103 protein-coding genes and 1 tRNA gene (1 of these 104 cut by a window edge) are annotated in these 114,451 nt (G+C 61.6%); 61 read left to right on the plus strand and 43 right to left on the minus strand.

The window, feature by feature from the left end; genetic code table 11:
* Positions 1-359: 359 nt before the first annotated feature.
* Positions 360-575, plus strand: a complete 216-nt coding sequence (locus tag K8B33_RS10175; protein WP_223426104.1) for a DUF2061 domain-containing protein — start codon at positions 360-362, stop codon at positions 573-575.
* Between the two features lie 44 nt (positions 576-619).
* On the opposite strand, the gene K8B33_RS10180 is transcribed toward K8B33_RS10175, so the two are convergent.
* Positions 620-1,582, minus strand: a complete 963-nt coding sequence (locus tag K8B33_RS10180; RefSeq protein ID WP_223426105.1) for a DUF4382 domain-containing protein — start codon at positions 1,580-1,582, stop codon at positions 620-622.
* 193 nt (positions 1,583-1,775) lie between these two features.
* Between K8B33_RS10180 and K8B33_RS10185 the strand changes: the two genes are divergently transcribed.
* Positions 1,776-2,471 carry a TetR/AcrR family transcriptional regulator gene (locus tag K8B33_RS10185; RefSeq protein ID WP_223426106.1) on the plus strand — a complete coding sequence of 232 codons (696 nt, stop codon included), beginning with the start codon at positions 1,776-1,778 and terminating at the stop codon, positions 2,469-2,471.
* 34 nt (positions 2,472-2,505) lie between these two features.
* Here K8B33_RS10185 and K8B33_RS10190 read toward each other — a convergent pair whose 3' ends face one another.
* The 6 genes from K8B33_RS10190 to K8B33_RS10215 form a co-directional block, all read right to left on the minus strand.
* Positions 2,506-3,351: a class I SAM-dependent methyltransferase gene (locus K8B33_RS10190; protein ID WP_223426107.1), complete on the minus strand. Its 846-nt coding sequence runs from the start codon at positions 3,349-3,351 to the stop codon at positions 2,506-2,508.
* Positions 3,352-3,385: 34 nt separating this feature from the next.
* On the minus strand, positions 3,386-3,973 hold the full coding sequence (locus tag K8B33_RS10195; protein ID WP_223426108.1) for a TetR/AcrR family transcriptional regulator: 588 nt from the start codon (positions 3,971-3,973) through the stop codon (positions 3,386-3,388).
* Between the two features lie 28 nt (positions 3,974-4,001).
* Positions 4,002-6,761: a valine--tRNA ligase gene (locus K8B33_RS10200; protein ID WP_223426109.1), complete on the minus strand. Its 2,760-nt coding sequence runs from the start codon at positions 6,759-6,761 to the stop codon at positions 4,002-4,004.
* A 57-nt stretch (positions 6,762-6,818) separates the two neighbouring features.
* Positions 6,819-7,427: a hypothetical protein gene (locus K8B33_RS10205; RefSeq protein ID WP_223426111.1), complete on the minus strand. Its 609-nt coding sequence runs from the start codon at positions 7,425-7,427 to the stop codon at positions 6,819-6,821.
* Positions 7,428-7,589: 162 nt separating this feature from the next.
* Entirely contained in the window at positions 7,590-8,009 is a 420-nt protein-coding gene (locus tag K8B33_RS10210) for a DNA polymerase III subunit chi (protein WP_223426113.1), read from the minus strand.
* A complete protein-coding gene (locus K8B33_RS10215) occupies positions 8,002-9,489 on the minus strand; it encodes a leucyl aminopeptidase (RefSeq protein ID WP_223426115.1) in 1,488 nt (495 codons plus the stop codon). Before K8B33_RS10215 ends, K8B33_RS10210 begins: the two co-directional genes overlap by 8 nt.
* A gap of 165 nt (positions 9,490-9,654) precedes the next feature.
* Between K8B33_RS10215 and lptF the strand changes: the two genes are divergently transcribed.
* Together lptF and lptG are read left to right on the plus strand one after the other, a co-directional pair.
* On the plus strand, positions 9,655-10,770 hold the full coding sequence (gene lptF, locus K8B33_RS10220; RefSeq protein ID WP_223426116.1) for an LPS export ABC transporter permease LptF: 1,116 nt from the start codon (positions 9,655-9,657) through the stop codon (positions 10,768-10,770).
* Positions 10,767-11,831, plus strand: a complete 1,065-nt coding sequence (lptG, locus tag K8B33_RS10225; RefSeq protein WP_223426117.1) for an LPS export ABC transporter permease LptG — start codon at positions 10,767-10,769, stop codon at positions 11,829-11,831. The genes lptF and lptG overlap by 4 nt, the downstream gene beginning before the upstream one ends.
* 7 nt (positions 11,832-11,838) lie before the next feature.
* On the opposite strand, the gene K8B33_RS10230 is transcribed toward lptG, so the two are convergent.
* Complete coding sequence (locus tag K8B33_RS10230; RefSeq protein ID WP_223426118.1) at positions 11,839-12,309, minus strand: RDD family protein; 471 nt, start codon at positions 12,307-12,309, stop codon at positions 11,839-11,841.
* 194 nt (positions 12,310-12,503) lie between these two features.
* Between K8B33_RS10230 and K8B33_RS10235 the strand changes: the two genes are divergently transcribed.
* From K8B33_RS10235 to K8B33_RS10265, 7 genes are all read left to right on the plus strand, one after another.
* Entirely contained in the window at positions 12,504-13,382 is an 879-nt protein-coding gene (locus K8B33_RS10235; protein WP_223426119.1) for a branched-chain amino acid ABC transporter permease, read from the plus strand.
* Positions 13,383-13,398: 16 nt separating this feature from the next.
* Positions 13,399-14,496 carry a branched-chain amino acid ABC transporter permease gene (locus K8B33_RS10240; RefSeq protein ID WP_223426120.1) on the plus strand — a complete coding sequence of 366 codons (1,098 nt, stop codon included), beginning with the start codon at positions 13,399-13,401 and terminating at the stop codon, positions 14,494-14,496.
* Positions 14,493-15,263 (plus strand): ABC transporter ATP-binding protein, encoded by a 771-nt coding sequence (locus K8B33_RS10245; RefSeq protein ID WP_223426123.1) that lies wholly within the window; start codon positions 14,493-14,495, stop codon positions 15,261-15,263. Before K8B33_RS10240 ends, K8B33_RS10245 begins: the two co-directional genes overlap by 4 nt.
* A complete protein-coding gene (locus K8B33_RS10250) occupies positions 15,260-16,030 on the plus strand; it encodes an ABC transporter ATP-binding protein (protein WP_223426125.1) in 771 nt (256 codons plus the stop codon). Before K8B33_RS10245 ends, K8B33_RS10250 begins: the two co-directional genes overlap by 4 nt.
* Positions 16,030-17,841, plus strand: coding sequence for an AMP-dependent synthetase/ligase (locus tag K8B33_RS10255; RefSeq protein ID WP_223426127.1), 1,812 nt, complete (start codon positions 16,030-16,032; stop codon positions 17,839-17,841). The genes K8B33_RS10250 and K8B33_RS10255 overlap by 1 nt, the downstream gene beginning before the upstream one ends.
* A gap of 61 nt (positions 17,842-17,902) precedes the next feature.
* Entirely contained in the window at positions 17,903-19,060 is a 1,158-nt protein-coding gene (locus K8B33_RS10260; RefSeq protein ID WP_223426130.1) for an ABC transporter substrate-binding protein, read from the plus strand.
* Positions 19,061-19,434: 374 nt separating this feature from the next.
* Positions 19,435-20,148, plus strand: a complete 714-nt coding sequence (locus K8B33_RS10265) for a hypothetical protein (RefSeq protein ID WP_223426133.1) — start codon at positions 19,435-19,437, stop codon at positions 20,146-20,148.
* 121 nt (positions 20,149-20,269) lie between these two features.
* Here the strand turns inward: K8B33_RS10265 and K8B33_RS10270 are convergent.
* Positions 20,270-20,356 (minus strand) — tRNA-Leu (locus K8B33_RS10270).
* 120 nt (positions 20,357-20,476) lie between these two features.
* On the opposite strand from K8B33_RS10270, the gene queA reads away from it, so the two are divergent.
* From queA to secF, 5 genes are all read left to right on the plus strand, one after another.
* The gene (gene queA / locus K8B33_RS10275) at positions 20,477-21,547 is read left to right on the plus strand and encodes a tRNA preQ1(34) S-adenosylmethionine ribosyltransferase-isomerase QueA (protein ID WP_223426135.1); all 1,071 of its coding nucleotides are present in this window, start codon (positions 20,477-20,479) and stop codon (positions 21,545-21,547) included.
* Between the two features lie 11 nt (positions 21,548-21,558).
* Positions 21,559-22,677 (plus strand): tRNA guanosine(34) transglycosylase Tgt, encoded by a 1,119-nt coding sequence (gene tgt, locus K8B33_RS10280; RefSeq protein WP_263284649.1) that lies wholly within the window; start codon positions 21,559-21,561, stop codon positions 22,675-22,677.
* Positions 22,678-22,766: 89 nt separating this feature from the next.
* Positions 22,767-23,093: a preprotein translocase subunit YajC gene (gene yajC, locus K8B33_RS10285; protein ID WP_223427104.1), complete on the plus strand. Its 327-nt coding sequence runs from the start codon at positions 22,767-22,769 to the stop codon at positions 23,091-23,093.
* 16 nt (positions 23,094-23,109) lie between these two features.
* Positions 23,110-24,990, plus strand: coding sequence for a protein translocase subunit SecD (secD, locus tag K8B33_RS10290; protein ID WP_223426140.1), 1,881 nt, complete (start codon positions 23,110-23,112; stop codon positions 24,988-24,990).
* Positions 24,991-24,992: 2 nt separating this feature from the next.
* Positions 24,993-25,922: a protein translocase subunit SecF gene (gene secF, locus K8B33_RS10295; protein ID WP_223426142.1), complete on the plus strand. Its 930-nt coding sequence runs from the start codon at positions 24,993-24,995 to the stop codon at positions 25,920-25,922.
* A 4-nt stretch (positions 25,923-25,926) separates the two neighbouring features.
* On the opposite strand, the gene K8B33_RS10300 is transcribed toward secF, so the two are convergent.
* The 6 genes from K8B33_RS10300 to K8B33_RS10325 are packed head-to-tail and all read right to left on the minus strand — an operon-like array spanning position 25,927 to position 33,497.
* Positions 25,927-27,123: a pyridoxal phosphate-dependent aminotransferase gene (locus tag K8B33_RS10300; protein WP_223426144.1), complete on the minus strand. Its 1,197-nt coding sequence runs from the start codon at positions 27,121-27,123 to the stop codon at positions 25,927-25,929.
* Entirely contained in the window at positions 27,120-28,559 is a 1,440-nt protein-coding gene (locus K8B33_RS10305) for an amidase (RefSeq protein ID WP_223426146.1), read from the minus strand. Before K8B33_RS10305 ends, K8B33_RS10300 begins: the two co-directional genes overlap by 4 nt.
* Positions 28,560-28,602: 43 nt before the next feature.
* Entirely contained in the window at positions 28,603-29,547 is a 945-nt protein-coding gene (locus K8B33_RS10310) for a D-2-hydroxyacid dehydrogenase (RefSeq protein WP_223426148.1), read from the minus strand.
* A gap of 3 nt (positions 29,548-29,550) precedes the next feature.
* Entirely contained in the window at positions 29,551-30,804 is a 1,254-nt protein-coding gene (locus K8B33_RS10315) for an aspartate aminotransferase family protein (protein ID WP_223426150.1), read from the minus strand.
* Positions 30,805-30,828: 24 nt separating this feature from the next.
* On the minus strand, positions 30,829-32,025 hold the full coding sequence (locus K8B33_RS10320; protein ID WP_223426152.1) for an isocitrate/isopropylmalate dehydrogenase family protein: 1,197 nt from the start codon (positions 32,023-32,025) through the stop codon (positions 30,829-30,831).
* On the minus strand, positions 32,025-33,497 hold the full coding sequence (locus K8B33_RS10325; protein WP_223426155.1) for an NAD-dependent succinate-semialdehyde dehydrogenase: 1,473 nt from the start codon (positions 33,495-33,497) through the stop codon (positions 32,025-32,027). The genes K8B33_RS10320 and K8B33_RS10325 overlap by 1 nt, the downstream gene beginning before the upstream one ends.
* 348 nt (positions 33,498-33,845) lie before the next feature.
* Here K8B33_RS10325 and K8B33_RS10330 point away from each other — a divergent pair, with 348 nt between their 5' ends.
* Positions 33,846-34,379: a hypothetical protein gene (locus K8B33_RS10330; RefSeq protein ID WP_223426157.1), complete on the plus strand. Its 534-nt coding sequence runs from the start codon at positions 33,846-33,848 to the stop codon at positions 34,377-34,379.
* A 19-nt stretch (positions 34,380-34,398) separates the two neighbouring features.
* Here the strand turns inward: K8B33_RS10330 and K8B33_RS10335 are convergent, their stop codons facing one another.
* Positions 34,399-35,124, minus strand: coding sequence for a class I SAM-dependent methyltransferase (locus tag K8B33_RS10335; RefSeq protein ID WP_223426158.1), 726 nt, complete (start codon positions 35,122-35,124; stop codon positions 34,399-34,401).
* The gene (locus tag K8B33_RS10340; RefSeq protein WP_223426159.1) at positions 35,108-35,926 is read right to left on the minus strand and encodes an inositol monophosphatase family protein; all 819 of its coding nucleotides are present in this window, start codon (positions 35,924-35,926) and stop codon (positions 35,108-35,110) included. Before K8B33_RS10340 ends, K8B33_RS10335 begins: the two co-directional genes overlap by 17 nt.
* 158 nt (positions 35,927-36,084) lie before the next feature.
* On the opposite strand from K8B33_RS10340, the gene trmJ reads away from it, so the two are divergent.
* The 4 genes from trmJ (at position 36,085) to K8B33_RS10360 (ending at position 39,539) form a co-directional block, all read left to right on the plus strand.
* Positions 36,085-36,897 (plus strand): tRNA (cytosine(32)/uridine(32)-2'-O)-methyltransferase TrmJ, encoded by an 813-nt coding sequence (trmJ, locus tag K8B33_RS10345; protein WP_223426160.1) that lies wholly within the window; start codon positions 36,085-36,087, stop codon positions 36,895-36,897.
* Positions 36,898-36,907: 10 nt separating this feature from the next.
* Positions 36,908-37,756 carry a serine O-acetyltransferase gene (gene cysE / locus K8B33_RS10350; protein ID WP_223426161.1) on the plus strand — a complete coding sequence of 283 codons (849 nt, stop codon included), beginning with the start codon at positions 36,908-36,910 and terminating at the stop codon, positions 37,754-37,756.
* Between the two features lie 88 nt (positions 37,757-37,844).
* Entirely contained in the window at positions 37,845-38,327 is a 483-nt protein-coding gene (gene iscR / locus K8B33_RS10355; RefSeq protein ID WP_223426163.1) for a Fe-S cluster assembly transcriptional regulator IscR, read from the plus strand.
* Between the two features lie 39 nt (positions 38,328-38,366).
* Positions 38,367-39,539, plus strand: coding sequence for an IscS subfamily cysteine desulfurase (locus tag K8B33_RS10360; RefSeq protein ID WP_223426164.1), 1,173 nt, complete (start codon positions 38,367-38,369; stop codon positions 39,537-39,539).
* A 32-nt stretch (positions 39,540-39,571) separates the two neighbouring features.
* Here K8B33_RS10360 and K8B33_RS10365 read toward each other — a convergent pair whose 3' ends face one another.
* A complete protein-coding gene (locus tag K8B33_RS10365) occupies positions 39,572-40,120 on the minus strand; it encodes a hypothetical protein (protein ID WP_223426165.1) in 549 nt (182 codons plus the stop codon).
* Positions 40,121-40,159: 39 nt separating this feature from the next.
* Positions 40,160-41,056: an AEC family transporter gene (locus K8B33_RS10370; protein WP_223426166.1), complete on the minus strand. Its 897-nt coding sequence runs from the start codon at positions 41,054-41,056 to the stop codon at positions 40,160-40,162.
* A 395-nt stretch (positions 41,057-41,451) separates the two neighbouring features.
* Here K8B33_RS10370 and K8B33_RS10375 point away from each other — a divergent pair, with 395 nt between their 5' ends.
* Positions 41,452-43,083 (plus strand): DcrB/PsbP domain-containing protein, encoded by a 1,632-nt coding sequence (locus K8B33_RS10375; RefSeq protein WP_223426167.1) that lies wholly within the window; start codon positions 41,452-41,454, stop codon positions 43,081-43,083.
* A gap of 47 nt (positions 43,084-43,130) precedes the next feature.
* Here the strand turns inward: K8B33_RS10375 and K8B33_RS10380 are convergent, their stop codons facing one another.
* Genes K8B33_RS10380 through sufB form a run of 7 tightly spaced genes read right to left on the minus strand, consistent with a single transcriptional unit; the run spans position 43,131 to position 49,356 of the window.
* Positions 43,131-43,607: a SufE family protein gene (locus K8B33_RS10380; protein WP_223426168.1), complete on the minus strand. Its 477-nt coding sequence runs from the start codon at positions 43,605-43,607 to the stop codon at positions 43,131-43,133.
* 20 nt (positions 43,608-43,627) lie between these two features.
* Positions 43,628-44,176, minus strand: coding sequence for a putative Fe-S cluster assembly protein SufT (gene sufT, locus K8B33_RS10385; protein ID WP_223426170.1), 549 nt, complete (start codon positions 44,174-44,176; stop codon positions 43,628-43,630).
* Positions 44,173-44,535, minus strand: a complete 363-nt coding sequence (locus K8B33_RS10390; RefSeq protein ID WP_223426173.1) for a HesB/IscA family protein — start codon at positions 44,533-44,535, stop codon at positions 44,173-44,175. Before K8B33_RS10390 ends, sufT begins: the two co-directional genes overlap by 4 nt.
* A 22-nt stretch (positions 44,536-44,557) precedes the next feature.
* Positions 44,558-45,784 carry an aminotransferase class V-fold PLP-dependent enzyme gene (locus K8B33_RS10395; RefSeq protein ID WP_223426175.1) on the minus strand — a complete coding sequence of 409 codons (1,227 nt, stop codon included), beginning with the start codon at positions 45,782-45,784 and terminating at the stop codon, positions 44,558-44,560.
* On the minus strand, positions 45,781-47,103 hold the full coding sequence (sufD, locus tag K8B33_RS10400; RefSeq protein ID WP_223426177.1) for a Fe-S cluster assembly protein SufD: 1,323 nt from the start codon (positions 47,101-47,103) through the stop codon (positions 45,781-45,783). The genes K8B33_RS10395 and sufD overlap by 4 nt, the downstream gene beginning before the upstream one ends.
* Entirely contained in the window at positions 47,100-47,858 is a 759-nt protein-coding gene (sufC, locus tag K8B33_RS10405) for a Fe-S cluster assembly ATPase SufC (protein ID WP_223426178.1), read from the minus strand. The genes sufD and sufC overlap by 4 nt, the downstream gene beginning before the upstream one ends.
* Positions 47,859-47,913: 55 nt before the next feature.
* Positions 47,914-49,356, minus strand: a complete 1,443-nt coding sequence (gene sufB / locus K8B33_RS10410) for a Fe-S cluster assembly protein SufB (RefSeq protein WP_223426179.1) — start codon at positions 49,354-49,356, stop codon at positions 47,914-47,916.
* A gap of 324 nt (positions 49,357-49,680) precedes the next feature.
* Here sufB and ndk point away from each other — a divergent pair, with 324 nt between their 5' ends.
* From ndk to K8B33_RS10470, 12 genes are all read left to right on the plus strand, one after another.
* Entirely contained in the window at positions 49,681-50,112 is a 432-nt protein-coding gene (gene ndk, locus K8B33_RS10415; protein WP_223426180.1) for a nucleoside-diphosphate kinase, read from the plus strand.
* Between the two features lie 18 nt (positions 50,113-50,130).
* On the plus strand, positions 50,131-51,276 hold the full coding sequence (gene rlmN / locus K8B33_RS10420) for a 23S rRNA (adenine(2503)-C(2))-methyltransferase RlmN (RefSeq protein ID WP_223426181.1): 1,146 nt from the start codon (positions 50,131-50,133) through the stop codon (positions 51,274-51,276).
* Positions 51,276-52,058, plus strand: a complete 783-nt coding sequence (gene pilW, locus K8B33_RS10425) for a type IV pilus biogenesis/stability protein PilW (RefSeq protein ID WP_223426182.1) — start codon at positions 51,276-51,278, stop codon at positions 52,056-52,058. The genes rlmN and pilW overlap by 1 nt, the downstream gene beginning before the upstream one ends.
* Positions 52,055-52,873: a RodZ domain-containing protein gene (locus tag K8B33_RS10430; RefSeq protein WP_223426183.1), complete on the plus strand. Its 819-nt coding sequence runs from the start codon at positions 52,055-52,057 to the stop codon at positions 52,871-52,873. The genes pilW and K8B33_RS10430 overlap by 4 nt, the downstream gene beginning before the upstream one ends.
* 28 nt (positions 52,874-52,901) lie before the next feature.
* Positions 52,902-54,038 (plus strand): flavodoxin-dependent (E)-4-hydroxy-3-methylbut-2-enyl-diphosphate synthase, encoded by a 1,137-nt coding sequence (gene ispG, locus K8B33_RS10435; protein ID WP_223427106.1) that lies wholly within the window; start codon positions 52,902-52,904, stop codon positions 54,036-54,038.
* A 29-nt stretch (positions 54,039-54,067) separates the two neighbouring features.
* Complete coding sequence (hisS, locus tag K8B33_RS10440) at positions 54,068-55,351, plus strand: histidine--tRNA ligase (protein ID WP_223426185.1); 1,284 nt, start codon at positions 54,068-54,070, stop codon at positions 55,349-55,351.
* A gap of 12 nt (positions 55,352-55,363) precedes the next feature.
* The gene (locus tag K8B33_RS10445; protein WP_223426187.1) at positions 55,364-56,008 is read left to right on the plus strand and encodes a YfgM family protein; all 645 of its coding nucleotides are present in this window, start codon (positions 55,364-55,366) and stop codon (positions 56,006-56,008) included.
* Positions 56,005-57,147: an outer membrane protein assembly factor BamB gene (gene bamB, locus K8B33_RS10450; protein ID WP_223426190.1), complete on the plus strand. Its 1,143-nt coding sequence runs from the start codon at positions 56,005-56,007 to the stop codon at positions 57,145-57,147. Before K8B33_RS10445 ends, bamB begins: the two co-directional genes overlap by 4 nt.
* A gap of 11 nt (positions 57,148-57,158) precedes the next feature.
* Positions 57,159-58,547, plus strand: coding sequence for a ribosome biogenesis GTPase Der (der, locus tag K8B33_RS10455; RefSeq protein ID WP_223426193.1), 1,389 nt, complete (start codon positions 57,159-57,161; stop codon positions 58,545-58,547).
* 60 nt (positions 58,548-58,607) lie between these two features.
* Entirely contained in the window at positions 58,608-60,728 is a 2,121-nt protein-coding gene (locus tag K8B33_RS10460) for a TonB-dependent receptor plug domain-containing protein (protein WP_223426195.1), read from the plus strand.
* 80 nt (positions 60,729-60,808) lie between these two features.
* Positions 60,809-61,732, plus strand: a complete 924-nt coding sequence (locus K8B33_RS10465) for an ABC transporter substrate-binding protein (RefSeq protein ID WP_223426198.1) — start codon at positions 60,809-60,811, stop codon at positions 61,730-61,732.
* Positions 61,729-63,687 (plus strand): ATP-binding protein, encoded by a 1,959-nt coding sequence (locus K8B33_RS10470; RefSeq protein WP_223426201.1) that lies wholly within the window; start codon positions 61,729-61,731, stop codon positions 63,685-63,687. The genes K8B33_RS10465 and K8B33_RS10470 overlap by 4 nt, the downstream gene beginning before the upstream one ends.
* A gap of 28 nt (positions 63,688-63,715) precedes the next feature.
* On the opposite strand, the gene xseA is transcribed toward K8B33_RS10470, so the two are convergent.
* Complete coding sequence (gene xseA / locus K8B33_RS10475; protein WP_223426203.1) at positions 63,716-65,086, minus strand: exodeoxyribonuclease VII large subunit; 1,371 nt, start codon at positions 65,084-65,086, stop codon at positions 63,716-63,718.
* An 86-nt stretch (positions 65,087-65,172) separates the two neighbouring features.
* Here xseA and guaB point away from each other — a divergent pair, with 86 nt between their 5' ends.
* The 3 genes from guaB (at position 65,173) to K8B33_RS10490 (ending at position 72,460) form a co-directional block, all read left to right on the plus strand.
* Positions 65,173-66,642: an IMP dehydrogenase gene (gene guaB / locus K8B33_RS10480; RefSeq protein ID WP_223426205.1), complete on the plus strand. Its 1,470-nt coding sequence runs from the start codon at positions 65,173-65,175 to the stop codon at positions 66,640-66,642.
* Between the two features lie 127 nt (positions 66,643-66,769).
* The gene (gene guaA / locus K8B33_RS10485; RefSeq protein WP_223426207.1) at positions 66,770-68,341 is read left to right on the plus strand and encodes a glutamine-hydrolyzing GMP synthase; all 1,572 of its coding nucleotides are present in this window, start codon (positions 66,770-66,772) and stop codon (positions 68,339-68,341) included.
* A 306-nt stretch (positions 68,342-68,647) separates the two neighbouring features.
* Entirely contained in the window at positions 68,648-72,460 is a 3,813-nt protein-coding gene (locus K8B33_RS10490; RefSeq protein ID WP_223426210.1) for an SIR2 family protein, read from the plus strand.
* A 239-nt stretch (positions 72,461-72,699) separates the two neighbouring features.
* Here the strand turns inward: K8B33_RS10490 and K8B33_RS10495 are convergent, their stop codons facing one another.
* Positions 72,700-73,551, minus strand: coding sequence for an arylamine N-acetyltransferase family protein (locus tag K8B33_RS10495; RefSeq protein WP_223426212.1), 852 nt, complete (start codon positions 73,549-73,551; stop codon positions 72,700-72,702).
* A gap of 198 nt (positions 73,552-73,749) precedes the next feature.
* Here K8B33_RS10495 and K8B33_RS10500 point away from each other — a divergent pair, with 198 nt between their 5' ends.
* The 6 genes from K8B33_RS10500 (at position 73,750) to K8B33_RS10525 (ending at position 78,681) form a co-directional block, all read left to right on the plus strand.
* On the plus strand, positions 73,750-74,142 hold the full coding sequence (locus tag K8B33_RS10500; protein ID WP_223426214.1) for a VOC family protein: 393 nt from the start codon (positions 73,750-73,752) through the stop codon (positions 74,140-74,142).
* Positions 74,143-74,187: 45 nt separating this feature from the next.
* Positions 74,188-74,580 carry an ArsR/SmtB family transcription factor gene (locus K8B33_RS10505; RefSeq protein ID WP_223426215.1) on the plus strand — a complete coding sequence of 131 codons (393 nt, stop codon included), beginning with the start codon at positions 74,188-74,190 and terminating at the stop codon, positions 74,578-74,580.
* Positions 74,573-75,121 carry an SRPBCC family protein gene (locus K8B33_RS10510; RefSeq protein ID WP_223426216.1) on the plus strand — a complete coding sequence of 183 codons (549 nt, stop codon included), beginning with the start codon at positions 74,573-74,575 and terminating at the stop codon, positions 75,119-75,121. Before K8B33_RS10505 ends, K8B33_RS10510 begins: the two co-directional genes overlap by 8 nt.
* 66 nt (positions 75,122-75,187) lie before the next feature.
* The gene (locus K8B33_RS10515; protein ID WP_223426217.1) at positions 75,188-75,571 is read left to right on the plus strand and encodes a DoxX family protein; all 384 of its coding nucleotides are present in this window, start codon (positions 75,188-75,190) and stop codon (positions 75,569-75,571) included.
* A gap of 75 nt (positions 75,572-75,646) precedes the next feature.
* Positions 75,647-77,821 (plus strand): IgaA/UmoB family intracellular growth attenuator, encoded by a 2,175-nt coding sequence (locus tag K8B33_RS10520; RefSeq protein WP_223426218.1) that lies wholly within the window; start codon positions 75,647-75,649, stop codon positions 77,819-77,821.
* A gap of 71 nt (positions 77,822-77,892) precedes the next feature.
* Entirely contained in the window at positions 77,893-78,681 is a 789-nt protein-coding gene (locus tag K8B33_RS10525) for a M90 family metallopeptidase (RefSeq protein ID WP_223426221.1), read from the plus strand.
* Here the strand turns inward: K8B33_RS10525 and K8B33_RS10530 are convergent.
* From K8B33_RS10530 to K8B33_RS10550, 5 genes are all read right to left on the minus strand, one after another.
* Positions 78,650-79,351 (minus strand): NapC/NirT family cytochrome c, encoded by a 702-nt coding sequence (locus K8B33_RS10530; protein ID WP_223426223.1) that lies wholly within the window; start codon positions 79,349-79,351, stop codon positions 78,650-78,652. The genes K8B33_RS10525 and K8B33_RS10530 overlap by 32 nt on opposite strands.
* A 12-nt stretch (positions 79,352-79,363) precedes the next feature.
* Complete coding sequence (locus K8B33_RS10535) at positions 79,364-79,756, minus strand: nitrate reductase cytochrome c-type subunit (RefSeq protein ID WP_223426225.1); 393 nt, start codon at positions 79,754-79,756, stop codon at positions 79,364-79,366.
* Entirely contained in the window at positions 79,753-82,251 is a 2,499-nt protein-coding gene (napA, locus tag K8B33_RS10540) for a nitrate reductase catalytic subunit NapA (protein WP_263284635.1), read from the minus strand. The genes K8B33_RS10535 and napA overlap by 4 nt, the downstream gene beginning before the upstream one ends.
* Before the next feature lie 2 nt (positions 82,252-82,253).
* Complete coding sequence (locus K8B33_RS10545; RefSeq protein ID WP_223426231.1) at positions 82,254-82,457, minus strand: periplasmic nitrate reductase, NapE protein; 204 nt, start codon at positions 82,455-82,457, stop codon at positions 82,254-82,256.
* A 126-nt stretch (positions 82,458-82,583) separates the two neighbouring features.
* Entirely contained in the window at positions 82,584-83,030 is a 447-nt protein-coding gene (locus K8B33_RS10550) for a hypothetical protein (RefSeq protein WP_223426233.1), read from the minus strand.
* A 316-nt stretch (positions 83,031-83,346) separates the two neighbouring features.
* Between K8B33_RS10550 and K8B33_RS10555 the strand changes: the two genes are divergently transcribed.
* Genes K8B33_RS10555 through K8B33_RS10575 form a run of 5 tightly spaced genes read left to right on the plus strand, consistent with a single transcriptional unit; the run spans position 83,347 to position 88,144 of the window.
* Positions 83,347-86,136 carry a YdbH domain-containing protein gene (locus K8B33_RS10555; protein ID WP_223426235.1) on the plus strand — a complete coding sequence of 930 codons (2,790 nt, stop codon included), beginning with the start codon at positions 83,347-83,349 and terminating at the stop codon, positions 86,134-86,136.
* Between the two features lie 53 nt (positions 86,137-86,189).
* The gene (locus K8B33_RS10560) at positions 86,190-86,387 is read left to right on the plus strand and encodes a YnbE family lipoprotein (protein WP_223427108.1); all 198 of its coding nucleotides are present in this window, start codon (positions 86,190-86,192) and stop codon (positions 86,385-86,387) included.
* A gap of 11 nt (positions 86,388-86,398) precedes the next feature.
* Positions 86,399-86,722 (plus strand): YdbL family protein, encoded by a 324-nt coding sequence (locus tag K8B33_RS10565; protein WP_223426237.1) that lies wholly within the window; start codon positions 86,399-86,401, stop codon positions 86,720-86,722.
* Entirely contained in the window at positions 86,719-87,093 is a 375-nt protein-coding gene (locus K8B33_RS10570; RefSeq protein ID WP_223426240.1) for a DUF4870 domain-containing protein, read from the plus strand. The genes K8B33_RS10565 and K8B33_RS10570 overlap by 4 nt, the downstream gene beginning before the upstream one ends.
* Positions 87,094-87,118: 25 nt before the next feature.
* On the plus strand, positions 87,119-88,144 hold the full coding sequence (locus tag K8B33_RS10575; RefSeq protein WP_223426242.1) for an MBL fold metallo-hydrolase: 1,026 nt from the start codon (positions 87,119-87,121) through the stop codon (positions 88,142-88,144).
* Between the two features lie 16 nt (positions 88,145-88,160).
* Here the strand turns inward: K8B33_RS10575 and K8B33_RS10580 are convergent, their stop codons facing one another.
* The 3 genes from K8B33_RS10580 to K8B33_RS10590 all read right to left on the minus strand — a co-directional run bounded on the left by K8B33_RS10580 (position 88,161) and on the right by K8B33_RS10590 (position 94,147).
* The gene (locus K8B33_RS10580) at positions 88,161-89,591 is read right to left on the minus strand and encodes an efflux transporter outer membrane subunit (protein ID WP_223426245.1); all 1,431 of its coding nucleotides are present in this window, start codon (positions 89,589-89,591) and stop codon (positions 88,161-88,163) included.
* Complete coding sequence (locus K8B33_RS10585; protein ID WP_223426246.1) at positions 89,584-92,754, minus strand: efflux RND transporter permease subunit; 3,171 nt, start codon at positions 92,752-92,754, stop codon at positions 89,584-89,586. Before K8B33_RS10585 ends, K8B33_RS10580 begins: the two co-directional genes overlap by 8 nt.
* Before the next feature lie 130 nt (positions 92,755-92,884).
* On the minus strand, positions 92,885-94,147 hold the full coding sequence (locus K8B33_RS10590) for an efflux RND transporter periplasmic adaptor subunit (RefSeq protein ID WP_223426247.1): 1,263 nt from the start codon (positions 94,145-94,147) through the stop codon (positions 92,885-92,887).
* A gap of 608 nt (positions 94,148-94,755) precedes the next feature.
* On the opposite strand from K8B33_RS10590, the gene K8B33_RS10595 reads away from it, so the two are divergent.
* Positions 94,756-95,703 carry an AraC family transcriptional regulator gene (locus K8B33_RS10595; RefSeq protein WP_223426248.1) on the plus strand — a complete coding sequence of 316 codons (948 nt, stop codon included), beginning with the start codon at positions 94,756-94,758 and terminating at the stop codon, positions 95,701-95,703.
* A gap of 30 nt (positions 95,704-95,733) precedes the next feature.
* Here the strand turns inward: K8B33_RS10595 and K8B33_RS10600 are convergent, their stop codons facing one another.
* The gene (locus K8B33_RS10600) at positions 95,734-96,165 is read right to left on the minus strand and encodes a TM2 domain-containing protein (RefSeq protein ID WP_223426249.1); all 432 of its coding nucleotides are present in this window, start codon (positions 96,163-96,165) and stop codon (positions 95,734-95,736) included.
* A 70-nt stretch (positions 96,166-96,235) separates the two neighbouring features.
* Complete coding sequence (gene purT / locus K8B33_RS10605) at positions 96,236-97,423, minus strand: formate-dependent phosphoribosylglycinamide formyltransferase (RefSeq protein ID WP_223426251.1); 1,188 nt, start codon at positions 97,421-97,423, stop codon at positions 96,236-96,238.
* A gap of 118 nt (positions 97,424-97,541) precedes the next feature.
* On the opposite strand from purT, the gene tadA reads away from it, so the two are divergent.
* Complete coding sequence (tadA, locus tag K8B33_RS10610; RefSeq protein WP_223426253.1) at positions 97,542-98,042, plus strand: tRNA adenosine(34) deaminase TadA; 501 nt, start codon at positions 97,542-97,544, stop codon at positions 98,040-98,042.
* A gap of 30 nt (positions 98,043-98,072) precedes the next feature.
* On the opposite strand, the gene mltF is transcribed toward tadA, so the two are convergent.
* Positions 98,073-99,479: a membrane-bound lytic murein transglycosylase MltF gene (mltF, locus tag K8B33_RS10615; RefSeq protein ID WP_223426255.1), complete on the minus strand. Its 1,407-nt coding sequence runs from the start codon at positions 99,477-99,479 to the stop codon at positions 98,073-98,075.
* A gap of 414 nt (positions 99,480-99,893) precedes the next feature.
* Between mltF and purL the strand changes: the two genes are divergently transcribed.
* The 4 genes from purL to K8B33_RS10635 all read left to right on the plus strand — a co-directional run bounded on the left by purL (position 99,894) and on the right by K8B33_RS10635 (position 105,914).
* Positions 99,894-103,793, plus strand: a complete 3,900-nt coding sequence (purL, locus tag K8B33_RS10620) for a phosphoribosylformylglycinamidine synthase (RefSeq protein WP_223426257.1) — start codon at positions 99,894-99,896, stop codon at positions 103,791-103,793.
* 9 nt (positions 103,794-103,802) lie between these two features.
* Positions 103,803-104,468 (plus strand): PaaI family thioesterase, encoded by a 666-nt coding sequence (locus K8B33_RS10625; protein WP_223426260.1) that lies wholly within the window; start codon positions 103,803-103,805, stop codon positions 104,466-104,468.
* Positions 104,469-104,868: 400 nt separating this feature from the next.
* Positions 104,869-105,576 (plus strand): PaaI family thioesterase, encoded by a 708-nt coding sequence (locus tag K8B33_RS10630; RefSeq protein WP_223426262.1) that lies wholly within the window; start codon positions 104,869-104,871, stop codon positions 105,574-105,576.
* The gene (locus tag K8B33_RS10635) at positions 105,573-105,914 is read left to right on the plus strand and encodes a Nif3-like dinuclear metal center hexameric protein (protein ID WP_223426265.1); all 342 of its coding nucleotides are present in this window, start codon (positions 105,573-105,575) and stop codon (positions 105,912-105,914) included. The genes K8B33_RS10630 and K8B33_RS10635 overlap by 4 nt, the downstream gene beginning before the upstream one ends.
* On the opposite strand, the gene K8B33_RS10640 is transcribed toward K8B33_RS10635, so the two are convergent.
* Complete coding sequence (locus K8B33_RS10640; RefSeq protein ID WP_223426268.1) at positions 105,911-106,201, minus strand: hypothetical protein; 291 nt, start codon at positions 106,199-106,201, stop codon at positions 105,911-105,913. The genes K8B33_RS10635 and K8B33_RS10640 overlap by 4 nt on opposite strands.
* Before the next feature lie 348 nt (positions 106,202-106,549).
* Between K8B33_RS10640 and zigA the strand changes: the two genes are divergently transcribed.
* From zigA to K8B33_RS10655, 3 genes are read left to right on the plus strand one after another with little or no spacing between them, the layout of a single operon-like run.
* On the plus strand, positions 106,550-107,761 hold the full coding sequence (gene zigA / locus K8B33_RS10645) for a zinc metallochaperone GTPase ZigA (protein WP_223426270.1): 1,212 nt from the start codon (positions 106,550-106,552) through the stop codon (positions 107,759-107,761).
* 25 nt (positions 107,762-107,786) lie between these two features.
* On the plus strand, positions 107,787-108,305 hold the full coding sequence (locus K8B33_RS10650) for a transcriptional repressor (RefSeq protein ID WP_223426273.1): 519 nt from the start codon (positions 107,787-107,789) through the stop codon (positions 108,303-108,305).
* Positions 108,302-109,282: a CobW family GTP-binding protein gene (locus K8B33_RS10655; RefSeq protein ID WP_223426275.1), complete on the plus strand. Its 981-nt coding sequence runs from the start codon at positions 108,302-108,304 to the stop codon at positions 109,280-109,282. The genes K8B33_RS10650 and K8B33_RS10655 overlap by 4 nt, the downstream gene beginning before the upstream one ends.
* A gap of 17 nt (positions 109,283-109,299) precedes the next feature.
* Here K8B33_RS10655 and K8B33_RS10660 read toward each other — a convergent pair whose 3' ends face one another.
* Positions 109,300-109,848 carry an NUDIX hydrolase gene (locus K8B33_RS10660; protein WP_223426278.1) on the minus strand — a complete coding sequence of 183 codons (549 nt, stop codon included), beginning with the start codon at positions 109,846-109,848 and terminating at the stop codon, positions 109,300-109,302.
* Positions 109,849-110,014: 166 nt separating this feature from the next.
* Here K8B33_RS10660 and K8B33_RS10665 point away from each other — a divergent pair, with 166 nt between their 5' ends.
* The 4 genes from K8B33_RS10665 to rssA are packed head-to-tail and all read left to right on the plus strand — an operon-like array spanning position 110,015 to position 112,379.
* A complete protein-coding gene (locus tag K8B33_RS10665; RefSeq protein WP_223426280.1) occupies positions 110,015-110,620 on the plus strand; it encodes a CoA pyrophosphatase in 606 nt (201 codons plus the stop codon).
* The gene (locus tag K8B33_RS10670; RefSeq protein WP_223426282.1) at positions 110,617-111,186 is read left to right on the plus strand and encodes a gamma carbonic anhydrase family protein; all 570 of its coding nucleotides are present in this window, start codon (positions 110,617-110,619) and stop codon (positions 111,184-111,186) included. The genes K8B33_RS10665 and K8B33_RS10670 overlap by 4 nt, the downstream gene beginning before the upstream one ends.
* On the plus strand, positions 111,179-111,397 hold the full coding sequence (locus K8B33_RS10675; RefSeq protein ID WP_223426285.1) for a DUF1289 domain-containing protein: 219 nt from the start codon (positions 111,179-111,181) through the stop codon (positions 111,395-111,397). The genes K8B33_RS10670 and K8B33_RS10675 overlap by 8 nt, the downstream gene beginning before the upstream one ends.
* 43 nt (positions 111,398-111,440) lie before the next feature.
* Positions 111,441-112,379 carry a patatin-like phospholipase RssA gene (rssA, locus tag K8B33_RS10680; RefSeq protein WP_223426288.1) on the plus strand — a complete coding sequence of 313 codons (939 nt, stop codon included), beginning with the start codon at positions 111,441-111,443 and terminating at the stop codon, positions 112,377-112,379.
* An 18-nt stretch (positions 112,380-112,397) separates the two neighbouring features.
* Here rssA and K8B33_RS10685 read toward each other — a convergent pair whose 3' ends face one another.
* Both K8B33_RS10685 and K8B33_RS10690 read right to left on the minus strand, forming a co-directional pair.
* A complete protein-coding gene (locus K8B33_RS10685) occupies positions 112,398-113,663 on the minus strand; it encodes an HlyC/CorC family transporter (RefSeq protein WP_223426291.1) in 1,266 nt (421 codons plus the stop codon).
* Between the two features lie 71 nt (positions 113,664-113,734).
* Positions 113,735-114,451 carry the 3' portion of a cytochrome C assembly family protein gene (locus K8B33_RS10690; protein WP_223426293.1) on the minus strand. Its footprint extends 84 nt past the window's final position, so 717 of the gene's 801 nt are visible here — the last part of the coding sequence; the start codon falls outside the window, past its right edge; the stop codon is at positions 113,735-113,737.

Raw genomic sequence — 114,451 nt, forward strand, 5'->3', positions numbered from 1 at the left:
GTGAGAGTAGGTCATCGTCAGGCTCCTAAATATAAAAGACCCCCGCCGCTCCGCGTCGGGGGTTTTTTATATTTAGGAGCGAAGTCCTCCTCCCACTACCTCGCAGCGCAACGCGCTGCCATGTGACACCGGCTATCGCCGGTGGACGCCGCAGGCGCCCCGAAGGGGTCAACGCACCGCGTTGATCAAGTAGGTCGACCATCTCCCAGCTTATTACCGCAACTGCCCAGGCACGCCGAGCAACCCAAAGCCCCTGCCATAGTCCGGCCCTATCGCCAAAAGAGTATTAATCACCTTAACGCCACCCCCAGATATGCGATGATCTACCTGAGAATCAATGTCATCTGGAGCGCAGCACCATGATCAAGACAGCCAGTTTCGGAGTCATGCACATCGTTGTCGCCTTTCTGGTCGTCTGGGCTATGACAGGTGACTGGATGATTGGCGGTGCAGTGGCGTTGGTTGAGCCGCTGGTCAACACCGTGGCGTACCACTTTCACGAGAAGGTCTGGTTACGGATACGCGACCGGAAGGGACGTGAGGGTGGGGGCAGTGACGATATGCTGGCCGCTTGAGGGCAGCGGCCAGCCTTCATAAGTCAGATCAGCATGGGTCAGGATCAGTTACTCAGGTTGATGGTGCGTGTTTCTCCTGCCGCAACGGTGACGTTGGCGACCTTCAGGAAGGTGACATTGGTATCCTGGGCATTGGGTCTGTCACCCAATGATCGGCATGTGAACGCCACGGTATAGGTGCCCTGAGGTACAAAGCCGATTTCGAATTCGTAGGTGCTGTTGGTGAGGTTCATGCGCACGTCGGCAGTGGTAATCGGGTTCAGGCGTGTGCCGACAGGTTGCCCCTGGGCGTTGACATGGATATCCCCGGGTGTCCGATTGCTGCCTTCGTATAGATAGACCGCATTGCCGAGCCCACGCCCCTCATCGGCAGCCAGGTCGCTGGTGCAAGAGCTGGTATTGATCAGGCCGTTACTGACAGTGCCTTCAATGATGCCGCTCTTGTCGTTGTTTACCAGCCGCATTGCAGGGCGGAGCAGATAAAAGTCCTCGCCGGAGGGTTTCAGCAGCGCGCGTCGCAAATCAAGGTCGATGGTGAGCCGGTTGCTCTCATTGGGCTCGATGCGAAAATCGCGGGTCAATTGAAGGTAGCGATCGCTGGTGCCGGGGGCATCGGTGCCCAGGCGCAGGGGCAGGGTGCCGCCGGTGTCGCGAGTACGCACTTCTGAGTCACCGTCTTGTTCCGAGATGAACAACCGCAGCCATTCATAGTCGCCGGCCCGAATCTCATCCAGCGGGAACAGTATCTGGGATTGGCTACCTTGCAGTTCCAGCAGGTTATTGACCACCACCGGCGGATCCAGTGTCAGGCGTTCGGTGCCACGGTCATAACCCAGGTGGATGGCGGTCACTGTCAGGCGCACGCGATCCACGTCATCGGCGGGTGCGTCGGTGATAGCAAAACTGGCGTCACCGCTGCCCTGGCTACCGACTTTCAGATCGCAGCCGTCTGAGGCAATGGCACCGACAATGGCAATGACCCCGAAGGGCAGGTACTGCATCCACATGATCTTGTCTCCCGATGGTCCCCGGAGTGTAGCGAATAAGGCGGGCGGGCTGTAGTGGTTGTGGTACGGGGTCAGTGCTTGACCTGATGGGCCAATGGGCAGGCGCGATCCGAATAAGGATAAACTCTCTGTTTACGCCCTGTTCACGGTTGGTTAAGCTTTGCACCACTGCGGCCAGCTGTTGTGAGTCATGATGGAGTTCAAGTCAAACCAGGATCTCGACGCGATTCGCGAAGTGGTGAATCAGGTTCTTGATGCGTATCAGGGTCAGGATCGCAGTGTGCAGCGCTCCCAGGCTCGGGCGGAGATACTGATCCACTCCATGGCGGTCTTTGCCCAGCGTGGCTTGCACCGGACCACGGTGCAGCATCTGCTGGATGCGGCGAACATCTCCCGGCGCACCTTCTACAAGTACTTCCGCAACAAGGTGGACGTGCTGGAGAACATCTACCGGATCTTTGTCGAGAACATGATCCTGCGCTTCCAGCAGCAGGTGAACCGCTCGAATACGGTCCGGGACATCATCCGCAACACCACGGATATCTACTTCGAGTACCACGTCAGCATGGGTCCGGTGATTCGTCTGATGATGGAAGAGGCTCGCCGTTCGGGCTCAGCCTTGGCCCCGTATCGGGAGAATGGCCAGAATCTGGCCGTAGAGATTCTGGCAAAAGAGATCCACCGGCTGATCGGCAAGCGTTTTGATCCGTTGGTGCTGCGCACCTTGCTCTGGAGCCTTGAGAACTACTCCATTTACCTGCTGGCCGATGGCAAACTGAGTGATGCAGAAGTCACCCGCTGCAAACGGGTCATGACTGGTATTGCCGAGGCGGTGGTGCTGGGTGAAGCGGATGAGGCTCTGCTCGGGCCGGCTCAGCCGGTCGCCTGAGCCATCACGGTCCGGTGCCTGGAGCAGTGCCTGTTCAGGGCTTCCTGAATTTCAGTGTCATCCGGTCACTTTCCCCGATCGCCAGGTAGTGCTCCCGGTCCGTGTCGCCCAGGCGCAGGCTGGGAGGCAGGGTCCAGACGCCTTCCGGGTGGTCGGCACTGTCAGCCGGATTGGCATTGATTTCACTGCGCTCCAGCAACTCGAACCCGGCAGCTTCCGCCAACGCAATCACGTATTCCTCGGTCATGTAACCGGACGCTATCTGCTCATCCAGGTCCCGGCCTGCGGGGGCTCGGTGCTCGACAACACCCAGAATGCCGCCGGGGCGCAGGGCTGTATGGAAGGCGCTGAATGCTGCCTCTGCGCTGCCGGCGCTGGCCCAGTTGTGCACATTGCGGAAGGTCAGCACCCGGTCGGCGCTGGCTGGTGGGGCAATGGCGGTGTGCGCCGGTGGTGCGAGAACGGTGAGTGCCACCCGGTCGTAGACCGCTGGTTCCGCTGCCAGCTTGTCCTGGTAGGCAACCAGTGAGCGCTGAAAGAAGGGCACCGGGGTGTCCGGATCAAAATGCGCAGCATACAGTTGGCCCTCGTCGCGCAGCAGCGGCGCCAGAATTTCTGTGTACCAGCCAGCGCCAGGCCAGATTTCCACCACCGTCATATCCGGCTCAACGTTGAAAAAGGCCAGTGTCTCCACAGGGCGCCGCCAGACATCTCGCGCGACGAAGGCAGCAGTGCGGTGCTCGCCTTGCGTGGCAGCAATAATGGGGTCGTGCTGTGCCCCGTTCTGGCAGGCGCCGAGGAGCAGGGTTGCGGACAGCAGAAGTGTCGCGGTCAACAGCAATGGGGCGTGTCGGGACGGCGGGTGTCGCAGGCTGTGCATCGTGGTGCTCCGCAGTGAGAGTGATGGACGAGCGTTAGAGAGGGGTGCGCATGCCGGCCACCAGCACACGCAGGTAGGTGACCGCTTGCTCCTCAAGATTGCCCTGGCCGGTGAGCGACCAGGTGTAAGCGGTGCCCATTATCAGATTCATCATCAGCTGCATGGTGCTGCGAGTGTCCAGCGCCACAAAATAGCCTTGTTCCCGCAGTGCGCTGAAGAATACCTCGGCGATGGGCATGTTCTGCTCCACCAGCGCCAGATGGCGGCGCTGGATCTCACCGGCAAACTCACCTGCTTCCTGAACCAGTACGCGAGTGAAGGCCTGGTTGCCAGCGATGAAGCGGGCAATGACACGGCAGGCGCCTTCCAGCCGCTCGATGGGCGGCCCATCGCTGAGCAGCTGACGCAGTGCCAGATCACGAAGCTGATTGAGATTTTCTTCGACAATCACCAGCAGCAGCTGTTCTTTGGATTCAAAGAACTTGTAGATGGTGGCCTTGCCCACCCCGGCGGTCTGGGCGATGGTTTTCACCTCCGCAATGCGAAAACCTTCCCGGGCAAATACTTCCCGCGCAGCACTGAGAATCCGTTCCCGTCGTTGATCTGTGGCTTGCTGCCCCATCGTCGTGTCTCGGTCCTGTTGTGTGCAGTTACATGTACTTGATCTTTTCCAGCTGCTCTTCCAGGCGAGCAAGCGCAGAGCGCAGATCTGCGGCCTTGGCTCGCTCCTTCTCGACCACGGCATCGGGTGCCTTGTCGACAAATGCCGGGTTCTTGAGCTTGCCTTCGCAGCGGGCCACGTCGGTCTGCAGCTTTTCCACTTCCTTGCCCAGGCGCGCCATTTCCTTTTCCTTGTCGATCAGTCCGGCCATGGGCACCAGCAGTTCCATGCGTCCCACCAGCTGCGTGGCTGATGGCGGCGCGGAATCTTCGGCGGACAGCATGGTGATCGACGAGAGGCGGGCCAGTTTGCACAGGAAACCACGGTTGGCATCGACCCGTGCCTGGTCTGACGCGTCGCCGTTGTGCAGGTAGACGTCCAGCGCCTTGCCTGGCGGGATATTCATTTCGCCGCGCACGTTACGTACTGCCGTAATGACATCACGAATCCAGCGGATATCGGCTTCGGCCTGCTCGTCAATTTTCGCCGGGTCGGATGCCGGGTAAGGCTGCAGCATGATGCTGTCGCCACTGCGGCCGGCCAGCGGAGCAATACGCTGCCAGATTTCCTCGGTGATGAACGGCATGAAGGGATGAGCCAGACGCAACAGGGTTTCCAGCACGCGCAGCAGCGTGCGGCGGGTGCCGCGCTTGCGTGCTTCACTGTAGTCGTCGCCATACAGCACGGGCTTGGACAGCTCGAGATACCAGTCGCAGTATTCGTTCCAGATAAATTCATAGGCAGCGTGAGACGCCTGATCAAAGCGGAACTGATCCAGGGATTCGCTGACGTCTTGCTCTGCACGCTGCAGGGCAGAGATGATCCAGCGATCTGCCAGGCCCAGCTCGACGTCGCCTTCCAGGCCGCAGTCCTGCTCTTCCGTATTCATCACCACATAGCGAGCGGCATTCCAGATCTTGTTGCAGAAGTTGCGGAAACCCTCGATGCGGCCCATGTCCCACTTGATGTCGCGCCCGGTGGCGGCCAGCGACAGGAAAGTGAAGCGCAGGGCGTCGGTGCCATAGGCGGCAATGCCGTCGGGAAATTCCTTGCGTGTCTGCTTGTCGATGCGGCTGGCCATTTGCGGCTGCATCAATCCGCCGGTGCGTTTGGCCAGCAGGTCTTCCAGGCTGATGCCGTCGATCAGATCCAGGGGGTCCAGTACGTTGCCCTTGGATTTGGACATCTTCTGGCCTTCGGCATCGCGCACCAGCCCGTGTACGTAAACGGTTTTGAACGGCACATCACCGGTGAATTTCAATGTCATCATGATCATCCGGGCAACCCAGAAGAAAATGATGTCAAAGCCGGTGACCAGCACATTGCTGGGATGGAAGGTCGCGAGCTCGGGCGTCTTGTCCGGCCAGCCCAACGTGGAGAAAGTCCACAGGGCGGAACTGAACCAGGTGTCGAGGACGTCGTTGTCCTGCAGCAAGGGCGTGTCGCCCAGCTGGTGCTTCTCGCGCACGTCGCCTTCACTGCGGCCGACATAAATGTTGCCGGCGTCGTCGTACCAGGCCGGGATGCGGTGGCCCCACCACAACTGGCGTGAAATACACCAGTCCTGCAGGTCACGCATCCAGGAGAAGTACATGTTTTCGTATTGCTTCGGCACGAAGCGGATGCTGCCGTTTTCGACGGCGTCTATCGCTGGCTTGGCCAGGCTTTCTACCGCGACGAACCACTGGTCCGTCAGGTAGGGCTCGATAATGACGCCGGAGCGGTCGCCGCGCGGCACCATCAGTTTGTGATCGTCGACTTTTTCCAGCAGACCAAGTGCGTCCAGGTCGCTGACGATCTGCTTGCGCGCCACCAGCCGATCCATGCCGCGATAGGCTTCCGGGACGTCGTCATTGAGGCTGGCATCGATGGTCATGATGTTGATCATCGGCAGCTGGTGGCGCTTGCCGACGTCGTAATCATTGAAGTCATGTGCCGGGGTGATCTTGACGCAGCCGGAGCCGAAATCCGGATCAACATAATCGTCGGCAATGATCGGGATGTCGCGTTCGGCCAGCGGCAGGCGCACGGTCTTGCCGATCAGGTCCTTGTAACGCGGGTCTTCCGGGTGCACGGCTACGGCGGTGTCGCCGAGCATGGTTTCCGGCCGCGTGGTGGCCACCACCAGATGGCCGGAGCCATCCGTAAGCGGGTAGCGGAAGTGCCACATATGGCCCTGTTCTTCGTGGTTTTCCACTTCCAGGTCAGAGATGGCGGTGTGCAGGGTGGGGTCCCAGTTGACCAGCCGCTTGCCGCGATAGATCAGTCCCTCTTCATGCAGGCGCACGAAGGCTTCCTGCACGGCGCGGGACAGGCCCTCATCCATGGTGAAACGTTCTCGGGACCAGTCCAGTGAGGAGCCCAGCCGGCGCAGCTGGCCGGTAATGGTGCCGCCGGATTCTGCCTTCCAGTCCCAGATACGCTCGATAAACGCGTCGCGGCCCAGGTCGTGTCGGGTCTTGCCCTCGGCGGCCAGTTTGCGCTCCACCACCATCTGCGTGGCGATGCCGGCGTGGTCGGTGCCGGGCTGCCACAGCGTATTGCGCCCCTGCATGCGGCGATAGCGGATCAGGGTATCCATCACGGCATTATTGAAGCCGTGGCCCATGTGCAGGGAGCCGGTGACGTTGGGGGGCGGGATCATGATGCTGAAGGGCTCGCCTTCGCCCTGCGGGGCAAAGTAACCGGCGTCTTCCCAGCATTGGTACCAGCGCTTTTCTATGGCTTCGGGTTGATACGTTTTATCCATGATCTGAGGCGTTACCCGGGCTGCTCGACGAAGCCCGCGATTATACAGAGATCGGCCTCAGGCGTCGTCTCTGTCCCGCATTTGCTGCGTCAATCGGTCGCGCAGCTCGCGCTCGATGCGCGGCATCCAGACCGCCAGTATCTCGTCCACGGCGGCGCGGATGGTGGCGTCGTCCGGGCGCCGGGGCGTGCTCTGGCTGACCTGGGCGGCCGCGCTGGTGGTCGGCTTCTCCGCAGCGGTCGATGTACTCGGCCGCAGGCCTTCCGGGGTGTGGGCGCGGTGCTGGGCCAGGCGCTCCATAGTGTGGCGGGGCAGAAAAGGGTTCTCACGCGCTGACAGCAGCTCCTGCAGCGGGTTGCCTGCCGCCGTTTTGCTGGCCGGGGCAGTCGAGGAGGAAGGTGCCCCTGGCGCTTTGGCGACATGCTGGCCAGAGGGGGCGGCTTTCGGGCGCGGCGTCGCGGCAGGCGGGGCGTCGGGGAGCGAGTCAGGCTCGAGCAGCGGGATATCCAGATCGCCGGGCAGCCCCGCCGACACGTCGTCGAGCGCGTCGCCCAGCAGGCTGCGGATATCATCCAGCTCGTCCAGCAGCCCGGGTTTGCCCGTACTGCCTGCGCGGCCGCTGCGAAAAATAGCGTCTGGTGGCGGCAAATCTGTCTCTCTGCTCACAACAACCCCCGGTGATATTGCGGTGGCAGCGGTGTCAGGCCGCCCCACGTATCGTTGCCCAAATGCCATTGTTGTCAAAGGTCAGGGTGCAGGACAAGCGTTTGAGTGCCGCAGCGATACCTGCATCACAGCCTGAGGGGCAGCTTGCCTCAGAGCCGAGGGTCAGAGCCGATGGTCGGTGACGGGGTAACCGCGTTCGCGGTAGAACTTCCAGCGGGCACGGCCCTGATCCCGCAAGGCCGGGTCGCCGCAGATCATCTCCGCCACGCGCTGGAAGCGCGCATAGAAATCGGGGACCTCGCCGGCAAGGTTGATCAGCACATCGTGGTGCTCGCCGGGATCGTCGCCGTGCCCCAACACCACCGGGCTGCCCGCAGCAGCTGCCGTGCCCAGCAGGGCGTGGGGCAGGAAGCCTGCGGGCGGTTGGGCCCAGAAGGTGGCATCCAGCGCCTCGGCGTCGGCCGCCGACGCGCTGTGGATATAGACCCGGCGCTGCTGCCGCCAGGCCTTCTCCGCGATGCGCCAGGCCAGGCTGGCACGCACGCCGGGGGTGTCGGTAATGTAGAACAGCACTTCAGTCATCGCCGCTGCCGGCCTTGTGCATCAGGTAGCGGGTCAGCATCGGTACAGGACGGCCGGTCGCGCCTTTCAACTTGCCGCCGCTGACCCAGGCCGTGCCGGCGATATCCAGATGCGCCCAGCTCACGTCTTTGGTGAAGCGTGACAGGAAGCAGGCAGCAGTAATCGAGCCGGCCTTCGGCCCGCCGATATTGGCCATGTCGGCAAAGGGGCTGTCCAGCTGTTCCTGATAATCGTCCCACAGCGGCATGGGCCAGCCCCGGTCGCCACAGTCTTCGCCCGCCAACAGCAGTTCTTCTGCCAGTTCGGCATCGTTGGCATAGACAGCTTGTGCATGGGCGCCCAGCGCGACGACGCAGGCGCCGGTCAGGGTCGCGATATCCACCACCGCGGAGGGTTTGTACTTCTGCTGCACATAGGTCAGCGCGTCGCACAGTACCAGTCGGCCCTCGGCATCGGTATTGAGGATTTCAACGGTCTGGCCGGACAGCGTGCGCACGATATCGCCGGGCCGCGAGGCGCGGCCGTCCGGCATGTTTTCCGCAGCGACCACAACGGCCACCAGATGGATCGGCAATTGCAGCTCGCACACGGCCTTCACTGTGCCGAAGACGCTGGCCGCGCCGCACATGTCGTATTTCATTTCGTCCATGCTGGCGCCGGGCTTGAGGGAGATGCCGCCGGTATCGAAAGTAATGCCCTTGCCGACCAGGGCCACCGGCGCGCCTTTGGCGCCCTGGTATTCAAAGATCATGATCTGGCCATCCCGCTCGCTGCCCCGGGCCACGGAGCAGAAGGCGCCCATGCCCAGCTTTTCAGCCTGTTTTTCGCTGATGGTCTTGAGCTTGAGCGCCGGGTATTCGTCCGCCAGCGCCTTGGCGACGGTTACCAGATAGTCCGGGTGGCAGTCGTTGGGCGGGCGGTTGCCGAGATCTTTGGCCAGTGCCATACCGGCGGCGATGGCGGTGCCCTCGGCCAGTGCCTGCTTCGCGTCTGCCGCCGGGGCGCTGGTCAGGAAGGTAAAGCGCTTCAGCGCCGGGGCGCCGGACTTGTCGCTGCGATACGTATCGTAGCGGTAGGTGTTGTCAGCTACACCACGGCTGCCTTCGCGCACGATCCAGGCGGTGTCGTGCTCTTTGACGGCAATATTGTCCAGCAGCCAGGCGGCGCTGCGCGCACCCGTCGCGGCCACGCCTTTGGCGACGGTGGCAGCCAGTTGCAGGAAGGCCTGCACGCCCAGCGCGCCTTCCGCGCCGGTGCCGACCAGCAGCAGGCGCGTGGCGCTCAGTTCCGGCGGTTGTTGCAGTAACAGGGTCTGTTGCTTCTTGCCGGCGAAGTCGCCGCTCTTCACGCAAGCGCTGATCAGCTTGCGGGTGGCGTCGGGCAGGGTGTCAGGCAGATCGGTGGCACCCTTGTTCAACGCGACCACCAGGCAATCGGCTTTCAGGAGGGCGGGGGCTTTACTGCTGACGGCGTAATCCATGGAGGCTCCGGTGGGTAACAGGGGACAGAGTGTGGACAGATGCTAGCAGATTGCGTGGCGCGGTACATGCGGCGGTGCTCACCCCGCACGGCTGGGGTACAATACGGCGCTCAACGTTGCGCCACGTCGTTTCGACGGTGCCTTTCCCGGTATGCAGGCTGACCCTTGATTCTCTATCGCTACGTCAACAAGCAACTGTTCATGACCACGGTCGTCGTTACCTTCGTGCTGGTGATGGTGCTGGTCAGTGGGCGTTTCATCCGTTATCTGGCCTCCGCGGCGGTGGGTGATATCGACGCCACGGTGCTGTTCTCCGTGATGGCGTTCCGGTTACCCGAATTCCTGCAGATGATTTTGCCGTTGAGTCTGTTTATCGGCGTGCTGCTGGTGCTCGGGCGCATGTATACCGACAACGAAGTGGTGGTGTTGCGTGCCTGCGGTGTCAGCCAGCAGCGCCTGATCCGGGCGATGGCGGCGCCGGTGGCGGTGACCACCATGGTGATCGGTTTCTTTGCACTGTATGTCACGCCGCTGGCTGACGAAGAAGTGTCGCGGATCTTTGAGGAACAGCAGGGGCGCTCCGTGCTGGAATTGCTGACGCCGGGACGTTTCCATGTACGTGGCTCGGGGAATACCTATCGGGCTACTTATGCAGAGGGGTTCGATCGCGACAAAGGTTCTTTGAAACGGGTTTTTATTTCGGATTTCCGCACCTATTCCGGGGAAAGCCAGAGCGAGATGCTGACCGTCTGGGCAGAAACCGGCACGCTGATAGAGCATGAGGGCATGACCTATCTGGAATTGCTGAACGGCCATCAGTACAGCGGCCAGCCGGGTGACGGTGATTTCCGCAAGGTGCTGTTCGAGCGCGCCCTGGTGCGCGTGGGCGAGGAGCGCAGCGTGCCGCGCCCGCCGGAAGTGCGTGCCCTGAGCACGCTGACGTTGATGGACAATCTGGACGACCCGGAGGCGGATGCTGAATTGCAGTGGCGTATCGCCCTGGTGTTGCTGGTGCCGGTAATGACCATCGCTGCGATTCCCCTGGCGCGGGTCAACCCGCGCCAGGGCCGCTTCGGCAAGTTGATTCCCGCTGTGTTGCTGTATCTGTTTTACGTCGGCCTGATCATGGTGATGCGCGGCTGGATCGAGGACACGCCACCGGCGGAGCGGCCGTTCTGGTACCACACCGCCTGGGTGCATTTGCTGGCCATCATACTGGTGGCCAGTCTCTACCTCTGGCCGGTATTCCGGGCACGCACCAAAGGGGTGGCGCAAGCATGATCCTGATTCGCCGCTATCTGTGGAATGCCGTGCTGCTGCCGTCGCTGGCCGTGTTGGCGGTGCTGCTGGCCCTGGACGGGCTGTTCAGCTTTATCGACGAGCTGGGCAAGCTGCGCGCCAATTATCAGGTCATGCAGGCGATGCAGTATGTCGTCACCACCATGCCGCGCACGGCTCATGAGTTCCTGCCCATGGCGGTGCTGCTGGGGACGCTGCTGGGGCTGGGGGTGCTGGCCAACAGTGGCGAACTGACCATCATTCGAGGCTCCGGCACCTCGCCGCGCCGCATCAGCTGGCTGGTGATGCGTCCGGCCATCGTGCTGCTGCTCGTCGGCATGGCGGTGGGGGAGTATGTGGTGCCCTGGAGTGAGCGTATCGCGCAGAGCAATCGGGCCATCGCCGAACGGGGCGAGGATATTACCTATCGGTCCCGCTCCGGGTTCTGGCACCGTGAAGGTAACGAGTTCATTCACATCAATGCGGTGCAGTCCAATGGCGTGCTGCACGGTGTGACCCGCTATCGCTTCCACGAAAACCGCACCTTGGCGGAAACCCAGTTTATCGGCCGCGCAATCTATCAGAACGAAAGCTGGTTCACCGAGGACATTTCCGGCACCTCGTTGCTGGAGGACAGCACAGTGCCTTACCGGCAGAGCACGGGTGTGTGGGAGTCGGAGCTGACGCCGGAGTTGTTGTCGATCATCGTACTGAGCCCGGAAAATCTGGCGCTGACCAAGATCTGGGGCTACGCCCATTATTTGCAGCGCCAGGGGCTCGAGGCGGGGGAGTATCTGCTGTCTTTCTGGCAGAAGCTGTTCATGCCGTTCGCGACTCTGGGCATGGTGCTGATTGCCATTTCCTTCATTTTTGGCCCCCTGCGTGAAGTCAGCATGGGGCTGCGACTGACCACCGGCATCATCGCCGGCATGGTGTTTCATTATGGCCAGCAGTTTATCGGCCATGTCTCGCTGATCTTCCAGATGCCGCCGCTGCTGGCGGCCGCTGTGCCCGCAGCCGTATGCCTGGCCGTCGGGATCTGGCTCCTCGGCCGCATTCGCTGACCCTGAATCAGGCTTTCTTTACCGGTTTCGGTAGCAGCATTGTTTCGGTGCCGGAAAGCCGGTCATGCAGTGTCTGGTGAGGCGGCACCAGTGCCAGCAGGTAGCCCGCGCCAAGCAGTATCCAGCTCAGAATGCCTGCCCCGAAACGCTTCACGGTCTGTAACAGCGTCAGCATGTGATTGCCTGGCGACTGCGTGCGGATGCGCCAGGCGCGCATGCCCAGTGTCTGGCCGCCATGCAGCCAGAACCAGGCATAGAAAGCCCATATCTCCAGCAGCAACAAAGGTAACAACACGCCGCGCAGGAACCAGGTCGGGGGGCGGATTACACCATTCACGTCGGTGACGGCGAGCCCGGAATGGGTATACAACGGGATCACGATGCCGGTGGTAATGAAGACCAGCGCGATCAGCAGCAGCAGGTCATAGCCCAGTGCGGCCAGGCGACGCCACAGGGGCGCGGGGGAGAGCGGTGTCATGACACCTCACCGTTTGTGATTCGGGCTGCGCAGTCTCACGCGTTTTGCGCCGATTGACAATATCCGGCATGCTTGGGCCCACGCCTTGACTGCCGGGTCAGCAGACGGAAGCGGTTCTGCAACAGACTTGGCGGCGTGAAGATTGACGCAGCCCCGGCTGCGGCGATAACAACAACCGATACGGGACATGTTCGATGGATGTGCTGCAGCTGCTGATCAGCGGCATCGCCAACGGCTGTATTTATGGCCTGCTGGCGCTGGGCTTCGTGCTGATCTACAAGGCATCGGAAGCGGTCAATTTTGCCCAGGGCGATATGCTCATGCTCGGGGCGTTTCTGGGAATCACCTTCATCAATACCGGCTATGCGGACCTGCCCTTCCTGATGGGGCTGGTGTGCGCCGCCCTGGTGCTCGGTGCGTTTGGCTATCTGCTGGAGCGCTTCGTGCTGCGCGGCATCTTTGGCCAGCCGCAGTTTGCCATGGTGATCCTGACTATTGCGCTGGGTTTCCTGATCCGCTTTTTTGCCGGCACCGTCTGGGGCCACAACCCCATGTCCCTGGAAACGCCGTTTACCGGGCAGGTGCTGCGCTTCGGCGGTCTCCTGATTCCGATGGTGGACGCGGTCATTATTGGCGCCACGGTATTGCTGACCACGGTGCTGTATTTCTTCTTTGCCCGTACCCGTCTCGGCGTTGCCATGCAGGCCAGCAGCCAGAATCAGATGGCGGCCTACTACATGGGTATTCCGGTGAAGCGGGTCAACGCCATCGTCTGGGCCCTCGCGGGGGTTGTCGCGGCCATCGCCGGGGTGCTGTTCGCCGCCAAGGGCGCGGTGGAGCCTTCGGTAGGCCTGTTGTTCGGTATCAAGGCCTTTGCCGCCGCCGTGATTGGTGGATTAGGCTCCTTGCCGGGCGCGCTGGTGGGCGGTTTGCTGGTGGGCATCGTCGAACCCTTCGCCGGGCGCTATCTGCCCAGTGGCTTTGGGCAGGTGGCGCCTTACGTGCTGATGTTGGCGGTGCTGATCCTGAGACCGGGCGGTTTGTTCGCCCAGGTCAGCCAGAAGAAAGTGTAGGGCGGGGGCGCAATCAATGAGAGTTCAGTTCAAGAGCAGTTACGACGACGACATCAATCTGTTTCAGGACAACCGGCATCGCATCCAGTACGGCATCCTGATCCTGTTGGCGATTGCAGCGCCTTTCGTGTTGCCGGAGTACTTTGTCGGTGAGTTGACCCAGATTGCCATCTGGTCGCTGGCCGGTCTCGGTCTGATGCTGCTGGTGGGGCACACCGGTCAGGTCAGCCTCGGTCATGCGGCGTTCATGGCCATCGGTGCCTTTGCCAATATCGCGCTGATGGCACGCGGCTGGCCGTTTATTCCGGCGCTGATCGCCAGTGCCGTGATCACGGGCGTGGCCGGGGCCGTACTGGCGCGGCCACTGTTACGCATGACGGGCATCTATCTGGCCATCGCCACCCTGGCGTTGAGCGTGATCATCGAGGATATCGCCATCATCGCCGAGCCGGTGACGGGTGGGGTCAGCGGTGTGCTTGCGCCCATCATCGAACTATTCGGCTACGAGATCGACCGCTATGGCACGCCCACTGCTTTCTACTACCTGTGTCTGGGGGTGTTGCTGCTGGTGACGCTGATGTATGCCAACCTGCTGCGCTCGCCTTCCGGCCGTGCGTTTCTGGCGGTGCGTGACAGCGAGGTGTCGGCGCGGGCGCTGGGCGTGAACGTGGCCAATACCAAGACGCTGGCCTTCACCTTGTCCTGTGCCATCACCGGGCTCGCCGGGGCGTTGTACGCTCACATGGTGCAGGTGGTGAATTACGAAAGCTTCCTGATCCTGATTTCCATCACGCTGCTGCTGCAGGTGGTGATCGGCGGGCTGGGCGCCATGCATGGTGCTTTCCTGGGGGCTATTGTGGTGGTGCTGCTGCCCCAGGTGATCGCGACCCTGCGAGACCTGGTCAACGCGCACACCCCGATTGCACTGGGCAACTATCCGGGTATGGACATGGCTGCCTTCGCGCTGATTATTCTGGTCATGGTGATTTATGAGCCGCGTGGCCTTTATGGTGTCTGGTTGAAGGTGCGCACCTGGTTCCAGTTGTTTCCGCTGTACCGCAAGGGCATGTTCCGCCGTTCCCGTACTTACCTGAAAACGGAGCGCATGCGATGAGTCTGTTACAGGTCGAGAATCTGTCCATTGCCTTCGGCGGCGTCAAGGCCGTGGATGGTGTCAGCTTCAACGTGGAAGCCGGTGAAGTCTTCACCATTGTCGGGCCGAATGGCGCCGGCAAATCCACGATCTTCAATCTGATCAGTCGGCTCTATGAGCCGAGTGGCGGTCGTATCCTCCTCGATGGTCAGGACATCACCCGTTTGCCCGCGCACAAGATAGCGCCGCTGGGCATTGCCCGGACCTTCCAGAATATCGAGCTGTTCGATCACTCCACGGTGCTGCAGAACCTGCTTATGGGGCGGCATGTGCGCCGCAAGACGCTGTGGGTGGAGGACCTGTTGTTCCTGCCCCGTGTGCGCCGGGCCGAGCGCGAACATCGCCGTCACGTGGAAGAAGTGATCGATTTTCTGGATCTGGCGGCGTATCGCGACAAGCTGATTGCCGGTTTGCCCTATGGCGTGCGCAAGGTGGTCGAGATTGCGCGCGCCCTGTCATCGGGACCGCGCCTGATCCTGCTGGATGAACCGGCATCGGGGTTGAGCGTGGAAGAGACCAAAGACATGGCCTGGTGGATCGAGGATATGCAGAAGGATCTGGGCCTGACCATCCTGATGGTGGAGCACGACATGAGCCTGGTATCGCGGGTCTCTGATCGCGTGCTGGCGGTGGCTGAAGGCAAGCCGCTGGCGCTGGGTACGTCTGCCGAAGTGCAGGCAGATCCGCGCGTGATTGAAGCCTATCTGGGTGCGGAGGAGACGGCATGACGAACACGCTGGAAGTCCGCAATCTGGAAGCCTTCTATGGCCCGGTGATGGCCCTGCGCGGGGTGTCACTGTCGGTGCCGGAAGGCAAGATCGTGACCATTCTCGGCTCCAATGGCGCGGGCAAGACAACGCTCATGAAAACCGTGTCCGGCTCACTGGCGCCACGCAAGGGCACGGTGACGTTCCATGGCGAACAGATCGGTGGCAGCGAACCGGATGTGCTGGTGCGCAAGGGCATTGCCCATGTGCCGGAAGGGCGCGAAGTCTTTCCATTCCTGACGGTGGCCGAGAACCTGGCCATGGGCGCCTATACGCGCCGCGACAGGGACGGTGTGGCCGCCGACATCGAGATGGTCTACGACTATTTCCCGGTACTGCGCGAGCGGCGCAGCCAGCCGGCGGGCACCCTGTCCGGCGGCCAGCAGCAGATGCTGGCCATTGGCCGGGGGCTGATGTCGCGACCGAGGCTGATGCTGCTGGACGAACCGTCCCTGGGGTTGTCGCCGCTGTTGGTGAAAGAAATCTTCACCATTATCCGCCGGCTGAATCAGGAGCAGGGCGTGACCATGCTGCTGGTGGAGCAGAATGCCCGGGTGGCATTGCAGACCGCTGATCACGGTTATGTGCTGGAAACCGGCCGTATCGTGATGGACGGCTCGGCGGACAAGCTGCTCGCCTCGGAAGATATCCGTGAGTTTTATCTTGGCCAGTCGGCAGATAGTGACCGACCGGAAAAACGCTGGAAACGCAAGAAGACCTGGCGCTGATGACGACAAAAAACGACACCACAGTATACGTCGATGGCTGCGACACCATGACCAAGCTCTGGCGCAAGAAGTGCCTGGAGCGCGGCGCGCGCATCGCCCATCGGGAAAAGCACCTTGGCATCTGGCAGGCAAGCACCTGGCAGGACTACTACGAGCGCGCTCGCGCGATCGGTGTGGCATTGCTCGAGCTGGGCCTGGAACGCCACCAGCCGGTCTCGATCCTCAGCGAGGACTGCAAGGAGTGGCTCTACTGCGACATGGGTATTGCCGGCGCCGGGGGGATCCCCAACGGCGTCTATACCACTGACAGTGCCGAGCAGCTCGCCTATCTGGTCAATGATTCCGGGTCGGGATTCCTGTTTGTCGAGAACGACGAACAACTGGACAAGTATCTGCAGGTCCGGGATCAGGTACCGACCCTGAAAAAAGTGATCGTGTTTGATCGCAAGGGGCTCCGGGACTTCAGTGACCCCATGGTGATGTTCATCGATGATCTGTACGCGCTGGGTAACGGCGTTGCCGATGCCGAGGCGCGTTTCAGCGCGGGCATCGATGCCAGTCAGCCGGATGACATTCGCATGCTGATCTACACCTCCGGCACCACGGGGGCACCGAAAGGGGCCATGATCAGCCATCGCAATATCCTGTTCCAGTTGCAGGCCGGCGAGAAAATGCTGGGCATCAACGACAGCGATGAACAGCTCTGTTTTCTGCCGCTGTGTCATATTCTGGAGCGGCTGGTGTCCGTGGAAATGCCGACCTATGTCGGCTCCACCGTCAATTTTGCCGAGAGCCCGGAAACGGTATTCGATAACTTGCGTGAAGTGTCGCCGCACACCTTCACCGCCGTGCCGCGTCTGTGGGAAAAAATCTACAGCGCGCTGATCAATCAACGCAATGAAGGCACTCGGCTCGGGCAGTGGGCGTTCGATCGCGCCATTGCGGCCGGGATGGCCTGTCGGGCAACAAAGACGCCGTCGTTCATGCAGCGGTTGCAGTACAGCCTCTGGAATGTGCTGGTGCTGCGCAACGTACGTGAAATGATCGGCATGGCCAATATCCGCCGCGCCACCACCGGTGCCGCGCCGATTGCGCCGGACCTGATTCGCTGGTTCGATGCACTGGGTGTGCCGCTGTTCGAGGGTTACGGCATGACCGAGAGCACCGGCGTGATTTCCCTGAATACCGAGGAACGCAGCCAGGTGGGCAGCGTGGGCCATCTGCTGCCCGGCACCGAGGTGCGTATTTCTGAAAAAGGCGAAGTGCTGGTGCGTGGCGGCCATGTGTTTGCCGGGTACTGGCGCAAGCCGGAAAAGACCGCCGAAGATATTCGCGATGGCTGGTTGCACACCGGCGATATGGGCCGGTTTGAAGATGGCATGCTGACCATTACCGGGCGTATCAAGGACATCATCATTACCGCGGGCGGCAAGAACATCACGCCCGCAGAGATCGAGAGCAAGCTCAAGTTCTCGCCCTATATCTCTGATGCTGTGGTGATCGGCGACCAGCGCAAGTATCTGACCTGCCTGATCATGATCGATCAGGAAAATGTGGAGAAGTATGCTCAGGCGCGCCAGGTACCCTTTTCCGATTTCGCTTCACTGTGTCGTGCCAAAGAGGTTGTGGAGCTGGTGGACGGTATTGTGAGCGAGGCGAACAAGGCGTTTGCCCAGGTGGAGCAGATCAAGTATTTCCGGTTGATCGATGTGCTGCTTACTGCCGAGGATGAAGAGCTCACCGCCACCATGAAGCTCAAGCGCTCCTTCGTGGAGAAAAAGCACAAGCCGCTTATCGATGACATGTATTGACAGTATTTGTAATCAATATCTGCAATAGAGACGCGACCGTTCCGGTTGCAGGAGAGAGATGATGAAACGTGTACTGATCGGGCTTCTGGCCCTGACGGCGGCTTCAGCGGTATCGGCCCAGCGTGGCGTGACGGATAATGAAATCGTCGTGGGCGGCATGCACGACCTGTCCGGTGTATTTTCCGCGTTTTCCGTGCCCGCTGTACGCGCGGCCCAGCAATATTTCGATGAGGTGAATGCCGACGGCGGCGTGCACGGTCGACGCATTCGCTACATTGTGGAAGATCACGGTTACCAGGTGCCGCGCGCCATGCAAGCGGCCAACAAACTGGTCAACCGGGACCGCGTCTTTGCCATGCTGATGAACATGGGCACACCGCACAATCTGGCAGCGTTCCGGGTCATGGACCGCCAGGATGTGCCCAGCCTGTTCCCGCTGGCGCTGTCGCGCCAGATGCAGGAAGAGGGTGACTTCAGCCGACGGTTTGTCTATTCCTCCAGCTACTACCATCAGGTGCGTGCAGCGCTGGAATGGATGGAGTCCGAGAAAGGCATCGAACGTCTGTGCATCATGTACATCCCCTCCGACTTTGGTGAGGAAGTGCATCAGGCCGGCAAGGATGTCGCGGAGAACAGCAATATGACGCTGGTGGCGGCGACCTCCCATCGCCCCGACGAGAGCGATTTCTCCGGCACCCTGTCGCGGCTGCGTTCACGGGACTGCGAGCTGGTCATACTGGCTGTGGCCATCCGGCCGATCATTTCCGTCATGGCGACTGCCCGTGACATGGGCTGGGATGACGTGAAGTTCATGGTGTCCCCGGCGGGCTTTCATTCCGCCGTCGCAGCTGCACCCGGTGGTGTAACAGAAGGCCTGTACGGCCCGGCAGCCGGTGAGGACATTTACAGCCGGATCGAAGAGCCTGCTGTCGCCGAGTGGGTTGAAGCCTATCGCAAGGCACATGGTGACAGGCCGAATACCGGTGCGGCGCTGGGTCGGACCATTGCCGAGGTGTTTGTGCGCGGGCTGGAGGCAGCCGGTCGTGATCTGACCGTGGATTCGCTGGTGGCCGCGCTGGAAACGCTGGATTATGAAGATCCGATTTCCGGTGCGCGCGTGGTCATGAATGCGGACAACCACGAGGCCATCAGCGGCGTCTATGTGTCACAAGTGCAGGACGGCGTCTGGAATCTGGTCGAGGTGCTCGAGCAGCGCTAAGACTATCGGTGCGGAGCAGCCGGGTTCTTCTGGCTGCTCCGTTTTGCTACCCCGGCATCCACAGCATTACCTCCCTGCCTTATCTTGCATTAACGCGTCTCATTCTCCTTCTTTTCACTTGCCTGATTCTGTGTGGGCTGTGGTGGCTAGCGTGCGCCGTCCGGTCATTTTCTGATGCGTGTCAGGCGGCGACCCTTGCTCAAAACTTAATACCCGCGCAGGCCCTTGATCTGGGGCGGACCGTCCCAATTTCCCTCACGTCATTCACGACATCATGTATGTAACAATCTGATGTCGATTGCATCAATTTTTCATGATAGAAATTATGTTGCACCGGTTAGGCCGGGGTAGCGCATGGTTTTGGGAGAAGCCAGATGAACGAGAAATGCCCTGAGTCACCGAACGAGCTTCCCGGATTAGGTCGCCCCCCCGAGATCGGGGCGGGTGTGCGTGCCCAGCTGCGGCCGGTGCTTGCCGCAATGGGAGAGTTCCTGCTGGTCGGTGTAGCACTGATGATTGTGCCGCTCTGGTTGTTTGTCGATGTGCAGATTGTTGGCGGCCCACTCAGAGAAGCCTCCTTTACCGAGGTGACCCAGTCATTGTTGCTGCTTTGTTGCGTCGCACTGTTTGCGCGCCGGGCAGTGACCTTGCCGGCACAACGAGGATTCCTGACATTGGTCAGCGGGTTCATCCTCTGCATGTTCATTCGTGAGCAGGATCACCTGCTCGATTTCATCTATCACGGCTTCTGGGTCATTCCGGCACTGGCTGCCGCCGGGGCTGCCATCGGCTACGCACTCTCACCGGGGCGCCGGGACACCATCCTGCCAGCCATGGCGCGCTATATTGGCTCCCATTCCTATTACTACATGTTCTTCGGTTTGCTGATGGTTCTGATATTCAGCCGGGTGTTCGGCAGCGGTTCCATGCTTTGGGAGCCGGTCATGGGCGAGCAATACAACAGAGATATCAAGACGGTTATCCAGGAAGGGCTGGAGCTGTTCGGTTATGTGCTGATGGCGTTCAGTGCCTGGTTCTTCTTCCGCGATACACGCAGTCATGGGGATGAGCGCGAGACGCTCGTATGAGGCGGCGGGCCAGTGCGGCAGGTTTGGCGTGGGACAATTGATCAGACATGGCTCTGCCGGGGCGGCGCCGCGGCAGGGCATGTATCAGGACACATGTACTAAGGATCATGTGCTGGGAATATGGTACCAGAGGCCGGACTCGAACCGGCACGGGTTTTACCCCAACGGATTTTGAATCCGTCGTGTCTACCAATTTCACCACTCTGGCATGGGCGGGCAGTATACCAAGACCGCTTGCATATGGAAGCGGTCTGACGGCCTTAAGTGGCGCTGGCCCTGTGTGGCCTGTATCCTTTGCCTCCCTTTTTGCTCGTGCCGGTACAGTACGATGCGTGTTGCTGATTTCGATTTTGACCTGCCGGAGCAGTTGATTGCCCGGCGTCCCACCCCGGAGCGGCGCGGTTCCCGGCTGCTCACGCTGACCCATGAAGGGCTGTCTCACCGGCAATTCCCGGACCTGCTGGCGTTGCTGGCGCCCGGTGATCTGTTGGTGTTCAACGACACCCGGGTGATTCCGGCGCGTTTGTTCGGCCAGAAAGACACCGGCGGGCGCGTCGAGGTGCTGATCGAGCGGTTGCTCGACAGCCATCGGGCGCTGGCGCATGTGCGGGCGTCCAAAGCGCCCAAACCGGGCTGCTCGCTGTTATTCGACGCCGGGGTTGAGGCCATCATGGTGGCTCGCGAAGGCGATTTGTTCGAACTGGCGTTCAGTGGTTGCGAGGACCTCCTGACGGCGTTGACTCAGATCGGCCATATGCCGCTGCCCCCTTATATTGATCGGCCTGACGATGCCGAGGATCTGGAGCGTTACCAGACGGTCTATGCCCGCCATCCGGGGGCCGTGGCCGCACCGACGGCCGGGCTGCATTTTGATGAAGCCTTGCTGGCGGCCCTGTCCGAGCGTGGTGTCCGCCAGGCGTTCGTGACGCTGCATGTCGGGGCCGGGACCTTTCAGCCGGTGCGGGTGGATGCCGTTGAGGACCACATCATGCACAGCGAGCGCTTTGAGGTGCCGCCGGCACTGGTGACTGCAGTGGCCGAGACGCGCGCCCGGGGCAACCGGGTGGTGGCCGTCGGCACCACGTCGCTGCGTGCGCTGGAGGCGGCCTGTGCCCTGTCCGGTGACGACACGCCGCAGGCCGGGCAGGGCGAGACCGACATCTTTATCTATCCGGGTTACCAGTTCCGCTGTGTGGATGCCCTGATCACCAACTTCCACTTGCCACGCTCGACGCTGCTGATGCTGATCAGTGCCTTTGCGGGGCGTGACAGGGTGCTGGCCGCGTACGCCGAGGCTGTGGCCCGGGAGTACCGTTTCTTCAGCTACGGAGACGCCATGTTCATCGAGCGTGCCAACAACCGGGAGGAGGCGTCATGTCCTCAGCAACGGCCTCAGTAACGGCCTCGCGCATGTCATTCGACCTGCTGGGCAATGATGGCCCGGCGCGCCGGGGCCGTATGACGTTCCCGCGCGGCACGGTGGAGACGCCCGCCTTCATGCCGGTGGGCACCTACGGCACGGTCAAGGCGATGCTGCCCCGGGATCTGCTGGAAACCGGCGCCGAAATCTGTCTGGGCAATACGTTCCACCTGATGTTGCGGCCGGGTACAGAGATCATTGAGGCGCATGGATCCCTGCATGGCTTCATGCAGTGGCCGAAGCCGATCCTGACGGACTCCGGTGGCTTTCAGGTGTTCAGCCTGGGGGAAATGCGCAAGATCACCGAAGAGGGCGTGGCCTTTCGTTCGCCGGTGAATGGCGACAAGGTGTTTCTGTCGCCGGAGAAGGCCATGCAGGTGCAGCGCAGCCTGGGCAGCGACATCTGCATGATCTTTGACGAGTGCACACCGTTCCCGGCCACCGAACAGCAGGCGCGGGACTCGATGACCCTGTCCCTGCGCTGGGCACAGCGCAGCAAGGCCGCCCATGAAGGCAATGATGCGGCCTGTTTCGGCATCATTCAGGGCGGCATGTATCCGGCCCTGCGGCGGGAGTCGCTGGCGGGCCTGATGGATATCGGCTTCGACGGGTACGCGATTGGCGGCCTGTCCGTGGGGGAGCCCCAGGCAGAAATGCTACGCATTCTGGGGGAAGTCACCCCGCATATGCCCGCAGATCGCCCCCGGTACCTCATGGGTGTCGGGCGCCCGGAGGATATCGTCGAGGCCGTGCGCCGTGGCGTGGACATGTTCGACTGCGTCATGCCGACCCGCAACGCCCGTAACGGCCATCTGTTCACCCGCGAGGGCGTGGTCAAGATCCGTAATGCGGTGCACCGCCATGACCAGGGCCCGCTGGATGCCTCCTGCGATTGTTACACCTGCCGCAATTTTTCCCGCAGCTACCTGCATCATCTGGACCGTTGCGGGGAAATGCTGGGGGCGCAGCTGGGCACGATTCACAACCTTCACCACTACCAGCAACTCATGGCCGGATTGCGAGGGGCTATTGAAGCGGGTACATTGTCGGCCTTTATTGATGACTTCTACGCGGCGCGGGGCCAGCAAACCCCCGCGCTTCAGCCTTGATGAAACGGAGTAACCGCATGCGTTCCAAGACCTCGACCGGCCGTGATGGCGTCCGCGCTACCAGCCTGACTACCCGTATCCTGCTGGCCATGGCGGGCCTCTCGCTGGCTTCTCCGGCGTTGGCCGAGGGCGGCGGCGGTGGCGGCGGCTTCGAGCTGATCTTCATCGTTGTCATGATGGTGGTGTTCTATTTCTTCCTGATCCGTCCGCAGACCAAGCGTGCCAAAGAGCACCGTGAACTGGTCTCTGCCCTGGCCAAAGGGGACGAAGTCGTCACCAGCGGCGGCATTCTGGGCAAGGTCAACAAGGTCTCTGACGACTATGTCGTGATGGAGATTGCGCCGAACCTGGAAATCAAGGTTCAGAAACATGCCGTCCAGGCGACCCTGCCGAAAGGCACTATCAAGTCAGTCTGATCTGCCGGAGAGTCTCATGACCCGCTACCCGCGCTGGAAGTTTTTCCTGCTGGTGGCTGTGCTGGCCGTTTGCGGCCTGTATGCCATGCCCAACCTGTACCCGGATGCGCCGGCCATTCAGATTACCAGCGCCCAGGCCGGGGGTGAGGTCGATGAGCGGGCCATGTCGCGGCTGCGCAGCGCCCTGGATGACGCCGGTATCGTCTACAGCGACGCGGAACGCGTGGGGACATCCTGGCTGCTGCCGCTCAGCGACAGCGAAGCCCAGCAGCGCGCTCGCGAGCTGGCCCAGCGTACGCTGGGGCGTGACTATGTTGTCGCCCAGAATCTGGCGCCGACCACACCGGACTGGCTGCGTCGCATCAATGCCAGCCCCATGAATCTGGGGCTGGATTTGCGTGGTGGCGTGCACTTCCTGCTGCAAGTGGATATGGACACGGCCATCGAGCAGCGTCTGGAGTCCTGGGTCAGTGAAATGCGCCTGTTGCTGCGGGATGAGAATATTCGTTACCGCGACGTCACCCATGAAGGCCAGACCATCACGGCGCGCTTTGATAGCAGTGCCGATCTGGATGCTGCCAACTCCCGGGTGCGTGACCAGTTCCGCGGGTTCAACATCAGCCGTGACAACGACAATAACGCGCTGGTGCTGAATCTCAGCAATGAGGAAATTGCCAAGATCCAGGACTACGCGGTGGACCAGAACCGCACCGCCCTGAATAACCGGGTCAATGAGCTCGGTGTGGCCGAGCCGGTCGTGCAGCGCCAGGGGGCTGACCGCATCGTGGTGCAGCTGCCCGGCGTGCAGGACGCCAGCCAGGCCCGTCGTATTCTGGGGCGTACTGCGACGCTGGAATTCAGACTGGTCGCTGATGACGTTGATCCGCGTCGTGCAGCCTCGGGTATCGCGCCGCCAGGCACGGAGATCTACCCCTTCAAACGGGACGACAGAAACCCTGTCATTCTGCGTCGCCAGAACATCGTCACCGGTGACCAGGTCACCAACGCCACCATGGGCTTTGATGAGAACGGGCAGCCCGAGGTCAACATTTCTCTCAACTCGGCCGGTGCGCGCAACATGCAGCGGGTAACGTCGCGCAACATCAACAAGCCGATGGGCGTGCTGTTTATCGAGACGCGCACGGATATCGAGCACATCACCAATGAAGACGGTGAGCGCGAGCAGCGGGCCACAACGACGCGCGAGGCCTACGTCATCAACGTGGCCAACATTCGCGATACGCTGGGCAGCCGTTTCCGTATCACTGGCCTGGACAGCCCGGCAGAAGCGGGCGAACTCGCTCTGCTGCTGCGTGCCGGTGGGCTGGCGGCGCCAATCTATATTGCGGAAGAGCGCTCCGTGGGGCCGAGCCTGGGGGCCGACAACATCAAGGCTGGCCTGAACTCGATGATGCTGGGCCTGGCACTGGTACTGGTCTTCATGGTGCTGCGCTACAAGGTCTTTGGCGTGATCGCCAACATCGCGCTGGTCGGTAACCTGGTTATTCTGGTGGGTGTCATGTCGATGATCCCTGGCGCCACCCTGACCCTGCCCGGTATTGCCGGTATCGTGTTGACGGTGGGTATGGCAGTGGATGCCAACGTGCTGATCTTCGAGCGTATCCGTCAGGAAATGAAGTGGAACAACCTGCCGCCGCTTCAGGCTATCGAAGCCGGTTATGGTCGCGCCTTCCAGACTATTCTGGATGCCAACATCACCACCCTGATTGTTGCCGTGATCCTGTTTGCCGCCGGCACAGGTTCGGTGCAAGGCTTTGCTGTGACACTGTTCATTGGCATCGTCAGCTCCATGTTCACCGCCATCGTCGGGACGCGCGCCATGGTTGACCTTATTTATGGTGGCCGGCAACGCGCCCCAACAGCATTGAGTATCTAGTTATGGCCATTGCGACTCCTGAAACCAACGTCAACTTCATGCGCGTGGCAAAGCCGCTCGGCATTCTCTCCATCGTTCTGGTGCTGGCGTCGATTTTCCTGCTGGCCACCAAGGGGCTGAATTTCGGTCTGGATTTCACTGGCGGTACGGTGGTGGAAGTCGGTGCGCCGGAGGATATCTCCCTGTCGGTTGTGCGTGAGGCGCTCAGTGAAGGCGGTTACGATGCGGCGGTGGTGCAGCACTTTGGTTCGTCCCGGGATGTGATGGTAAGAATTCCGCCGGGTGAATCGGATGAGCCGGACCAGGCAGGTCTGGAGGTGTTCGAGCTGATCGGTGGTGTGGTGCCGGATCTGGATCTGCGCCGGGTGGAATTCGTTGGCCCGCAGGTGGGTGACGAGCTGCGTGACCAGTCCGGGCTTGCCATGCTCATGGCCATGGGGCTGATGCTGCTGTACGTGTGGTTCCGTTTTACCAACAAGTTTGGCGTTGCTACGGTTGCCGCGCTGTTGCACGACGTCATTGTGGTGCTGGGTCTGTTCGCATTGTTCCAGTGGTCCTTCGACCTTACCGTGCTGGCTGCGGTACTGGCGCTGATCGGTTACTCGCTGAATGACTCCATTGTGGTTGCTGACCACATACGCGATGACTTCCGCAATTCCCGCATGACGGACCCCACGGATATCATCAATCAGGCGCTCAACCGCACCCTGAGCCGTACCGTGATCACTTCCTTGACGACCTTGCTGGTGCTTGTCGCCCTGTACCTCTTTGGTGGCGAAATCATGCGTGGCTTTTCCATGGCCTTGATGGCGGGTGTCGTGGTCGGGACCTATTCCTCGATCTATGTGGCCAGCAATGTGCTGATGCTGATGAATGTGCACAAGGAAGATTTCCTGGTGCCGCAGCAGGAAGAACTGGACGAGATGCCCTGATCGGTCAGAAGTCCTGCTTTTTCATCCAGGGGATAATGCGCTCGAAGGCCCGCTCGATATTCTCCAGTGACGTGGAGTAGCTGATCCGCAGGGCGTTGCTGCAACTATCGCCGAATGTGTTCCCGGCGATAGTGCAGACGCGGGTCTCCTTGAGCATCCGCAATGCCACGTTATCACCGTCGATGCCTTCCGGCAGCGACGGGAACAGATAGAACGCACCCTCCGGTGTATAACCGGTCAGATGGGGTGTCTCGTTCACCAGCTCCACCAGCCGATCCCGGCGCCGTGTATATTCGACCAGCATGCCATCGACGAAATCCCGCGGGCCTTTCAATGCGGCCACGCCGGCCCATTGGCAGGGCGTGTTGGCCACCGTGGTCGTGAACATGTGATAGCGGCGCAGCTTGCGAATGGCGCCCTGGCTCGCAATCATCCAGCCGATGCGCATACCGGCCATGCTGAAGGTCTTGGAGAAACTCGAGACCACCATGACATGGTCGAGATCGCTGCAGCAGGACAACACGCTGGGATATTCCCGCCCGTCATACACCAGATGGTCATAGACTTCGTCGCTGATGACGTAAACGCCGCGATAGGCGGCTTCCTTGACGATGGCCTCCACCGTTTCGCGAGGATAAATCGTGCCTGTGGGATTGCTGGGCGAGTTCAGCACAATCGCATAGGTATTCATGTCGATGGCGTCGATGACTTCCTGCGGGTCCAGCTGGTGATTGTTCTCCGCTCGCGTGGGAATGCTTTTGACGATGCCGCCGTTCATGCGAATCAATGGCGCGTAAAGCATGAAGGAAGGATCGGGCACGATAAATTCCCGACCTGGTGCTGAGGTCGCTGTCAGCGCCAGATAGATGGCCTCCGTGGCGCCGGTGGTGATGAGAATATTTTCCGGCGACAGCGGGCGCTGGTAGCGTTGGCTGTAATAATCCGACAGCGCCTCCAGCAGCTCGGGCAAACCGGCGTCCATGGTATAGCCGGTTTGACCAGCCTGAAGGGCGTCCACGGCGGCATCTACCACATGCCGTGGGGCTGACATGTCCGGCTGACCAATGGACAGATGGATCACGTCATCAAGATCTGCTGCCAGGTTCACCATGCGACGAATGCCCGGCACCGGAATCGTCAGTAGCGCCGGATTCCATATCGGGTCTTCGGATTCATAGAAGTCGAGATCGGCCTTGCTCATGCGGCACCTCCTGCATTGACGTCAGCGCTGGCATCCAGAAATAACGGTGGTCGTTGCAAGGTATCCGGGCGCGCCTGCTGCCAGGCCTGGCCGGCGCGTAACACCAGCGCATCGTCGAAGCGTCGCCCGACGATCTGCAAGCCGATGGGCAAGCCGCCACTCAGCCCGCAGGGCACGGACAAGGCTGGCTGGCCGGTGAGATTGAAGGGATAGGTGAAGGGCGTCCAGGTCGGCCAGCGGGTGCTGGGCCAGTCTTTGGGCACTTCACGATTGGTATCGAATGCCGTGATGGGCAAGGTGGGTGTCAGCAGCAGGTCATAGCGTGTGTGGAACACGGCCATGCGTTCACTCAGCGCCATGCGCTCGTTCACCGCACCCAGATAATCCAGCATGGAAAGCTGCCCGGCTTTTTCCGCAACGCTGACCAGATTCGGGTCCATCAATGCGCGCTTGCGCGGACCAAGATCGCGCATGGCATTGGCTGCGCCGCCGTAAAACAGATGGCCGAACGCCGACAGCGGATCGCTGAAGCTCGGGTCTACCTCGACCACCGTGGCACCCAGTGTTTCAAATACGCTGGCGGCGTCGCGCAGTGCTTTTTCAATGTCGGGATGCACATCCACGTAACCCAGTGATGGACTGAAAGCAATGCGCAGGCCGGCGACACCGTCGTGCAACTGCGCCAGATAGTCGATGTCACGGCGAGGTGCCGCCTGGCTGTCGCGGGGATCGTACTCTGTCAGCACGTTCATCATCAGCGCGCAATCTTCCACCGTCCAGGTCATGGGCCCGGCATGCGCCAGACTACCGAACGGGCTTGCCGGCCAGTGCGGGACTTCACCACAGGTGGGCTTGAGGCCCGTGATGCCGCAGAAGGCAGCGGGGATACGAATAGAGCCGCCGGCATCGGTGCCCAGTGCCAGCGGGCCCATGCCCAATGCTACGGCTGCCGCGCTGCCGCCACTGGAGCCGCCGGCGGTAAGTGTCGGGTCCCAGGGGTTGTTGGTGTGACCGCAGAGCAAGCTGTCGGTGACGCCTTTCCAGCCGAACTCGGGTGTGGTGGTCTTGCCCAGTGGCACGTAGCCATTACGTTCCAGCGCCGCAACACAGGGCGAGCGCTTGCCCAGTGTGCTTTCCGGATCTATGACACGTGAGCCCTTGACCGTCGGCCACATCGGTGTGAGGAAGACGTCCTTCACCGCCACCGGCACACCGTCGACCTTGCCGTTGGCAGTGCCGTCGCGGTAGCGCTTTTCCGCGGCGCTGGCGTATTCCAGTGTGGTGTCCGGATCCACCAGGCACCAGGCGTTGGTATGGTGATCCAGCCGCTCGATCTGTTGCAGCATGGCCCGGGTGACTTCCACCGGCGACAGTGCGCCGCTGCGGAAGTATTCCAGCATGGTGGTTGCGGTCATACTCAGCAGATCGTTTTTCATTGCCACATCTCCAGATGTCGGATATCGGAATGCGAAACCCGGATCAGATATCTACCTGATTGAACAAATCCTCATTGCGCTGCCAGCGTGCCAGGTTCGACAGGAACTGTTCCGCCAGCGCGCGGCGCCAGCCATGAAAGTCACCGGCCATATGGGCGGAGATCATGACCTTGGGGTGTTGCCACAGCGGATGATCTTTCGGCAGTGGCTCCTGTTCGAATACATCCAGTGCCGCGCCAGCGAGCGGCCCGTTGTCGAGTGCGTCAAGCAAGGCGTCACTGCGCACAATCGGACCGCGGCCGACATTGATCAGCACAGCGCCGGTCTTGCAGCGCGCCAGCATGCCGGCATCAAACAGTCCCTGTGTGTCCGCCGTCAGCGGTGCCGTGATGACGATGTAATCGGCGCCGGGCAGTAAGGTCGGCAGCTGCTCGCTGGCACAGACCTTGTCGAACGCCGGGTCCTCCCTGGCGCTGCGTGCCGTGCCGGTGACCTGCATGCCCACCGCGCGTAGCATATGGGCGACTTCGCGGCCGATGCTGCCGGCGCCAACGACCAGCGCGCGGGCATCACGAATCAGCGCAGTTTCCCGGTGCTGCCATTGGCGTGCCCGTTGCAGGCGCAGGTTCTCCAGCGTGTCTTTTGCAAATAACAGCACTGCGCCGAGTACGTACTCCGCAATACCGCGATCAAACACGCCGCGGGCATTGGTAATGATGATGTCGCTACTCTTCAGTGGCGGAATCATCAGTGCATCAACGCCCGCGCTGGTGGCATGCACCCAGCGCACCGGGCTGTTTTCAGGCCAGCAGTCTTCCAGCATGCCGGTGCGAAAATCCGTGACCACCAGGATGTCTGCGCGCTGGAGCGCGTCACGCAGTGCTGTGGCATCACGCACATGCAACAGCGTCGCGGTATCGCCAACCTCCAGGCCTGGCAGCATGTCTTCGTCTTCTGCGGTGAGTACGGCAATCACCGGTTTTGCCATGGGTCAGGCTCCTGTTGCGGTCAGTGCACGTTCGAATGCCTGCACTGCGTCGTCGATTTCGTTGTCGGTGACGGTCAGCGCCGGCAACCAGCGTACAACCTGGCCGTGGATGCCGCAGCGCAACAACAGCAGGCCCTCTGCTTCCGCCGCCTTGAGCAACGCGCCGGCATGCTCGCCGTTGGGGGCTTTCTGTTGATCTACAATTTCCATGCCAAGCATCAGGCCCATGCCGCGAATGTCATCAATGCACTGGTGGCGCTGTTGCAGTGCGGCGAGCTGTTCACGCATGTATTGACCGCGCTGGTGCGCGTTGTCCACCAGATTTTCCTGGTCAATCACATCCAGCGTCGCCAGGGCGGCGGCGCAAGACACCGCATTGGCACCATAGGTGCCCCCCTGAGAGCCTGGCAGGCCTTTGCTCATCAGTGCGCTGCTGGCGGCCAGGCCGGAGAGCGGGAAGCCACTGGCGAGCCCCTTGGCGGTGAGCAGCATGTCCGGTTCCACACCGTAGTGGTTGTGGCTCCAGAATTTGCCGGTGCGGCCATAGCCCGCCTGAATTTCATCGGCGATAAGCAGAATGCCGTAACGTTCGCAGCGCTCACGCAGGCCCTGCATGAATGCCGCCGTGGCGGGGTAGTATCCGTACTCGCCCTGCACCGGTTCGATGATCATGGCGGCGGTATCCGTGGGCGCAGACTGGGTCATGAGCAGGTGATCAAGCTCACGCAGACAGAACGCCACGGTCTCTTCTTCGCTCCAGCCGTACCGGTAGGTGTGCGGAAACGGGCTGAAGCAGACGCCGGCCATCAGGGGATGAAAGCCGGTACGTACCTTGGTGGTGGACGTGGTGAGTGCGGCCGCCGCATTGGTGCGGCCATGGAAGCCACCGGTGAAGGCGATGATGTTGGCGCGCCCCGTGGCATGACGAGCCAGACGGATGGAAGCCTCTACTGCTTCGCTGCCTGAATTGAACAGGGCGATGGCGTCCAGCGCTGAGGGCAGTTTCTCGTAGAGCCGATCAGTGAGGTCCAACAGCGCTGGATGTCGCACTGTCGTATATTGACCATGCACCAGCTTGCCGGCTTGCTCACGTACCGCCTCGACAACGGTGGGGTGGCAATGTCCGGTGGCGGTGACGCCAATGCCTGAGGTGAAATCGAGCCAGCTGTTGCCCTGACTGTCATAAAGGTAGCTGCCGCGACCGTGGTCCGCGCAGATGTCGCTGGACTGTTTCAGCAGTGGTGACAGATGACTCATGGTGACCTCCGTAATGAATGTGTGTCAGTCCCTCGCGGATCGCGGTGAAGAAAGGCGCTGAATAATGTCCCGGGTGATCTGTTGTGTGCCGCGCGGCGATGTGCTGTTGGCGGCCAGATCGGCGCAAAGTGCGTCACGCAGCATCGTGGCGGCCGTGCTGGCCGCCGCATCTTCTTCGCCCATCCAGTCCAGCATCAGTGCGGTGCTGAACAGCATGGCACGGGGATCGGCCAGATCCTGGCCCGCAATATCCGGTGCACTGCCGTGGGTCGGCTCGAACAGCGGTGGCACGCTGCGGTCCTGCGGATTGATGTTGGTGGACGGCGCAACGCCCATGCCGCCGCTGAGCACCGCCGCGAGATCCGTCAGAATATCGCCATGCAGGTTGCTGGCGACCACGACATCGAAACGCCACGGGCATTGCACAAACTTCATGCAGGCCGCGTCCACCAACTCATGATGCGTGCCGATATCGGGATAGTCGCTGGCGACCTGCGCAAACACATCGGTATACAGCTCGCCCCAGTAGCGCTGGGCGTTGCGTTTGGTGATCAGGCATACCTGCGCAGTGGCGGTGTCGCCCGCCGCATTGGTGTAATGGCGTGGAGCGTTGGCGGCCGCGCGGCTTTGCTGCCGTTGCCGCGCGCGCTCGAAGGCGTGTCGTATGACGCGCTCCGTAGCGTGGTATGAAAACACTTCCAGTTGCGTGGCGATTTCCTGCGTGCTGCCCTGTCGCAGGCGACCACCCTGATTGACGTACTCGCCTTCGCTGTTCTCGCGGATCACCAGCATGTCCACATCGGCGGCACGCGGATCAGCGAGGTAGCGCGTGGCGCCGGGATAGCAAATGGCGGGCCTTTCGCAGGCCCACAGATCAAACCCCTTGCGCAGCGCCAGTAGCGGCGACAGCGAAATGCCATCCGGTAGCTGGTAGCGCTGCTTGTCGCGGCTCGGACCCGGATCACCCAGTGCACCCAGCAGCAGTGTGTCGAATTCCCGCAACTGCGTCAGTGCATCGTCCGGCATCATTGCGCCGTGGGCCTGATGCCAGGCAGTGCTGGGCCAGGGCAGCCGCTGCCATGCAAGTGGCAGAGACGAACGTTCGCGCAATACCGTGAGCACGGCCTCTGCCGCATCACTGACCTCCACGCCGATGCCGTCACCGGGCAGCAAGGCAATGCGCCAGGTGTTGCGCGCTGTGCCAGTGCTGACGACGGCCATCAGCCGCCTCCCATGCACAGGTATTTGGCTTCCATGAATTCATTCAGACCGTACTTGGAGCCCTCGCGGCCCAGGCCGGATTCCTTGACGCCGCCGAAGGGTGCGGCCGCGTTGGAAATCATGCCTTCGTTGATGCCGACCATGCCGGCTTCCAGCGCTTCGCCCACGCGCCAGCAGCGATGAATGTCGCGGCTGTAAAAATAAGCGGCGAGCCCGAAGGGGGTATTGTTGGCTTCACGAACGGCTTCATCTTCCGTACTGAAACGCATGATCGCGGCCAGCGGGCCGAAGGTTTCTTCCTGGCACAGCTGCATGTCCGGCGTTACGCCGGTGATCAGTGTCGGCGTCACGAACGCACCGCCGTCCGGGTGCCGTTCGCCGCCGCTGATGCAGGTGGCGCCACGCTGTAATGCATCCTCGATGTGCGCATGCACCTTGTCCGCGGCGGCAGGATTGATCAACGCCGATTGATTGATGCCCTCTGCAAAACCGTCGCCCACTTTCAACGTGCCCATGGCAACGCGCAGCTTTTCCACAAAGGCATCGTGCACACTGTCCTGCACCAGAAAGCGGTTGACGCACACACAGGTCTGGCCGGTGTTGCGGAACTTGGAACCCATGGCACCTTCCACGGCCTTGTCCAGATCCGCATCGTCAAAGACGATGAAAGGCGCGTTGCCGCCCAGTTCCAGGGACACTTTCTGGATATGTTGTGCGGCATTGGCCATCAATGTGCGGCCGACTTCGGTGGAGCCGGTGAAGCTGATCTTGCGCACGATCGGGCTGGCCGTCAGGGTGTCGGCGATGGCCGTGGCGCTGCCGGTGATCACATTGAGCACACCGTCGGGCACACCAGCCCGTTTCGCTAGTTCGGCCATGGCCAGGGCAGAGTAGGGCGTGGCAGAGGCCGGCTTGACCACCATGGTGCAACCGGCGGCCAGTGCTGCGCCGGCCTTGCGAGTGATCATGGAGGCCGGGAAATTCCACGGTGTAATGGCGGCGCTGACGCCCACCGGCTGTTTGATGACGAGAATGCGCTGCCCGGCCTTCGGCGCGGGAATCGTATCACCGTAGGCGCGCCGTGCTTCCTCGGCGAACCACAACAGGAAAGAGGCCGCATAGGCAATCTCGCCCTTGGCCTCGGCCAGCGGCTTGCCCTGCTCCAGCGTCATGATGTGACCCAGATCATCCTGGTGTGCCATCAATGCTTCGTACCAGCGATACAGTACCGCTGCGCGTTCGGCCGCTGTCTTGCTGCGCCAGTCGGGCAAGGCCTCATTGGCCGCAGCAATGGCCTTCTCGGTTTCGGCTGCACCCATTCGGGGCACGCTGCCGATCTGTTGCCCGGTGGCGGGATTGTCCACGGCCAGGGTGGCGCCGCTGTCTGCATCGCACCAATGGCCTGCAATAAAGCACTGCTGGCGGAACAGGTCGCGGTCGCTGAGTTGGCTGAGGAACGTCTCGGATGTCATCGTCTGTCTCCGTTGTGCGGGTTCGACCTCCCTTCAACCTAGCAGAGAAAAAGTGCCGTACACAAACAAACGGACGTTTAAGTTGGTCTGCGGCAGCATGATGCTTTGAACTGGAAAGACCTTCGTCTGTTGTCAGCGTTGCTGTCAGTGCACCCCGGTGCACCCATCAGCGCACCGATCAGTATGCCAGGATCACGCAGGGGAACTTTCCGGGCGCTGGAGTGTTTGGGCCACGAAGTATGTTTCTCTTCGGGAATGCCTGCGGAGATCCGGGTCGGCTGAACTGCGGGGCTTGCGCGTTACAGGTATGCTGTGCGCACTATGTCTACACTTTCGGGAGAGTGAATCATGCAGAAATGTAATGCGGTGACAGGACTGGTTACGGTGCTTCTTCTGCTCGGGTGTGGCGACGACACACGTAACGACACAGGTAATGACATGCATAACGGCGTTCTGGGAGAAGGCTGGCTGCTGGAGAAAGAGAGTCATGCGGCCCGTTTCGAGCAGCTGGAGTCCTATTTGGGCGGGTTTTCCTCAGCCATGTGGGAGACAGGCCATCGTTATGACGTTGTCCATGCTGCCATTGCTGAGGGGAATCATGCGCTGGCGGATTATCATTGGCAGAAAATTCGTTCCGCTATTCGTAACGGCTACACCAAGCGCCCGGCTCGTCAGGCAAACGCCGATGCACTTTTTCTCGAAGGGCCCTGGAACGCGCTTGCCAACGCATTGAAAGAAGCAAAGGAGAATGAAGGTGCGAATGGTGCAGCAGTGCGCGAGGCGTTTATGGACGCGCGCAGCGCATGTATGGCTTGCCATGTGGCAGAAGATGTCCCTTTCATGAATGATCAGGCGCTGTTTCGTGACTCAGACGGCTTTTGACAGAGGGCTTGTGATTCAATCAACTGCCGGAGGTCTGAAGGTGTTTCCGCAGCAGGGTGATATTGGTATCCGGCAGCATCAATGCGTAGCCATACCGGTCTGCCAGCCACTGGAAGGTGGCGGGCTTGTAGAAGCACACATGGGTCGGGTCGCGGCGATAATGCCAATGGATGAAATTGGCATCGTTCATCAGCCAGCTGGTCATGATGGCCAGAATGCCACCGGGGCGCAGCAGTGAATCAAGCAGGGCGAACGCGTCACCGGGCGCATGGAAGTGCTCAACGACTTCGGTGCAGGTAATGAAGTCATAGTGCTGTGCCAGCGCCTGCGGGTCGGGTGCATAGACCGGATCATAGTCCTGCATGCTGAAGCCTTTTTCCCGCAGCATGCTGGACAGGGTGGGGCCAGGCCCGCAGCCGAAATCCAGACCGCTGGCGCCGTCGGGAAAATGCTCGCGCAAGCTCGCCATCAACGGGCCGGTCAGGCGGCTCAGAAACTGCCGGTAACCGTCGTCCGCCGGATCGTTACGGTGCAGATCGTACTGGGCTTTTTCTTCTGCCTTGCTCGGCAGTGCGGTGGGGTCGAGAAAGGTCAGGCGGCAACCGGGGCAGCGGAAATAGTCGCGGGGTTGACCGCAAAGCTCCGCGCTGGCGAGCAGCGTCGGAGCCGGATGTCCGCATAACGGGCAGGCAGGGCTGCCCGCAGCGGTGACAGGATGACGCGGTGGCTCAGCGTTTGAGGGCATCGGTCAGGTGGGGCTGAAGCTTCTGCAGCAGTGCCTTGAAGATCTTCGGGTTGCCACCGACGATATTGCCACTGCGCAGATGCTGGTGGCCGCCGGTGAGGTCGCCCACCAGGCCGCCCGCTTCGGTAATCAGCAGGCAGCCTGCCGCCATATCCCATTCCTGCAGGCCGATTTCCCAGAAGCCGTCCATGCGTCCGGCAGCCACCCAGGCCAGATCCAGGGCGGCGGAACCGGCCCGGCGCACCCCGGCAGTCTCGGCCATGATGTCCTGCAACATGCCCATGTAGGCCTCGACATGCTGGGCCTGGTTCTTGCGGAACGGGAAGCCGGTGCCGATCAGGGCGCCATCCAGTGTCGGGCGCGGTGCCACACGCAGGCGGCGGCCGTTGAGGGCCGCGCCACGGCCACGGCTGGCGGTAAATTCTTCTTCGCGTACCGGATCAAAGATGACGCCATGCTCGATCTTGCCGTCGCAGGCAAGTGCGATGGATACCGCAAATTGCGGAAAACCGTGCAGGAAGTTGGTAGTGCCGTCCAGTGGATCAATGATCCACTGCCAGCGGGCGTCGTCGCCCTTGCCCTTGATTTCCCCGGACTCTTCCGCGAGGACGCCATAGGTGGGATAGGCCTTTTGCAGCACATCAATGATGCGCGCTTCGGCGGCACGGTCGACTTCGCTGACATAGTCATTGAGGCCTTTCTTCTCCACCTTGAGATGCTGCACATCGTCAGCGGCGCGGCGGATCAGCTGGCCGGCCTGACGGGCGGCGCGCAGGGCGATATTCACTTGCGGGGCGAGCATAGGCGTTGGGCATCTTTTAAAGAACGTGGGAGAGGCGCAGTGTACCAGAAGCTGCCCGGATTGGCAGTGCCCGGCAGCGCCTGTGCGGGTCACAGCGCGCCGGCATCTGATAGACTTGCGGTTTTCCCGATCCCTCTGCCGAATTGAGTAACGCGCACATGCTTGAGACCTTCCGCATTGTCATGGTGGAAACCTCCCATCCGGGCAATATCGGCGCCGCTGCCCGGGCCATGAAAACCATGGGCCTGGCGGACTTGCGTCTGGTGCAGCCACAGCAGTTTCCCAATGTGGAAGCGACCGCCCGGGCCAGCGGCTCAGCGGATATCCTGGCGAATGCCCGGGTCTGTGCAGACCTGGACGAGGCCTTGGCGGGTGCGACCCTGGTGATTGGCACCAGTGCGCGCCAGCGCCGCATTCCCTGGCCGTGCCTGTCGCCCCGGCAGCTGGGTGAACTGGTGGCAGCGCGCGCGGATGCCGGTGAACAGGTAGCCATCATGTTCGGCCGCGAGGACCGGGGGCTGACCAACGAGGAGCTGCAGCGTTGCCATTACCATGTGGCGATCCCGGCAAACCCGGACTATGGTGTGCTCAATGTGGCGTCGGCTGTGCAGCTGATTGCCTATGAACTACGCCTGGCGCTGGTGGGGGACCCGGACGCCGATCTGCCACCGCGCCGTGCGCGCAGCCACCAGCTGGACCTGCCGCCGATGGAGTGGGATGCGCCGCCGGCGGATAACGCCGAGATGGAGCACTTTCTCCGTCATATGGAACGGCTGATCATTGAAAGCGGTTTCCTGGACCCCGATAACCCGGCTCAGGTGATGACACGATTGCGGCGACTGTTCATGCGCGCCCGCCCCGACAAGATGGAGATCAGCACCCTGCGCGGTGTGCTGGTGAGCCTGGAAAAGATGAGCCAGGCAAAAAAGTCCGGGCGCGCACCGAATGACCCGCGCAGCGAGAAGGGCTGAAGGAGCCTGTATGTTCAACGGTATTCGCGAAGACATTCGCTCGGTATTCGACCGTGACCCGGCGGCCCGCAACAGCCTGGAAGTGCTGCTGACGTACCCCGGCCTGCACGCACTGCTGTTCCATCGACTGGCGCACTGGTGCTGGCAGCATGGCATGAAACTGCTGGCGCGCCTGATTTCCACCTTCAGCCGCTGGGCCACCGGTATCGAGATTCATCCGGGCGCACGCATCGGCCGCCGTTTCTTCATCGACCACGGCATGGGCGTGGTGATCGGCGAGACCGCCGAGGTGGGGGATGATGTCACGCTCTATCACAGCGTCACACTGGGCGGTACCAGCTGGAACAAGGGGAAACGCCACCCGACCCTGGAAGACGGTGTGGTGGTGGGTGCCGGCGCCAAGGTGCTGGGCCCGATCCTGGTGGGCAAGGGGGCGCGTATCGGCTCCAATTCTGTGGTCACCAAGGAAGTGCCCGCAGGGGCAACCGTTGTGGGTATTCCGGGCCGGATTGTTGCCAAGGCCACATCGCCTGCGGAGAAGCAGCGCGAAGAGATGGCGAAGAAGATCGGGTTTGAGGCCTATGGCGTCACCAACGACATGCCGGACCCGGTGGCCCAGGCGATCCGCAGCCTGCTGGATCACATGCATGCCGTGGACACCAAGATCGACCGCATGTGCGGCGCCTTGCGGGAACAGGGTATCCGTGGCTGCGACGAGAAGCTGCCGGAGCTGAACGACGCCGATTTCGATGCCGTTGACGGGGCAGATGCCGGGCCGGACATGGCCCACGAGCCCGCCGCCGAACCGGTGGCCAGCAAGGCCCGTGCCGCGTCGCCGGATGGCAAGCCGCAGCCCTGAGCGTGAAACTTGAGCCCTGAGCGTAATACTTGACCAAAATACTCGGGATTAGTAACCTCCTTGGGTCAATGATGTCTGAGGTGCGGTGATGCGACTCACTACCAAGGGCCGTTATGCGGTCACGGCCATGCTGGATCTGGCACTACACGCCAGAAGCGGCCCGGTGTCGCTGGCCGATATATCCGAGCGGCAGGGCATTTCCATTTCCTACCTGGAGCAGCTGTTTGCCAAGTTGCGCCGGCGCGAACTGGTGTCCAGCGTGCGCGGTCCCGGCGGTGGTTATCAGTTGAGCGCAGAGAGCGCCTCCATCAGTGTTGCCAGTGTCATCGACGCCGTTGACGAGTCTGTGGATGCCACCCGCTGCGCCGGGCTGGGGGACTGCCAGGACGGCGAGACCTGCCTGACGCACTACCTCTGGTGCGACCTGTCTGACCAATTGCACAACTTCCTCGACGGCATCTCCCTGGGGGATCTGGTGGACCGCGCTGACGTGCGTCAGGTGGCCGAGCGCCAGAAACGCCGACAGCGCCAGCAGGACCAGGAACGCGTACCGCTCAGTATTATTAATTAAAGAGCTATCAATTGAAGCGCCATTAACTGAAACGCCCTCATGAAGCCTGTTTATCTGGATTACGCTGCCACCACCCCGGTGGACCCCGCCGTCATTGACGTCATGATCGGCTGCCTGGGCCAGGATGGCCTGTTTGCCAATCCCGCTTCCCGTTCCCACCTGTATGGCTGGCAAGCTGAAGACGCCGTCGAGACAGCGCGCCGCCAGGTGGCCGACCTGATACACGCCGACCCCCGCGAAATCGTCTGGACCAGTGGCGCCACCGAAGCCAATAACCTGGCATTGAAAGGCGCGGCGCAGGCCCGCAGCAAGCTGGGGCGGCATATCATCTCGGTGGCCACAGAGCACAAGGCGGTGCTGGATACCCTGGCCTGGCTGGCGCGTCAGGGCTTCGAGGTCACACTGCTCACGCCATCGGCGGACGGGCGGCTCGATCCCGCCGCCCTGCGAGACGCCCTGCGTGAGGACACCACTCTGGTGTCATGCATGCATGCCAACAATGAAACCGGTGTCATTCATGACATCGCGGCACTGGGCCAGGTCTGCCGGGAGGCGAGTGCCGGGCGGGCCCGTGGCGAAGGGATTCTGGTGCATGTGGACGCCGCCCAGACCCTGGGCAAGTTGCCGATAGATCTGACTGAACTGCCCGTTGATCTGATGTCGTTTTCGGCTCACAAACTGTATGGGCCCAAGGGCGTGGGCGCGCTCTACGTACGCCGCGCACCGGGTGTGGTGCTCGAGGCGCAGATACACGGCGGCGGCCACGAGCGCGGCATGCGCTCCGGCACACTGGCCACACACCAGCTGGCGGGATTTGGCGCCGCCTGCGCAGTGGCCGGCGAGAGGATGGACAGCGACAACGCCCGGATTCGCGCTTTACGCGATCAACTTTGGGCAGGCTTGCAGGCGCTGGGCGGCGTACACCTGAACGGCCACCCCGAGGCGCGGCTGCCCGGCCACCTGAACGTGGCCTTCGAGGGCCTGGACGGCGAGCTGTTGTTGACCGCACTGCCGGACATCGCCGTCTCCACCGGCTCGGCGTGCACGTCAGCCTCCCTTGAGCCCTCCTACGTGCTGCGTGCCATGGGCGTCAGCGATGCCCTGGCCCACGCGTCACTGCGCTTTTCTGTCGGGCGCTATACCACCGCTGAAGAGATTGATCAGGCGATGTCTCATATTGCGGACGCCTTGATGCGGTTGCGGGCTCGGTGACGCTGGCACGATAAATCTCCGGACTTGAGTCGTTATGCCGGTGAGGCGTCCCGTCGGGTGGTGGCGAACCGCTGTTCCAGTTGCCTTGCGACCGCACTCAGGTCGGGTCTGGTCATGGCGGTGGAAAGCAGGCCGTAGCCGATGGCCAGCAGTGCGTAACCGATTTCCGCATCCAGATACGATAGACACAGGGCCAGGATGATGGGCAGATCGATAATGCCCAGCAGCATCATGGTGCCTGTCTGCACGCGCAACGCAACCTCTTGCCTTGTCGTCATTCGAGCAGCGGGCGTCGGCAGCCTGATGGCACTCAGGCGTTCGGGTGCCAGCAACCGGGTCGTGAGCGGACGTGTGCCCAGCAGAAACAGGCCAAAAAGTGCGAGCATCCCGGTGTACCCTGGAACAGGCGGGATGGGCAGAATCTTTTCGGCAGGCGGCGTGGTCGGCGGAAAGGTGAACAGAAGATAAAAGGCTCCTGCCATCGCCAGTGGCGCCACCACCATGATGGCTATCCACAGAAAGAAGATACGGCGTGTCAGGTCATCGTAGTGTTTGCCCGCGTGCGGTGTGCTTCCCTTCATATTGTTACGCTCCTTGTTAATGTTCACCCTGTTGATGCGTTACGGCAGAAAATGATTGAACAGCGGTACGCTGATCAGTGACACCACGATGCCGATGCCGACAATGCGACTGGCCAAACCCGGTGCCAACCCGTGCTGTTGGGCCAGAATGCCGGCGGTGATCATGGGCGCCATGGCACCTTGTAACACAGCGATGGATAGTGCGTCGCCGGTAACATTCAGGCTTGTCGCTACTCCCCAGATCAACAGCGGTGCGAGCAGCAGCTTCCAGCCCAGGCCCCAGGCCATCGGGCCGGCTTCGTTGCCCGGCATTTTCAGTTTGAGTTGCATGCCCACTGAGAACAGCGCCAGCGGTGTCAGGGTGGAGCCCAGGCGGGCGGCGACTTCGCTCAGGGGTTCCGGTAATCCACCCACAGTGCGCAGTGCGAAGGCAGCAATCAGCGCGATGAACGCAGGGAACAGCAAGACGCGCCGGGCCAGCTGGCGCGGCGCGATATGTTGGCCGGAGTACAGGGCGGCGACGATCACGCCCAGGGAAGAGAGCACGAGAAAAGAGCCGAGCTGATCGGCGATTACCGCAGTGCCCAGGGCTTCAGTGCCGCGCAGTGCTTCGATCAATGGGTAGCCGACAAAGGCGGTATTGCCCAACCCGCAGGTCAGTACCAGCGCACCGATCTGGCCCCGGCTCCAGCCGCGCCAGCGACCGACCGCGGCAAGCAATGCCCAGGCACCGAGAAACACGCCCCACATGGCCAGTGCCGGAAACAGCATGCTGGCGGACCACTGCAACCGGGTGATCTGGTCCAGCACCAGCGAGGGCAGGGCGATATACAGCATCCACCAGTTCAGCGACGCGGACAGCCCTTCAGGGTGCTTGAGCCGTGCGACCAGCACCCCGGCGCCCAGGCAGATCAATACCAGCCAGAGGGCGCTCATTGCGTGGCGGCCTCCATAGGCAGCGGTATACAGGGGTGGGCTGGCAATCTGGTCACACGGGGCCTCGCTGGAGCTATGCAATCTGAAGGCGCAAGTATAGAGGTTGGGGGAGGCTACGGAAAATCCGTCTTTGGTGGCAAACGGGCGCCGCGCGGGCTGGTTGTCGGGGCCAGCGGCCGGTTATGAAATTGCTGGCACAATGCCATTAGATTTTTGATTCTTGTTCCGGTTAATTTTCTTTTTGGAAAAAATAAAGACATAAAATATTTATTGAAAGATTTTATATGCTCTGACATTGTCGGCGTGATTGCTTTATGGCGTCTTTTTGCGCGTGTTTTGATGTCATATTGCCATCATATAAAAACAGGAACTCATATCGACATGGGGGTCGAAGAATGAAGAAAATATTGGAAGTCGCTGGCATTTCGCTGCTGGCAATGGCGCTTGGCGCCTGCAGCAACGAAGACGAAAAAGCCGTGGATACCATGGCCAGTGTTGAGAGCGTTGGCGGCGCTGAAGGTGCGCAGGCTGAAGGTGTGCAGAGTGTGACGCCACCTCCGGGGTCCTATCGGCTCAGTTGCAGCAACGCTTCAGTGAACAACGATGTGTTGTCCGCCTCCTGCAAGACGCTGGACGGTGGTACGGTCTCCGCGACGCTTCAGGGGGTCAGTGGTTGCCAGGGGCAGATCATGAACGGCGGTGATATCGGTAATATCGACGGCAGTCTGATCTGTATTCCGGATCTGCCGAAGGTTGTGCCGGGTGCGACCTTCCCAAACTCCGAGATGACCATCAATGGCTGGATTTATGGCGGCGATGAGCAGGCGATCCACCAACACGCCTGGAGCATCTGGGCCGGGCTGACGAAGCAGGCTGGCACGGTGGACGGGCAGCCGGTGCGTGCCTTTGAAACCTGGGCGACGCCGAGCAACATGATTTACCGGATGCACAATGAAACCGCGCCGCCACAGCGGCGTCTGGATCTGGCGCCAGCACGGCAGTTGCGCAACGTGACGCCAGAAGTGGCCGCCATGGCCAGTGGTGACAGCGTGAGTGATGGCGATACCGGTATTGCCGTTTCCGTTGCCTACAACCCGCCTGCGGCACGGCATGCCATCAACAATCGTCTTTTCCTGCAAAGCACGCTGGATCAGTTGATCAAGGATGGTTACACGGATATTCCCGATTTCCCGGTCAATGCCATCACCATCAAGCCGGTCTACAAGGTCATCAATGCCAGCAATACCGAGAATGGCATTTACACGTTCCCGGGCTGGCCCGGTACGCCCGACCCGGCCAAAACCTTTGGTGAGGGTGACTGGGGTGCTTGCGTCTATGTGGATATCAACGGTTCGGGTCGTGGCGGTAACAGCATCGATGCCGGGTGCCAGGGGCGTAGTGCGGACAACACGTTTTTCCTGAACAACTTTATCCACCACCCGGTTACCGAAGCGGATGCGGAGTATCTGGCCGCGCAGCTGAGCGTCAAGGTGGCGCCCGGTGATTACGTGATTCTGGTCGGCATGCACGTGGCGACGCGGGAGATCAAGCGCTGGGTGTGGCAGACCTTCTGGTGGGCAGCGGACGCTGACGCGCCCTATGCACCCAGCAGCAAGGCCATTGCCGCGGCCCGTCCGGCAGAGCTGGATGACGCGGCAGCGCACTATGCCATGAGTGTGGCCTACAGCATGGTGTCACCGGCGCAGCCGATTACCGGCGGCGAAAACGTGGGGCAGCCGGTCATCGCATATAACCCGCATCTGGAAGCCGGATTTGATCCGGGTGTGTTCCAGATTTCCCGGCCGATCAATGGCACGGATCGCTACGATTATGGTGTGCAGACGAACTGCATGACCTGTCACGGTCTGGCGGTTTACGACCCGACGGTGGATTACAGCGACAGCGCCAATCGGGAGAAGCCCTACGCCACGGATTTCTATATCGGTCTGGATGATGCGTTCTTTGAAGGCAAGCTGAGGCTGGATTTTGCCTGGTCAATTCTCGGCGTGATGGAGCTCGATAAGTAATCGCATGATCGTTGCACCGGGTACGGATAACGTGCCCGGTGCAGTCTTTACAGGCGCGCGTTCGCTTCGCCTTGAATACGGCTGACCATGGCGCGTACACCGTTACCGCGCGTGGGGCTGAGATGCTTGAGCAGATCGATTTTTGAAAAGTAATCAGCCATGTCGTAATCGGCAATCTGTTGCGGGGTTTTGTGGTTCAGCGCCGCCAGGACAATGGCGGCGAGTCCGCGGACGATCAGCGCATCACTGTCCACTGCCATATGCAGGCAGCCATTCTCGGCGTCATGCTGCAATTCAAGCCAGACCTGGCTCTGGCATCCCCGAATAAAGCGGTCTTCGGTTTTCAGTGCAGCGGGAAACGGCGGCAGTTGTTTGCCAAGATCAATGATGTAGCCGTAGCGCTCTTCCCAGTCATCGAAGAAAGACAGGTTATCGACCACGTCGTCAGCGGTGATATCGCGGCCCAGGCCGATACTATTCATGTCGAGGCTGTTCATATCAAGGCCATCAGTGCCAGAGCTCATGCTGCAGATATCCTGTGCCATCAAAAAATGCCCAACTCCACCTGCGCTTCTTCGCTGATCATGTCGCGGCTCCAGGGTGGGTCGAACAGCAGTGCCACTTCCACCTTGTCCACGTTCGGCACGCGTGCCAGGCGGTATTCAACATCACTGACCAGCACCGGCCCCATGCCGCAGGTGGGCGCGGTCAGGGTCATCCGCACCTGCACCACGTTCTGGTCGTCACGACGGATGATGTCATAGCCGTACACCAGCCCGAGGGAGAGGATGCTGACCGGAATTTCGGGATCGTAGATGGTATCCAGGGTGCGCTGGATATCGTCCATGCGCACGCTGCCGTCACTTTCCGGTGGATCAAAGCTCAGTGACAAGGGCTCCATGCCGATGGCATCGGCATCGGTGCCGTCGATGCGCAGCATGTTGCCATTCCAGGTGACGGTAAAGGTGCCACCCAGTGCCTGGCGCAGATTCACGAAACTGTTTTTCGGGATGGTCACGGGGGTGCCGGCAGGCACCCGCCGGGCAGGGACGTCGCGAGCGACGACGACAGTGCGCTGCTCTTGCTGCGTCATACCTTGACCGAAAAGCTTTCGCCGCAACCGCACTCGCCTTCGGCGTTGGGGTTACGGAATTTGAAGAAGCGATTGACGCCCTCGGTCACGTAGTCGATCTCGGTGCCGTTCACCATGGGCAGGCTTTTGGCGTCCACATAGACCGCGACATCATTGGCGATGGTGACCTGATGATCATCCCCCGCCGGTTCGTGCACATATTCCAGCACATACTTGTAGCCGGAACAGCCCGAGGGTTTGACCATCAGGCGCAAGCCACGCGCGTGTTCGCGCTGCAGTTCACTGCGCGCTTGCTGTTCCGCGCTGGCCGTCATGGAGATGCGCGGCTGGCCAGGTACGAATTGCTGTACTGAGGTCATAGCATGCTCTCAAAAAAAGCTGTCACAAGAAGCGCCGGACTTTTTCCAGCGCGGCGAACAGCCGGTCTACATCATCGCGGGTGTTGTAGGGCGCGAAGGCCGCACGCACCGTGCCGGGAATGCCGAGTGCATCCATCAGCGGCATGGTGCAGTGGTGGCCGGTGCGCACCGCAACGCCCTGTTGATCCAGCAAGGTGCCCACGTCATTGGGGTGAGCGCCTTCCAGTAAAAAGGATAGCACGGCTACCTTGTTCGGGGCGTCGCCAATGATTTTCAAGCCCGGGAAAGCCCTTGCCTGTTGTGTGGCATAGGCCAGCAGATCGGCCTCATGGGCGGCCATGGCGGTACGATCCTGTGCGCGGAACCAGCGCACGGCGGCACCGAAGGCAACGACCCCGCCGATGTGCGGGGTACCGGCTTCAAATTTGTACGGCAACTGATTCCAGGTGCTGGTTTCGAAGGTCACTTTCTCGATCATCTCGCCACCGGTCTGGTAAGGCGGCATGGCCTCCAGCAGTGCGCGGCGGCCATACAGCACGCCGACGCCGGTGGGGCCAAACAGCTTGTGCGCCGAGAAGGTGTAGAAATCACAGTCCAGTGCCTGCACATCCACCGGGAAGTGCGACACGGCCTGGGCGCCGTCTACCAGCACGGTGGCGCCCACGGTGCGGGCGCGAGCAATGATGTCCTGGACCGGATTGATAATGCCCAGCGCATTGGAGACATGCACTACGGCAACAATGCGGGTGCGCTCGTTGATCAGCGTGTCCAGGGTGGCAAGATCCAGTTCGCCGTTGTGTTCCGCTTTGAGCGGAATAACACGCAGCGTGGCGCCGGTACGCGCACAGACCTGTTGCCAGGGCACGATATTGGCGTGGTGCTCCAGGCTTGAAATCACCACCTCGTCGCCGGGCTTCAGCGTGCTGCCGCCGTAGCTCTGGGCCACCAGATTGATCGCTTCGGTGGTGCCGCGGGTCCAGATGATTTCCTCGCGGCTGGCGTTGAGCAGGGCGGCAACATCGTCCCGCGCTGTTTCAAATGCCGCCGTGGCGCGCTCGGCGAGACAGTGGGCGCCGCGGTGCACGTTGCTGTTGTCGTGCAGGTAGTAAGCCGCCAACGCATCAATGACCGCCCGGGGCTTCTGCGTGGTCGCGGCATTATCCAGATACACAAGCGGTTTGCCGTAGGCGGTTTCACCCAGAATCGGAAATTCGGCGCGCAATGTCTCGGCGTCAAAGAGTGAATTCACGCGTGCTCTGCCTCGGTCAATGCGCGCTCCAGCCAGGGCCGGGCCCATTCGACCACTGCCTCATCCGGCAGCGCGCTGAGCAGTTCATTGACGAAGCCAAAGGCCAGCATGCGCTTGGCGGCAGGCTCGGCAATACCCCGTGAGCGCAGATAAAACAGGGCCTGGGCGTCAAGCTGGCCACACGTAGTGCCGTGGCTGCACTTGACGTCGTCGTTGTAGATTTCCAGCTCCGGCTTGGTATCGACTTCGGCACCGGGAGACAGCAACAGGTTCTTGTTGCTCAGTTCGGCATTGGTGCCTTTTGCGCCCGCAAAGATATGAATGCGGCCGTTGAATACCAGGCGTGCCTTGTCGCCCGCCATGCCCTTGAACAGCTGATCACTGACGGCATGGGGCACACGGTGTTCGATGCAGATCTGGTTATCGGTATGGGTGCTGCCACGGCCGACAAAAATGCCGTTCAGTGAGGCACTGGCGCCGCTGTGCGTCATCAGCACGCGCACATCGTTGCGTCGCAGGGCATTGCCCTGCATCAACTGGAAGCTGGCGGCGCGGCTGTCGCGGCCGGGGGCCAGAATCAGTGAGCCGATATGCAGGGTGTCCGCCGCTTCGGCCTGCAAGCGGTAGTGCACCAGATCACTGTTTTCGCCGGTGGTGATTTCGGTCACCGCATTGGTGAGCACCGGCCCCTGACCGATATAGCGCTCGATCAGCGTGGCACGGCTGCCCGCGCCCAGTTGCAGTCGCAGCCGGGTGTGGCAATGGCTGGCGACATCGGCGCTGCCGAGCAGCAGGACTTCGATGGGGGCATCCAGGGCCACACCGTCGGCGACGGTCAGCAGCAGGCCATCCTGCAGGGCAGCGCTGTTGAGCCAGGCGAACGGAGTGCGCAGGGCGTCTTCGGCGATGCTCAATGGTGCCTCGGCGCTGCCGTCCAGCCGCGTCAGGCTGACGCCTTGCGGCGGCAGCTGTGACAGATCGGCATGAAAGCGGCCATTGATCAGCACCAGGCGCCAGGGCGCCAGGGGCTCCGGGAGAGCTGGCGCATTGGCGTGATCCGGGGCCTGTGTCACCAGATGGCCGGCATCCAGCGCCATCAGGCTGGTGTATTTCCACTGTTCTGTCTTTTTGCTCGGGAAGGGCAAACGGGCCAACTGCGCCAGCGCCGCCTGGCGCCAGGCGCTCAGGGCATCGGACGATGCGGCGGTCTGTTCGGCCAGGCTGTGGGCCTGGGCGGCCAGCTTCTGCGCCAGCGGCTCGACCACAGGCGTGGGGCGGGCGGCGGCGCGGTCAGCGGTGCTGGTCACGGCGTCAGTCATGCCGGGGCATCCTCCTGATCGGTGAGCCAGCCGTAGCCTTTCTGCTCCAGCTCCAGCGCCAGTTCCTTGCCGCCGGATTTGAGAATCCGGCCGCCGGCCAGCACGTGCACGTGATCCGGGACGATATAGTCCAGCAGGCGCTGATAGTGGGTCACCAGGACGATGGCACGATCCGGGCTGCGCAGGGAATTCACGCCGCGGGCGACCACTTGCAGGGCGTCGATATCCAGCCCGGAGTCGGTTTCGTCCAGCAGCGCCAGGCGCGGCTCAAGAAGCAGCATCTGCATGATTTCATTGCGCTTTTTTTCGCCGCCGGAAAAGCCCTCGTTGACGCCGCGCTTGAGGAACTGCGGATCGAGATCGACCTGTTTGCAGGTTTCGCGGGCCTTCTTCAGCAGCGTGACCGCATCCCAGGGCTCTTTGCCCTGGGCCTTGCGGGTGGCCTCCAGAGACGCCTTGAGAAACTCCAGATTGCTGACGCCGGGGATTTCCACCGGATATTGGAAGGCCAGGAACATGCCCGCGTGGGCGCGCTGCTCCGGGTCCAGCTCGCTGACATCGTGGCCATCCAGCAGCGCCTGGCCGCCGGTGATCTGATAGCCATCACGGCCGGAGAGCACATTGGTCAGGGTGCTCTTGCCGGAGCCATTGGGGCCCATGATGGCGTGTACCTCGCCGGCTTTTACCGACAGGTTGAGCCCCTTGAGAATGTCCTGGCCCGCCACACTGGCGTGCAGATCCTTGATTTCCAGCATCTGTGTTGATTCCTGCTCTCTGTGTTCTTGAATAAGGTTGGTGAAGGCGGGCGGGTCAGCCCACGGCGCCTTCGAGGCTCACTTCCAGCAACTTCCCGGCTTCCACGGCGAATTCCATCGGCAGCTCCTTGAAGACCTCCTTGCAGAAGCCGTTGACGATCATCGATACCGCCTTCTCCGGGTCGATACCCCGGTTGCGGCACAAAAACAGCTGATCGTCGGAGACTTTCGAGGTGGTGGCTTCGTGCTCGATCATGGCCGAGGGGTTGCGGCTTTCGATATAGGGGAAGGTGTGGGCGCCGCAGGTGTCCCCCAGCAGCAGGGAATCGCACTGGGTGAAATTGCGCGCGTTCTCCGCCCGCGGGCTGATACGCACCAGGCCGCGATAGGTATTGCTGCTGCGGCCAGCGGAGATGCCCTTGGAAATGATGGTGCTGGTGGTGTTCTTGCCCAGATGGATCATCTTGGTGCCGGTGTCCGCCTGCTGCATGTGCCGGGTCAGGGCGACGGAGTAGAACTCGCCGACAGCGTTGTCGCCACGCAGGATCACGCTGGGGTACTTCCAGGTAATCGCAGAGCCGGTCTCCACCTGGGTCCAGGAGATCTTGGCGTTATCGTGGGCCACGCCGCGCTTGGTGACGAAGTTGTAGATGCCGCCCTTGCCGTTCTCGTCGCCCGGGTACCAGTTCTGCACCGTGGAGTACTTGATCTGGGCGCCCGGCAGGGCCACCAGCTCCACCACAGCGGCGTGCAGCTGATTCTCGTCGCGCATGGGCGCGGTGCAGCCTTCCAGGTAGCTCACATAGCTGCCTTCATCGGCCACGATCAGGGTGCGCTCGAACTGGCCGGTCTTGGCTTCGTTGATGCGGAAGTAGGTGGACAGCTCCATGGGGCAGCGCACGCCCTTGGGGATATAGACAAACGAGCCGTCGGAGAAGACCGCCGAGTTCAGGGCGGCGTAGAAGTTGTCGCCCTGGGGCACCACGCTGCCGAGATAGGGTTTGATCAGGTCCGGGTACTCATGCACGGCTTCGGAGATGGAGCAGAAGATCACGCCGGCTTCCAGCAGCTTGGCCTTGAAGGTGGTGCCCACGGAGACCGAATCGAACACGGCGTCTACGGCGACACCGGCCAGCATTTCCTGCTCGTGCAGGGGAATGCCCAGCTTTTCATAGGTACGCAGCAGCTCCGGGTCTACCTCATCCAGGCTCTGGGGGCGATCCGCCATGCTTTTCGGGGCCGAGTAATAGGACACCTCGTCAAAGTCCAGGGGCGGGTGATCCAGGTGCGCCCAGGTGGGCAGCGGCATGGACAGCCACTTCTTGTAGGCCTCCAGACGCCAGTCCAGCAGCCAGGCGGGCTCGCCTTTCTTGGCGGAAATGAAGCGAATCACGTCCTCGTTCAGTCCCGGGGGCAGGGTGTCTGACTCAATGGCGGAGATGAACCCCGCTGCGTAGTCCCCGCGAATCAGTTTGTCGAGCTCGGCCTGGCTAGTCATAGAGCGACCCTTGTGATCCCGGTAAGTGAGCGATGGCAATACGGCAATCGCAATACCAGAGTAAAACGGTCGGGTATTATATGCCAATGCCGGAACGATTGAAAATGATGCCTGCCCCGATTGTCCGCTCCGATGATCCGGTGTGTTAGTGTTTACTCGCTTCCAGTGCTGCGCCAGCGTTCACGGCGGTACTGCCGGAACGCTGGCGTGCGGCGGCGCAACGGTATCATATTACGCCCGTGATGCGTATAATCCGGCGCCTCTGGCGGCCTTGAGTGCGCCGTATTCACCCGTTGTCCAATGTTATGTGGAGTTGATAGTCCGATGGCTGTTGAGCGTACCCTTTCCATCATCAAACCTGATGCCGTGGCCAAGAATGTGATTGGTCAGATCGCAACCCGTTTCGAAAGCGCCGATCTGCGTCTGGTCGCCATGAAAATGGTCCAGCTCAGCCGTGAGCAGGCAGAAGGCTTCTACGCCGAGCACAAAGAGCGCCCCTTCTTCGGCGATCTGGTGGCGTTCATGACCAGTGGCCCGGTTGTGGTCCAGGTGCTCGAGGGTGAAGATGCCATCAGCAAGAACCGTGATCTGATGGGCGCTACCAACCCGAAAGACGCCGCAGCAGGCACCATCCGTGCTGATTTTGCTGTGAGCATCGACGAGAATGCCGTACACGGCTCTGACTCGCCGGCATCCGCCGAGCGTGAAATCGCCTATTTCTTCAAACAGGAAGAAGTCTGCGCACGTATTCGCTGATTAAAGGTCGAACCCCTCATGAGTGCTGAAGAGAAGGTCAACCTGCTGGGATTTTCCTACCCCGAGATGGAGGCATTCTGCCTGGAGATCGGGGAGAAGAAGTTCCGTGCCCAGCAGTTGCTGAAATGGATCCACCATCATCAGGTGGATGATTTCGAGCAGATGACGGATCTTGGCAAGGCGCTGCGCACGAAACTGGCGCGGCTGGCGGAGATTCGTCCGCCGGAAGTGCTGCATGAGGGGATTTCCCGGGATGGCACGCGCAAATGGGTGTTCAAGGTGGACGGCGGCGGCGCGGTGGAAACCGTGTTCATCCCCGACGGTCGCCGTGGCACCTTGTGTGTGTCCTCCCAGGTCGGTTGTGCCGTGGATTGCAGTTTCTGCTCCACCGGCAAACAGGGCTTCCAGCGGGATCTGAGCAGTGCCGAGATCATCGGCCAGGTCTGGTTGGCCAGCAAGGCGTTCGGCCCGCGCCGCAATCTCGGCCAGCACCCGGTCACCAATGTGGTGATGATGGGTATGGGCGAGCCGCTGCTGAATTATGACAATGTGGTGCGCGCCATGCGCATCATGAAAGACGACTTCGGGTACGGCATCTCCAAGCGCCGGATCACGCTGAGCACCTCGGGCGTGGTACCCATGATCGACAAGCTCAGCGATGAGATGGACGTGTCGCTGGCGATTTCGCTGCACGCGCCCAACGATGCGCTGCGCAATGAGCTGGTGCCGCTCAACCGCAAGTACCCGCTGGAGGTGCTGCTGGCCTCCTGCAAGCGCTACAGCGAGAGCGTGCCGCACCGCCACAAGTCGATCACCATGGAGTACGTGTTGCTCCGGGGCATCAACGACCAGATTGAGCATGCACGGCAGTTGGTCAAGCTGCTACGTAACACCTTCCCGGTGAAGATCAACCTGATTCCGTTCAACCCGTTCCCGCATTCCGGGTACGAGCGCCCGGCCAAGCCGGACGTGCTGGCATTCCATAAGTACCTGAATGACAATGGTTTGATGACTACCATCCGCACCACCCGTGGCGATGATATCGACGCGGCCTGCGGCCAGCTGGTAGGCGAGGTCATGGACCGGACCCGGCGCAGCGAGCGCTGGCAACAGTCGGTCTTCCTGCGCAGTCACTCACCGGGCGATGAGGTTACTTCAGCGTAATGACAACACGATTCAGGCAATACGGCGCGATGGCGGCAGCGTTGCTGCTGGTGGGTTGCATGACGGCCACGCCGCAGCGTGAAGTGAGAACCGCCGAAGCGATCCAGCATCGTATCGCGGCGGGCATGGAATACCTGCAGATGGGCAAGCCCAACGAGGCGCGCCAGCATCTGTCCCGCGCTGTTGAGCTCGACAGCCGCAATGCGCCAGCACACAACGCCATGGCGCTCTTGTACAAGTACGAGGGCGATGACGAGCGCGAGGCCTACCACTATCGCCAGGCGCTGCGCGCAGACAGGAACTATTCACCGGCACGCAATAATCTTGGCATCCTGATGTACCAGCAGGGCAACTACCGTGGTGCCTTGCGCGAGTTCGAGCGTGCGGCCAATGATCCGGGCTACAACAACCGTGGTGCTGCGTTCGAGAATATGGCGCGTTGTCATCTGGCACTGGGTAACCGCTCGGAGGCTATCGAGTATTTCAATCGCTCCCTGCGCCTGACGCCGGACGTCTCCAGCACGCTGATAGAATTGGGCAATCTGTATCTCGCGGAAAACAATCCGCGGCTCGCCCGTCGGTATATGGATCAGTATGACCGTGTCGTGCAGACCCCCAGCGCCGGCGCGTTGTGGTTGGGTGTGCGGCTGGCGGCCGCAGAGGGCAACAGCGCCCGGCAGACCGAACTGGAGCGCAAGCTCAGCGAAGAATTTCCCAATGCTGCCGAGACCCGCGCCTGGCGCGCCTGGCGCGATGACAAGAGCCGGGGGGCTGCTGGATGAGCGACGAAATGAATCTGCCCGGCCAGCGACTCAAGGCTGAGCGCACACGAAAGGGGCTGTCTGAGCAGGATGTGGCCGCGCGGCTGCACCTGTCCATGACCTATCTCCGGGCGCTGGAAGCGGATGATTATGACAAGCTGCCGGAGGCGGCGTTCGTCAAAGGCTATGTGCGCAACTACGCGCGCCTGCTCGGCATGCCAGCAGAAGAGCTGGTCAATCAGTTCAAGGCGCTGGTGGCTGATGAGCAGCGTGAGAATCTGATTTCGCCGGTGCACACCATGCACCCGTCGGGCAAGCCTTTCTGGCTGATCCCGGTGCTGGCGATCGCCATTGTGGCAATCATTGCTGTCAGCTGGTGGGTAACCCGCCCGGACGGAACAGATGTGCCACAGATTGCGGAGCGCCCGGCAGAGATTACGGTCGTGCCGCCGGACGAGCCAGCCACGTTGGATGATCAGGCTGAGGTGGCCGTGGCACGGGATAATCCGGCGCCGGAAATGGCACCGGGCACGGCGGTGCCGGAACCTGAACCCGTCGGGGAGCCCCCGGCGGTTGTCTCACCGAGTGAGCCGGTCATCGACCGGCTCCAGATCAGTTTTTCTGCAGAGTGCTGGGTGGAGGTCAACGACGCCGCCGGCGAGCGCCTGTTTCAGGGCAAGCGAGACGCCGGGGGCACGCTGTCCTTGCGCGGCGAGGCGCCGTTCAGTGTGACGCTGGGCAACGCGGCAGCTGTCGCTCGACTGCAGTTCAATGGTGAGACGATGTCTCTGCCCCAGGGGGCACCCGGCCGTGTAGTGCGCATCTCGGTGCCCTGAGTCTGGCTTGGAAGCGAACACGATGGACATGCAGCCCGAAATCACAATTCCGCGGCGCAAAACGCGGCAGATCATGGTAGGCAAGGTGCCCGTGGGCGGCGATGCGCCGATTGCGGTGCAGAGCATGACCAATACCGAGACCTGTGATGTCGACGCCACGGTGGCGCAGATACAGCGCCTGGCTGATGTCGGCGCAGATATCGTGCGGGTGTCCGTGCCGAGCATGGAAGCGGCCGAAGCGTTCGGCAAGATTCGTCAGCGCGTCAGTGTGCCGCTGGTGGCGGACATCCATTATGACTACCGCATTGCCCTGAAAGTCGCGGATGAAGGCGCAGACTGCTTGCGCATCAACCCCGGCAATATCGGTCGCGAGGACCGCGTGCGGGCAGTGATTCAATCGGCCCGGGATCACGGCATCCCGATTCGCATCGGCGTTAATGCCGGTTCGCTGGAAAAGGAACTGCAACGCAAGTACGGCGAGCCTTGCAGTGACGCACTGGTGGAGTCCGCCCTGCGGCATGCAGAGATTCTCGATGCCCACGACTTCCAGGATTACAAGATAAGCGTCAAGGCCTCCAACGTGTTCATGACGGTGCAGGCCTATCGCAAACTGTCTGCGCAGATCGAGCAGCCGCTGCACCTCGGCGTCACCGAAGCCGGGGTATTTCGCTCCGGCACGGTGAAGTCGGCCGTGGCGATGGGCATGCTGTTGATGGAAGGCATCGGCGACACTATCCGGGTGTCCCTGGCGGCAGATCCGGTGGAAGAGATTCGCGTGGGATTCGATATCCTCAAGAGCCTGAATCTGCGCAAGAAAGGCGTCAACATCATCGCCTGCCCGAGCTGTTCCCGGCAGAACTTCGATGTGATTGCCACCGTCAACGAGCTGGAAGCCCGGCTTGAAGATATCAATGAATCGGTAGATCTGGCAGTGATTGGCTGCCTGGTTAACGGGCCCGGAGAAGCCCGGGAAGTGGATGTCGGCCTGACCGGCGGCACGCCCAACAATCTGTCCTATGTGGACGGCGAGAAAAGCCATCATATTCGCGCCGATGACCTGGTCAACGAGCTGGAACGCATGGTGCGTGACAAGGTTGACCGGATGCGGGCGGATGAAAAAGCCGGCGTGATATTGCGCAGCGGCAGCGACGACCTTCCGCGCTGACCTGTCGCGCTGATGCCCAGGAGTTTCGATTGAGCAGGAAAATTGCCTCCGTCCGGGGGATGAATGACATTCTTCCGGCGCAGACGCCGTTGTGGCAATGGCTGGAAGCGCGTGTGAGTCGCGTGCTGGATGCCTACGGCTATAACGAGATCCGCATGCCGCTGGTCGAGCCGACCGAGTTGTTCAAACGCTCGATCGGGGAAGTCACTGATATCGTCGAAAAAGAGATGTACACCTTCGACGACCGCAACGGCGATTCACTGACGCTGCGGCCCGAGGGCACCGCAGGCTGTGTGCGTGCCTGCGAGCAGCACGGCCTGCTGTACAACCAGACCCAGCGATTGTGGTATCGCGGCCCGATGTTCCGTTACGAGCGGCCGCAAGCGGGGCGCTACCGGCAGTTCCACCAGATCGGGGTGGAAACCTTCGGCATGGCGGGCCCGGATATCGATGCGGAAATGATTCTGCTGACCGCACGCCTCTGGCGCGAGTTGGGTTTGCTGGATCAGGTGACCCTGGAACTTAACAGCCTCGGGCTGTCGGAAGACCGGGCGGCCTATCGCGAGGCACTGGTGGCCTACCTGCGGGTCCATGAGGCCCAGCTGGACGAGGACAGCCTCCGCCGTCTGGAGCGCAACCCGCTGCGGGTACTCGACAGCAAGGACCCGGGCACTCGGGCCGTGCTGGAGAATGCGCCGCAGCTGAGCGACTACCTGGGCGAGGAAGCGCGCAGCCATTTTGAGGGCCTGTGTGCCTTGCTCAACGCGGCGGGCATTGCCTATCGCCTGAATCCGGGTCTGGTGCGTGGGCTGGATTATTACGGCAAAACCGTGTTTGAGTGGGTCACCGACGCGCTTGGCGCGCAGGGCACCGTCTGTGCCGGCGGGCGCTATGACGGCCTGGTGGCCCAGCTGGGCGGCAAACCAACCCCGGCGGTGGGCTTCGCCATGGGCGTTGAGCGCCTGATTCTGTTGCTGGCACAGCGCCAGCCGGAACTGCGACCGGATGCCGAACTCTATATTGTTTCCAGTGACGCCCCGGCGGCACTGGCGTTGGCGGAGCGGTTGCGCGATGCGCTGCCGGGCCGCCGTGTGCGTTGCCATTGCGGCGGCGGGAGTTTCAAGAGCCAGATGAAGAAAGCGGATCAAAGCGGTGCCTTGTATGCATTGATCCTCGGAGAAAGCGAGTTGGCCGAAGGGCTGGTCATGGTCAAGCCACTGCGGCAGGATGGCGAGCAGCGGCAAGTGCCGCAGGCCGATGTTGCTGCCCTGGTGGGTGGTTTATTAACGCAGATCGATACACAGATCGGGTGAGGAGAGTCGCAGGTGCGCAGCGAAGAAGAACAAGCGGAAATTCTGAAGGAATGGTGGGAAAAGAACGGCCGGACCCTGATCATCACCGTGGTGTTGAGCGTGGTCGCGCTGCTGGGCTGGCGTCAGTGGAACATCAGCCAGGATGCCAGTGCTGAAAACGCCTCGGTCATCTATGAAAACATGCTGGGTTCCCTGGAGCGTGCGGGTGCCGGTGAAGATACGGACGCCATGGCAGCGGCCCGGGAGCAGGCCGAAAAGCTGGCGGACGAATACCCGCGCAGCAGCTACGCAGGCTATGCCCGCCTTGCCCTGGCACGTCTGGCAGTGATGGACGGCGATTATGAGGCGGCCGCAGAGCAGTTGCGTGCTGTCGTGGATCGCAGCCCGACGCGTGCGCTGGAATACACCGCTCGCCTGCGTCTGGCGCGGGTGTTGCTGCAGAGCGGCGATACCGACGCGGCCCTGGCGCAGGCCGAACGGCAATATCCTGAAGCCTGGCGGGCCCAGGCCCTGGAAGTGAAGGGCGACGCCCTGCGCCAGGACGAGCCGGCGGCAGCACGCGATGCCTATCGCGCTGCACTGGATGCCATGCCCGCCGGTCAAAGTGGCCGTGATCGGGTGCAAATGAAACTCGACGATATGATGTCTGCCTCGTGAAAAAACTTCTCGTCCTCGTCTGCAGCCTGCTGGTCATCGCAGGTTGCAGCAGCAATCCGCACGCCATCGAGCCCAACCCGCTGCCGGACTTCGATTCCGAGTACAAGGTGAAGCGGCTGTGGTCGCGCAATGTCGGCAAGGGTATTGGCAAGGCGTATCTGCACCTTTCGCCGGCGGCCACCCACCGTGCGGTATACGCGGCGGATCTGGAAGGACGGGTCATGGCGTTTGGCCACGAGCGTGGTCGGCGTCAATGGCGCAACGATACCGATGACCGCATCAGCGGTGGTCTCTATGCGGGGTATGGCATGGTGGTCTACGGCACCCGCGAAGGGGATGCCGTGGCGCTGTCCGAGGAGGACGGCAGCGAGCTCTGGCGGGTGCGCCTGAGCAGCGAAATTCTGGCCGCACCGGCGGCCAATGCGGATGTGGTGATATTCAAGACACTGGATGGCCAGGTTATTGCACTCGATATCGAGGACGGCTCTGAACAGTGGCGGTTCGATGACCCGGTACCGATTCTGGTGCTGCGCGGTGCGGCCCGCCCGACCATTGTCGGCAATCGGGTCTATGTCGCGTTTGCCAGCGGCAAGGTCGCTTCACTGGATATCGCCAACGGCGTGCCGGTCTGGGAGCGTCGTGTGGCGGAGCCGACGGGACGTTCCGAACTGGAGCGCCTGGTGGACATTACCAACAACCTGATTGTGGAAGGGGGCGGGGTTTTTGCCGCGTCCTTCCAGGGGCAGGTGGCGGTGCTGGATGAAGATAACGGTCGCCCGTACTGGGGCAAGGAACTGTCAAGCTACGGCATGATGGCTTCCAGACTCGGCACCCTGTTTGTCAGTGATGCCACTGGTCATGTGTGGGCCATTGATCAGCGCACCGGCAACTCGCTCTGGAAACAGGACCTGCTGTACGGGCGTCAGCTCACAGGTGCGGCGGTCCAGCGTAACCAGGTAGTCGTGGGTGACAAGGAAGGCTATCTGCACTGGCTGGATGCCACCACCGGCCACATTACCGCCCGCCGTCGGCACCACCGTAAGGGGTTTGCCGCAGCGCCGGTAGCCTATGAAAATGTTGTTTATGTATTTGGCCGACGTGGCCGACTGGCGGCTTATACGATTGAGCCCCGCGACTGAGACCTGCTTCGATGAAACCCGTACTGGCACTGGTGGGCCGCCCCAATGTGGGCAAGTCCACCCTGTTCAATCGTCTGACCCGCACCCGTGATGCGCTGGTGGCAGACTTTCCCGGCCTGACCCGGGATCGCAAGTACGGCATGGGTCGTGTCGGCGAGCGCCCCTATGTTGTCATTGATACCGGTGGCATCGGTGAGGGGCTGGAAGGCGTCGAGGCGCCGATGACCGAGCAGGCCAGTGCGGCGCTGGCGGAAGCCCATGCTGTGCTGTTTCTGGTGGACGGGCGTGCTGGCCTGACAGTGGCGGACCAGCAGCTGGCCAAAGACATGCGCGCGCTGAACAAGCCGGTGCATCTGGTGGTGAACAAGACCGACGGTGTCGACGAAGATGCCGCCATGGCCGAGTTCTACTCTCTCGGGTTGACCTCGGTACACGCCATTGCGGCCGCCCCCGGCCGCGGCGTCCGCCGCATGATGGATCAGATACTGGCGGCGTTCCCGGCCTCCGAAGCGCCGGAACCGGCGTCAGAAGAAGACGGTATCAAGGTCGCCATTCTGGGCCGTCCCAATGTAGGCAAATCCACACTGGTCAATCGCCTGCTGGGAGAGGACCGCGTGGTGGTCTATGACCTGGCCGGTACCACCCGCGATACCATTTCCATTCCGTTCGAGCGCCAGGGGCACCGGTATACCCTGATCGATACCGCCGGCATTCGCCGCCGGGGCAAGGTTTTCGAGGCGGTCGAAAAGTTCTCCGTGGTCAAGGCCATGCAGGCCATCGAAGACGCGCATGTCGTGCTGCTGGTGGTTGATGCCAGTGAAGGGCTGACCGAGCAGGACCTGCATCTGCTGGGTTACATCATTGAAGCCGGGCGCTCCGTGGTGATGGCGGTGAACAAATGGGATGGTCTGAAAGCCGACTATCGCGAACAGGTCAAGGCGGAGATCAAGCGGCGCCTGCAGTTCGCGCCCTGGATTCGCACCCATACCATTTCGGCATTGCATGGCACCGGCGTGGGCGATCTGTATCCGTATATTCACCGCGCCTATGATTCCGCGTTCCCGAAAATCAGCACCGGCCATCTGACCCGCATGATGGAAGAAGTGGTGGCCAAACATCAGCCGCCAATAGTCGGCCGCAACCGCATCAAGCTGCGCTATGCGCACATCGGTGGCGGCAACCCGCCACGGATCATTATCCATGGCAGCAAAGCCGACTCGGTGCCGACCTCCTACCAGCGCTACCTTGAAAACCGCTTCCGTGAGCTGCTCAAGCTGGAAGGCACGCCGGTGCGGGTAGAGTTCAAGAGTGGCGACAACCCGTTCGAAGGCAGGAAGAATACGCTGACCGAACGTCAGATCCGGCGCAAGAAACGGTTGATGAAACACGTCAAGAAGTAGAGCTGGCGACATCTCCGGAGTATCCTGACGCCGGTGGCGGTGTCGCTGCCAGGGGGTGCAATGAAATTTCGGGGGATGTTGGCGTTGCTCGCACTGACGGGCAATCTGCACGCGACGGAGCTGCTCTGGGTGCCCGAGGGTGCCGACGGCATACCGGTCGTGCTGACACCTGCCCGCTTGCGCCAGCCACAATCTGAGGTCCCCGCCAGTGTCACCGTCATCGATCGCGAGCTGATTGAAGCCAGCGGCGCGCGTGAACTGTACGAGCTCATGCGCCTGGTGCCGGGGATGTCCGCCGTCAAGGCGGATGGCAACGTTCCCACCGTGGCCTATCACGGCACGCAGGCCCGCGACACGCGCCGCATGCTGGTGTTGGTCGATGGTCGCTCAGTATATCAGCCCGGCTTTTCCAGGGTGCTCTGGAACGACATTCCCGTGGCGGTCAGCGACGTGGAACGTATCGAAGTGACGCGCGGCCCCAACGCGGCCTCCTACGGCGCCAATGCGGTGACCGGCATCATCAACATCATCACCCGTCATCCCCAGGACAGCCCCGATGGCAGCGTCATGTTGCGCGGTGGCAATAACGGAGTGAGTGACGCCCACGTCACCAATACCCGCCGCTGGGCGGAGGGCGCGGTGCGGACCACGGTGGCCCGGCGCAGTGATGATGGCTATGACAAGCCCTTTCGCGGGCGCGAGATTCGTGACGCCAAAGTGGTGGAAACCCTGGATATGCGGCTGGCCCATGATCTGACGGCGCGGGATACGCTGGAGGTCTTTGCCGGCGGCGCCCGCTCCGAACTGGAGCGCCTGGAAGATGGGGCGCTGCTGGACTTTTCAGCCGTGTACGGCCCGCCAGACGAACAGATGCGCAGTGGTTTTGCGCAATTGCGCTGGCAGCGGCAGTGGTCACCGGATCATGCCTCGAAAGTGCAGTTCTATGCCCAGCATTCCGATGGTGCGTTACGTGCGGATGTGTGCCCTTTTGATCCCTTGACCGGACAAGTCGGCCCCGGTGGTGGACTGCTTTACAGCCGTGAACTGCGCGAACTGTACGAAGCCAGCAACCGGGATGTCGATGCCACGCTTGCGGCCGCCGCCTCCGATCCGGCTGTCATGCAGCGATACATGACGCTGATCAGCAGCGGCGCGGGACCTTTCTGCCATCGTCTGCTGCAGGATGTGCAAGAGCAACGTCTGGATATCGAGATTGAGGATACCTTGCGCATCAGTGACCAGATCAGACTGGTTGCCGGTGCCAACGCACGCCATGACCGGGGCAAGTCCGCCGCCTTGCTGAAGGGCCGCGCGCACAACAACAGCTACGCGCTGTTTGGCAATCTGGAATTGATTCCCTTGCAGGCCCTGCATCTGAATATCGGCGGCTTCTGGCAATGGGACCAGATCAACAGCGCCCGTTTCAGCCCCCGCGTTGCGGCGATCTGGCGCCTGGCGCCCGGGCATGGCGTGCGGCTCGTGTACTCGGAGGCCGTGCGCAATGTTGACCTGTATGAAGAAAAGGCAAACACGGGTCTCCGGGCCTACAACATGCCGGCGACGTTTCGCGCAGACACCGTCGGGTTGCTGGGTTGGGATCAGCCGGAATTGTTCGTGACCCAGACTGCCGAGGGCAACCTGAAGCCGGAACGTATTCGCTCCCGCGAAGTCGGTTATTTTGGTCGCTTCATGCAATTTGAAGTGGATCTGCGTGTGTATGAAGAATCCCTGCGCGACCTCATCAGCGAGCCGACCAACCCCTTCCGGTTCGACGCCACCAATGACAACCAGGTCCGCCACCGTGGTTGGGAGGCGCAGACCAGCTGGCGACCGCACCCGCAACATCTGCTGCGCGGGACCTACGCGCGGCGCCACACGGAGGCGGACGTAGTACCGGAAAGTCGTCTGGCGGCGCGCCATATCAGCAGTATGCTGTGGCGTTATGACTTTCGGGAGGGCTGGATGTTCTCCAGTGCCTATTACCTGGCACGCCAGTACAGCAGCAGGTTTACGCACGAGCAGGCGATGGCGCAGCTGACCCGCCGTGTCCCGCTGCCGCATGGCGAACTGGCGCTCAGTGCGCAAGTAGAGCACAACCTGTCCGGCGACAGCGTTGTGTTTCGCCGAAATGATTATCGGGATCGCAGCCGCTACTGGGTCAGTGCGGCGCTGAATTTCTGACTGTGGTTGACGGGTTCACCCAGACTGATCAAGGAGAAGGCAAGGTCCTTATGCCGCCCATTCAATCTGCACGACAGCGAATGCGGCTTACACGGGCAATCGCCTGCCTGCGCGCTGTGGTGTGGGGCATGCTGTTGTGCGCCTGTGTGGCCCGGGCCGATACAGGCATCGCTCTGGCGGTGTCCGGCGCGGGGGATACTTTTCAGACCCGTTTCGGCGAGGCCTTGTCCGCCAGCCTGCAGGAAAAAGGCGAGCGACATCACTGGCGCGCACCGGCGCGCAGTGAATTGCTGATTGCCCTGGGCGACGACGCGTTTCGTGGTGCCCTGATGCTGCAGCGCCCGGTGCTGGGCGTATTTGTCAGCCGTCAGGTGGCATTGGATGCCTACGCCTCCGGGTGCGCATGCAGCGCATTTTTTCAGGAAGCAGATCCGGTACGCCAGCTGCGTCTTGCCCGGCTGCTGTTCCCGGGCGCGCGGCGTATTGCACTGGTGACCAGCCCTCAATCTGCCTGGAATGCAGGCTTGCTGCTGGCCCACGCCGAGGCCCACGATTTGCTGATCGAGCACCACACGGCGGTCAATGCCGGTGATCTGGCGCGCGGCCTGCCGCGCTGGCTGGCACAGGCTGATCTGCTGCTGGCGGTGCATGATCCGGAACTCTACAGCCCGGAGACTGCCCGGTTGGTGCTGCTGACCAGCTATCGCCAGAACAAACCCGTGATCGGCCCGGATGAGTTCTTCGTTCAGGCGGGCAGCGTTGCCAGCAGTTATACCTCCGGCGCGGACATGGTCGATCAGGTGGCTGATGCGGTGGCCCGTTTCCGGAAGCGCGGGCGCTTGCCGCCACCGGATTTCAGCGATCATATTTCCGTGCGGCTCAACGAGCATGTGGCGCGGACTTACGAAGTGCCATTGCAGGACCCGGGAAGCCTGGCGCAGCAGCTGATGCGACAATCGACGCAAGCACCATCGACGCAAGAAAGGGGAGAGACACCACGGTGATCGCGCGGCATTCGATCAGGCAGCAGCTGCGTTGGCTGGGCATCTTGCCGGCAGTGATTCTGCTGTTGTTGTTGCTGGGGCTGTTGACCTGGCAGCGCTTTGGCGACGCCGAGGCAGAGCTGTCGGGCAAAGGGCAATTCATGGTGCGGCAGCTGGCGATGGCCTCCGAGTACGGCGTGCTCTCCGGCAATCACGAGGACCTGCGCCAACAGGCGCAGCTGGCGTTGCAGGATACCGAGGTGCGCTATGTATTGTTTGCCGATGCGGAGGGTGGCACCTTGCTTTACCAGGGTGTGGCCGGTGCGATGGATGCCGATGACGCTGTGAGGCCCGCGTTGCGGGAGTTCAGCGCGCCCATTGTTCGGCAGCCTCTGACGCTGGCGTCTCCGGAGGCCGAGGCTGCCCCGGACAACCTGTCATTGAGATCGCAGATGGCGCGCCCGGAAGCCGTTGGCGAGGTGCGCCTCGGGTTGTCCGGCACCTCGGTGGCGCGCCGTCAGCGGGAAATTCTGCTGGCCAGTCTGGGGCCGGCGCTGGTGGCAATTATCGCGGCCCTCTGGATCGCCGGACGCATGGCGCGCTCACTGTCGGCGCCGATTACGCGACTTTCGCGGCTGGTGCGCGTCATTCGTGGCGGCGGCTACCACGTGCGCGGGGCGACGCCCCTGCGCGGCGAGCTGGGCGCCTTGCAGCGCGATATCAATGAGTTGGCCGCCGCGCTGGAACGGGCCCGCCGCGAACAGGATGCCGCGATGGATGACCTGCGGGATGCCAGCCAGCGCGCCGAGGCGGGTAGCCAGGCGAAAAGCGAGTTTCTGGCCATGATGAGCCATGAGTTGCGCACCCCGATGAATGGCGTGCTGGGCATGCTGCAATTGCTGGCGGTGACACCGTTGAGCCGCGAGCAGCAGGAATACGCCGGTGCGGCGGTGGAATCCACCAATCATCTGCTGGAAGTGATCAACGATATTCTGGATTTCTCGCGCATAGAATCCGGGCGCATGGAGCTCGAACAGCTGTTCTTTTCGCCGGAAGAAATGCTGCGCAACTGTATGGCAAATTTCCGCTCCCTGGCCGAGCAAAAGCAGCTGACCCTGGCGTTGCAGGGCGCCGAGGTCCTGCAGGGCCTGGAAGTGCGCTCCGACCCCACTCGCATGCGCCAGGTGCTGAGCAACCTGGTGGCCAACGCCATCAAGTTTACCGAGCAGGGCCGGGTGACTGTGCGAGTCGATTGCCAGGCGGTGCCGGGTAGCAGTCGCACAGAGTTGCGTTTGTCGGTGGAAGATACCGGCATCGGTATTGCGCCGGACAAGCTGCCCGGGCTGTTCAACGCGTTTTCCCAGGTGGATTCCTCCACATCCAGGCGTTTTGGCGGGGCCGGGCTGGGGCTGGCGATTTCCCGCCGCCTGTGCAGCATGCTGGGCGGCCAGCTGACCGTGTCGAGTACGCCGGGGCAGGGCACCTGTTTTACGGCCGTGTTCATGCTCGACAGTCGGACCGGCAGCCGCCGCGCCCCAACGCCCGCAGCAACACAGTCGCCGACCTTGCAGGGGCGTGTGCTGCTGGTGGAGGACAATGACGTCAATCGCATGGTGGCAGAGCACATGCTCAGCGGCACCGGTGCTCTGGTGGTCACTGCCGAGCACGGCGATGCCGCACTGACGCTGCTGAACAGCCAGCACTTCGATTGCGTGTTGATGGATGTGCAGATGCCAGTACTGGATGGCCTCACGGCCACCCGGCGCTGGCGCCAGCAGGAAGCCGAGGCGGGCGCCCCGCGGGTGCCGATCATCGCCCTGACCGCCAATGCCCTCTCGGGCGAGCGTGAGCGCTGTCTGGCGGCCGGGATGGATGATTATCTGGCGAAGCCGTTCCAGCGCCACGCGTTACTCAACCTGGTCGCACGCTATCTCGACAAGGGCCCGGCCGAGACCGTGTGTCCTGACGGGGGCTGATCGGTGCCCTGTTTGGTGTTCGGGGCTCTCAGGTGCGCTCGGGCAGCACCTCAGACAGAATGTCGCCGTCCACCAGCCGCGTGCGCAGGCGTGTGCCGGGTGTCACGTCCCGCACTGAACGCAATGCATCGCTGTCAGACGCATCGCCGACAAAGGTGATGCTGTAGCCCCGCGCCAGCGTCGCCAACGGGCTGGCGGTTTGCAGGCGCTGCCCCAGTTGCCCCAGGGTGCGCTGGGCATCTTGCAGCGCTCGGGGCGCAGGCAGCCGTAGCCGCCGCGTCAGCGAATCGAGATGCAGCCGGTGGCGTTGCACCCGGGCAGCGGGATTCTGGGCCCGCAGGCGCTGCCCCAGCTGATGCTGGCGCTGGTGTTGCATGGCCAGCTGGTGCTTCAGTTGCCGCCGCAGACGGGCGTCCAGCTCATCCAGCTGCTGGGCATACTGCTCCAGCTGCTGGTTCGGGTGGCGGATACGGCGGGACAAGGCAGTGACCCGCTCTGCGGCCAACGCCAGTTGCTGGCGCATCTGCCGCACCAGCCGCCGTTGCAGCGTGCGCAATAACTCGCCCGAGAGGCTCAGGTCCGGCCCCACCAGTTCTGCGGCGGCAGAGGGCGTGGGGGCGCGCAGATCGGCGGCGAAGTCGGTCAGCCCGGTGTCGATCTCGTGGCCGACGGCAGATACCACCGGAATGGCGCTGGCCGCCACATCCCGGGCCAATTGTTCATCGTTGAATGCCCACAGGTCCTCCAGAGACCCGCCGCCCCGGGCCAGAATCAGCACATCGCAGTCCTGACGGGCATTGGCCAGTGCCAGCGCAGCACGCAGCTGCCCCGGCGCGTCGCGGCCCTGCACGGCAGCGGGATAGACCAGCACCGGGATCTGCGGGCAACGGCGTTGCAGCACCTGCAGGATGTCCCGCACCGCCGCGCCACTGGGCGAGGTGATCAGGCCGATCTGCCGGGGCATGGCGGGCAGCGGCCGCTTGCGCTCCGGGTCAAACAGCCCCTCGGCGCGCAGCTTCTCCTTGAGCATCTCGAACTGCTGGCGCAGGCGGCCTTCACCGGCCTCCTCCATATGCTCAATGATCAGTTGGAAGTTGCCGCGCGGCACATACAGGCTGATGCGCGCCCGTACCAGCACCTGCAGGCCATTGCGGGGCTGGAACCGCAGCATCTGGTTACGGTTGCGGAACATGGCCGCATTGACCTGCGCCCGGTCGTCCTTGAGGCTGAAGTACAGGTGGCCGGAGCCGGGGCGGGACAGATTGGACAGCTCGCCCTCCAGCCAGACCAGCGGAAAGCTGCCTTCCAGCAGCCCCTGGGCCTCCAGATTCAGCCGGCTGACGCTGTAAACATGGCGTTCACCACCGGGGATGGGGGTATTCGGGGGAGAATTGATCATGGAGGCATACTACTGACATTTACCCGACACGCGCCAGAGCCTATAATTGCCCGCTTAATTTTCGTTCATCACCTACGGTGCCTTTTATGCTCAGAATTGTGCAAGAAGCACTGACATTCGACGACGTTCTTCTGGTACCCGCCTACTCCGAAGTCCTGCCCAAGGATGTCTGCATCAAGACGCGTCTGACCCGTGACATCAGCCTGAACACCCCGCTGGTGTCGGCGGCCATGGACACGGTGACCGAGCATCGCCTGGCCATCGGCATGGCTCAGGAAGGCGGGATCGGTATTCTTCACAAGAGCATGGACGCCGAAGATCAGGCTCGCCATGTGCGCATGGTCAAGAAGTACGAGAGCGGCGTGGTGAAGGACCCGATTACCGTCGGCCCGGATACCACCGTGGCGGAGCTGCTGCGCATTACTGAAGCGCATAATATTTCCGGTGTACCCGTGGTGGATGGCGACAACGTAGTCGGCATTGTTACCAGCCGGGATACGCGCTTTGTCACGGAGTACAACCAGCCGGTATCGGCGGTGATGACGTCGAAGGACCGCCTGGTGACCGTGCAGGAAGGCGCCAGCGCCGAAGATGTGCAGGCACTGCTGCACCGTCATCGCATCGAAAAAGTTATCGTGGTGAACGAGACCGGCGCGCTGCGTGGTCTGATTACCGTAAAAGATATCGAGAAAGCCACCAACTACCCGAATGCCTGCAAGGACTCCCAGGGTCGCCTGCGCGTTGGCGCCGCTGTTGGCACCGGTGCAGATACCGAGCATCGTGTGCGGGCACTGGTTGAAGCCGGTGTGGATGTGATCGTGGTGGACACCGCCCACGGCCATTCCCAGGGCGTGCTGGATCGCGTGGCCTGGATCAAGAAAACCTTCCCGGACATTCAGGTTATCGGCGGCAATATCGCCACCGCTGACGCTGCTCGTGCACTGGCTGAGGCTGGCGCTGATGCGGTGAAAGTCGGCATCGGTCCGGGTTCCATCTGTACCACGCGTATCGTCGCTGGTATCGGTGTACCGCAGATTACCGCAATTTCCGAAGTGGCTGACGCACTGTTGAAGTATGACATCCCGTTGATCGCTGACGGCGGTGTCCGGTTTTCCGGTGATGTGTCCAAAGCCATCGCCGCGGGTGCCAGCTGCATCATGATCGGCTCCCTGCTGGCCGGTACTGAAGAGGCCCCCGGCGAAGTCGAGCTTTTCCAGGGCGGGTACTACAAGGCGTATCGCGGCATGGGCTCACTGGGTGCCATGGCCGGCAAGACCGGTTCCAGCGACCGTTATTTCCAGGACGCTGCGGCCGGCGTGGAAAAGCTGGTGCCGGAAGGCATTGAAGGTCGCGTCCCGTACAAGGGCCCGATGACCAATATCGTACATCAACTGATCGGCGGTTTGCGTGCGTCCATGGGCTATACCGGTTGCCGCGACATTAACGAAATGCGCACCAAGCCGTATTTCGTCAAGGTCACTAGTGCCGGCATGAAAGAGTCCCACGTGCACGACGTTACCATCACCAAGGAAGCGCCCAACTACCCGGTGGGGTGAGCCGCGATCGACGCATAGCGTCACAGCGCGGCGAAGCAGCGAGGCAACGGCCGGCAAACTTGCCGGCCTTTGTGTTTGATACTGAATTATTCATACCGGGCGACACCAGCCCCGAGCGGACAACGCCATGAAAGATATTCATTCCCAGCGCATCCTGATTCTGGATTTCGGTTCCCAGTACACCCAGCTGATTGCTCGCCGTGTGCGCGAAATCGGGGTTTACTGCGAAATTCGTGCCTTTGATATGGATGATGCGGAAATTCGCGCGTTTGATCCCACCGGGGTGATTCTTTCCGGCGGCCCGGAAACCGTGACCATGACCGAAACCCCCCGGGCACCGCAGCGCGTATTCGAGCACGGCGTACCGGTGCTGGGTATCTGCTACGGCATGCAGACCATGGCCTCCCAGCTGGGCGGCGCGGTGATCCACGGCGAGAAGCATGAATTCGGCTACGCCCGCGTGCAGAAAACCGGCGGCAGCCGTCTGCTGGATGGCATCACCGATCACGAAGAAGCAGGACACGATTTCCTGGACGTCTGGATGAGCCACGGCGACCGCGTTGAAAGCGTACCGGAAGGCTTTCTGGTCACGGCCAGCACCGGCTCCTGCCCCGTCGCCGGCATGGCCGACGACGAGCGCCGATTCTACGGCGTGCAGTTTCATCCGGAAGTGACGCACACCTTGCAGGGCGGTCGCCTGCTGGAACGTTTCGTTCGCGACATCTGCGGCTGCGAGAAACTGTGGACACCCGACAACATCATTGAAGACGCCATCGAACAGATTCGGGAACAGGTGCGCGACGAAGAAGTGATCCTGGGCCTGTCCGGCGGCGTCGATTCCTCCGTGGTCGCCGCACTGCTGCACAAGGCCATTGGCGACCAGCTCACCTGCGTGTTTGTCGACAACGGCCTGCTGCGTCACCGCGAAGGTGACCAGGTGATGGAAATGTTTGCCGAGAACATGGGCGTCAAAGTGATCCGCGTTGACGCCGAAGACCTGTTCCTGGGCAAACTCGCCGGCGTTGAAGACCCGGAGAAGAAACGCAAGATCATCGGCAATACCTTCATCGATATTTTTGACGACCAGGCATCAAAGCTGACCAACGCAAACTGGCTGGCCCAGGGCACCATCTATCCTGACGTCATCGAATCCGCCGCCAGCAAGACCGGCAAGGCCCACGTGATCAAATCACACCACAATGTGGGCGGCCTGCCGGAACACATGAAGCTGAAACTGGTGGAACCCCTGCGCGAACTGTTCAAGGATGAAGTGCGCAAGATCGGCCTGGAACTGGGCCTGCCCTACGACATGGTTTACCGCCACCCCTTCCCGGGCCCCGGCCTCGGCGTGCGTATCCTCGGCGAAGTGAAAAAGGAATACGCCGACACCCTGCGGCTGGCCGATGACATCTTCATCACCGAACTCCGCGCCGCTGGCCTGTACCACAAGACCAGCCAGGCCTTCACCGTGTTCCTGCCGGTGAAATCCGTCGGCGTGGTCGGCGACGCCCGCCGCTACGAATACGTGGTGGCCCTGCGTGCGGTGGAAACCATCGACTTCATGACCGCCCGCTGGGCACATCTGCCCTATGATTTCCTGGAAACGGTATCCAGCCGCATCATCAACGAAATCCCGGGCATCAGCCGGGTGACCTACGACATTTCCTCGAAGCCGCCTGCGACGATTGAGTGGGAGTGATCTCTCCGAGTCCTGTTTTGCTCACACGTCGCTGACGGGGCGGGATAATGGTGGTTAGATAGCGTTTGAGGGAAACAGACTACGCGGTTCGAACTGTTTCTCCAGGCGCTTTCCCGGTTATGTCTCGTTCGGCAGTCTGATGTGCATGGTGTGCTGTAGATGTCTGGTGCGTGGTCAGATCAAATCAGTACAGCTTGCGCCAGTGGCTGCCGCCGACCGCCCGTTGGGCCCTGCCATTCGGTGCTGTCAGTGGGGCAGTAGTGCGGAATTGGCTGGAGAGATAGGACAAAGCTAGAGGGCCAAGGTATGAGGTTTTTCGCTAATGGGCCAGCTATACCCGATCTCCTTCTTGAAAGATGCGATGCAGGCCGTGTCGTATTTCTTTGCGGTGCAGGCGTTTCACTTCCATCGGGAATGCCGAGCTTCATTGGTTTGACTAGGCATGTCATTGATTTCTTCGATCCTGAATCATCTTCGGAGATCATGACTGCATTTCAGCCATGGCTCGATGAGCCTTCCGCAGCAAACGTGCCGTTAGACCAAATCTTCAATCTTCTGCACCAAGAGTATGGGAAAAATGAGGTCAATGCGCTTGTCACGGAGCGATTGCGCTCTGAGCATATGGCGGGCGGCGTTGGTCGCGAGCACGGACTGATCAAACGTATCTCCTCGAATCCGCATGGAGTGCCGCAGGTTGTCACCACGAACTTCGATCTGCTCTTCGAGGCTGACGAAGTTGCCGATTTCAAGGTTCACGTTCCTCCCGCTTTCCCTGATCTTGCATTAGGAGCTCCGGTAGATGGTGTCACATACCTGCATGGAAGACTTGCGTCCGTAGAGGCAGATCAGCATGCCTATGTACTGAGCAGTGCTGACTTCGGAAGAGCCTACCTCTCCGAAGCTTGGGCTACGAACTTTGTTAGGAATCTGCTCGAGTATTACACAGTTGTTCTGGTGGGATATCAGGCTGAAGATCCACCTGTGAAGTATTTGCTTCAAGGTTTGAATCACGATGATCAGTTTGACCGTTCGCGGCTTTATGCTTTTGACAAAGGCCGGCCAGAAGACATTGAAGCGAAATGGCGTGATAGAGGCGTGACTGCCATCGCTTATGAAGATCATTTTCAGCTTTGGGAAACCCTAGAGGCCTGGGCGGTGCGCGCCGATGACCCGCGGGCATGGAGGGCTGGTGTTCTCGATTCGACTTATTCTGATCCCAAGGTTTTGGCTCCTCATGAACGTGGAAAAGTTGCTCACGTATTGCGCTCGGTACAGGGGGCGAAGATTTTTTCTGAAATAGATCCTCTGCCTCATCCAGAATGGATTTGTGTGCTGGACGGGGTTGTCAGGTCAGCAAAGGCGGCTGGCGGGTATAGTCAAGATGTTGAAACTTTTTCGCCTTACTTGGCTTATGGTCTAGACGATGATCTAGAGAGGGGTGAAGAGGCGGGCTATCTGAGAGAAATCAGGAACGATGATTTGCTGGAGTGGAGAGAGGGAGACGATAACCCTGCAGATTTCCACTGCCTCGGCGATCGGCAGATTGAGGGACAAGAAGCGATTCCGCCTAGGCTTTGGCACATGATGAAATGGATTGATAGATCGATAAGAAGCCCGGTCATTGCTTGGTGGGCGGCTCAAAAAAAAGGCTTGCATCCACGGCTCATTGCACAGCTCAGACTGTCTTTGTGGCGAGAAGAAGATCTGGATGAGAAGGCTCGGCACGTATGGAGTTTGATTCTGGAGTGTCATCGTGATGCTCGTAATCGTGACTGGGGCGAGAGCTGGTTCCATCTCAATAGAAGAATAGCTAAAGAGGGTTGGACGGGTAGCGTCTTAAGGGATCTTGATCGCGCACTTCAGCCTCGATTGGCGATGGCGCAACCTTTAGGTGTTCGTCGATCAAAACCTCCTCCGGAGAGGTGGGCAGAGACGAACATTGAAGATGTGGTCATGTTCGAGGTGAAGTTGCTGGATATGCATGGGCAGGGTCTTGATGTGCCTGATGAAATGATAAGTGATGTTCTGAGAATCCTGGAGTATCAAATATCTGCAGCCTCCGGCACATTGACTGATCTCGATGTCGCCAGCTTCGCCACGCCTACAGTTTATCCAGGTCGAGAAATGGATGATGGGGAAGGAGATTTATCTTCTGTCGAAGTTTTAATTCTCTTTGTGAAGATCTATGACCGTCTTGTTGCTCTAGATCCGGATCTAGCAAAAGTACACGCCATGACTTGGGATCAAGGCGATAAGTACTTCTTCCGTAAGTTGAAGCTATATGCCTTATCAAAGCCAAATGTATTTTCGGCCGTTCGCGCGGTCGAGGTGCTTATGTCTTTTGATCAAGAGTCATTCTGGGATTTCGGGGTGGCCAGAGAGTTGCTCTTTCTGGTTGAGGATCGATGGCCGGAATTTTCTGTGGCTGATAAGGATCGTCTTGCAGAGCGTCTACTCGCCGGCCCAGATCAAAGATTCTACTGGGCTGATGGTGCCTATCCCGAAATACGTGATGGGATCATAGCAAGATATGGTAGATATCTTCAGTTGAAAGGTTGCGGGCTATCTGAGCCACATTCGGCAGCGCTCGAGAAGATTATTTCTGATATTCCTGATTGGGATGATAGCTTGGCGGTTTCAACCGTGGCGCAATACGGATTACATATCGGCTGGGTTGGAACAGATGAATCCCCGGCTGCCATTCTTGATCTTCCGGTCGGCGAAATAGTGGCTATGGCCAAGGTTAAGACCGGTTTGGAGCGGGGCTTTGGTAATTTCAATGAGGAGCGACCGTTCACTGGGCTTGTAAAGATCAACCCGAGGAAGGCCCTTGCAGCTTTAACTGCGGCTGCTAGGTCCGGCGAATACCCAGCAGCGTTCTGGTCGGCTCTGATTGCTGAGATGCCTAAGGAGACTTCTCCACGGTTTAAGTTGCTTTATTTGCACAGACTCAGAAATCTTCCGTGCCCAGTAGTGGTTGAGCTTCGCTATGTTCTTGGAAGGTGGTTGGGGCGGAATTTTACGGCTGCTATTGAGTTGGACGAGCAGCTTGCTTTGCAGCTCTATGATCACATAGTGGATTGTGTCTTGGCTGCTGGAGATGAAGTATCAAGGAGTGCTACAGGCGGGGTACTTCAAGTAGGAGAATCTCTCGAGCGGTCCACACGAACCTATGACCAAGCGATCAATGCTCCCCTGGGGATGTGTGCAGAAGCTCTGATCCAGGCTGTTCTAGGCGAGACTCAAGAAAAAGGTTCATCGGTTCCGGATCATATTAAGTTACGGTTGGAGCGCCTTTTTTCGGCCGGTGGAGAAGGAGCTAATCACGCCGTGGCAATCTGCATGCGCCGATTGAACCGGCTCATGCACGTTGATCCTGCCTGGACGGAAGTTCGCCTGCTTCCCATGTTGGCTTTTGATCACCCGGCAACTGAGCCAGCTTGGAGCGGATTTTTGCATACATCTGGCGTTCCCTCTCCGCAGCTTGTAGTGCTCCTGAAGCCCTTGCTCCTCAAGCTTTATCCATGGATAGAGGCATTCTATTGGAAGGCGGATGTCTCGGATGCGCCAGCTTTATGGCTGGCCCATATGTGCGTTTTCGCTGAGGGGGAGGCGTGCGGCCTTACTCAGAAAGAAATGAAAAGCGCCTTGCGGCGAATGAGTGACGGAGTGCGCAGCCACGTCATATTCTGGCTTTGCGAAGTAGGTGGATCGAAAGACGATGGCTGGAATAGGGTTGTTATCCCGTTCATCGAGAATGTGTGGCCTAGAGAGCGTAAATTCCGAACGGGGTCGTCTTCATTGTCTTGGATTAGGCTCCTTGCTCGTGCTGAAGGTGATTTTCCTGCGGTCTATTCCGCAGTAAAGCGGTTCTTGGTGCCTTTTGAGGGGGGTAGTCATGCTCTTCATCGGTTCATGCGGGGGGGGATGGAGAGTGACCCAATTACCGTTCGTTATCCTGACGCCACCTTGGACTTCATGAATACCGTAACCCCACAGACTCTGACTCGCGCCCCCTATGATTTGCCCAAGATTCTTGCGCTAATTGCAGAGGCGAAGCCTGATTTGACCGCTGATCCAAGATATCTTCGCTTGATTGATCTTGTAGAGCGGTACTAAATCGTGGTCTTGATTGTTACTCTAATAGCTGCGGTTGTCCTCCCGGCAGGGAGGCGGCATGGTTGCTGATTTGGAAGAGGGGAACGTCGGTGTTACGTTGTATTCTTAGTCGTACTGGTGGGAGCTTCTAGGGTTTTAACACACTGACCTAAAAAGAGCTATTTGTCCATTTTGTAATTGGGTAGGAGCGACTTTCCCAAGTTCTATTCCTTCTCGGATGACGTGCTCACGTGGCTGGGTTATGGCTCCTGAATGGCCCTCGAGGGAAACAGATCTCGCGACGCGAACTGTTCCTCAAGGCGCTTTCTCAGTTGCGCCTTGTTCGGCAACCTGATGCGCATGGTGTCCTCCAGCACCGCCAGCACGGCGGCGGGGCTGTCCAGTTCCTGCCGCAATGTGCGGCCATCCGGGTAACGCACGCTGTAGTGATTGTTGCGCAGAATATGCCGGCAGTTTGCATCCACGCGGGTCGCGATAAGATCGCTGACAAAGCGTGACGAGGCATGCCGGGAGGTGAACCAGTTGGCCACCTCGTAATCTGCCGGCCAGCAGGCGGTCAGATCAAACCGGTACAGCGTGCGCCAGTGACCCTCATCCAGCGCCTGCTGGGTATAGATGCCATCCTCGTGCCGGATGCGGAATGTCTCATGGCTGGTGGGTTGGGGTGTCTCCTGATCAAGGCGCAGCGGCGCAACGCCGGTCATGACGCCGAAGCCGGTATCCACCACATAGGCAATGCCATCAATGGTGACCTGCAGCAGCATGTGCGAGCGTGCCGGGCGGGCATCCTCTGCGGCGCCCCAGTACACCCGCGCCAGCAGCCCGCGCACCTGGAACCCCAGCTGCTCCAGGATGTTCCTGAACAGCAGGCCGTGTTCGTAGCAATAGCCACCGCGCCCGCGCGTGATCAGCTTCGCTTCGATATCGGCCAGCCCCAGCGACACCTCCCGCCCCTGAAAGGAATCCAGATCCTCGAACGGAATATGCATGACATGCTGACGCTGCAATGCGCGCAGCACGGGCAGCGTTGGCGCCAGCGCGTCCTGATGGTTGATACGTGCCAGGTAGGCGGCAAGGTTGATGTCGGTCATGGGGCATCCTCTGCGTCAGCGGTTAGCGTGCGGGCAGAATAGGGCCTCAACCATTGTTGAGGTGAAGGGCCAGGTGGTGTGGTTTTGACTATGGCGGTGATAGGCAACGGGTATGTTCGGCGTGGCTTGCCATATTATTAAACCATATGGTTTAATAAATGCGGTTGGTTGGTTGACGTTCACAGAGGAGGTAATGGCATGAAACAGGAACTGAAACAGAAGCAGCGCTTTACTGGCGGCCGCAATATCGCCATGAAAGTCCCGGTGGCGCAGTACGACCAGACGGTGGCGTTCTATCGCGACGTGTTGGGGTTGGCGGAGATCAGTGAGCATGCGCCCCATGTGGTGTTTGCGTTTGGCGACAACCAGTTGTGGATTGATCGCACGCCGGGCGTGGGCCAGTCGGAGGTATGGCTGGAGCTGATCACGCAGGACGCTGAGGCCGCCGAATACCTGGCCAGCCAGGGCTATGTCCGGCAGGATGAGCTGGAACCGTTGCCGGAGGACTTCAAGGCGTTCTGGGTCAGCAATCCGGCGGCGGTGGTGCATCTGGTCAACGCCAGCGCGGCAACGCAGGCCGGTGGTCAGTGAGTATTGTGAGCCCGCTCCAGGGCCGTCCATGACAGAGACGTCCACATGACAGACACGCAAAACGAAACGCCGGCGCTGGACAGTGTGTTTCATGCGTTGGCAGATCCCACTCGGCGCGCCATGCTGGCGCGTCTGGCGGAGGGCGAGTTGCGTATCGGCGAGCTGGCGGCGCCCTTCGCCATGTCGCTGGCGGCGGCGTCCAAGCATGTCCGGGTGCTGGAGCACGCCGGTTTGCTCGAGCGGCGCGTGGCCGGGCGGACGCATTTCTGTCGTATTCAGGCGCAGCCGTTGCAAGCGGCGCAGGCGTGGCTGAATTACTACTCGCGCTTCTGGCGCGGGCGGCTGGACACGCTCGAAGCGCTGCTGGTGGCAGAGCAGGAGGCCGATGATCGGGCGGACCGTCAGACGGAAAAGGATGCGGGGGCAGCGCATGAGTGAGGCGGGCTGGGGCGAGCTGACGGCCGCCGACACGGTGCGCTTTGAACGCTGGCTGCCGGGCCCGCAGACGCGGGTCTGGTCCTGGCTGGTGGAGCCTAACAAGCGTGCACTGTGGTTGGCGGGGGGCGATTTACCTGCATTGCCCGGCGAAGATTTCACGTTGCACTTCGATCACCAGTCGCTGTCGCCGACACACGAAGCGGCGCCGGCGCAGTATCGTCATTACGCGCGCGGCATACAGACACGGCATCGCTTGCTGGTGTGTGATCCGCCACATTGCCTGCGTATCAGCTGGGATGAGGGAGAGGCGGGATATTCCGAGGTGACCTTCGCGCTGAGCACGCATGATGATCGGGTGCGGCTGGTGCTGACGCATCGCAAGCTGACGCCACCGGATCGGGTCAGTGTGGCCAGCGGCTGGCATGCGCATCTGCGCATCCTGGTGGCGCGGTTGCAGAACGAGCAGCCGCCGACATTCTGGGCGGCCCTGGACGGCATCGAAGCGGCCTATGCTGAACGCCTGTCAGGGCACGACACTTGACAGACCCCGCCCCGGAAGGCGATAAGCTCATGCATTATTCTGTTGCGCAAAAAAGGGAAATCGAGCATGCACAATCCTGATATCGGCAAGTTGATCCTGCGTCTGACCGTGGGCGGTCTGATGCTGTTCCATGGCATTGCCAAACTCACCGGTGGCATTGCCGGTATCAAGGGCATGCTGGCTTCCAGTGGCCTGCCGCAGTTTTTTGCGTACGGCGTTTATGTTGGCGAGATTATTGCGCCCTTGATGCTGATTGTCGGTTTCTACAGCCGCATCGGTGCGGCGCTGATTGTGGTCAACATGCTGTTTGCGATCGGTCTGGCGCATACAGCAGAAATCTTCGCGCTGACGCCGCAAGGTGCCTGGGCCATCGAGCTGCAGTTGTTCTTCCTGCTGACGGCGCTCGCGTTGATCTTCACCGGCCCGGGCAAGTACAAGTACAAACACTGATGTGGTGCGCAGTACCGGTGCGTAAATTCACGTAGCATACGCCGCTGTTTTAGTTTCTGGCGGGAGCGCAGCTACATGGATGGATTGGTACTGATCAAGCTCATTGTGATCGTGATCATTCTGGGCACATCGTTATTCAGTTATATCGGTTACCGGAGTCGCCGGGGCAGCGCCAAACGTGTGTTGTCCTCGGTGCGTCAGTCCGCCGCGCCCCTGCGGCGGCTGTCACCGGCGGAACGTCAGGCCCTCGAACCCTTTCTGCATGATCCCCTGAAGCCCGATATCGCCGTCCCGCTGGACAGCGACGAGGTATTTGCTCTGGAGGGCGAATACCAGCGCCATGGCCTGGAGGGCAGTGGCCATTCGACCTGGCACGATACCCTGGGTGGTGTGGAAGTTATCCTGCCCTTCGATGCAGGGGCCTTTCTGGACCCTGTCAGCAACCGTGCGGAAGTGGTTTTTACCGACCGCTTCGCTGTGGTGTTACGGCTCAATGACAGCTTCGAATTGCTCGAGGGGCGGGACCGGGACGCGCGGCGAGAGACACAGCATTCCCAGTGGACCAGCGGCGGCCGCGGCGCCTTGAAAGAGGTCTTTGTGGATGATCCCACTTCCGGGGATGAAACGGACACTGGCGCAGAGACCCGTGCCCGCGTCGATATTCTCGGGCAGCGTGACGAAACGCCAGCGGAGATCGAGCAGCGCACGGGACGTGGCCTGGGGCTGTTGCCCGGCCTTTTCTGGTTGCTGGCGTTCCTCGCGTTGGCCATCGCCAGCATGGAGGGGTTGCAGGCGGGGCGTTATGTCTGGCTGGCGGTTGCCGGCGTGCTGGGCGTGGCGGGCCTCTGGTTTTTCTGGCGCCACTGGCAGCCGGGGCCGGCACAGAAAGTGAACCGGGTGTCGGGTGAGCTGAATATCCTGGCCCTGCAGAACGAAGGCAGTGAACAGCCTGCGGTAACGCAGCTGATGTTGGGGGACAAGCTCGCCTTCACGCTGCCGCCGCACTGGCTGCCTCATCTGGATCTGCGTGCCGGGCAGCGGCTGGAAACCGAGCTGCGGGTGGAGGACTGCTCTGCTGTGCGGCTGGGGCATCGCATGGCGCTGGATGACGAGATTCGCCGGTTTCCGCTCGCCTATTGGGGCAAGCATCTGGCCATGGTGATTGTTGCCGGGGCGGCGCTACTGTGGGCGCTGGCGGTGTCTCCCGGGGTGCGCGGTGATATCGCAGTGGCGGCCAACTGGCTTGGCGGCAAGTCGGCGCAAACCTTCAGTGACGTGGCGGCGCTGCAGTCTGCCGCGCCCCGCGCGGGCGCCATGGTGACACTGACCGGCGACGCGCGCTGTGAGGTGCGGCAGGCACCAACCCAGTGGGCTGATCCCGGTATTCGCTGTGATCTGCTGCGCTGGGGCGGTGAGCCCATGGCCCTGGATAATGCCGAGATGGATGACGTGACCGCACGTCTTGCCGCAGGGGATTTCATTCACACCCGCCGTGATCCGTATCTGGAACTGATGATGCAGCTGCGTGCCGCCGGGCGAGATCCGCGCCAGCGCAGCGTGACGCCGGTGGTTATCACGCGCCCCGACGAGATTGTGTCACTGGTAGACGCGGCCTGCGACGGTGACACGGCGCCGCGCGAGCGTTCAGCATGCAGCCGCTTGCGGGATATCGTGTTCGGCGGCTTGCATCTGAATGTCGACACCCCGCCGGAGAGCTGGCAGGCGTTGCAGACGCTGCTCAGTGAGCACGCAGCGCAGGACGAGGCGGTGCCGGAAGCGGTGAGCGCAGAGCATCATATCAATGACATCAAGCGCCAGGCGCAGACACTGGCCAACGAACGCGCCAGTGCACAGCTGGACGATCTGGCGAAACAGATCAGCGCGGCACAGCGTGGCGGCGTCGTGATTGCGGTGCACTCGCCCGGTGATGCTACCTTGCCCTGGGATAACCGGCAGCCCGGCGCCGCCAGGTTGCGGCTGCAGCGGCTGCTGACGTTAGCAAGGGATGACGGCGCACAAGCGTTCCGGGTCAGTGGCCTGGTGCTGTCCCGCAGCCAGGATGACACGGGCGCCGAGGTATTGTGGGTGGATGCATCGCGCTCGCTGGCACAGCCCTGGCCCGCCACCGTGCGCGCCCTGTGGATACTGCTGGCGGCGCTGCTGGTGCTGGTGCATGGTGTAGTGTTTGCGGCGCGTTACCGGGCTGCGCGGCAGCGTGATGCGGCACTGGCGGCGCATTATCGACGCTGATCGGCAGACCGTTTTTTCGGTAGTCAGATTCATAAAGAGTCATAAAGAGTCATAAAAGGAAACGAGTTGGCATGTTGAGGCGGTTGCGTCACTGGGTAGAAACCCGTCGGCTGCGGGACTCGCCGTTGCGAGATCAGTGGCAACAGGCGGTGGCCGACTGGCCGGTGGTGGCGCGCTATCAGGGCGAGGCGCGCGAGCGTCTGCGCGACATGGCGCTGCGGCTGATTCTGCGTAAATACTTCCTGTCCGGTGGCGGGCTGCTGCTGACGGATGCCATGCGTTTGCGCGTGGCGACCATGGCGGCGGTGCCGGTCCTGGAGCTGGGTCTGGACTGGCTGCGGGACTGGAATGCCATTGTGCTGTACGAGGGCGCCTTTATTCCCGATCACGGCTGGCAGGATGACGCGGGCGTGGTGCACACCGGGGGTGAGCCGCTCAGCGGCGAAGCCTGGGAGCTCGGGCCGGTGATTCTGTCCTGGGAGGATGTGCTGGCCGCGTCTGCTGAAGACGGCTACAACGTGGTCATCCATGAAATTGCCCACAAGCTGGACATGCGCAGCGATGGCGGCGCCAATGGCGCGCCGCCGTTACATCGGGGCATGAACGCCCGTGTCTGGTATGAGGTCATGACCGACGCATGGAACGCGCTGGCCCGTGCAGAACAGGCCGGGGAGCCGTTGCCGGTGGATGGTTACGCACTGACGGAGGAAGCCGAGTTTTTCGCGGTGTTGTCAGAGAATTTCTTCGAAGCGCCAGAGCGTTTGCAGCAGGCGTTGCCGCGGGTCTATGAGCAGCTGGCGTTGTTCTACCGTCAGGACCCGGCGGCGCTCAGTAAGGGGGTGACGCAGCAGGTTCGATGATCGTATCGCGAAGGACCGCCTCGTCCATCACCGGCGCTTCATCAAGCTTCCCTTCAAACAAGCGCTCAAACAAACCCTCGGGCCACTGCGGCACGCCCTCCATATCCGGCAAGCGGTGCGCGATACCCTTGTGACAGTCGATGCAGGTGGCCTCGATGTCACCGGAAAACGCCAGGTCATGCATGTGCTGCGCGGTGGGCGACTGCTGGCTGAAATCCATGTACTCCAGTTCGTGGCAATTGCGGCATTCCAGTGAATCATTGCCTTTCAGTCTGCGCCATTCCCGCTCCGCCATGACCCGACGCTTGCCCTCGAATTTTTCCGGTGTGTTGATGGTGCCGAAGATGCTACCCCAGACTTCCTTGGAGGCCTCCATCTTGCGGCCGATCTTGTTGGTCCACTCATGGGGCACATGGCAGTCGGAGCAGGTGGCGCGCACCCCCGAGCGGTTGTGATAGTGCACCGTGTATTTCAGTTCGGCATACACGTTGTCCTGCATTTCATGGCAGCCGATACAGAAGGATTCGGTGTTGGTGTATTCCATCGCCGTATTGAAGCCCCCCCAGAAGATGATCCCGGCGACGAAGCCGCCCAGCACCAGGAAGCCCAGCGAAAAGTGCAGGCTGGGATTGCGGAAGATGTGCCAGTAACGGCTCAGCCAGCGGCGCATGGGGCCTCCTTGTCAGTGATTGCCGCGTAATTGCGGCACATGGCAGGCGGTGCAAGGATTGCGGGCCTCGGCCAGGGGTTCCCGGGGCTCGCCATCCCGATCCAGATAATGGGACGCGGGCATCGGCGTTGCCCCGAGACTTTCCGGCGCGTCCCGGCCGTGGCAAGTCAGGCAGCGATTATGCTGGCGGGTCAGCTGATGGCCGGTAATGCGATGGGGAATAGTAGGCGCCCCGGTCGGATTGCCCGCCGGTGGACGCGCCGGGCGCCGGTCTTCTTCCGGCGATAACAGGGGCGTGCGCGTTGGCTGGTCAATATACGCCGCAGGGTCGTCGCCGATGGCCGGGGCATTGAACAGCAATCCGGCGGCCAGCACGGCCGCTGACAGGAAAACGTGACGTATCATGCCGTCCCCCTTACGGGGCGTATTTGCACCGCGCATTTCTTGAAATCGGTTTGCAGGGATATCGGGTCCGTGGCATCCAGCGTGCAGGCGTTGACCAGTCGGCCGGCATCAAAGAAGGGCACAAATACCATGCCCTGCGGTGGCCGGTTGCGGCCTTTTGTTTCCACTCGGGCGCGCATTTTTCCGCGGCGAGATTGGATTTCCACTTCACTGCCACGGCGCAGCGCCAGGTCTCGCGCATCGTCGGGGTGCATGTAGCACAACGCATGGGGCACCGCGCGATGCAGTTCCGGCACCTGTTGGGTCATGGTGCCGGTGTGCCAGTGCTCCAGCACTCGCCCGGTATTCAGCCAGAAGGGATAGGCGTCATCCGGCAGCTCCGGCGCTGGTTCATAGGGCAGGGCAAAGATGATGGCGCGGTTGTCCTTGTGGCCATAGAAGGCGAACTGTTCGTCGCCCTCAGCATGGCGTTTTGCATAGCTGTCGAATTCGCCGTTATAGCGCCACCGGGTTTCCTGCCCGTCGACCACGGGCCAGCGCAAGCCCCCCCGGGTCCGGTGATAGACATCGAAGTCGGCGAGGTCGTGGGCCAGGCCGCGACCAAAGCGGGCGTATTCCTCGAACAACCCTTTTTGCAGATAAAAACCCAGTGCCTCGCTTTCCATGTTCGGGTGATCGTCGTCCAGCGGGAACTTGTCCACCTCACCGTTGGCGAACAGCACCTGGAACAGGGTCTTGCCGCGCAAGTCGGGCGCTTTGGCCAGCAGTGCTTCCGGCCACACTTCATCCACCGTAAAGCGCTGGGACAAGGCAACCAGTTGCCAGAGGTCAGAGCGCGCCTCGCCCGGTGGTGTGACCAGTTGATGCCAGAATTGTGTGCGCCGTTCCGAATTGCCGAAGGCGCCTTCTTTTTCGACCCAGCTGGCGGCGGGCAACACCAGATCGGCGGCCTGGGCTGACAGCGTGGGATAGATATCCGAGACAATGATGAAGGTGTCGTCCTTGCGCCAGCCGGGCAGGATTTCCTGGCTGACATTCGGGCCGGCCTGCATGTTGTTGGTGACCTGGGTCCAGTACACCTTGAGTACGCCGTCTTTCAGCGCCCGGCTCTGGGCCACGGCGGAGAGCCCACTTTCTGCCCGCAATGTGCCTGCGGGCAGCTGCCAGACATCCTCGGCGAATTGCCGGTGCGCCGGGTTGGCGAGCAGTTTGTCCGCTGGCAGGCGATGGGAAAAGGTGCCCACTTCTCGCGCAGTGCCACAGGCGGAGGGCTGCCCGGTGAGAGAAAAAGGACTGTTGCCCGGGGTGGAGATCTTGCCGGTCAACAGGTGCAGGTTGTAGATCATGTTGTTGCACCACACGCCGCGCGTGTGCTGATTGAACCCCATGGTCCAGAACGACATGACCCGCGTGTCGGGATCGGCATAGATGCGCGCCAGGGTTTCCAGTTCGCTCTCGCGCAGCCCGGATTCCCGGGCGGCATACGCCAGCGTGTAGGGCGCAAGAAATTCCCGGAATGCCTCGAAATCGATATCTTCGCCACCCCCGGGATTATCGGCGTTGGTGGCGGCGATCTGACGCGGGTCTTCCGGGCGCAGGCCATAACCGATATCGGCGTTGCCGCGACGGAAGCGCGCATGGCGACGGACAAAGTCGTGATCCACCTTGTCTTCTTCGATCAGGTATCGGGCGATGTAATTGAGAATGATCAGGTCGGTCTGGGGGGTGAAGATCATCGCCTGATCGGCCATGTCACAGGACCGGTTCTGCAAGGTGGAGAGCACGATCAGTTTTGCGCCGTGCTGGCGGCAGCGCTCGCTGACCCGGGTCCACAGGATCGGGTGCATTTCCGCCATATTGGCACCCCACAGCACGAACGCATCGGCATGCTCGATATCGTCATAGCAGCCGGGCGGTTCATCCATGCCAAAGGTGCGCATCATGCCCATCACGGCAGAGGCCATGCAGTGCCGGGCATTGGGATCAAGGTTGTTGCTGCGGAAGCCGGCTTTCATCAGCTTGTTGGCCGCGTAGCCCTCCCAGATCGTCCACTGGCCGGAGCCGAACATGGCAATGCTGTCCGGGCCATGTTCGCGCAGCGCTGCACGGAATTTGTCGGCCATGATATCCATGGCCGTCTCCCAGCTTACCGGTGTCAGCGTGCCGCGCTTGTGGAACTTGCCATCGCGCATGCGCAGCAATGGTCGGGTCAGACGATCTTCGCCATAGAGAATGCCGGGCAGGGAGTAGCCCTTGACGCAGGCCAGCCCGCGATTGACGTCCACTTCCGGGTCGCCCGTGGCCGCGACCACACGATTGTTGCGGACGCCGATCTGCATGCCGCAGCCGACACCGCAGAAACGGCAGGGGGCCTTGTGCCAGGTAATGCCGGAAAGATCATCAGGCAGTGCGGCGGCCTGCACGTTGGCGGGCAGGGGTATCCCGGCAGCGGCGAGGGCGGCGGCTTGCAGGCGGAGAAAAGCGCGACGGTCCATGCTCAACCCCCGAAGGCATGGCTGAGCCATACCGCCAGACCGTAGCTGCCAATCAGCGCGATGCTGAGTGCCGGGAACAGCACAACACAGAGGAACAGGAAAGTGGCCAGCTCTCGTCTTGCGCGATGTGGCGTATCACGAGCGAGGTCGCGTGACGCGCCGTGTGGTCCGTCGAGAGTGGTGGTGGGCTCGCGGTCGTTGCTCATGCCTGCCTCCCTGCCGGTGTCGATGACAACCACACTAGCAAAGAGGCGAGCCGATGCATCACACGAGGGGCGTGTGAGTGTGCCATAACTTGATCCAGATCAAGTTATGGCGCGTTGGGGGTGAACTTACGGTCTGCCAGCACCGCCTGCAGGGCTGCCTGGACCACCGGTGCCCGGCGTGTCGGTGCCGGTGGCGTCGTGGCGCCGATCGCGCTCATCGCGACGCTTGTCCTCAGCGCGACTGTCCTCATCGCGACGTGGCTCCTCATAGGCAGGCTCTTCGCCCGGCGGATACTGCCGTTCATGGCCGGGGGCGCCAGGCTGGGTACCTGGTTGGGTGCCCGGCTGCGTGCCTGGTTGAGTGCCTGGTCGAGTCCCGGGTTGCGTGCCAGGCTGGCCCGGGCCGGGCGCCTGTGGCGTGGTGCCAGGGCGTTGCTCATGGGGCGCTTCAGTGCCGGGTTGCGGATTGGCGCCCGGGGTTTCGCCGGGTTGCTGGGCCGCCTGCAACGATATTGGCGCCAGCATCAGTGGCATGAGATAGATCAGTTTCAGTTTTCTCATCATGGCTTTCATCATGGCTCTCCTTTTAAGGCTTTCCCGTGATCATCGTCTCCACCGTAGCGCTTCCGGCACTGTCGTTGTCCAGCAACAGGCCTGTGATTTAGTGCTTTTTTACCCCGACCGGTCTGTGATGGCGGTGCGGGCGGCCGCTGCGGATTTTTCGCGGTTTGCCGTGGTCGAACGGCATTGCCTGTGTGAATTGCCAGGGTGAATTGCCTGGTGTGATAAAGCGCAGCCGTCACAGCGCAGTAAGGTATGGCAGTGAGGTATGCTGAACTCATACCGAGCTCGTGGATCAGGCCAGGCTCGTGGATCAGGAAGGAACCTCATGCCCCGCACGTTGCATTCAATCCGCAGGATTCTGCCGTGGCTGCTGATCGCGCTGCTGGCGTTCGTGCTGTTGTTGCTGATGCTGGCGTGGCTGTTGTGGCCGGCGAGTTTGCGTGTTGAGGGCGTCAGTTGGGGGCGTGAGACCGGCCTGCAGGTGCAGCGGCTGACCTGGACGGAGGACGGCTGCCAGCGGCTTGTCGGCGAGCAGCTTCGATTGTCCGGGATCCGTTCTTTGACACGTCCCGCCACAGGCTCTCTCACCGCGACGCTTGAGACGCTCGTCGTGACACCGTGTGATGCCGCTGGGGAGATGCCTGGAGAGACGCCTGAAAAGACGCCTGATGGCATCAGTCTGCCACGCCTGCCTGCGCTGACGATCACCATCGACGCCCTTCATCTGGATACCCCCGCAACAACCGATCTGCCCGGCATTCGTGTCACAGGCACTCAGTCGGCAGGACACTGGACACTGGACGCTTCACAGGGGCGCAGTCATGTGGCCGGGGCGCTGGATGCGGCGGGGGACTGGACGCTGGAAGCGCAGTTGTTTCTGCCGGACTGGCATGCCGACCTGATCGGCCAGCTGCGGCTGCAAGGCACTGGCGTCCTGACCGAGGATGCGTGGCGCGGCGCTCTGCGGTTGCAGGGGCGCGAGTTGGGCCACGCGGCGCAACCCCAGCGCGCTGCCGCCAGTGCGCAGTGGGATATCGACCAGGGTGACTGGTCGTTGCTGGCCACGCTGGATGCCCCCCTGGCGCTGACTGCCGGTTGGCACTTGCAGGCGCACGAGGCGCTGCGGGCGCGGGGTGATCTGACATCGGTCACGGCGCTGGCCCTGAATCTGACGGCGACGGGGCCGCAGGGTGAAGTGGCCCTGCAACTGGATACGGATGCGCCGGATGCCGCGTCCGGCGCGGGCACATTGCGTCTGCGAGGCCCGGAAATGCAGAGCCCGGAAGTGGAGAGCCCGGAAACGGGAGCCCCGGACCTGCACGGTGAAATACCGCTGACATGGGAGGGGCAGACGCTCACCCTGGCGCCCGCCGCCATTCATTGGGGGGAGGCGTTGCATCTCAGCTGGTCTGCGCCATTGCTCATCCCCCTGGCGGCGGAGGGTGCGACAACGATTTCTGCGCAGTTGCGTTATTACGATAAGAAGGCGGGCGAGACGTACGACGACGTGCGCCTGGAGACCCGCGACAGCCGCCTCAGCTGGACCGGCGGCAACTGGCGCTGGGCTGGTCTGCTGCGTCTGGCAGGCGATTATCAGGGCTATGCCGTCAATGCGCGCTGGCAGGGCGAGGTGGACCCCGAGGGGTTATCCGGCGCGCCACTGACCGCCAAGGTCGCTGGCGATGATCTGGCGTTGACGATCACTGCGCCGGTGACGGCAATGCGGTCCCCGGAATGGGCCACCCGGGCCAGCTTCTCCGGCCATTATTTGCCTGATCAGCCCGGTGCCTGGCCGGTGTCCGGCACCGTGTCAGCCTCACAGCGCAGCGGTGACTGGCGTGGCGTGCTGGCGGCGACGTCGCGGCTGCCGTTCTACGACCAGGGCGGGGAGATTGCGGCGCAGCTGCCCTGGCGGCTGGGCGCTGATGCGAGTGCGGGCGCGCAGCTGTTTATTGACCGTGGCGCCACGCTGCATATAAGCCGGGGCGTCATCAGTGAGGGGCTGGAGGAGGCCGTGCTGATCCGGCCCCAGCGTTATACGGCCAACCGTGCCTTGCGGCTGGATGCGACCGGTATCCACGGTCCGATAGGGGTGCGGGCAGAAGGGCTGACGGCATCACGCTGGGTATTGCCGCTTGTTGAGGGCACGCTGACATTGCAGGGGCTGGGCGGCGAAGCAGCACTGTCTGTCGCGGCCTGGCAGTCAGCGCTGCAGCTGCGGGCTCGCCCCCATGCGAACGGCGGTGTTGCCGGCGACATCGTGCTGGATACGCCGTTGATGGCCGACATGAGCCGCGGGCTGCCGGTGACCCTGACCCGCGGGCAATTGAGTGCGGCGCTGGACTGGCACTGGCAAGACGCGTTGGCGGCCAACGGCTGGTTTCGGGTCAATGATCTTGGCGTGGACATGGGCGGCATTGTTGCCCGGGGTGGCGCCGGGCGCGTGGCGTTGCAGCTGCAGGAGGGTGATGTCCGTCTGACCAGCGATGGCCCGCTGCGTCTCGCGACGCTGGACGTAGGCACCACGGTGCGCAATATTCAAACACAGGTCAGCACCGATCTGGACAGCTGGCAGTTTTCCGATATCCGTGCCGAGGTGCTGGGCGGCGAAGTGTTGGCGCCGGCGCTGCACTGGCCCGCTGATGATTTCCAGACGGTGGTCATCACACGCATCGATATGGATCGTGTGGCGGGCATGCAGGCAGATCCGGTGGTGCAACTGGCCGGTCGGGTCGGCGGTTATCTGCCGGTACAACTGGGGCGCAATTCCCTGGCAGTGCAGGGTGGTCGGCTGGCGAACGAAGAGATGCTGGCGCTGATGTTGTTGCCGGGCGCGAGTGTGCGCGCCATGCGCGATGCGAACCGGGCCGTGCAGATTGCCATGGATGCGCTGAGCACGCTGTTGATCAACGAGTTCAGCGCACGACTGGATATGACAGCGGACGGCTGGCTTGATGCGGCTGTCACGATTCGCGGCAATAATCCGCAGCAGCGGTTGCCGGTGGTGTTCAACTATACGCACAAGGAAAACATACTGGTGTTGTTGCGCAGCCTGCGCATCGGCGACGACATACAACGCCAGGTCATGGATCAGCAGCCTGTACCGGGCTGGTAGCAAGTGGAGTGAGGACGATGAGGCGACAAGACACGGGGGTGACCCGCGTGGCGATGGTGTGGCCGGTGCTGTTGTTGTGGGCCGGATTGGCAGGGGTAACAGGATTGGCAGGGTGCACCCCGCGCATCGCACTGGAAGCACCGAAAGAACCCATTACCATCAATCTGAACGTCAAGATTGATCACGAAATCCGCCTGCGGGTGGAGCGTGATCTGGATGAGCTGTTCAGTGACGACAGCGACTTGTTCTAGGAGTGATCATCATGAAACGACTTTCTGGCATGATCGCCGTGGCGCTGCTGATGCTGTCAGCCGGTGCGCTGGCGCTGGATCTGGACAGCGCCAAAAGCCAGGGGCTGGTAGGCGAGCAGCCGAACGGTTATCTGGGTGTGGTCAAGGCAACACCGGAAGCGGTGGAGCTGGCACAGGACATCAACACACGCCGCCGTCAGGCCTATGAGCGCATCGCTCGGGAAAACGGTATCACCATCGAACAGGTGGCAACCCTGGCGGGGCAGCGCGCTATCAGCCGCGCTGAATCGGGCACCTACATACGGACGCCGGAAGGCCAGTGGGTGGAGCGATGATACACGACCCGCTGTTACCTCACGGGGTTGAGCCCGGGCCGGATGAACGCAATCTGGCAACCGGTTGTCATCTGCTGGCGTTTGCCGGAATGCTGTTTCCGTTCGGCAGTATTCTCGGTCCGCTGGTGCTCTGGTTGCTGAAACGCAACAGCAGTCATTTCGTTGATCATCAGGGGCGCGAAGCGGTGAATTTCAACATCACCATGACGCTGGCGCTGCTGATATCGGCGGCGTTGATGACGGTGCTGATCGGTTTCGTGCTGGTGCCACTGGTGCTGGTGTTCTGGGTGGCGATGGCGATTGTGGCGGCGGTGCAGAGCAGCCATGGCAAGGCCTACCGTTATCCGCTGACACTGCGGTTGGTACAGTAATCCAGCACGCTGGACGGAGGCTGCCATGACGGCGGTGCGGCACAAAACCAGGCTCGCGTTGCTGTTGCTGGCACTGGTCGTCGTGGTGCTGACGGTGTTGGCCAACTGGCGGCCGTCGCTGACGCGCTGGCAAGCGTTTCTGCTACCCGCCCCGGCACCGGCAGCGCCGTTGCAGGTCACCTGGCTGGGCACGGCCACGGTGCTGGTGAGTGATGGTGACAATGCCATCATGACCGATGGCTTTTTTTCCCGGCAATCTCTCTTTCAGGTGGCCAGCGGCGATATCGAGCCCGATCTCGCACGCATCGAAGCGGGTCTTGCGAAAGCCGGTGTGGACGGCCCCGGGGGGCTGGATGCGGTGGTGGTGCTGCACTCTCACTACGACCACGCCATGGACGCGCCGGAAGTGGCACGCCGCACCGGGGCTGTCATCCTGGGCTCGGAAAGCACCGCCAATGTGGCGCGCGGCTGGGATCTGCCGGCGGCGCAGATTCATGTGCCGGCCCCGGGAGAGATGCTGCAGTTCGGCCAGTTCGAGTTGGAGCTGGTGCCTTCCGCCCATGTGCCGATGTTGCCGTTTATCGCCAGGCTGACCGGGCATGGCGAGACCATCGATACGCCGCTACGACCACCCGCGCCGGTGTCGGCGTGGAAGGAAGGGCAGAGCTATGCACTGGTGCTGCGCCACCCGCAAGGACGCTTGCTGATTCAGGGCAGTGCCGGGTTTGTCGGCGGTGAACTGGCGTCCCATGAGGTGGATGTGGCGCTGTTGTCTACCGGCTCGCTCGGGCGGCAATCGACGCGCTATATCGGCCGCTATTTTGAAGAGACGGTGCTCGCCACCGGCGCACACACGGTGATCCCCATGCACTGGGATCATTTCTTCTCGGTGCTGGACCGCAACACGCACCCGCTGGGCCCGCTGCTGGACGATTTTCATGGCGCGATGGATGGCTTGCAGCAGCAAAGCGCGCTGCATGACAGAGACTTTCATCTGCTGGAACCGTTGGATACCTTCGGTATGGAAGGCGGGCGGCTGACCGGAAACTGATCATGCCGCCTGCCTGTTACAGCGTCGGTGTCTCATTCTCTGTTTCAATCTCTGTTTCAGGCTCCGGCGCACCCGCCAATGCCCGATATACCGCGACCATCGCCAGCGTCAGATCGGTGTGGCTTTGTTGCGATGCATCCAGTGTCGCGGTCAGTTCCTGTTCTGCGGTCAGCACCTGAAAATAATCAATAAAACCTCTTTCATAGCGGGTACGTGCCAGTTCGGCAGCGCGTGTGGCGTGCATGGCGGCCTGTTCCAGTGCTGCGGTCCGTTGCTGTGCACGTTGATATTGATCGAGCCGGGTTTCTGTTTCTTCGAGTGCGATGAGTACCGCCTGTTGGTAGCGGGCCAGTGCCTGGCGACTTTCCGCGCCCGCGGCTTCGATGCGTGCGCGCACCCGGCCCTGATTCAGAAAAGCCCAGTCGATACCCAGCGCAACCTGACGCGAGTCCGCCGGGCCGCTGAACAGATCACTGCTGTCGGCGGCCACGGACGCCATCAGGCCGCTGAGCGTAAAACGCGGAAACAGGTCTGCGGTGTTGACTCCGATGCGCGCGGTGGCGGCAGCCAGCCGATACTCGGCCGCCGCAATATCGGGGCGGCGGCGCAGGACATCTCCCGGCGTGGCGACGGGAATTTCCGGCACGCTGCGGGGCAGGGCAACCGGCTCCGACAGGATATCGATCAACGCTGCAGGAGGCTGCCCGGTGAGGACGGCGATGCGGTGCATGGCGCTGCGGATACCGGCCTCCAGCGCGGGCAGTTCGGCGCGGATACGTGCCACCTGGGCGCGGGCACGCACCTGATCAAAATCGGTGTCGCGCCCGGCGTCGACCCGTGCGCTGACGATGCGCAGGGAATCCTGTTGCAGGGCCAGATTCTGCCGGGCCACCTGGTGCTGTTGTTGCAACCCGCGCAGGGTGAAATAGCTGCTCGCGAGTTCGCTGGTCAGTGCGACTTGCAGTGCAGCGCGATCCGCGCCGACGGCAGCGAGTTCTGCGCGCCGGGATTCGGTAGCGCGGCGTAACCGGCCGAACATGTCCAGCTCCCAGCTGGCGGTGACGCCCGCCTGATACCGCTGGGTACGCTCCGGCCCGCCGGGCAGCCGGTCTACCTCGGCCAGATACTGCTCGCTGGCGGCGCCGCTGACATGCAGGCTTGGCCACTGATCACGCCGGGCACCGTAGAGCAGCGCCGCCGCTTGTTCGTAACGGGCCAGCGCACCCTGCAAATCCTGATTGGCGGTCAGCGTCTGTGTGATCAGCTGCGCCAGCAGCGGATCGCCGAAGCCATTCCAGAACGTGTCCCCGGCCAGCGCGGCATCGCCGTGCTGGTGTTCGGCATGAAATGCGTCCGGCGTTGGCGTGGCGGGCGTGGCATGATCGGGGCCGACGGCGCAGCCGCCAAGCAGTGCAACCGTCACGATCAGTGGCAATGACTTACGCATGGTTTTCTCCTGTCCGGGTGGGGCTGTCATGAGCGGGTTGCAGACTGTCGCCAGCCAGCTTGCGTAGCGCGACGTAGAACACCGGCGTCAGGAACAGGCCGAACAGCGTGACGCCGATCATGCCTGCGAACACGGCAGTGCCCAGTGCCTGACGCACTTCTGCGCCAGCGCCGGTGCTCAGCACCAGCGGCGCCACGGCGGCGGTGAACGTAATGGATGTCATGATGATCGGGCGCAAACGCAGGCGGCAGGCTTCCAGTGCCGCTTCCACGGGCGTGCGCCCCTGCATTTCCAGTTCGCGGGCAAACTCGACAATCAGAATGGCGTTCTTGCAGGCCAGACCAATCAGCACGACAAGACCAACCTGCACGAAAATATTGTTGTCGCCACCGCCGAACCAGACACCGATCAATGCCGAGAGCATGCACATGGGCACGATCAGTATCACCGCCAGTGGCAGCGTCCAGCTTTCATACAGTGCGGCCAGCACCAGAAAGACCAGCAGGATCGCCAGCGGAAAGACGACGAGCGCGGCATTGCCCTGGGTGGCCTGCTGGAAGCTCAGGTCAGTCCATTCGAAATCCATGCCGGGCGGCAGTATGTCCTGCGCCAGTGACGTCAGCACCGCCATGGCCTGTGCGGAAGAGAGCACGCGCGGGTCTGCTTCGCCGGCCAGGTCTGCCGCCGGATAGCCGTTGTAGCGCAGCACCGGGTCCGGGCCGAAGGTTTCGTGAATCCGCACCATGGCGCCGATCGGCACCATCTCGCCCTGATCATTGCGCGTGCGCAGGCGGGCGATGTCATCGACGCTGGTGCGGAACGGCGCGTCGGCCTGGGCAATCACCTGCCAGGTGCGGCCGAAGCGGTTGAAGTCGTTGACATAGGTGGAGCCAAGATACGTCTGCAAGGTATCGAACAGTTCGGTCAGCGGCACGCCCTGAGACTTGGCGCGTTCCCGATCCACCTCGGCATCCAGCTGCGGTACGTTGGCCTGATAACTGGTAATCGGGTAGCCCATGCCCGGTGTTTCGGCGATGGCATGCTGCAGGGCATCTACCGCATGCTGCAGCGCGCCGTAACCCAGATTGGCGCGATCCTCGATAAACAGCTGATACCCCGAGCCGTTACCCAGGCCGAGAATCGGCGGTGGCATGAAGGAAAAGGCAAACCCCTCCTTCAACCCGCCAATGCGCTGGTTTATCTCCGCATTGATCTGCTCTGCACTCAAGCGCCGCTCGCTGAAGGGTTTGAGCGGGAAAAACACCACGCCGGTATTCGAGGTATTGGTGAACTGCAATGCATTGAGGCCGGGGAACGCCACCGCGTGGGACACCCCCTCCACTTCCATGGCGATGTCGACCACTTCCTTGAGCATCCGGTCGGTGCGTTCCAGCGAGGCCCCTTCCGGCAGCTTGACGCCAGCAATCAGATAAAGTTTGTCCTGCACCGGAATAAACCCGGGCGGTACGACCTTGAGCATCAGACCGGTACTGGTGAGCAGCAGGATATACACCAGGAAAACGGCGCCGCGCCGGCCCAGAGATCGGGAGACGGCGTTCTGGTACTTCTCGGAACTGGCGTTGAAGAAGCGGTTGAACGGGCGGAATATCCAGCCGAATAACCGGTCAATCAACCGGGTCAAGCCGTCCCGAGGCGCGTCATGGGGTTTGAGCAGCATGGCTGCCAGCGCCGGCGACAAGGTCAGCGAGTTGATGGTGGAAATCACTGTGGAAATTGCGATGGTCACGGCGAACTGACGATAAAACTGCCCGGTAACCCCGGAGAGAAAGGCCATGGGAATAAACACAGCGCAAAGCACCAGGCCGATGGCAATAATCGGTCCCGAGACTTCTTTCATCGCCTGATGGGCTGCTGCGAGGGGCGTCAGCCCCTCTTCGATATTGCGCTCCACGTTTTCCACCACCACGATGGCATCATCCACCACAATGCCGATGGCCAGTACCAGCGCAAACAGTGTCAGGGTGTTGATCGAGTAGCCGAGCATCAACAGCACCGCGAAGGTGCCGATAATGGATACCGGTACGGCCAGCAACGGAATGATCGAGGCGCGCCAGGTCTGCAAAAAGAGCGTGACGACAAGCACTACCAGCAGCACTGCTTCCAGCAGGGTTTTCACCACCGAGGCAATGGAGTCGCTGACGAAAATCGTGGTGTCATAGACGGTTTCATATTGCATCCCGTCAGGGAAGGCGGCGGCCAGCTCATCCATGGTGTCGACGACCTGCTCGCGAATACGCAGGGCATTTGCGCCAGGGGCCTGAAAGATACCGATGGCGACCGCTTCCTTGCCGTCCAGTTGTGAGCGTAGAGTGTAGTCCCCGGCGCCCAGCTCCAGGCGCGCCACATCGGCAAGGCGCAACATCTCACCGTCGTCGCCCCGTTGCAGCACGATATCGCCAAACTCTTCGACGGTAGTCAGTCGGCCCCGGGCGTTGATGAGCGTCAGGAAATCACTGCTGGCGACCGGTTCAGCGCCAAGCTGTCCGGCGGAGACCTGCACATTCTGCTCGCGCATGGCGCGCACCACGTCGCTGGCAGTGAGCCCCCGGGCAGCAATGCGGTCCGGGTCCAGCCAGGCGCGCATGGCGTAATCGCCGCCGCCGAAAGTTTGCGCATCGCCCACGCCCTGAATGCGCGCCAGCCGGTCGCGCACATGCAGTCGCGCATAGTTGCGCAGGTACAGAGTGTCGTATTGGCCATCCGGCGATGTCAGGTGTACCACCATGAGAAAGGTCGGCGACTGTTTCTGTGTGGTGACGCCCTGGCGCCGCACATCCTCGGGCAGTCGCGCCAGCGCCTGACTGACCCGGTTCTGTACGCGCACTGTGGCGTCATCCGCATCAGTGCCGGGGCGGAATGTCACCGTCATCTGCAACACCCCGTCGGAGCCCGCCACAGATTTGAGGTACATCATGTCCTCGACGCCATTGATGGCTTCCTCCAAGGGCGTGGCTACGGTTTCGGCAATCACCTTGGGGTTGGCGCCGGGGTAGACGGTGCGCACCATCACGGAGGGCGGCACCACCTCCGGGTATTCACTGATCGGCAGGTTGGGAATGGAAATCAGCCCCACCGCAAAGATGATGATCGACAGCACCGTGGCGAAAATCGGCCTGTCGACGAAAAAACGGGAAAAATTCATGGCAACACTCCTGCGCGGCGGGTCACGGAGGGCCGCCGTTGTTCTGTGGATTTTTTCGAATCAGGTCGGGTGTGATGCGCTCCGGCGCAAGTGCCGGAGCGCATGGGTTATTGCTGTGCTGTGTTTATATTTATGGCATGGCGGCGACACTGTCCGCGGTGAGCCTGGCCGCGTCGCGCATGGCAACGCGTTGCGGCGCAACCATCATCCCGGCACCGAAGATTTTCTGGATGCCGTTGACCACCACCCGGTCGCCGTCTTGCAGCCCCTCGCGGATCACCAGCAGACCATCGATTTCGCGACCGGTGATAACCTGGCGTCGCGCCGTCATGTTGTTGTCATCCACCACATAGACAAAGCGACGGTCCTGATCGGTGAGCACGGCCTTGCGGTCGACCAGCAGCGCCTGCTCCAGTTGTGCCACCGGCATGCTGACCCGGGCAAATTGTCCGGGCCGGAAAAGACCTTCCGGGTTGGGCAGTACCGCACGGTATTGCAGGGTGCCGGTGCTTGCGTGCAGGCGGTTATCAATGAAATCCAGTTCGCCACGGTGTGTGCGTGTGCCGTCTCCGCCCAGCGCAATACGGACCGGCACCCCGTGACCTGCTGGAGGGAGCAGGTGCGTTACCACCTGATTGTCGATCGCCGCTTGCTCATCGCTGTTGAAGTAGACGTGCAACGGGTCCACGGAGACCAGGCTGGTGAGCAGGGTCTGGTCCGCGTTGGCGAGATTGCCGCGGGTCACCATGGCGCGACCGACACGGCCACTGACCGGTGCGCGCACCTCGGTGTAAGCAAGATCCAGCCGCGCACTTTCCAGTGCCGCTTCTGCGGCATCCGCCTGGGCGCGCGCGGTGAGTAGCGCACTGCGCCGTTGGTCATATTCCTCTTGCGATACGGCGCGGCTCGCCAGCAGTTGCGTGGCGCGGGTTGCTTCGCTTTCTGCCTGCGTTACCTGGCTGCGGGTACGAGAGAGCTCCGCCCGCGCCGCCTGCACACGCGCCTGATAGGGGCGCGGGTCGATGCGGAACAACAGGTCGCCGGCTTCCACCAGGGCACCTTCGCGAAAGGCGACTTCATCGATATAGCCACTGACCCGTGGGCGCAGTGCTACGGTTTCCGGCGCTTCAACGCGCCCGGTGTAGGTATCCCACAGGGTGACCGGCTCGCCCAGCACCTCCGCCACATCCACTTCCGGAGGCGCCATGGAAAAGTCGGCATCACTGTGTGCTTCGCAACCTGCCAGTGTTACTGCGCCGAACAGCAGCGCTGCCAGTATTCTGATGCCCTGTCTGGACGTGTGTCTGGACGTGTGCCTCGACGCGTGTGTTGTCGCCGTAGATCGGGCGGCTGCGCCCGTTGCTGTATTCAATGCATTCGTGAACCGAGTCATGCTGCTTGCTCCCGCATTCGCTGTGAAGCGCCTGTCTTTGAATAGCCCGTCTGTGAACTCACTGTCCGGCGCTTGCCAGGTTCGCAATCTATTTCCTCAACCAAAGTTCAGGTCAATGCAGGGTGGACGGCGTTTTGCCTATGGTGGCTATAGCGATTGCCTTTCGTCGTCCTGGTTCCCCGCAGGCTGACTACGTTAGGCGTGCGAGACGTGAAGCGGTATCGGGTTACTGCGCAGTACTTGCCTGATTCTGTCGGTTTTATTTTTTTGCGTTTCAGGCGGTGGGTTGCTGACAGAATATGACGGTGTTGTCGTGTCGAATACAGGCAAAGCCGGACGACCAGACTGCGGCCACATGTCATTGCTATGACAGAACAGAAAAGCCTGCAATCACAGGAGTAATTCGTTGCGCATCCGGGCGCTTGTGGATGGCAGCGGATTCTGGACAAGGGCCTGATATCGGCGCAATCTGCCATGGATCCTGTTGCCTGGATTGCGTATTCCTGCGCCGTGCTTGCCTGATCCTGCACAAATGAAGGGGTAAGGGTATCGGTGTATAGCTGCCTGCCCAATACTGCCGGGGGAATAGACTTGAAGGACTTGTTGTCATGACCGCCACACCTTGCCTGTTGCCACAGACCACGCAGCAACAACTGGCCCGCATTGTCAAAGACTGGACGCCGGAACAGGGCGTTCAGGGTACGGCGATTGCCGGGCTGGAGTTGATTCGTTCGGATGGGCCCACCAGTTGCGGGTCATCAGTGTATGACCCGTCGCTGTGCTTTGTGGTGCAGGGCAGCAAAACGGTGCGGCTGGGTGACCGGGAAATCGTGTACTCGCCGCTGCAGTACATGATCAGCTCTGTCCATCTGCCTGTGCTCGGGCAGATTGTCGAGGCCACACCGGAAACACCTTACCTGGCGGGCAAGCTGACAGTAGACCCTCAGGAAGTGGCAGATCTGGTGCTGGAGCTGGGCGACAACCCCGGCGGGTATAGCGAGCATGACGAGTGCCCGGAAGTCACCTGCGGGCTGTGTCTGACAGGCATGGACGTCGGCATGCAGAATGCCATGTTGCGCCTGCTCGGTTTGCTGGATACGCCGACGGATATTGCCGTGCTGGCACCGCTGGCGCGTCGCGAGATCATCTACCGTGCGCTGATTGGCGAAATGGGTCCGCGCATGCGCAAGTTTGCCGCGATTGACAGCCAGGCCAATCGGGTATCCCGCGTTATTGCTTCTCTGAAAGATCGCTACACGGAGCCCTTGCGCATCGGGGAACTGGCAGCAGAAGCGAACATGAGTGAGTCCACGCTTTATCACACCTTCAAACAGGTCACTCGCATGTCGCCGCTGCAATTCCAGAAAAAACTGCGTCTGGTGGAGGCGCGCCGCCTGATGCTGGCGGAAGGGCTGGAGGCTGCGACGGCCAGCTATCGGGTGGGTTATGAAAGCCCGTCGCATTTCAGCCGCGAATACAGTCGCCTGTTCGGCGCGCCGCCGCGCGCCGATGTGCTCAGGCTGCGCGGCGAGCAGCGCATGTCGGCCCAGGCGTGATGCGGCAGTGTCTTATCAGCTTTACCCGCTTTACCAGCTGCTGCGTCCACGGCGCGCCAGGTACTGGTTGCGCTCGGAGATCTGGCTGTTGAGCGTCCACAGGTCGTACAGATAACCCAGGCCCAGCAGCGCGAAGGTCAGCAGGTACAGCAGACCGGTAATCCATTTGCCCATATACATGCGATGGATACCGAAGAAACCCAGGAACGTCAGCAGGACCCAGGTCAGGCTGTAATGAATCTGCCCGGTGCGAAAGCGTCGATCGGCCTGGCGGTCCATGGACGGAATCAGAAACAGATCGACAATCCAGCCGATAAAAAACAACCCCAGGGTAAAGAACCAGATGGTCCCGGTAATCGGCTTGCCGTAATAGAACCGGTGCGCGCCAAAGAACCCGAAAATCCACAGCAGATAGCCGATGGTCTTGCTGTGCGTGTCATTGTTCATGGTCATGCCGGTCATACAGTTGTGTCTCTCGTCAGGGCAAATAGCGGTGCCAGTATCATTGGTGCGAGCGCCAGTGGTTTGAGTATCAAGGGGTGACGCGAATGGCCTGGCTGACACGCAGTGCCTTGGCGATGGCCTTGTCGATGTCATCATCCAGCGCCAGGCCAACGCCCAGTCGGCGTTCGCCGCGCACTTCGGGTTTGCCGAACAGGCGCAAATCCGTGTCGGCCTCGGACAGCGCTGCGGACAGGTTGTCATAGGTCATGCGATCCGAATCAGCAGCCACCAGCAATACGGCGGAGGCGCTGGGCCCGTACTGGCGAATGACGGGGATCGGCAGGCCAAGAATCGCCCGTGCGTGCAGTTCGAACTCGGACAGGTTCTGGGAAATCAGGGTGACCATACCGGTATCGTGGGGCCGTGGGGAGACCTCACTGAAGTAGACCTGATCACCTTTTACAAATAATTCCACACCGAACAGGCCGCGCCCGCCCAGGGCGTCAGTGACGGCTTTGGCGATGCGTTGTGCTTCGGTGATGGCGCGCTCCGACATGGCCTGGGGCTGCCAGGACTCGCGGTAATCGCCTTTTTCCTGGCGGTGGCCGATGGGGGCGCAAAACGCCGTGCCATCCTTGTGCCGCACGGTCAGCAGGGTGATCTCGTAATCGAAATCCACAAAGCCCTCGACGATAACCCGGCCCTTGCCAGCGCGCCCGCCGGATTGCGCGTAGTCCCAGGCGGCCTGAATGTCGGCCTCGGTTTTGACGGTGCTCTGGCCTTTCCCGGAGGAGGACATGACCGGTTTTACCACGCAGGGCAGACCGATCTCGTCGATCGCCGTTCGATACGCTGCTTCCGATTCGGCAAAGCGGTAGGGGGAGGTGGAGAGCCCCAGCTCTTCGGCGGCCAGTCGGCGGATGCCTTCGCGGTTCATGGTCAGCTGTGCGGCGCGCGCGGTCGGCACGACCGTAAAGCCTTCCTGCTCCAGCGCCACCAGGGTGTCTGTGGCAATGGCCTCGATTTCCGGGACGATGAGGTGCGGCTGTTCCTGCTCGACGACGCGGCGCAGGGCGTCGCCGTCCAGCATGGAGATGACATGGCTGCGGTGCGCTACCTGCATGGCCGGGGCATTGGCGTAGCGATCCACGGCAATCACTTCACAGCCGAAACGCTGCAGTGCGATGACCACCTCCTTGCCGAGCTCGCCGCTGCCCAGCATCAGTACGCGGGTGGCAGTGGGGGACAGGGGGGTGCCGATGATAGCGGTTGTCATGGTCAGGGCTCTTTGCGGGTCAGTAGATACAGGCAGTGGTGAGAGTTTACCTGCCCGGTATGGGCTGTGTCGTCAGCGGTATCGTTCTAGAATGTTCACTTGGCAACAGGAGCCGGTTTTGCACACTGACGAAGAAACGGGACTTGCGGACCCGACGGAAAAGCGCAGGCGGGACGACGAGGGCTGGATGACCCAGGCTCTGGCGTTGGCCGCTGACGCCGCCGAACGGGGCGAAGTGCCGGTCGGGGCGTTGGTGGTGCTGGACGGGGAGGTGATCGGCCGTGGCTGGAACCAGCCCATCAGCAGCCATGACCCCACCGCCCATGCCGAGATTGTGGCGCTGCGTGATGCGGCGCAGAGGCTGGGCAATTATCGTCTTGGCGGCGCCACGCTGTACGTGACGATCGAGCCCTGCACCATGTGTTTTGGTGCCCTGATGCACGCGCGCATTGCGCGACTGGTATACGGTGCCACAGAACCCCGGGCGGGGACCTGCGTCAGCCAGCTGCGCTTGCCGGAGCAGACCTTCTATAACCACCGTATTGATGTCGCCGGGGGGGTGCTTGCGGATCAGAGCGCGGCGCTGCTGCGGGCTTTCTTTGCGCGCAAGCGCGTCTGACAAGCACGTCCGGGCAGGCGCCGCTTGGCGTCAATCCACCATGGCCAGCATGGTGCGGGTATGGCGCTCTGAGGTGCCGGCCCACACCAGCGTGTCGTAGTAGCCTTTGATCGCACGCACATAGATCACGGCCTGGCCGCCGCCGCTGGCGTAGCCGTGGCGCGCCTGCTCGTAATAGCGGGCCTGCCGCAGCAGTGGCATGTACTTCTCCACATCTGCCCAGGAGTCCGGGTCGCCGCCCATGCGCTGAGTCAGCACGCGGGCATCTTCCATGTGGCCGAAGCCGGCGTTGTAGGCTGCCAGCGCAAACCAGGTGCGGTCCGGCTCGGCAATGCGCTCCGGAATACGGTCATGGATCTTGCGCAGGTACGCGGCGCCGGCATGAATGCTCTCGTAAGGATCAGTCCGGTCTGTGACGCCCATTTCCGAGGCGGTGCGCAGCGTCAGCATCATCAGCCCGCGCACCCCCGTGGGCGAGACGGCGTCCGGGTCCCACATGGATTCCTGATAGCCCAGCGCCGCCAACAGGCGCCAGTCATAGCCGGTGGCGTCTGCCGCGTCCATGAAGGCCTGGGTGTACTGCGGCAGGCGATCATCCAGATGGCGAATGAAAGAGCGTGCGGCATACAGGTTGAAGTGTTCCTGATGGCTGTAGAAGCGCTCTTCCAGACGCGCCACCGTGCCGTCGGCCTTGGCCCGGGTCAGGTAGCGTTGAGCGCTGTGGCGCAGGCTGCCTTCAGCGTCGCGCCGGAACGCCCAGCCCAGTCGGGCCTGGCCGATATCAAAGCCGGACATCAGCTCCGGGAACAGCGCGCGATGGATGGCGTAGGCATTGGAGTCCACCAGGGTGTAGTCGAAATGCCCTTCATCCACCAGTGTCAGCAGCCGTTCGGCGCTGGCGCCTTCCAGCGCCACAATGTCCATATCCGGCACTTCTTCGGCCAACAGCGCCAGCCGTTCTGCGTGGCTGCTGCCAGCCAGCACGACGATGCGCTTGCCGCTGAGGTCTTCAACGCCGCGGGGGCGGGGGGCGCCGAGACGGTAGATGACCTTCTCGTCCACGGTCTGGTAAGAGGTAGAGAAATCGAATGAACGGGACCGCTGCGGAGTGATCGACAGCCCGGCGGCGGCGAGATCGGCCTTGCCGCTGTGGATCAGTTGGAAGAGTTCATCGAGGGTGCCAGCTTCCACGATACGCAGGTCAACGCCCAGTTCTCTGGCGAAGCCGGCAGCCAGTTCGAAGTCCAGGCCCGTCTCACCGTACTGGTCGACATAATAAGTGGTCGGTGCTGCCCGGGTGGCAACCACGAGTTCCCCGCGTGACAGCACGCGCTCCAGCGGCCCGGCGGCGGGCTGCATGGCGGTGGTGATGGCCACGGCGCCCATCAGGGCTGCCGGGATCAGCAGGTACTTCAACTGGCGTATCAGTGCGCTCATATCCATTCGTCCGTTGCTCTGTCATCGTTCTGGTGACAGGCCGGTACTGCCGCTTCCGACCGTTTCCCCCGCAGGGTTGTGCGGGGGTTGCGCGAGATCACACTGCCTTATGTGATCTGTATCACGACTTGGGCGCGGACTCTAGCATCGCATACAGGAGTTTGCCCGACTCTTTGTCAGACAATTGTGAACCTGGGTAACCGGGCGGGCATTTTCAGTCCGTTGGCGGGGGCGGCGCCTCGGAAGACCGGCTGAGGCGGCGCAGGGCGCCTGCCTCCCCTGCCTGAGAGGTGTTTCCCCGTGGCGTAGAGGGTGAGCTATTGCAGGCGAGAGCGGCTGCCTTTGGCCGGTAAATCCCGTATCATGTCGGCCTTCCCAGATTCCTCCCGGAAACGGCTGAAAATAAGGCGTCTCATGCTGATACTTCCCGGCTCTCCTGCGTTGTCTGCATTTCGTCAGGAAAAACTGCTGCAATCCCTGCCAGGCGTGACCGCACTGGGCGCGCGTTTTGTTCATTTTGTGGAAATCCTCTCTGCCACCACTGACGACACGTTGCAGGCGCGTGAGCAGGATGTACTGGAACGGCTGATGACCTACGGGGCGTCGGCGCCGGCGAACCTGCCGGAAGGGCGGCTGTTTCTGGTGGTGCCACGGCCCGGGACCATTTCTCCCTGGTCGTCGAAAGCCACGGATATCTGTCGTAACGCCGGGCTGGCGCGCGTGCGCCGGGTGGAGCGGGGTATCGAGTACCGCGTAGTCTGCGACGACACGCCGGAAACCCTGGCGGCTGTTCGCGCTGCCCTGCACGACCGCATGACGGAAGTGGTGCTGGAGGAGCTCGCTGCGGCAGAACAACTGTTTGCCCACCAGTCCCCGCGCCCGTTGTCCCGTGTGGACCTCCTGGCTGGCGGACGTGAAGCGCTGGAAGACGCCAACGCCGCGCTGGGGCTGGCGCTGGCGGACGATGAAATCGATTATCTGGTCGCCCAGTTCCAGCGCCTGGAGCGCAACCCCAGCGATGCGGAACTGATGATGTTCGCGCAGGCCAATTCCGAGCATTGCCGGCACAAGATCTTCAATGCGGACTGGACCATCGATGGTGAAGCGCAGCCGTTGAGTCTGTTCGGCATGATCCGCAACACCTTCAAGACGCACCCCGGTCGTGTCCTGTCTGCCTATAAGGACAATGCGGCGGTCATGCAGGGCTCTGATGCCGCGCGCCTGTACCCGGACCCGGAGACGGGGGAGTACCGCGCTTCTGCCGAGCCGGTGCACATCCTGATGAAAGTGGAAACCCATAACCATCCGACCGCGATTGCACCACGCCCGGGCGCAGCCACCGGCGCCGGTGGTGAGATTCGTGATGAAGGCGCCACCGGGCGCGGCGGCAAGCCCAAGGCAGGCCTGGCCGGGTTCTCGGTATCGAACCTGAATATCCCCGGCTTCGTGCAGCCCTGGGAAGCCGCCTATGGCAAGCCGGAGCGTATTGCGTCCGCCCTGGACATCATGATCGAGGGGCCGATTGGTGCGGCGGCCTTTAATAACGAATTCGGCCGCCCGAACCTGTGCGGCTATTTCCGGACGCTGGAAATTGAAGCGCCGGGTGTCGGCGGCGATGAAATGCGCGGTTACCACAAGCCGATCATGATTGCCGGCGGCCTGGGGAGCGTGCGTGACGGGCATGTGGAAAAAGAGCCTATCCCGCCTGGCGCAAAAATTATCGTACTGGGTGGCCCGGCACTGCTGATCGGCCTGGGTGGCGGCGCGGCCTCCTCCATGGCGTCCGGCGAAAGCGCCGAGGACCTGGATTTTGCCTCCGTGCAACGGGACAACCCGGAAATGGAGCGCCGCTGTCAGGAAGTTATCGACCGGTGCTGGGCGCTCAATGAGCGCAACCCGGTCGTGTCGATTCACGATGTTGGCGCCGGTGGCCTGTCCAACGCGTTGCCCGAACTGGTGCATGATGCCGGTCGCGGCGCCCGTCTGCAGCTGCGCGATATTCCCTGTGATGAACCCGGCATGAGCCCGGTGGAAATCTGGTGCAATGAAGCGCAGGAGCGTTATGTGCTGGCAGTGATGCCGGAGGATATGGCGCGCTTCGCAGCGCTGTGTGAGCGCGAACGTGCGCCTTATGCGGTGCTGGGCGAAGCGACAGAGGACGAGCATCTGCAAGTGGACGACAGCCACTTCAACGAGGCAGCGGTCAACCTGCCCATGGATGTGCTGTTCGGCAAGCCGCCGAAAATGCTGCGCGAATTTGATCGCAGTGATTTCCAGCGTCAGACATTCAGCGTCGAAGGGATTGAACTCAAGGACGCGATCCAGCGTGTGTTGAGCTTGCCCTCCGTGGCATCGAAAAGTTTCCTGATCACCATCGGTGATCGCAGCATTACCGGCCTGGTGCATCGCGACCAGATGGTCGGGCCCTGGCAGGTGCCGGTAGCCGATTGCGCGGTTACCGCTGCCGGCTTCGATCATTACGTCGGCGAAGCCATGTCCATGGGTGAGCGCACCCCGCTGGCCCTGACCGACGCGGCCGCCTCGGCGCGCATGGCGGTCACCGAAGCCATCACCAATATTGCCGGCACGCGCATCAATGCGCTGAGCGATATCAGCCTGTCCGCCAACTGGATGGCGGCGGCGGGACACCCCGGCGAAGACCAGAATCTGTTTGATGCCGTCGAAGCTGTGGGCATGGCATTGTGCCCGGCGCTGGGTATCAATATTCCGGTGGGCAAGGATTCCCTGTCCATGCGCACGGTGTGGCAGGACAAGGGCATCGACAAGCGCGTTACCGCGCCGCTGTCGCTGGTGGTCTCGGCGTTTGCGCCGGTGGTGGATATCCGCAAGACACTGACGCCGCAAATGCGTGCGGACCAGAACACGGTGCTGCTGTTGCTGGACCTGGGCGGCGGCCAGAATCGCCTGGCCGGTTCGGCGTTGGCTCAGGTGTACAACCGCATCGGCGACGAAGCGCCGGACCTGGACGATCCCCGTTTGCTGACCCGTTTCTTTGCGGCAACGCAACGCCTGCTCGAAGAGGACGCGCTGCTTGCCTACCACGACCGCTCTGACGGCGGCCTGTTCACCACGGTGCTGGAAATGGCGCTGGCCGGACGCACCGGCGTGGATCTGGTGCTGGACCATATCGCAGGGGATGACAACGAAGCGCTGGAAGCTCTGTTCGCCGAGGAAGCCGGTGCCGTTGTGCAAGTGCGCGCCGATCTGGCGGATCATGTGATTGCGGAATATGCCGAAGCGGGTCTGGGCGAATACGTGCATCGCATCGGTGAACCCAATGCGGACGATGCGCTGCGCATTCGTCTCGGTGGCGCGATTCTGCTGGAAACACCACGGCGGGATCTGCACCGCACCTGGGCAGAAACCAGTTATCGCATTCAGGCCATGCGCGACAATCCGTCCTGTGCCCGGCAGGAATTCGACGCCGTGCCCACGGCCAGCGACCCGGGCATCAATGTGCGCCTGACGTTCGACATGACCGACAACCCGTTGGCGGATCTGCCAGCCTCTGCAGCACGGCCGCGTGTGGCCATCTTGCGCGAGCAGGGAGTCAATGGTCAGGTGGAAATGGCCGCTGCATTCGACCGCGCCGGTTTCGCCGCCGTGGACGTGCACATGAGCGACCTGTTGACCGGACGCGTGAAGCTGGAGGATTTCCGCGGCCTGGTGGCCTGCGGTGGTTTCTCCTACGGTGACGTGCTCGGCGCCGGTGAGGGCTGGGCCAAGACCATCCTGTACAACGACGCGCTGCGCGATGCCTTCAATCGTTTCTTCTTCCGCGAAGACACGTTTGCGCTGGGCGTCTGCAACGGCTGCCAGATGTTGTCCGCACTGAAAGAACTGATTCCCGGCACCGAACACTGGCCGCGTTTCGTGCGCAACCAGAGCGAGCAGTTCGAAGCGCGTACCTCGCTGGTGGAAATCACGCCGTCGCCGTCGATCTTCTTCAAGGGCATGGCCGGCACGCGCATCCCTATTGCGGTCGCCCATGGCGAAGGCCAGGCGGAAATCAGTGACGACAGCCTGGCCCGGTGTGTGGAGCAGCATCTGTTGGCAGTGCGCTATGTCGACGGGCTGGGCAATCCCACCGAACAGTATCCGGCCAACCCCAACGGTTCGCCTCGCGGCGTGACCGGTTTTACCAACACAGGCGGTCGCGTCACCATCATGATGCCGCATCCCGAGCGCGTGTTCCGCGTGGTGCAGAACAGCTACTGCCCGGATGACTGGCGTGATTTTGAAGATGGTCCCTGGATGCGCATGTTCCAGAATGCGCGCAAGTGGGTGAATTGAGGACAGGATGTGACTGACGAGAAGACCTACGGGCCGTTTGAATTGCTGGCGGCCCATCAGTCCGAGGTGCCGGAAGATTTTGTGGCGCGCCGACGTATTGCGGCCGCCATGCAACAGCTCTCCGAGCGCCTGATTCGCGCCGAGGCCGATACTGGTTCTCTGGAGAGCTGGGCGACAACGCTGGAACAGCTGGTGGCAGAAGTAGGCACCCCGGAACGTCGGGATACCCGTGCCGCCAACCGGCGCATGTTCAGCGGCAAGGCCACGGCGCGGGACATTTTCGACATGATGGATTTCGATCCGGTGGGCGGGCTGTCCAACCCGATTGCCCCCCAGCTGCGCTGGCTCAACGAAAGCCAGGACGGTGTCGAGGGTGAGGTTTATCTGGGGCAGCATTACCAGGGCCCGCCGGGTCGGGTGCACGGTGGCGTGATTGCGTGGATTCTGGATGCGGTCTTGTCCCGGGCCATGCATGCCGCCTTCAAGCTTGGTGTCACGGGCACCTTGAGTGTGCGCTACATGGCGGGCACGCCCATCGACAGTACGGTGCGTTGCACGGCGCGCATTCGCGAGATCGACGGCCGCAAGATGTTCATCGAGGGCGCCATCTTCGACGGCGACACCCAGACGGTCTCGGCAGAAGGCGTGTTCTTCCAGCCCCGGTTCGGTAAGTAGCTTTTTTGGTTCATCGCGAAATTGGGGCGGGGGCTCTGGATAGTGGGTCACCCTCCAGCAAGAAGCGTTGAGGCGGGGTACGTCTTTCCGGGACCGCTCAAGCCGTCCCTGGGCGCTCGCGCTTTGGCCATCCCTGGCCAAAGAGGTCCCTCCAAGCCGTACCCCGCCTCAACGCTGCAGCGAGATTCAAAGTTCGGCAGGTATCGCATTCTCGGTAAGAACCAAGCACCCGTGGGCCGTCACGTTCAGTAGGAACAACTGCCTCTCGCTGGAGGATGACCCTCTATCTACAGAGAGCCTTACTCCGCCGATCATCTCTGCCAGCGCCGTCACTTTGTGTCATGGGGCTGTGGGGATATTCACGCTAGTCTGTTGGCCTGGATACAGTGGAGAACAGATTGTGGATAGTCAGTACGGATTTTTTGATACGCCGGTAGGCGAGCCGCCACCGCCGACGCCAGAGAGCCTGGCACGCCGGGACATTGCTGCGGCGCTGCGCCAGATCAATGAGCGCCTGGTGCGTCTGGATACCGATGAAGCATCACTGCGCGACTATGCTGCACGATTCCGTGCCCTGGCGGATGAGCTGACGGCGCTGCCGCGCAGGCCTCAGGAGCCTATTTTCCGGCGTCTGCTGGCCCGGCAGGGCAGCCGTCAGGATGTGCTGGACATCATGGACCACGAGATCATGACCGGGCAGGCGACGGCCCTGTCGCCGCCGCTGGAGCTCTGGCGGGACGGTGATGTGGTGCGTGGCCGCGCCACCCTCGGCGCGCCCTGGCAGGGCCCGCCGGGGCGTGTGCATGGTGGCGTCATCGCCCTGATGATGGATATCCTGCTGGCGAAAACACAGGATATGGTGGAGGGCGTTGGTATGACCGGTACGCTGAACCTGCGTTATCAGGCAGGCACGCCGCTGAAGCAACAGATCGACATGGAGGGGCGCATCACACGCCTCGATGGCCGCAAGCTGATGGCAGAAGGCCGCTTCATTGTCGATGGCCAGACCACGGTCACGGCAGAGGGCATCTGGATCTGTGCCAATGGCAGCTACGCCAGAAAGGCGTTGCCTGATGCGGGGCAGCCAGCAGAGGCTACCGGGGTATGAGCGCGCGCATCGACCCTGATGGTCTCTACAAGCTTTGCTTCTATGTGCCAGAGGCGGATGCCGAACCGGTCAAGCAGGCGGTGTTTGCGGCAGGCGCAGGGCGTATCGGTGACTACGACTGCTGCGCATTTCAATTGCGCGGCGAGGGCCAGTTCCGTCCGCTGGCGGGCAGTCAGCCGCATATCGGCGAGCAGGACAGGCTGGAGAAAGTGCCGGAATATCGGATAGAAATGATCTGTATTGGTGAGAAACTGCCGGCGGCGCTTGCCGCGCTCCGGCAGGCGCATCCCTATGAGGAACCGGCCATCGACGTATGGCCGTTGCTGAATATCAGTTAATGAACCTGCTGCCAGAGGCGGCGTGTCAGGCCGCTGAGGATGGAGGCCGGCATGGGTTCGGTTGTGTCGTCCATCGTGTTGGCGGGCATCTCCATCAATGCCATGCGTGCGCGCTCAAGGGTGTTGAGCAGCATGGTGCGTTCGTTGACATCCAGATGGGCGTCTGACTCGGCCTCCAGAATCAGCTCCACCAGTGTGGCCCGGGCTTCCGCATCCGCCTGCTGCGCAAGGGCCTCTATCACGTACTCCAGCTCATCCAGCCATCTCAATGCCTGAAACAGGGTCATGATGTTCTCCGTCGTGCCCGAAAAAGCCGGGCGAAATCCAGCAAGGCGCCGTCCTGCAGGGTCGGCGCAGAAGCGCACCACGAACCCCTTCCCGTGGGCGCAAACAGGCCGCAAGTTATCGTGTGATGAGGGAAACGGAGCGGCCCGCAGGAGATTATTGACTCAGAGGCAGTGACATCCACAAGCGGTCGCTACAGTTTAAGAACAAAGGCGCAACGAAGCGTACAGAACAGGTAACTCTTTTTACTCAGTGCGCGCCCTGCTTCCCTGCCTCTTTCCTTGATATATGGCCCTTCTGGCCTAATATGTTATAACATATCAATTCATTGACTTCCTCGGAGCGCTCCCATGCTGCAATTGCCGGTCACGGTCCTTTCCGGCTTCCTCGGCGCCGGCAAGACCACGCTGCTCAGCCATATCCTGAATAACCGCGAAGGTCGCCGTGTGGCGGTCATTGTCAACGACATGAGCGAGATCAACATCGACGCCAGCATCGTGCAGGGTGATGTGGCCCTCAACCGCACGGAAGAGAAGCTGGTGGAGATGAGCAATGGCTGCATCTGCTGCACCTTGCGTGAAGACCTGCTGAAAGAGGTGGCGGCGCTGGCCCGCGACGGGCGTTTCGACTATCTGGTGATCGAGTCCACCGGCATTTCCGAGCCGCTGCCCGTGGCCGAGACCTTCACCTTTGCGGACGAGGAAGGCCGCAGCCTGGGGGATGTTGCACGCCTGGACACCATGGTGACGGTGGTGGATGCCGTGAACTTCCTCGAGGATTTTCATGCTGCCCGGTCACTGGCGGAAGCCGGGGAATCCCTCGGTGATGAGGACCAGCGCAACGTGGCAGATCTGTTGGTGGACCAGATCGAGTTCTGCGATGTGCTGGTGATCAGCAAGACCGATCTGGTCAGTGAGGCGGCATTGCACGAACTGACGGGTATACTGCGCAGCCTGAACCCGCGCGCGGAGATTGTGCCGGCGACCATGGGCCAGGTTGCGCTGGACAAGGTGCTGGATACCGGGCGTTTCAGTTTCGAGGAGGCGCAGCTGGCGCCGGGCTGGCTGCAGGAAATGCGCGGCGAGCATGTGCCGGAGACAGAAGAGTACGGCATCATCAGCGACACTTGGGTGGCGCGGCGTCCGTTTCATCCGCAGCGGTTTTATGATTTCCTGCATGAAGCGCTGCCGCTGCATACCGGCCAGGGCAGTCGGTTGATTCGCTCCAAGGGCTACTTCTGGCTGGCCAGCCGCCCGCAGTTCGCGGGGCAGTGGAGCCAGGCCGGTGGCATAGCCCGGCACAGCCCGGCCGGTATGTTCTGGAAGGCCGTGCCGGAAGAGCGCTGGCCGGATGACGCCGAGACGCGCGCGCTGATACAGGAAAAATGGGTAGAGCCGTTTGGTGATATGCGCCAGGAGCTGGTGTTCATTGGCCAGAATCTGGATATTCCGCGCCTGCGCAAGGAACTGGATGCCTGCCTGCTGGAAGATGATGAGCTGCTGGCTGGACAGGCGCTCTGGCGTACCCTGCCTGACCCGTTTCCGGCCTGGTATGAAGACTGATGCATGAGCACTGAGACGAGGATTGATGAGCCGCGCCCCACTGACAGACCCAGAACACGCCCCGGTGAGTGACAGCGCTGCAGGGGACACAGAGCGGGCACTGGCCCATGCCGCCGAGCACTGTGAGGCCCATGGTGCGCGCTTCACCAAGGCGCGGCGGCGGGTGCTGGCCCTGCTGCTGGCGCAACAGCAGCCTCTCACGGCGTACCAGTTGCTCGATCTGCTGCGTGAGCACCAGCCTGGCGCGCAGCCGCCGACGGTATACCGGGCGCTGGATTTCCTGATGCGCAATGAACTGGTGCATCGCATCGAGTCCACCAACAGCTATTTGCCGTGCAATCATCAGCATTGCGGCCATCATCCGGCCCGGGACGCGCACTGGCCGCAGTTTCTGCTGTGCGACAGCTGCGGCGAAACCCGGGAAGTGCCGCTCGACGGCGCGTTGCGCCAGGCCTTGACCCTGCAGGCCCGGGATTATGGCTTTGAAGTGGGCGCCCGGCCGCTGGAGCTGCACGGCCTGTGTGCGGCGTGTCGCAAGGCATGAGTGATCCCGGAAGAAGCCGTGCCTGGCGCGCTGCGCATATTCCCACCCATCTGCTGACCGGCATGCTCGGCGCCGGCAAGACGACCGTGCTGCGCCACCTGATCAGCCAGCGCCCGGCGCATGAGCGCTGGGCGGTGCTGGTGAATGAATTCGGTGATATGGGCATGGACGGCGACTGGCTGCGGGACACCGGGGTGGCAGTGCGCGAGGTGCACGGCGGTTGCATGGGGTGTACGGCGGCGGTGACCCTGAGGGTGGAGCTGAACCGTTTGCTGCGTGAGGCGCAGCCAACCCGGTTGCTGATCGAGCCCACGGGGCTGGGCCACCCGGGTGAATTGCTGGCCCTGCTGGGCGATAGCCACTACCAGGGCGTGCTGGATATCGCAGGCACCGTGTGTCTGATCGACCCCCGGCGGCTGCGGGAGCCGCGCTTTGCGGCCTCGCCGCTATGGCAGCAACAGATTGCTGTGGCAGATCGGGTGGTAGGCAGCAAGGCGGAACTCTGGGATCAGCAGGCCCGGGACGATTTTCGAGCTCTGCAGGCACGCCATGCGCCGCTGCCGTTCAGCGAGATCCAAGGCGGGCGCCTGGATATCGACCTGTTGCTGGCGCCATCCGCGCCGGTGCCGGCTGCTGATTATCACGATCACGATCACGACCATCATCATGCTCATGACCATCTTGGCGGGTGGTATGCCCACGGCTGGCAACTGCCACCGGACTGGGCGGTGCAGGAAGCCGCCCTGCGCGACTTCCTGATGCAGATGGACTGGGAGCGCGTCAAAGGCGCCCTGCGGGCGTCTGGGGGCGGGGGCTGGCGTGTCGACGGCGTAGCGGGGGAGTTGTCACTCACTGCGCAGGCGCAGACGCCTGACAATCGCCTGCAGGTGATCTGTCACGATGACCACCGTCTGCAGGACTGGTCGGCGCTGGAGGCGCGTCTGCGGGCGCTGGGCGCCCTGTCTGCCGAGGCGTGACGAATCAGCGCTCAAATTCAGGGCTTGAAGCCCAGGGGGGCAATATCCTGGACGCGCAGCGGGTAATCCCCGGTTTTCATGTCCTGCAGGAAGTATTTCAGGGTGCGATTGATGGTGGGGAAGGCCAGCTCATCCCAGGGAATCTCCTCCGGCAGGAACAGGCCGGCGTCTGATGACTCCTCACCCACCCCGTACTGGCCGTCGACGATATCGCCCAGGAAGAAGATATACACCTGGTAGATGTGCGGCAGATTGAAGATCGTGTAGACATCCTTGATGTTCACCGTGGCGCAGGCCTCTTCCCACGTCTCCCGGGCCGCGCCTTCCTGCAATGTCTCGCCGTTCTCCATATAACCGGCCGGCAAGGTCCAGTAACCGCTGCGTGGCTGTATCGAGCGCTTGCACAGCAGGATGCGGCCTTCCCACACCGGCACGGTGCCCACCACGATCTTCGGGTTCTGATAGTGAATCGTGCCGCAATCCGGGCACCAGTAGCGGGGGCGGTTGTCGCCCTCGGGGATATCGAAGCGCAGCTTGTCGCTGCCACACTGGCTGCAGAACTTCATGAAAGATCCATGTGGTGGGGTTTGCAGGAGACTAACAGACCGGGCGGCGCTCTGGCAGACCCGCTGAGGTGACAGCAGAGCGCATATCGCTGTGAAGGCGAAACTTTTTGTCCTTGCCTGGCTCTCAGGGTCTGTTCAAACTGTCGTTTGAAATAGGGAGTAACCGGTGATCAAGACCATAGAACAACGGCTGCGCGACTATCGGCTCCGGGAACTGCCGCTGCAGCTCCCGGAAGCAGCCGTGTTGATGCCGGTCACGGATGAGGCGGAGCCACAGCTGATTCTCACCGTGCGCTCCTCCGCCATGCCGACCCATGCCGGCGAAGTGGCCTTTCCCGGCGGCAAGCGCGACCCGGTGGACACGGATCTGCTGGCCACGGCGCTGCGCGAATCCCGTGAAGAAGTGGGCCTCAGCCACCATGATGTGCAGGTGCTGGGCCAGTTGTCGCCGCTGCCCTCCCGTTACGGCATGAAGGTCACGCCGTTTGTCGGCATCGTCGATCCCCACGTGCACCTGATCGCCGAGCCGGGGGAAATCGCCAGCATCTTCCGTGTGCCGCTCAATTTTTTCATGGATGCCACGCCGGACATGACCAGCCCGATTGATTTCTTCGGCCGCAAGTTGTGCATCCCGAGTTACTACTACGAGGACAAGCGCATCTGGGGGCTGACCGCCTTCATGATTCTGGACTTGTTGAATCACGTGTTTGACGCGGGCATTCGCTACGACATTACAGATGACGCTGTTGACAGAGACAGGAGTAGAAAATGATTTACCGTATTGGCAGCCGCGCCCTGGAGCTCAAGGGCGAACATTACTGGATTGCCCCCAATGCCACCGTGATCGGTTCTGTGGTGCTGGGCAACAACGCCAGTATCTGGTTCAACGCCGTGCTGCGCGCGGATAACGACACCATTACTATCGGTGACGACACCAACATTCAGGACGGTGCCGTGCTGCATGTTGACCCGGGTGTACCGCTGACCATCGGCAAGGGCGTGACCGTGGGCCACAAGGTGATGCTGCATGGGTGCACCATTGGCGATAACACGCTGATCGGTATCAACGCGGTGGTGTTGAACCGGGTCAAGATCGGGAACAACTGCATTATCGGTGCTAATTCACTGGTGCCGGAAGGCATGGAAATTCCTGACAATTCCCTGGTGATGGGCTCGCCGGCAAAAGTCGTCAAGGAAATCGGAGACGGTCACAAGGCGATGATTACCATGGGCGGCATGCACTACGTAGCCCACGGGCAGCACTTCGCCAAAGAGCTGGAGCCTGATCCCCGTTTTCATTCGGGCGCACCGTCGGACGGCAGTCAGCACAATGAGTGATATGGTCGCCTCTCCCTGCGTCAGCATCTGCGCGCTGGATGGTGACGATATCTGTGTCGGTTGTTTCCGCACCGGCAGTGAGATCAGCTACTGGGGTCGCTTGCCTGCGTCCCGGCAGCGCGAAGTGCTGGTGCGTTGCCAGCAGCGCATGTATGGCGCGCCAGCGGCGTGTGTCGTGCGTGAGAGCGGTATTCCCGTAACGCCGGGCTGATCCGTCCGGCGAGTCCAGTCAGTATCCGGGGAGGATACCGTTCATGGCAGAGCATGCTTCTGAAAAAAACGACACGCGTAAACGCGGCCGCCGTCCCTGCGTGGGTCTGGCGCTGGGCAGTGGCTCGGCGCGTGGCTGGGCGCACATCGGTGTTATTCAGGAGCTTGAGGCGCTGGGCATCCGCCCTGATGTCGTGGCCGGGACGTCTATTGGCGCGCTGGTGGGCGGTGTTTATGTGGCGGGGCAGCTGGACGCCTTCGAGAAGTGGGTGACGCGTCTCACCTTTCGTGACGTCATCGGGTTTCTGGATATTTCCTTTTCCGGTGGCTTCGTCAAGGGCGAGAAACTGTTCAGCTTCTTTTCCGAGCAACATCTGAACCCGAAGATTGAAGAACTGACCCAACGCTTTGCGACGGTCGCGACGGATATGCAGCTGGGGCGCGAAGTATGGATCCAGGATGGCCCCGTGCTGGATGCTGCGCGTGCCTCGTGTGCCTTGCCGGGGCTTTTCTCTCCCGTCAAACATGATGACCGCTGGATGCTGGACGGCGGCCTGGTGAACCCGGTGCCGGTGTCTGTCTGCCGGGCCCTGGGTGCGGATCTGGTGATTGCCGTCAACCTCAATGGTCAGCTTATCGGGCGGCACCTCAGTCATGACGATAATCTTGTGGATGACATGGGCGAGTCGGTCAGCGCCGAAGAGCGTTCCATGTGGGGCAAGATGGTGGACTACTTTTCCTCAGAGGATGACGCGAACGCGACGCCAGGTTTCTTCGATGTCATCGGCGCCAGTGTCAATATCATGCAGGATCGCATCACGCGTAGCCGTATGGCAGGCGAGCCCGCGGAACTGACATTGATTCCGATGCTGGAAGATTTTGCCATCATGGATTTCCACCGCGCGGCGGACGCGATTGAAGAGGGGCGGCGGCTGGTGCGCGCCAATGCAGAGCGCATTGCATGGCTGATGGGGCGCGTCTGACGCCCGTGTTCCGGGCTGTCAGCGAGAAGTGTTTCTGCGCCGGACCCGGGTCGCCTTCACCATATTATCCTTCACCTGCAATATCTCGATCAGATAGTCATCCACGCGCAGTGAGGTGCTGCTGTCGGGAATGTCCTGCAGATATTCCAGAATCAGGCCGTTGAGGGTCTTGGGGCCGTCGGTGGGCAGGTCCCATTGCAGGGTGCGGTTGATTTCCCGCAAGTGCGCGCTGCCGTCGATGACATAGCTGCCATCTTCCTGGGGCAGAATGTCGGGGCTGCTGGCAGCGAGGTCCGTGGTGAACTCGCCGACAATTTCCTCAAGGATGTCTTCCAGTGTGATCAGGCCCAGCACATCACCGTACTCATCCACGACAATCCCCATGCGGCGGCGCACGTTCTGGAAGTTGATCAGCTGTCGATGCAGTGGCGTACCTTCCGGGACGTAATAGGGTTCGACCGAAAACTGCATCAACTCTGCTTTCTTGACCTCCGGCTGCATCAGCAGGCGATTGACCTTGCGCAGGTGCAGCACGCCGACCATGTCATTGGGGTCGCTGCGGTAAATCGGCAGCCGGGTATGCTGGGAATTGCGCAGGATACTGATGATGTCGGTGATGTCCGAGTCGATGTCGATGCCCACCATCTCGCTGCGTGGAATCATGATGTCTTCGACGGTGACTTTTTCCAGGTCGAGAATATTGAGCAGCATTTTCTGGTGGCGCTTGGGAATCAGCCCGCCGGCTTCGTTGACGACCGTGCGTAATTCTTCCGGGCTGAGATCATCGGTGCCGTCATCCGCAGCACGGGTGCCAAACAGGCTGAGTATGCCGTTGCTGATGCCGCCCACCGCCCACAGTAACGGCGCAAACAACACCTGCAGCGGGCGCAGTATCAGGCTGGCAAAGAACGCCAGGCCCTCTGGCCGGCGGGCGGCATAGGTCTTGGGCGTCACTTCGGCAAATATCAGCATGACGATGGTGAAGACGATCGGCGCGAGGGCGGCCCCCGTGTTGCCGAACCAGGCCAGCGCGAGCAGTGCCGCAATGGTTGCGGCATAGTTGTTGACGAAATTATTGCCGATCAGGATGACGCCCAGCAGGCGATCCATGCGGGCAAGCAAACGCTCCACACGCTGCGCACCGCGATGACCGTTGCGGGCGAGGTGACGCAGGCGATAGCGGTTGATGGCCACCATGCCGGTCTCACTGCCAGAGAAGAAGGCGGAGGCAAAGATCAGAAGCACCAGTGCGGTGATCAGGAAAGCGTCTGGAATATCACTCAAGAGAGGGGTCGACCCCGGTTATGCACGAGCGCCTATTCTCGGGAGGGGCGTTCATGGGTGTCAAGGCCGGTTCACCGCCCGACAATATACTCCAGCACCAGCTGCGAGCCGAAAAAGGCAACGACCAGCAAGACAAATCCGGCCAGCGTCAGCCGAATCGCCGTCACGGCGCGCCAGCCAAGGAAGTGCCGCCCCGCGAGCAACGTGACAAACAGCCCCCAGGCAAACAGGGTCAGCACTGTCTTGTGGGCAACGCGCTGGGCGAAGATATCGTCCAGATAGACAAAGCCGGCCACGATGGCAGCGGTCAGCAGCAAGGCGCCTGTCCAGAGCAATTCGAACAGCATGGTTTCCATCACCTGAATCGGTGGGAATACGCGCATGACGCCACGGATATGCCCGCTTTTCAGCTGGCGATGCTGAATCAGCAGCAGCAGGGACTGGGCCGTTGCGATGGCCAGCACCGCGTAGGCCAGTATCGACAGCAACACATGCAGGGCCATGCCATGGGCCAGTTCATGGGGGCTGTAACCGGATTCCACCCACAGCAGCGGCGGGATGCTCAGTGCGCTCAGGGGAAACACCAGGGCGCTGACCCACTCGATACGCCGGGTCAGGCTGGTAATGGCGACCATGGCAGCGCCAGCGCCGGTAATCATGGAGGCCATCGGGAACAGCCCCAGCCGCACGCCTTCAGGGGTTACGGTGGTCAGCCACAGACAGGCGCCATGCAAGGTGACGGCCGCCAGGCCCAGCGCCAGCAGCGCCGACTTGTTGCCGGGCGTGCT

This window comes from Alcanivorax limicola (assembly GCF_019931215.1).
In the GTDB taxonomy this organism is placed as follows: domain Bacteria; phylum Pseudomonadota; class Gammaproteobacteria; order Pseudomonadales; family Alcanivoracaceae; genus Isoalcanivorax; species Isoalcanivorax limicola.

What these genes read in the sequence shown, in the direction of transcription:
- xseA (WP_223426203.1), bottom strand. Translation starts at nt 65,086, where the DNA reads ATGATCAATTCTCCCCCGAATACCCCCATCCCCGGTGGTGAACGCCAT.
- K8B33_RS10215 (WP_223426115.1), bottom strand. Translation starts at nt 9,489, where the DNA reads ATGGATTACGCCGTCAGCAGTAAAGCCCCCGCCCTCCTGAAAGCCGAT.
- mltF (WP_223426255.1), bottom strand. Translation starts at nt 99,479, where the DNA reads ATGAGCGCACTGATACGCCAGTTGAAGTACCTGCTGATCCCGGCAGCC.
- K8B33_RS10550 (WP_223426233.1), bottom strand. Translation starts at nt 83,030, where the DNA reads ATGAAAGCCATGATGAGAAAACTGAAACTGATCTATCTCATGCCACTG.
- purT (WP_223426251.1), bottom strand. Translation starts at nt 97,423, where the DNA reads ATGACAACCGCTATCATCGGCACCCCCCTGTCCCCCACTGCCACCCGC.
- ndk (WP_223426180.1), top strand. Translation starts at nt 49,681, where the DNA reads ATGGCTGTTGAGCGTACCCTTTCCATCATCAAACCTGATGCCGTGGCC.
- K8B33_RS10180 (WP_223426105.1), bottom strand. Translation starts at nt 1,582, where the DNA reads ATGTGGATGCAGTACCTGCCCTTCGGGGTCATTGCCATTGTCGGTGCC.
- K8B33_RS10495 (WP_223426212.1), bottom strand. Translation starts at nt 73,551, where the DNA reads ATGACCGACATCAACCTTGCCGCCTACCTGGCACGTATCAACCATCAG.
- K8B33_RS10365 (WP_223426165.1), bottom strand. Translation starts at nt 40,120, where the DNA reads ATGAAGGGAAGCACACCGCACGCGGGCAAACACTACGATGACCTGACA.
- K8B33_RS10545 (WP_223426231.1), bottom strand. Translation starts at nt 82,457, where the DNA reads ATGAGCAACGACCGCGAGCCCACCACCACTCTCGACGGACCACACGGC.
- ispG (WP_223427106.1), top strand. Translation starts at nt 52,902, where the DNA reads ATGCAGCCCGAAATCACAATTCCGCGGCGCAAAACGCGGCAGATCATG.
- K8B33_RS10190 (WP_223426107.1), bottom strand. Translation starts at nt 3,351, where the DNA reads ATGCACAGCCTGCGACACCCGCCGTCCCGACACGCCCCATTGCTGTTG.
- guaB (WP_223426205.1), top strand. Translation starts at nt 65,173, where the DNA reads ATGCTCAGAATTGTGCAAGAAGCACTGACATTCGACGACGTTCTTCTG.
- K8B33_RS10465 (WP_223426198.1), top strand. Translation starts at nt 60,809, where the DNA reads ATGCGGCTTACACGGGCAATCGCCTGCCTGCGCGCTGTGGTGTGGGGC.
- K8B33_RS10320 (WP_223426152.1), bottom strand. Translation starts at nt 32,025, where the DNA reads ATGGCCGTCGTCAGCACTGGCACAGCGCGCAACACCTGGCGCATTGCC.
- K8B33_RS10330 (WP_223426157.1), top strand. Translation starts at nt 33,846, where the DNA reads ATGCAGAAATGTAATGCGGTGACAGGACTGGTTACGGTGCTTCTTCTG.
- K8B33_RS10490 (WP_223426210.1), top strand. Translation starts at nt 68,648, where the DNA reads ATGAGGTTTTTCGCTAATGGGCCAGCTATACCCGATCTCCTTCTTGAA.
- sufC (WP_223426178.1), bottom strand. Translation starts at nt 47,858, where the DNA reads ATGCTGGAAATCAAGGATCTGCACGCCAGTGTGGCGGGCCAGGACATT.
- K8B33_RS10340 (WP_223426159.1), bottom strand. Translation starts at nt 35,926, where the DNA reads ATGCTCGCCCCGCAAGTGAATATCGCCCTGCGCGCCGCCCGTCAGGCC.
- K8B33_RS10520 (WP_223426218.1), top strand. Translation starts at nt 75,647, where the DNA reads ATGGATGGATTGGTACTGATCAAGCTCATTGTGATCGTGATCATTCTG.
- K8B33_RS10655 (WP_223426275.1), top strand. Translation starts at nt 108,302, where the DNA reads ATGAGTGATCCCGGAAGAAGCCGTGCCTGGCGCGCTGCGCATATTCCC.
- K8B33_RS10300 (WP_223426144.1), bottom strand. Translation starts at nt 27,123, where the DNA reads ATGAGCAAGGCCGATCTCGACTTCTATGAATCCGAAGACCCGATATGG.
- K8B33_RS10245 (WP_223426123.1), top strand. Translation starts at nt 14,493, where the DNA reads ATGAGTCTGTTACAGGTCGAGAATCTGTCCATTGCCTTCGGCGGCGTC.
- K8B33_RS10555 (WP_223426235.1), top strand. Translation starts at nt 83,347, where the DNA reads ATGCCCCGCACGTTGCATTCAATCCGCAGGATTCTGCCGTGGCTGCTG.
- K8B33_RS10585 (WP_223426246.1), bottom strand. Translation starts at nt 92,754, where the DNA reads ATGAATTTTTCCCGTTTTTTCGTCGACAGGCCGATTTTCGCCACGGTG.
- K8B33_RS10265 (WP_223426133.1), top strand. Translation starts at nt 19,435, where the DNA reads ATGAACGAGAAATGCCCTGAGTCACCGAACGAGCTTCCCGGATTAGGT.
- K8B33_RS10670 (WP_223426282.1), top strand. Translation starts at nt 110,617, where the DNA reads ATGATTTACCGTATTGGCAGCCGCGCCCTGGAGCTCAAGGGCGAACAT.
- K8B33_RS10640 (WP_223426268.1), bottom strand. Translation starts at nt 106,201, where the DNA reads ATGACCCTGTTTCAGGCATTGAGATGGCTGGATGAGCTGGAGTACGTG.
- K8B33_RS10315 (WP_223426150.1), bottom strand. Translation starts at nt 30,804, where the DNA reads ATGAGTCATCTGTCACCACTGCTGAAACAGTCCAGCGACATCTGCGCG.
- K8B33_RS10195 (WP_223426108.1), bottom strand. Translation starts at nt 3,973, where the DNA reads ATGGGGCAGCAAGCCACAGATCAACGACGGGAACGGATTCTCAGTGCT.
- K8B33_RS10230 (WP_223426118.1), bottom strand. Translation starts at nt 12,309, where the DNA reads ATGACACCGCTCTCCCCCGCGCCCCTGTGGCGTCGCCTGGCCGCACTG.
- K8B33_RS10260 (WP_223426130.1), top strand. Translation starts at nt 17,903, where the DNA reads ATGAAACGTGTACTGATCGGGCTTCTGGCCCTGACGGCGGCTTCAGCG.
- cysE (WP_223426161.1), top strand. Translation starts at nt 36,908, where the DNA reads ATGTTCAACGGTATTCGCGAAGACATTCGCTCGGTATTCGACCGTGAC.
- K8B33_RS10255 (WP_223426127.1), top strand. Translation starts at nt 16,030, where the DNA reads ATGACGACAAAAAACGACACCACAGTATACGTCGATGGCTGCGACACC.
- rssA (WP_223426288.1), top strand. Translation starts at nt 111,441, where the DNA reads ATGGCAGAGCATGCTTCTGAAAAAAACGACACGCGTAAACGCGGCCGC.
- K8B33_RS10360 (WP_223426164.1), top strand. Translation starts at nt 38,367, where the DNA reads ATGAAGCCTGTTTATCTGGATTACGCTGCCACCACCCCGGTGGACCCC.
- queA (WP_223426135.1), top strand. Translation starts at nt 20,477, where the DNA reads ATGCGTGTTGCTGATTTCGATTTTGACCTGCCGGAGCAGTTGATTGCC.
- K8B33_RS10650 (WP_223426273.1), top strand. Translation starts at nt 107,787, where the DNA reads ATGAGCCGCGCCCCACTGACAGACCCAGAACACGCCCCGGTGAGTGAC.
- der (WP_223426193.1), top strand. Translation starts at nt 57,159, where the DNA reads ATGAAACCCGTACTGGCACTGGTGGGCCGCCCCAATGTGGGCAAGTCC.
- K8B33_RS10600 (WP_223426249.1), bottom strand. Translation starts at nt 96,165, where the DNA reads ATGACCGGCATGACCATGAACAATGACACGCACAGCAAGACCATCGGC.
- K8B33_RS10530 (WP_223426223.1), bottom strand. Translation starts at nt 79,351, where the DNA reads ATGCGCCGCTGGCTGAGCCGTTACTGGCACATCTTCCGCAATCCCAGC.
- K8B33_RS10370 (WP_223426166.1), bottom strand. Translation starts at nt 41,056, where the DNA reads ATGAGCGCCCTCTGGCTGGTATTGATCTGCCTGGGCGCCGGGGTGCTG.
- K8B33_RS10430 (WP_223426183.1), top strand. Translation starts at nt 52,055, where the DNA reads ATGAGCGACGAAATGAATCTGCCCGGCCAGCGACTCAAGGCTGAGCGC.
- sufB (WP_223426179.1), bottom strand. Translation starts at nt 49,356, where the DNA reads ATGACTAGCCAGGCCGAGCTCGACAAACTGATTCGCGGGGACTACGCA.
- trmJ (WP_223426160.1), top strand. Translation starts at nt 36,085, where the DNA reads ATGCTTGAGACCTTCCGCATTGTCATGGTGGAAACCTCCCATCCGGGC.
- iscR (WP_223426163.1), top strand. Translation starts at nt 37,845, where the DNA reads ATGCGACTCACTACCAAGGGCCGTTATGCGGTCACGGCCATGCTGGAT.
- K8B33_RS10505 (WP_223426215.1), top strand. Translation starts at nt 74,188, where the DNA reads ATGACAGACACGCAAAACGAAACGCCGGCGCTGGACAGTGTGTTTCAT.
- K8B33_RS10375 (WP_223426167.1), top strand. Translation starts at nt 41,452, where the DNA reads ATGAAGAAAATATTGGAAGTCGCTGGCATTTCGCTGCTGGCAATGGCG.
- K8B33_RS10500 (WP_223426214.1), top strand. Translation starts at nt 73,750, where the DNA reads ATGAAACAGGAACTGAAACAGAAGCAGCGCTTTACTGGCGGCCGCAAT.
- purL (WP_223426257.1), top strand. Translation starts at nt 99,894, where the DNA reads ATGCTGATACTTCCCGGCTCTCCTGCGTTGTCTGCATTTCGTCAGGAA.
- K8B33_RS10590 (WP_223426247.1), bottom strand. Translation starts at nt 94,147, where the DNA reads ATGACTCGGTTCACGAATGCATTGAATACAGCAACGGGCGCAGCCGCC.
- K8B33_RS10310 (WP_223426148.1), bottom strand. Translation starts at nt 29,547, where the DNA reads ATGGCAAAACCGGTGATTGCCGTACTCACCGCAGAAGACGAAGACATG.
- K8B33_RS10575 (WP_223426242.1), top strand. Translation starts at nt 87,119, where the DNA reads ATGACGGCGGTGCGGCACAAAACCAGGCTCGCGTTGCTGTTGCTGGCA.
- K8B33_RS10200 (WP_223426109.1), bottom strand. Translation starts at nt 6,761, where the DNA reads ATGGATAAAACGTATCAACCCGAAGCCATAGAAAAGCGCTGGTACCAA.
- K8B33_RS10635 (WP_223426265.1), top strand. Translation starts at nt 105,573, where the DNA reads ATGAGCGCGCGCATCGACCCTGATGGTCTCTACAAGCTTTGCTTCTAT.
- K8B33_RS10580 (WP_223426245.1), bottom strand. Translation starts at nt 89,591, where the DNA reads ATGCGTAAGTCATTGCCACTGATCGTGACGGTTGCACTGCTTGGCGGC.
- napA (WP_263284635.1), bottom strand. Translation starts at nt 82,251, where the DNA reads ATGGACCGTCGCGCTTTTCTCCGCCTGCAAGCCGCCGCCCTCGCCGCT.
- K8B33_RS10250 (WP_223426125.1), top strand. Translation starts at nt 15,260, where the DNA reads ATGACGAACACGCTGGAAGTCCGCAATCTGGAAGCCTTCTATGGCCCG.
- K8B33_RS10565 (WP_223426237.1), top strand. Translation starts at nt 86,399, where the DNA reads ATGAAACGACTTTCTGGCATGATCGCCGTGGCGCTGCTGATGCTGTCA.
- K8B33_RS10390 (WP_223426173.1), bottom strand. Translation starts at nt 44,535, where the DNA reads ATGACCTCAGTACAGCAATTCGTACCTGGCCAGCCGCGCATCTCCATG.
- lptG (WP_223426117.1), top strand. Translation starts at nt 10,767, where the DNA reads ATGATCCTGATTCGCCGCTATCTGTGGAATGCCGTGCTGCTGCCGTCG.
- pilW (WP_223426182.1), top strand. Translation starts at nt 51,276, where the DNA reads ATGACAACACGATTCAGGCAATACGGCGCGATGGCGGCAGCGTTGCTG.
- K8B33_RS10660 (WP_223426278.1), bottom strand. Translation starts at nt 109,848, where the DNA reads ATGAAGTTCTGCAGCCAGTGTGGCAGCGACAAGCTGCGCTTCGATATC.
- secD (WP_223426140.1), top strand. Translation starts at nt 23,110, where the DNA reads ATGACCCGCTACCCGCGCTGGAAGTTTTTCCTGCTGGTGGCTGTGCTG.
- K8B33_RS10515 (WP_223426217.1), top strand. Translation starts at nt 75,188, where the DNA reads ATGCACAATCCTGATATCGGCAAGTTGATCCTGCGTCTGACCGTGGGC.
- K8B33_RS10595 (WP_223426248.1), top strand. Translation starts at nt 94,756, where the DNA reads ATGACCGCCACACCTTGCCTGTTGCCACAGACCACGCAGCAACAACTG.
- K8B33_RS10525 (WP_223426221.1), top strand. Translation starts at nt 77,893, where the DNA reads ATGTTGAGGCGGTTGCGTCACTGGGTAGAAACCCGTCGGCTGCGGGAC.
- K8B33_RS10560 (WP_223427108.1), top strand. Translation starts at nt 86,190, where the DNA reads ATGGTGTGGCCGGTGCTGTTGTTGTGGGCCGGATTGGCAGGGGTAACA.
- K8B33_RS10175 (WP_223426104.1), top strand. Translation starts at nt 360, where the DNA reads ATGATCAAGACAGCCAGTTTCGGAGTCATGCACATCGTTGTCGCCTTT.
- tgt (WP_263284649.1), top strand. Translation starts at nt 21,559, where the DNA reads ATGTCATTCGACCTGCTGGGCAATGATGGCCCGGCGCGCCGGGGCCGT.
- yajC (WP_223427104.1), top strand. Translation starts at nt 22,767, where the DNA reads ATGGCGGGCCTCTCGCTGGCTTCTCCGGCGTTGGCCGAGGGCGGCGGC.
- zigA (WP_223426270.1), top strand. Translation starts at nt 106,550, where the DNA reads ATGCTGCAATTGCCGGTCACGGTCCTTTCCGGCTTCCTCGGCGCCGGC.
- K8B33_RS10235 (WP_223426119.1), top strand. Translation starts at nt 12,504, where the DNA reads ATGGATGTGCTGCAGCTGCTGATCAGCGGCATCGCCAACGGCTGTATT.
- K8B33_RS10210 (WP_223426113.1), bottom strand. Translation starts at nt 8,009, where the DNA reads ATGACTGAAGTGCTGTTCTACATTACCGACACCCCCGGCGTGCGTGCC.
- guaA (WP_223426207.1), top strand. Translation starts at nt 66,770, where the DNA reads ATGAAAGATATTCATTCCCAGCGCATCCTGATTCTGGATTTCGGTTCC.
- K8B33_RS10510 (WP_223426216.1), top strand. Translation starts at nt 74,573, where the DNA reads ATGAGTGAGGCGGGCTGGGGCGAGCTGACGGCCGCCGACACGGTGCGC.
- rlmN (WP_223426181.1), top strand. Translation starts at nt 50,131, where the DNA reads ATGAGTGCTGAAGAGAAGGTCAACCTGCTGGGATTTTCCTACCCCGAG.
- K8B33_RS10570 (WP_223426240.1), top strand. Translation starts at nt 86,719, where the DNA reads ATGATACACGACCCGCTGTTACCTCACGGGGTTGAGCCCGGGCCGGAT.
- sufD (WP_223426177.1), bottom strand. Translation starts at nt 47,103, where the DNA reads ATGACTGACGCCGTGACCAGCACCGCTGACCGCGCCGCCGCCCGCCCC.
- secF (WP_223426142.1), top strand. Translation starts at nt 24,993, where the DNA reads ATGGCCATTGCGACTCCTGAAACCAACGTCAACTTCATGCGCGTGGCA.
- K8B33_RS10535 (WP_223426225.1), bottom strand. Translation starts at nt 79,756, where the DNA reads ATGATACGTCACGTTTTCCTGTCAGCGGCCGTGCTGGCCGCCGGATTG.
- K8B33_RS10335 (WP_223426158.1), bottom strand. Translation starts at nt 35,124, where the DNA reads ATGCCCTCAAACGCTGAGCCACCGCGTCATCCTGTCACCGCTGCGGGC.
- sufT (WP_223426170.1), bottom strand. Translation starts at nt 44,176, where the DNA reads ATGACGCAGCAAGAGCAGCGCACTGTCGTCGTCGCTCGCGACGTCCCT.
- K8B33_RS10185 (WP_223426106.1), top strand. Translation starts at nt 1,776, where the DNA reads ATGGAGTTCAAGTCAAACCAGGATCTCGACGCGATTCGCGAAGTGGTG.
- K8B33_RS10460 (WP_223426195.1), top strand. Translation starts at nt 58,608, where the DNA reads ATGAAATTTCGGGGGATGTTGGCGTTGCTCGCACTGACGGGCAATCTG.
- K8B33_RS10380 (WP_223426168.1), bottom strand. Translation starts at nt 43,607, where the DNA reads ATGAGCTCTGGCACTGATGGCCTTGATATGAACAGCCTCGACATGAAT.
- K8B33_RS10675 (WP_223426285.1), top strand. Translation starts at nt 111,179, where the DNA reads ATGAGTGATATGGTCGCCTCTCCCTGCGTCAGCATCTGCGCGCTGGAT.
- K8B33_RS10325 (WP_223426155.1), bottom strand. Translation starts at nt 33,497, where the DNA reads ATGACATCCGAGACGTTCCTCAGCCAACTCAGCGACCGCGACCTGTTC.
- K8B33_RS10305 (WP_223426146.1), bottom strand. Translation starts at nt 28,559, where the DNA reads ATGAAAAACGATCTGCTGAGTATGACCGCAACCACCATGCTGGAATAC.
- K8B33_RS10240 (WP_223426120.1), top strand. Translation starts at nt 13,399, where the DNA reads ATGAGAGTTCAGTTCAAGAGCAGTTACGACGACGACATCAATCTGTTT.